Annotated in this window: 132 protein-coding genes, 2 tRNA genes and 1 pseudogene (2 of these 135 cut by a window edge); 120 read left to right on the top strand and 15 right to left on the bottom strand. The window is 41.8% G+C overall.

Annotated elements, in window-relative coordinates:
• The 15 genes from radA to mmuM all read left to right on the top strand — a co-directional run.
• Positions 1-444: the final stretch of a DNA repair protein RadA gene (gene radA, locus PHA78_RS11545; protein ID WP_024377772.1), read on the top strand. 924 nt of this gene lie to the left of the window's left edge; 444 of the gene's 1,368 nt are visible here — the last part of the coding sequence; its start codon lies off the left edge, out of view; it ends in the stop codon at positions 442-444.
• 123 nt (positions 445-567) lie between these two features.
• Positions 568-1,062: a beta-class carbonic anhydrase gene (locus PHA78_RS11540; RefSeq protein WP_099780042.1), complete on the top strand. Its 495-nt coding sequence runs from the start codon at positions 568-570 to the stop codon at positions 1,060-1,062.
• Between the two features lie 208 nt (positions 1,063-1,270).
• Positions 1,271-2,029, top strand: coding sequence for a TIGR00266 family protein (locus tag PHA78_RS11535; protein WP_002939965.1), 759 nt, complete (start codon positions 1,271-1,273; stop codon positions 2,027-2,029).
• A gap of 493 nt (positions 2,030-2,522) precedes the next feature.
• On the top strand, positions 2,523-10,715 hold the full coding sequence (locus PHA78_RS11530) for a SpaA isopeptide-forming pilin-related protein (RefSeq protein WP_238146144.1): 8,193 nt from the start codon (positions 2,523-2,525) through the stop codon (positions 10,713-10,715).
• 40 nt (positions 10,716-10,755) lie between these two features.
• Positions 10,756-12,777 (top strand): SpaH/EbpB family LPXTG-anchored major pilin, encoded by a 2,022-nt coding sequence (locus PHA78_RS11525; protein ID WP_161498224.1) that lies wholly within the window; start codon positions 10,756-10,758, stop codon positions 12,775-12,777.
• A gap of 23 nt (positions 12,778-12,800) precedes the next feature.
• Complete coding sequence (locus PHA78_RS11520; protein WP_099780040.1) at positions 12,801-13,655, top strand: MSCRAMM family protein; 855 nt, start codon at positions 12,801-12,803, stop codon at positions 13,653-13,655.
• Positions 13,656-14,085: 430 nt separating this feature from the next.
• Positions 14,086-14,997 carry a class C sortase gene (locus PHA78_RS11515; protein WP_024377983.1) on the top strand — a complete coding sequence of 304 codons (912 nt, stop codon included), beginning with the start codon at positions 14,086-14,088 and terminating at the stop codon, positions 14,995-14,997.
• Positions 14,975-15,838, top strand: coding sequence for a class C sortase (locus PHA78_RS11510; protein ID WP_099780039.1), 864 nt, complete (start codon positions 14,975-14,977; stop codon positions 15,836-15,838). Before PHA78_RS11515 ends, PHA78_RS11510 begins: the two co-directional genes overlap by 23 nt.
• Complete coding sequence (locus tag PHA78_RS11505; RefSeq protein ID WP_162841100.1) at positions 15,835-16,698, top strand: class C sortase; 864 nt, start codon at positions 15,835-15,837, stop codon at positions 16,696-16,698. The genes PHA78_RS11510 and PHA78_RS11505 overlap by 4 nt, the downstream gene beginning before the upstream one ends.
• A gap of 602 nt (positions 16,699-17,300) precedes the next feature.
• Positions 17,301-17,747: a LytTR family DNA-binding domain-containing protein gene (locus PHA78_RS11500; protein ID WP_029175499.1), complete on the top strand. Its 447-nt coding sequence runs from the start codon at positions 17,301-17,303 to the stop codon at positions 17,745-17,747.
• A 4-nt stretch (positions 17,748-17,751) separates the two neighbouring features.
• Positions 17,752-18,417, top strand: a complete 666-nt coding sequence (locus tag PHA78_RS11495) for a hypothetical protein (RefSeq protein WP_099780037.1) — start codon at positions 17,752-17,754, stop codon at positions 18,415-18,417.
• A gap of 86 nt (positions 18,418-18,503) precedes the next feature.
• Complete coding sequence (locus PHA78_RS11490) at positions 18,504-19,781, top strand: MFS transporter (RefSeq protein WP_272158209.1); 1,278 nt, start codon at positions 18,504-18,506, stop codon at positions 19,779-19,781.
• Between the two features lie 177 nt (positions 19,782-19,958).
• A complete protein-coding gene (gene gltX / locus PHA78_RS11485; protein ID WP_099779839.1) occupies positions 19,959-21,413 on the top strand; it encodes a glutamate--tRNA ligase in 1,455 nt (484 codons plus the stop codon).
• 138 nt (positions 21,414-21,551) lie between these two features.
• A complete protein-coding gene (locus PHA78_RS11480; protein ID WP_272158208.1) occupies positions 21,552-22,928 on the top strand; it encodes an amino acid permease in 1,377 nt (458 codons plus the stop codon).
• A gap of 12 nt (positions 22,929-22,940) precedes the next feature.
• Complete coding sequence (mmuM, locus tag PHA78_RS11475; protein WP_272158207.1) at positions 22,941-23,888, top strand: homocysteine S-methyltransferase; 948 nt, start codon at positions 22,941-22,943, stop codon at positions 23,886-23,888.
• Positions 23,889-23,924: 36 nt separating this feature from the next.
• On the opposite strand, the gene PHA78_RS11470 is transcribed toward mmuM, so the two are convergent.
• On the bottom strand, positions 23,925-24,287 hold the full coding sequence (locus tag PHA78_RS11470; protein ID WP_272158206.1) for a MerR family transcriptional regulator: 363 nt from the start codon (positions 24,285-24,287) through the stop codon (positions 23,925-23,927).
• Positions 24,288-24,347: 60 nt separating this feature from the next.
• Between PHA78_RS11470 and PHA78_RS11465 the strand changes: the two genes are divergently transcribed.
• Positions 24,348-24,638, top strand: a complete 291-nt coding sequence (locus PHA78_RS11465) for a hypothetical protein (RefSeq protein WP_044773382.1) — start codon at positions 24,348-24,350, stop codon at positions 24,636-24,638.
• On the opposite strand, the gene PHA78_RS11460 is transcribed toward PHA78_RS11465, so the two are convergent.
• Positions 24,627-25,127, bottom strand: coding sequence for an NUDIX hydrolase (locus tag PHA78_RS11460; RefSeq protein WP_272158205.1), 501 nt, complete (start codon positions 25,125-25,127; stop codon positions 24,627-24,629). The genes PHA78_RS11465 and PHA78_RS11460 overlap by 12 nt on opposite strands.
• 270 nt (positions 25,128-25,397) lie before the next feature.
• Between PHA78_RS11460 and PHA78_RS11455 the strand changes: the two genes are divergently transcribed.
• From PHA78_RS11455 to PHA78_RS11340, 24 genes and pseudogenes are all read left to right on the top strand, one after another.
• The gene (locus tag PHA78_RS11455; RefSeq protein WP_024377972.1) at positions 25,398-26,591 is read left to right on the top strand and encodes an argininosuccinate synthase; all 1,194 of its coding nucleotides are present in this window, start codon (positions 25,398-25,400) and stop codon (positions 26,589-26,591) included.
• A gap of 13 nt (positions 26,592-26,604) precedes the next feature.
• Positions 26,605-27,999 (top strand): argininosuccinate lyase, encoded by a 1,395-nt coding sequence (argH, locus tag PHA78_RS11450; protein WP_024377971.1) that lies wholly within the window; start codon positions 26,605-26,607, stop codon positions 27,997-27,999.
• A 70-nt stretch (positions 28,000-28,069) separates the two neighbouring features.
• Complete coding sequence (gene rnpA, locus PHA78_RS11445) at positions 28,070-28,429, top strand: ribonuclease P protein component (protein WP_024377970.1); 360 nt, start codon at positions 28,070-28,072, stop codon at positions 28,427-28,429.
• Complete coding sequence (locus PHA78_RS11440; protein ID WP_024377969.1) at positions 28,413-29,225, top strand: YidC/Oxa1 family membrane protein insertase; 813 nt, start codon at positions 28,413-28,415, stop codon at positions 29,223-29,225. Before rnpA ends, PHA78_RS11440 begins: the two co-directional genes overlap by 17 nt.
• A gap of 19 nt (positions 29,226-29,244) precedes the next feature.
• A complete protein-coding gene (gene jag, locus PHA78_RS11435; protein ID WP_024377968.1) occupies positions 29,245-30,240 on the top strand; it encodes an RNA-binding cell elongation regulator Jag/EloR in 996 nt (331 codons plus the stop codon).
• A gap of 167 nt (positions 30,241-30,407) precedes the next feature.
• Positions 30,408-30,545, top strand: a complete 138-nt coding sequence (gene rpmH / locus PHA78_RS11430) for a 50S ribosomal protein L34 (RefSeq protein WP_002939016.1) — start codon at positions 30,408-30,410, stop codon at positions 30,543-30,545.
• A gap of 106 nt (positions 30,546-30,651) precedes the next feature.
• On the top strand, positions 30,652-31,434 hold the full coding sequence (locus PHA78_RS11425) for a TatD family hydrolase (RefSeq protein ID WP_024377967.1): 783 nt from the start codon (positions 30,652-30,654) through the stop codon (positions 31,432-31,434).
• The gene (gene rnmV, locus PHA78_RS11420) at positions 31,418-31,987 is read left to right on the top strand and encodes a ribonuclease M5 (RefSeq protein WP_024377966.1); all 570 of its coding nucleotides are present in this window, start codon (positions 31,418-31,420) and stop codon (positions 31,985-31,987) included. Before PHA78_RS11425 ends, rnmV begins: the two co-directional genes overlap by 17 nt.
• Positions 31,980-32,348, top strand: a complete 369-nt coding sequence (locus PHA78_RS11415) for a hypothetical protein (RefSeq protein WP_024377965.1) — start codon at positions 31,980-31,982, stop codon at positions 32,346-32,348. Before rnmV ends, PHA78_RS11415 begins: the two co-directional genes overlap by 8 nt.
• Positions 32,349-32,445: 97 nt before the next feature.
• Positions 32,446-32,733, top strand: coding sequence for a type II toxin-antitoxin system RelB/ParD family antitoxin (gene relB, locus PHA78_RS11410; RefSeq protein ID WP_002940311.1), 288 nt, complete (start codon positions 32,446-32,448; stop codon positions 32,731-32,733).
• The gene (locus PHA78_RS11405) at positions 32,723-33,052 is read left to right on the top strand and encodes a type II toxin-antitoxin system RelE/ParE family toxin (RefSeq protein ID WP_024377964.1); all 330 of its coding nucleotides are present in this window, start codon (positions 32,723-32,725) and stop codon (positions 33,050-33,052) included. Before relB ends, PHA78_RS11405 begins: the two co-directional genes overlap by 11 nt.
• Positions 33,053-33,058: 6 nt before the next feature.
• Positions 33,059-33,513, top strand: a pseudogene (locus PHA78_RS11400) (8-oxo-dGTP diphosphatase).
• Positions 33,514-33,588: 75 nt separating this feature from the next.
• On the top strand, positions 33,589-33,849 hold the full coding sequence (locus PHA78_RS11395; RefSeq protein WP_029693774.1) for a type II toxin-antitoxin system Phd/YefM family antitoxin: 261 nt from the start codon (positions 33,589-33,591) through the stop codon (positions 33,847-33,849).
• A gap of 1 nt (position 33,850) precedes the next feature.
• Entirely contained in the window at positions 33,851-34,108 is a 258-nt protein-coding gene (locus tag PHA78_RS11390) for a Txe/YoeB family addiction module toxin (RefSeq protein WP_024375784.1), read from the top strand.
• A gap of 137 nt (positions 34,109-34,245) precedes the next feature.
• Positions 34,246-35,925 (top strand): AAA family ATPase, encoded by a 1,680-nt coding sequence (locus PHA78_RS11385; RefSeq protein ID WP_029876022.1) that lies wholly within the window; start codon positions 34,246-34,248, stop codon positions 35,923-35,925.
• Positions 35,926-35,939: 14 nt separating this feature from the next.
• On the top strand, positions 35,940-36,794 hold the full coding sequence (locus PHA78_RS11380) for a DNA adenine methylase (protein ID WP_024375782.1): 855 nt from the start codon (positions 35,940-35,942) through the stop codon (positions 36,792-36,794).
• Positions 36,795-36,805: 11 nt separating this feature from the next.
• Complete coding sequence (gene rsmA, locus PHA78_RS11375) at positions 36,806-37,678, top strand: 16S rRNA (adenine(1518)-N(6)/adenine(1519)-N(6))-dimethyltransferase RsmA (RefSeq protein ID WP_024375781.1); 873 nt, start codon at positions 36,806-36,808, stop codon at positions 37,676-37,678.
• Positions 37,679-37,879: 201 nt separating this feature from the next.
• A complete protein-coding gene (locus tag PHA78_RS11370; protein ID WP_272158202.1) occupies positions 37,880-39,610 on the top strand; it encodes a hypothetical protein in 1,731 nt (576 codons plus the stop codon).
• A gap of 12 nt (positions 39,611-39,622) precedes the next feature.
• Positions 39,623-42,067 (top strand): LTA synthase family protein, encoded by a 2,445-nt coding sequence (locus PHA78_RS11365; protein ID WP_272158200.1) that lies wholly within the window; start codon positions 39,623-39,625, stop codon positions 42,065-42,067.
• A gap of 127 nt (positions 42,068-42,194) precedes the next feature.
• Positions 42,195-43,061: a helix-turn-helix domain-containing protein gene (locus PHA78_RS11360; RefSeq protein ID WP_272158199.1), complete on the top strand. Its 867-nt coding sequence runs from the start codon at positions 42,195-42,197 to the stop codon at positions 43,059-43,061.
• A 103-nt stretch (positions 43,062-43,164) separates the two neighbouring features.
• Positions 43,165-44,742 (top strand): ATP-binding cassette domain-containing protein, encoded by a 1,578-nt coding sequence (locus PHA78_RS11355; RefSeq protein ID WP_272158198.1) that lies wholly within the window; start codon positions 43,165-43,167, stop codon positions 44,740-44,742.
• 33 nt (positions 44,743-44,775) lie between these two features.
• Positions 44,776-46,368, top strand: coding sequence for an ATP-binding cassette domain-containing protein (locus tag PHA78_RS11350; protein WP_272158197.1), 1,593 nt, complete (start codon positions 44,776-44,778; stop codon positions 46,366-46,368).
• Positions 46,369-46,483: 115 nt separating this feature from the next.
• Positions 46,484-46,777 carry a hypothetical protein gene (locus tag PHA78_RS11345; RefSeq protein WP_024377681.1) on the top strand — a complete coding sequence of 98 codons (294 nt, stop codon included), beginning with the start codon at positions 46,484-46,486 and terminating at the stop codon, positions 46,775-46,777.
• Positions 46,770-47,105, top strand: coding sequence for a type II toxin-antitoxin system RelE/ParE family toxin (locus PHA78_RS11340; RefSeq protein ID WP_024377680.1), 336 nt, complete (start codon positions 46,770-46,772; stop codon positions 47,103-47,105). The genes PHA78_RS11345 and PHA78_RS11340 overlap by 8 nt, the downstream gene beginning before the upstream one ends.
• Before the next feature lie 72 nt (positions 47,106-47,177).
• On the opposite strand, the gene PHA78_RS11335 is transcribed toward PHA78_RS11340, so the two are convergent.
• A tRNA-Leu gene (locus tag PHA78_RS11335) sits at positions 47,178-47,259 on the bottom strand.
• Between the two features lie 122 nt (positions 47,260-47,381).
• Between PHA78_RS11335 and PHA78_RS11330 the strand changes: the two genes are divergently transcribed.
• The 14 genes from PHA78_RS11330 to PHA78_RS11260 all read left to right on the top strand — a co-directional run bounded on the left by PHA78_RS11330 (position 47,382) and on the right by PHA78_RS11260 (position 59,719).
• The gene (locus PHA78_RS11330; protein WP_024377679.1) at positions 47,382-48,059 is read left to right on the top strand and encodes a recombinase family protein; all 678 of its coding nucleotides are present in this window, start codon (positions 47,382-47,384) and stop codon (positions 48,057-48,059) included.
• Between the two features lie 233 nt (positions 48,060-48,292).
• Positions 48,293-49,495 (top strand): LPXTG cell wall anchor domain-containing protein, encoded by a 1,203-nt coding sequence (locus PHA78_RS11325; RefSeq protein WP_272158196.1) that lies wholly within the window; start codon positions 48,293-48,295, stop codon positions 49,493-49,495.
• 157 nt (positions 49,496-49,652) lie between these two features.
• Complete coding sequence (gene rsgA, locus PHA78_RS11320) at positions 49,653-50,528, top strand: ribosome small subunit-dependent GTPase A (RefSeq protein ID WP_099778068.1); 876 nt, start codon at positions 49,653-49,655, stop codon at positions 50,526-50,528.
• A gap of 14 nt (positions 50,529-50,542) precedes the next feature.
• On the top strand, positions 50,543-51,202 hold the full coding sequence (gene rpe, locus PHA78_RS11315; protein WP_105202653.1) for a ribulose-phosphate 3-epimerase: 660 nt from the start codon (positions 50,543-50,545) through the stop codon (positions 51,200-51,202).
• Complete coding sequence (locus PHA78_RS11310; RefSeq protein ID WP_105202654.1) at positions 51,195-51,827, top strand: thiamine diphosphokinase; 633 nt, start codon at positions 51,195-51,197, stop codon at positions 51,825-51,827. The genes rpe and PHA78_RS11310 overlap by 8 nt, the downstream gene beginning before the upstream one ends.
• Positions 51,828-53,066 (top strand): DNA recombination protein RmuC, encoded by a 1,239-nt coding sequence (locus tag PHA78_RS11305; RefSeq protein WP_105202655.1) that lies wholly within the window; start codon positions 51,828-51,830, stop codon positions 53,064-53,066.
• On the top strand, positions 53,056-53,997 hold the full coding sequence (locus tag PHA78_RS11300) for a 3'-5' exoribonuclease YhaM family protein (protein ID WP_105202656.1): 942 nt from the start codon (positions 53,056-53,058) through the stop codon (positions 53,995-53,997). Before PHA78_RS11305 ends, PHA78_RS11300 begins: the two co-directional genes overlap by 11 nt.
• Positions 53,997-54,875, top strand: coding sequence for an aminoglycoside phosphotransferase family protein (locus PHA78_RS11295; RefSeq protein ID WP_272158195.1), 879 nt, complete (start codon positions 53,997-53,999; stop codon positions 54,873-54,875). The genes PHA78_RS11300 and PHA78_RS11295 overlap by 1 nt, the downstream gene beginning before the upstream one ends.
• An 89-nt stretch (positions 54,876-54,964) precedes the next feature.
• Positions 54,965-55,777: a pur operon repressor gene (purR, locus tag PHA78_RS11290; RefSeq protein WP_024377671.1), complete on the top strand. Its 813-nt coding sequence runs from the start codon at positions 54,965-54,967 to the stop codon at positions 55,775-55,777.
• Positions 55,778-55,871: 94 nt separating this feature from the next.
• Positions 55,872-56,741, top strand: coding sequence for a helix-turn-helix domain-containing protein (locus PHA78_RS11285; protein ID WP_099806575.1), 870 nt, complete (start codon positions 55,872-55,874; stop codon positions 56,739-56,741).
• A gap of 887 nt (positions 56,742-57,628) precedes the next feature.
• The gene (locus tag PHA78_RS11280) at positions 57,629-58,048 is read left to right on the top strand and encodes a hypothetical protein (protein WP_125177476.1); all 420 of its coding nucleotides are present in this window, start codon (positions 57,629-57,631) and stop codon (positions 58,046-58,048) included.
• Positions 58,049-58,489: 441 nt separating this feature from the next.
• Positions 58,490-59,236: a hypothetical protein gene (locus tag PHA78_RS11270; protein WP_024375756.1), complete on the top strand. Its 747-nt coding sequence runs from the start codon at positions 58,490-58,492 to the stop codon at positions 59,234-59,236.
• 34 nt (positions 59,237-59,270) lie between these two features.
• Positions 59,271-59,456, top strand: coding sequence for a hypothetical protein (locus PHA78_RS11265; protein ID WP_024375755.1), 186 nt, complete (start codon positions 59,271-59,273; stop codon positions 59,454-59,456).
• An 11-nt stretch (positions 59,457-59,467) separates the two neighbouring features.
• Positions 59,468-59,719, top strand: coding sequence for a hypothetical protein (locus tag PHA78_RS11260; protein WP_272158193.1), 252 nt, complete (start codon positions 59,468-59,470; stop codon positions 59,717-59,719).
• 54 nt (positions 59,720-59,773) lie between these two features.
• On the opposite strand, the gene PHA78_RS11255 is transcribed toward PHA78_RS11260, so the two are convergent.
• A complete protein-coding gene (locus tag PHA78_RS11255) occupies positions 59,774-60,637 on the bottom strand; it encodes an RluA family pseudouridine synthase (protein WP_099806572.1) in 864 nt (287 codons plus the stop codon).
• A gap of 1 nt (position 60,638) precedes the next feature.
• Positions 60,639-61,607 (bottom strand): NAD(P)/FAD-dependent oxidoreductase, encoded by a 969-nt coding sequence (locus PHA78_RS11250; protein WP_099806571.1) that lies wholly within the window; start codon positions 61,605-61,607, stop codon positions 60,639-60,641.
• Positions 61,608-61,759: 152 nt separating this feature from the next.
• On the opposite strand from PHA78_RS11250, the gene pbp2a reads away from it, so the two are divergent.
• The 5 genes from pbp2a (at position 61,760) to PHA78_RS11225 (ending at position 70,216) form a co-directional block, all read left to right on the top strand.
• Positions 61,760-63,973 (top strand): penicillin-binding protein PBP2A, encoded by a 2,214-nt coding sequence (gene pbp2a / locus PHA78_RS11245; protein ID WP_029185588.1) that lies wholly within the window; start codon positions 61,760-61,762, stop codon positions 63,971-63,973.
• A 33-nt stretch (positions 63,974-64,006) separates the two neighbouring features.
• A complete protein-coding gene (rpmG, locus tag PHA78_RS11240; RefSeq protein ID WP_002940258.1) occupies positions 64,007-64,159 on the top strand; it encodes a 50S ribosomal protein L33 in 153 nt (50 codons plus the stop codon).
• A gap of 9 nt (positions 64,160-64,168) precedes the next feature.
• Positions 64,169-64,345: a preprotein translocase subunit SecE gene (gene secE, locus PHA78_RS11235; RefSeq protein WP_002940255.1), complete on the top strand. Its 177-nt coding sequence runs from the start codon at positions 64,169-64,171 to the stop codon at positions 64,343-64,345.
• A gap of 109 nt (positions 64,346-64,454) precedes the next feature.
• Positions 64,455-64,994 (top strand): transcription termination/antitermination protein NusG, encoded by a 540-nt coding sequence (nusG, locus tag PHA78_RS11230; protein WP_002940254.1) that lies wholly within the window; start codon positions 64,455-64,457, stop codon positions 64,992-64,994.
• 143 nt (positions 64,995-65,137) lie between these two features.
• Complete coding sequence (locus PHA78_RS11225; RefSeq protein WP_272158188.1) at positions 65,138-70,216, top strand: S8 family serine peptidase; 5,079 nt, start codon at positions 65,138-65,140, stop codon at positions 70,214-70,216.
• A 114-nt stretch (positions 70,217-70,330) separates the two neighbouring features.
• On the opposite strand, the gene PHA78_RS11220 is transcribed toward PHA78_RS11225, so the two are convergent.
• The 4 genes from PHA78_RS11220 to PHA78_RS11205 all read right to left on the bottom strand — a co-directional run bounded on the left by PHA78_RS11220 (position 70,331) and on the right by PHA78_RS11205 (position 74,088).
• The gene (locus PHA78_RS11220) at positions 70,331-71,401 is read right to left on the bottom strand and encodes a tyrosine-type recombinase/integrase (protein WP_172093305.1); all 1,071 of its coding nucleotides are present in this window, start codon (positions 71,399-71,401) and stop codon (positions 70,331-70,333) included.
• 264 nt (positions 71,402-71,665) lie between these two features.
• Positions 71,666-72,268 (bottom strand): CD20-like domain-containing protein, encoded by a 603-nt coding sequence (locus tag PHA78_RS11215; protein WP_222296883.1) that lies wholly within the window; start codon positions 72,266-72,268, stop codon positions 71,666-71,668.
• A gap of 409 nt (positions 72,269-72,677) precedes the next feature.
• On the bottom strand, positions 72,678-73,325 hold the full coding sequence (locus tag PHA78_RS11210) for a type II toxin-antitoxin system PemK/MazF family toxin (protein ID WP_272158187.1): 648 nt from the start codon (positions 73,323-73,325) through the stop codon (positions 72,678-72,680).
• Positions 73,326-73,338: 13 nt separating this feature from the next.
• Complete coding sequence (locus PHA78_RS11205; protein ID WP_272158186.1) at positions 73,339-74,088, bottom strand: S24 family peptidase; 750 nt, start codon at positions 74,086-74,088, stop codon at positions 73,339-73,341.
• 186 nt (positions 74,089-74,274) lie between these two features.
• Between PHA78_RS11205 and PHA78_RS11200 the strand changes: the two genes are divergently transcribed.
• From PHA78_RS11200 to PHA78_RS11185, 4 genes are all read left to right on the top strand, one after another.
• The gene (locus tag PHA78_RS11200; protein ID WP_272158185.1) at positions 74,275-74,409 is read left to right on the top strand and encodes a hypothetical protein; all 135 of its coding nucleotides are present in this window, start codon (positions 74,275-74,277) and stop codon (positions 74,407-74,409) included.
• Positions 74,410-74,568: 159 nt separating this feature from the next.
• Positions 74,569-75,147, top strand: coding sequence for a hypothetical protein (locus PHA78_RS11195; RefSeq protein ID WP_029178224.1), 579 nt, complete (start codon positions 74,569-74,571; stop codon positions 75,145-75,147).
• A 240-nt stretch (positions 75,148-75,387) separates the two neighbouring features.
• The gene (locus tag PHA78_RS11190; protein WP_024399172.1) at positions 75,388-75,594 is read left to right on the top strand and encodes a helix-turn-helix domain-containing protein; all 207 of its coding nucleotides are present in this window, start codon (positions 75,388-75,390) and stop codon (positions 75,592-75,594) included.
• Between the two features lie 61 nt (positions 75,595-75,655).
• A complete protein-coding gene (locus PHA78_RS11185) occupies positions 75,656-76,048 on the top strand; it encodes a hypothetical protein (RefSeq protein WP_272158569.1) in 393 nt (130 codons plus the stop codon).
• Here PHA78_RS11185 and PHA78_RS11180 read toward each other — a convergent pair.
• On the bottom strand, positions 76,041-76,763 hold the full coding sequence (locus PHA78_RS11180) for a hypothetical protein (protein WP_272158184.1): 723 nt from the start codon (positions 76,761-76,763) through the stop codon (positions 76,041-76,043). The two genes, PHA78_RS11185 and PHA78_RS11180, sit on opposite strands and share 8 nt — an antisense overlap.
• A gap of 67 nt (positions 76,764-76,830) precedes the next feature.
• Between PHA78_RS11180 and PHA78_RS11175 the strand changes: the two genes are divergently transcribed.
• On the top strand, positions 76,831-77,031 hold the full coding sequence (locus PHA78_RS11175; protein ID WP_029172962.1) for a hypothetical protein: 201 nt from the start codon (positions 76,831-76,833) through the stop codon (positions 77,029-77,031).
• An 11-nt stretch (positions 77,032-77,042) separates the two neighbouring features.
• Here the strand turns inward: PHA78_RS11175 and PHA78_RS11170 are convergent, their stop codons facing one another.
• Complete coding sequence (locus PHA78_RS11170; RefSeq protein ID WP_024376899.1) at positions 77,043-77,246, bottom strand: hypothetical protein; 204 nt, start codon at positions 77,244-77,246, stop codon at positions 77,043-77,045.
• Positions 77,247-77,329: 83 nt separating this feature from the next.
• On the opposite strand from PHA78_RS11170, the gene PHA78_RS11165 reads away from it, so the two are divergent.
• Entirely contained in the window at positions 77,330-77,494 is a 165-nt protein-coding gene (locus tag PHA78_RS11165) for a hypothetical protein (RefSeq protein ID WP_099872423.1), read from the top strand.
• Here the strand turns inward: PHA78_RS11165 and PHA78_RS11160 are convergent.
• The gene (locus tag PHA78_RS11160) at positions 77,477-77,953 is read right to left on the bottom strand and encodes a hypothetical protein (protein WP_228381533.1); all 477 of its coding nucleotides are present in this window, start codon (positions 77,951-77,953) and stop codon (positions 77,477-77,479) included. The two genes, PHA78_RS11165 and PHA78_RS11160, sit on opposite strands and share 18 nt — an antisense overlap.
• Before the next feature lie 70 nt (positions 77,954-78,023).
• Between PHA78_RS11160 and PHA78_RS11155 the strand changes: the two genes are divergently transcribed.
• Genes PHA78_RS11155 through PHA78_RS11145 form a run of 3 tightly spaced genes read left to right on the top strand, consistent with a single transcriptional unit; the run spans position 78,024 to position 78,490 of the window.
• Positions 78,024-78,179: a hypothetical protein gene (locus PHA78_RS11155; RefSeq protein ID WP_153309449.1), complete on the top strand. Its 156-nt coding sequence runs from the start codon at positions 78,024-78,026 to the stop codon at positions 78,177-78,179.
• Positions 78,166-78,363: a hypothetical protein gene (locus tag PHA78_RS11150; RefSeq protein ID WP_024412305.1), complete on the top strand. Its 198-nt coding sequence runs from the start codon at positions 78,166-78,168 to the stop codon at positions 78,361-78,363. The genes PHA78_RS11155 and PHA78_RS11150 overlap by 14 nt, the downstream gene beginning before the upstream one ends.
• A complete protein-coding gene (locus PHA78_RS11145) occupies positions 78,356-78,490 on the top strand; it encodes a hypothetical protein (protein WP_261292008.1) in 135 nt (44 codons plus the stop codon). The genes PHA78_RS11150 and PHA78_RS11145 overlap by 8 nt, the downstream gene beginning before the upstream one ends.
• Positions 78,491-78,642: 152 nt before the next feature.
• Here the strand turns inward: PHA78_RS11145 and PHA78_RS11140 are convergent, their stop codons facing one another.
• Positions 78,643-79,074, bottom strand: a complete 432-nt coding sequence (locus PHA78_RS11140; protein WP_272158182.1) for a hypothetical protein — start codon at positions 79,072-79,074, stop codon at positions 78,643-78,645.
• Positions 79,075-79,137: 63 nt separating this feature from the next.
• On the opposite strand from PHA78_RS11140, the gene PHA78_RS11135 reads away from it, so the two are divergent.
• From PHA78_RS11135 to PHA78_RS10890, 50 genes are all read left to right on the top strand, one after another.
• Complete coding sequence (locus tag PHA78_RS11135) at positions 79,138-79,854, top strand: phage antirepressor KilAC domain-containing protein (protein WP_272158180.1); 717 nt, start codon at positions 79,138-79,140, stop codon at positions 79,852-79,854.
• A 42-nt stretch (positions 79,855-79,896) separates the two neighbouring features.
• Positions 79,897-80,181, top strand: coding sequence for a hypothetical protein (locus PHA78_RS11130; protein WP_029172959.1), 285 nt, complete (start codon positions 79,897-79,899; stop codon positions 80,179-80,181).
• Positions 80,178-80,366: a hypothetical protein gene (locus tag PHA78_RS11125; RefSeq protein ID WP_029172958.1), complete on the top strand. Its 189-nt coding sequence runs from the start codon at positions 80,178-80,180 to the stop codon at positions 80,364-80,366. Before PHA78_RS11130 ends, PHA78_RS11125 begins: the two co-directional genes overlap by 4 nt.
• 1 nt (position 80,367) lies before the next feature.
• Complete coding sequence (locus tag PHA78_RS11120) at positions 80,368-80,622, top strand: hypothetical protein (protein WP_029172957.1); 255 nt, start codon at positions 80,368-80,370, stop codon at positions 80,620-80,622.
• 2 nt (positions 80,623-80,624) lie between these two features.
• Positions 80,625-80,771: a hypothetical protein gene (locus PHA78_RS11115; protein WP_161496873.1), complete on the top strand. Its 147-nt coding sequence runs from the start codon at positions 80,625-80,627 to the stop codon at positions 80,769-80,771.
• Position 80,772: 1 nt separating this feature from the next.
• Positions 80,773-81,750, top strand: a complete 978-nt coding sequence (locus PHA78_RS11110; protein ID WP_172034491.1) for a phage replisome organizer N-terminal domain-containing protein — start codon at positions 80,773-80,775, stop codon at positions 81,748-81,750.
• The gene (locus tag PHA78_RS11105; RefSeq protein ID WP_099807271.1) at positions 81,737-81,928 is read left to right on the top strand and encodes a hypothetical protein; all 192 of its coding nucleotides are present in this window, start codon (positions 81,737-81,739) and stop codon (positions 81,926-81,928) included. The genes PHA78_RS11110 and PHA78_RS11105 overlap by 14 nt, the downstream gene beginning before the upstream one ends.
• Entirely contained in the window at positions 81,928-82,095 is a 168-nt protein-coding gene (locus PHA78_RS11100) for a hypothetical protein (protein WP_153309147.1), read from the top strand. The genes PHA78_RS11105 and PHA78_RS11100 overlap by 1 nt, the downstream gene beginning before the upstream one ends.
• A gap of 64 nt (positions 82,096-82,159) precedes the next feature.
• Positions 82,160-82,597 (top strand): hypothetical protein, encoded by a 438-nt coding sequence (locus PHA78_RS11095; protein ID WP_171997649.1) that lies wholly within the window; start codon positions 82,160-82,162, stop codon positions 82,595-82,597.
• Positions 82,584-82,778, top strand: coding sequence for a hypothetical protein (locus PHA78_RS11090; protein WP_272158021.1), 195 nt, complete (start codon positions 82,584-82,586; stop codon positions 82,776-82,778). The genes PHA78_RS11095 and PHA78_RS11090 overlap by 14 nt, the downstream gene beginning before the upstream one ends.
• Positions 82,765-83,787 (top strand): DNA cytosine methyltransferase, encoded by a 1,023-nt coding sequence (locus PHA78_RS11085; protein WP_272158020.1) that lies wholly within the window; start codon positions 82,765-82,767, stop codon positions 83,785-83,787. The genes PHA78_RS11090 and PHA78_RS11085 overlap by 14 nt, the downstream gene beginning before the upstream one ends.
• A 1-nt stretch (position 83,788) precedes the next feature.
• Entirely contained in the window at positions 83,789-83,950 is a 162-nt protein-coding gene (locus tag PHA78_RS11080) for a hypothetical protein (RefSeq protein ID WP_153309547.1), read from the top strand.
• Positions 83,951-83,968: 18 nt separating this feature from the next.
• Complete coding sequence (locus tag PHA78_RS11075; protein WP_029178019.1) at positions 83,969-84,265, top strand: hypothetical protein; 297 nt, start codon at positions 83,969-83,971, stop codon at positions 84,263-84,265.
• 12 nt (positions 84,266-84,277) lie between these two features.
• Positions 84,278-84,763 carry a DUF1642 domain-containing protein gene (locus PHA78_RS11070; RefSeq protein ID WP_029188050.1) on the top strand — a complete coding sequence of 162 codons (486 nt, stop codon included), beginning with the start codon at positions 84,278-84,280 and terminating at the stop codon, positions 84,761-84,763.
• Positions 84,764-84,902: 139 nt separating this feature from the next.
• Positions 84,903-85,277, top strand: coding sequence for a YopX family protein (locus PHA78_RS11065; protein ID WP_105202639.1), 375 nt, complete (start codon positions 84,903-84,905; stop codon positions 85,275-85,277).
• The gene (locus tag PHA78_RS11060) at positions 85,270-85,491 is read left to right on the top strand and encodes a hypothetical protein (protein WP_029188048.1); all 222 of its coding nucleotides are present in this window, start codon (positions 85,270-85,272) and stop codon (positions 85,489-85,491) included. Before PHA78_RS11065 ends, PHA78_RS11060 begins: the two co-directional genes overlap by 8 nt.
• A 263-nt stretch (positions 85,492-85,754) precedes the next feature.
• A complete protein-coding gene (gene ssb, locus PHA78_RS11055; protein WP_272158013.1) occupies positions 85,755-86,171 on the top strand; it encodes a single-stranded DNA-binding protein in 417 nt (138 codons plus the stop codon).
• Positions 86,172-86,180: 9 nt separating this feature from the next.
• Positions 86,181-86,567 (top strand): hypothetical protein, encoded by a 387-nt coding sequence (locus PHA78_RS11050; protein WP_024376884.1) that lies wholly within the window; start codon positions 86,181-86,183, stop codon positions 86,565-86,567.
• Positions 86,568-86,575: 8 nt separating this feature from the next.
• On the top strand, positions 86,576-86,962 hold the full coding sequence (locus PHA78_RS11045) for a hypothetical protein (RefSeq protein WP_024419299.1): 387 nt from the start codon (positions 86,576-86,578) through the stop codon (positions 86,960-86,962).
• Positions 86,952-87,218 carry a hypothetical protein gene (locus tag PHA78_RS11040; RefSeq protein WP_051178035.1) on the top strand — a complete coding sequence of 89 codons (267 nt, stop codon included), beginning with the start codon at positions 86,952-86,954 and terminating at the stop codon, positions 87,216-87,218. Before PHA78_RS11045 ends, PHA78_RS11040 begins: the two co-directional genes overlap by 11 nt.
• Positions 87,215-87,466, top strand: coding sequence for a hypothetical protein (locus PHA78_RS11035; RefSeq protein ID WP_222296894.1), 252 nt, complete (start codon positions 87,215-87,217; stop codon positions 87,464-87,466). Before PHA78_RS11040 ends, PHA78_RS11035 begins: the two co-directional genes overlap by 4 nt.
• Positions 87,463-87,603 carry a hypothetical protein gene (locus PHA78_RS11030; RefSeq protein ID WP_153308587.1) on the top strand — a complete coding sequence of 47 codons (141 nt, stop codon included), beginning with the start codon at positions 87,463-87,465 and terminating at the stop codon, positions 87,601-87,603. The genes PHA78_RS11035 and PHA78_RS11030 overlap by 4 nt, the downstream gene beginning before the upstream one ends.
• A complete protein-coding gene (locus PHA78_RS11025; RefSeq protein ID WP_029176411.1) occupies positions 87,572-87,805 on the top strand; it encodes a hypothetical protein in 234 nt (77 codons plus the stop codon). Before PHA78_RS11030 ends, PHA78_RS11025 begins: the two co-directional genes overlap by 32 nt.
• Positions 87,777-88,241, top strand: a complete 465-nt coding sequence (locus PHA78_RS11020) for a hypothetical protein (RefSeq protein ID WP_029176412.1) — start codon at positions 87,777-87,779, stop codon at positions 88,239-88,241. Before PHA78_RS11025 ends, PHA78_RS11020 begins: the two co-directional genes overlap by 29 nt.
• A gap of 177 nt (positions 88,242-88,418) precedes the next feature.
• On the top strand, positions 88,419-88,994 hold the full coding sequence (locus tag PHA78_RS11015) for a tyrosine-type recombinase/integrase (RefSeq protein WP_024388816.1): 576 nt from the start codon (positions 88,419-88,421) through the stop codon (positions 88,992-88,994).
• Positions 88,995-89,159: 165 nt separating this feature from the next.
• Positions 89,160-89,450, top strand: a complete 291-nt coding sequence (locus PHA78_RS11010; RefSeq protein WP_029176413.1) for a hypothetical protein — start codon at positions 89,160-89,162, stop codon at positions 89,448-89,450.
• A 101-nt stretch (positions 89,451-89,551) separates the two neighbouring features.
• Positions 89,552-89,776 (top strand): HNH endonuclease, encoded by a 225-nt coding sequence (locus PHA78_RS11005; protein ID WP_228381580.1) that lies wholly within the window; start codon positions 89,552-89,554, stop codon positions 89,774-89,776.
• Positions 89,777-89,897: 121 nt separating this feature from the next.
• A complete protein-coding gene (locus tag PHA78_RS11000) occupies positions 89,898-90,245 on the top strand; it encodes a hypothetical protein (protein WP_024406265.1) in 348 nt (115 codons plus the stop codon).
• Positions 90,229-91,881: a terminase TerL endonuclease subunit gene (locus PHA78_RS10995; protein ID WP_029178013.1), complete on the top strand. Its 1,653-nt coding sequence runs from the start codon at positions 90,229-90,231 to the stop codon at positions 91,879-91,881. The genes PHA78_RS11000 and PHA78_RS10995 overlap by 17 nt, the downstream gene beginning before the upstream one ends.
• Positions 91,882-91,890: 9 nt before the next feature.
• A complete protein-coding gene (locus tag PHA78_RS10990) occupies positions 91,891-92,142 on the top strand; it encodes a hypothetical protein (RefSeq protein ID WP_024414941.1) in 252 nt (83 codons plus the stop codon).
• Between the two features lie 29 nt (positions 92,143-92,171).
• Positions 92,172-93,431 (top strand): phage portal protein, encoded by a 1,260-nt coding sequence (locus tag PHA78_RS10985; protein ID WP_029176417.1) that lies wholly within the window; start codon positions 92,172-92,174, stop codon positions 93,429-93,431.
• Positions 93,409-94,098, top strand: a complete 690-nt coding sequence (locus PHA78_RS10980; RefSeq protein ID WP_029178012.1) for a head maturation protease, ClpP-related — start codon at positions 93,409-93,411, stop codon at positions 94,096-94,098. Before PHA78_RS10985 ends, PHA78_RS10980 begins: the two co-directional genes overlap by 23 nt.
• 5 nt (positions 94,099-94,103) lie before the next feature.
• Entirely contained in the window at positions 94,104-95,294 is a 1,191-nt protein-coding gene (locus PHA78_RS10975) for a phage major capsid protein (protein WP_272158178.1), read from the top strand.
• 19 nt (positions 95,295-95,313) lie between these two features.
• Positions 95,314-95,604 (top strand): HeH/LEM domain-containing protein, encoded by a 291-nt coding sequence (locus tag PHA78_RS10970; protein ID WP_029943528.1) that lies wholly within the window; start codon positions 95,314-95,316, stop codon positions 95,602-95,604.
• Between the two features lie 14 nt (positions 95,605-95,618).
• The gene (locus PHA78_RS10965; protein WP_029178009.1) at positions 95,619-95,918 is read left to right on the top strand and encodes a phage gp6-like head-tail connector protein; all 300 of its coding nucleotides are present in this window, start codon (positions 95,619-95,621) and stop codon (positions 95,916-95,918) included.
• Positions 95,911-96,288, top strand: coding sequence for a phage head-tail adapter protein (locus PHA78_RS10960; RefSeq protein WP_105148951.1), 378 nt, complete (start codon positions 95,911-95,913; stop codon positions 96,286-96,288). The genes PHA78_RS10965 and PHA78_RS10960 overlap by 8 nt, the downstream gene beginning before the upstream one ends.
• The gene (locus PHA78_RS10955; RefSeq protein ID WP_105148950.1) at positions 96,251-96,622 is read left to right on the top strand and encodes a hypothetical protein; all 372 of its coding nucleotides are present in this window, start codon (positions 96,251-96,253) and stop codon (positions 96,620-96,622) included. The genes PHA78_RS10960 and PHA78_RS10955 overlap by 38 nt, the downstream gene beginning before the upstream one ends.
• Before the next feature lie 4 nt (positions 96,623-96,626).
• Entirely contained in the window at positions 96,627-97,049 is a 423-nt protein-coding gene (locus PHA78_RS10950) for a hypothetical protein (protein WP_029176422.1), read from the top strand.
• Positions 97,050-97,059: 10 nt separating this feature from the next.
• On the top strand, positions 97,060-97,650 hold the full coding sequence (locus tag PHA78_RS10945) for a hypothetical protein (RefSeq protein ID WP_029178007.1): 591 nt from the start codon (positions 97,060-97,062) through the stop codon (positions 97,648-97,650).
• Positions 97,651-97,662: 12 nt separating this feature from the next.
• Positions 97,663-97,995: a hypothetical protein gene (locus PHA78_RS10940; protein WP_029178006.1), complete on the top strand. Its 333-nt coding sequence runs from the start codon at positions 97,663-97,665 to the stop codon at positions 97,993-97,995.
• A gap of 71 nt (positions 97,996-98,066) precedes the next feature.
• Positions 98,067-98,201: a hypothetical protein gene (locus tag PHA78_RS10935; protein ID WP_257213233.1), complete on the top strand. Its 135-nt coding sequence runs from the start codon at positions 98,067-98,069 to the stop codon at positions 98,199-98,201.
• A gap of 12 nt (positions 98,202-98,213) precedes the next feature.
• Positions 98,214-101,618, top strand: coding sequence for a phage tail tape measure protein (locus PHA78_RS10930; RefSeq protein ID WP_272158175.1), 3,405 nt, complete (start codon positions 98,214-98,216; stop codon positions 101,616-101,618).
• 57 nt (positions 101,619-101,675) lie between these two features.
• Entirely contained in the window at positions 101,676-102,353 is a 678-nt protein-coding gene (locus PHA78_RS10925; protein ID WP_029188014.1) for a phage tail domain-containing protein, read from the top strand.
• Positions 102,350-105,751, top strand: a complete 3,402-nt coding sequence (locus tag PHA78_RS10920; protein ID WP_272158174.1) for a phage tail spike protein — start codon at positions 102,350-102,352, stop codon at positions 105,749-105,751. Before PHA78_RS10925 ends, PHA78_RS10920 begins: the two co-directional genes overlap by 4 nt.
• Before the next feature lie 19 nt (positions 105,752-105,770).
• Positions 105,771-107,780 carry a DUF859 family phage minor structural protein gene (locus PHA78_RS10915; protein WP_272158172.1) on the top strand — a complete coding sequence of 670 codons (2,010 nt, stop codon included), beginning with the start codon at positions 105,771-105,773 and terminating at the stop codon, positions 107,778-107,780.
• 12 nt (positions 107,781-107,792) lie between these two features.
• Positions 107,793-108,227, top strand: coding sequence for a DUF1366 domain-containing protein (locus PHA78_RS10910; protein WP_272158171.1), 435 nt, complete (start codon positions 107,793-107,795; stop codon positions 108,225-108,227).
• Between the two features lie 22 nt (positions 108,228-108,249).
• Positions 108,250-108,405 (top strand): CD1375 family protein, encoded by a 156-nt coding sequence (locus tag PHA78_RS10905; protein ID WP_153308875.1) that lies wholly within the window; start codon positions 108,250-108,252, stop codon positions 108,403-108,405.
• A 3-nt stretch (positions 108,406-108,408) separates the two neighbouring features.
• Entirely contained in the window at positions 108,409-108,687 is a 279-nt protein-coding gene (locus tag PHA78_RS10900; RefSeq protein WP_029744331.1) for a DUF7365 family protein, read from the top strand.
• A gap of 5 nt (positions 108,688-108,692) precedes the next feature.
• Positions 108,693-108,935: a phage holin gene (locus PHA78_RS10895; protein ID WP_024390532.1), complete on the top strand. Its 243-nt coding sequence runs from the start codon at positions 108,693-108,695 to the stop codon at positions 108,933-108,935.
• A gap of 87 nt (positions 108,936-109,022) precedes the next feature.
• Entirely contained in the window at positions 109,023-109,742 is a 720-nt protein-coding gene (locus tag PHA78_RS10890) for a CHAP domain-containing protein (RefSeq protein ID WP_272158170.1), read from the top strand.
• Between the two features lie 143 nt (positions 109,743-109,885).
• Here PHA78_RS10890 and PHA78_RS10885 read toward each other — a convergent pair whose 3' ends face one another.
• Together PHA78_RS10885 and PHA78_RS10880 are read right to left on the bottom strand one after the other, a co-directional pair.
• Entirely contained in the window at positions 109,886-110,110 is a 225-nt protein-coding gene (locus PHA78_RS10885) for a helix-turn-helix domain-containing protein (protein ID WP_024398726.1), read from the bottom strand.
• Between the two features lie 545 nt (positions 110,111-110,655).
• A tRNA-Cys gene (locus tag PHA78_RS10880) sits at positions 110,656-110,726 on the bottom strand.
• A gap of 291 nt (positions 110,727-111,017) precedes the next feature.
• On the opposite strand from PHA78_RS10880, the gene rpsB reads away from it, so the two are divergent.
• The gene (gene rpsB, locus PHA78_RS10875; protein WP_014637198.1) at positions 111,018-111,794 is read left to right on the top strand and encodes a 30S ribosomal protein S2; all 777 of its coding nucleotides are present in this window, start codon (positions 111,018-111,020) and stop codon (positions 111,792-111,794) included.
• Between the two features lie 252 nt (positions 111,795-112,046).
• Positions 112,047-112,932: the 5' portion of a translation elongation factor Ts gene (tsf, locus tag PHA78_RS10870; RefSeq protein WP_099806551.1), read on the top strand. The gene runs 155 nt beyond the window's last position; the window shows 886 of its 1,041 coding nt (coding positions 1-886); it begins with the start codon at positions 112,047-112,049; the stop codon falls past the right edge of the window.

Genomic DNA, 112,932 nt, shown 5'->3' with positions numbered 1-112,932 from the left:
GTGCAGGCTCTGGTGACGCCGACCATGTTTGGCAATGCCAAGCGGACCACGACAGGACTGGATTTCAACCGTGCCAGCTTGATTATGGCGGTTTTGGAAAAACGGGCAGGCCTGCTCCTCCAAAACCAAGATGCCTACCTCAAGTCAGCAGGCGGTGTCAAACTAGATGAGCCAGCTATTGACCTGGCAGTCGCAGTTGCCCTTGCCTCCAGTTACAAGGATAAGCCGACCAACCCACAAGAGTGCTTTATAGGCGAAATCGGTCTGACAGGGGAAATCCGCCGCGTCAATCGGATTGAACAACGGATTAACGAAGCCGCCAAATTGGGCTTTACTAAGGTCTATGCCCCTAAAAATTCCCTGACAGGAATCAAGGTACCCAAGGAAATCACTGTTGTCGGCGTGACCACCATTGGCGAAGTCTTACAGAAAGTATTCAACTGATAAAATCATTCGGGAGTGACAGCTAGTCGCTCCTCTTTTTGCGACAAATAGTCGGGAATGTGATAAGCTAGGTCTAACCTGTTTCTGAAAAATTCAGAAATTCTTATCAGACAAGGAGGTCCTATGTCTTATTTTCAAAACTTTATGAAGGCCAACAAGGCCTATGTTGACCTGCATGGTACCCATCATCTGCCGCTTAGGCCCAAGACCAAGGTGGCTATCGTGACCTGTATGGACTCACGGCTTCACGTGGCGCAGGCCTTGGGCTTGGCTCTGGGGGATGCTCACATTCTGCGGAATGCGGGTGGGCGTGTGACAGAAGACATGATTCGCTCGCTAGTCATTTCCCAGCAGCAACTCGGTACACGGGAAATCGTGGTGCTCCACCATACAGACTGCGGTGCCCAGACCTTTACCAATGAGGACTTTGCGGCCCAACTTAAGCGGGATTTGGGAGTGGATGTGGCTGGTCAGGACTTTCTTCCTTTTACAGACATTGAAGAAAGCGTGCGGGCAGATATTGCTCTTTTGAAACAATCTCCGCTCATACCTGACGACGTTGAAATTTCTGGTGCGGTTTATGATGTAGATACGGGTCGGATGACGGAAGTTATATAGGAATACTCAGGAAGTTCGGTTTTTCCTGTAAATTTTATCTGAATGGCCGAGAAATCCTTGACAAGTTTTTTTGAATGAGATAAAATTGTATTATCACAACAGAACAAACAAAGAGATAAATGATACTTGGTTTATTTTAGCTTGTTTTTGGTTTATCATAGCAATCCTGTGGTTAACAGGTACATTTCGTAAAAAATAGGAGGCAACTATGTCAGACAATCGGATGAAATACACGATCGACAGCAATATGCAATTTCCTTTAGTGGAAATCGCCTTGGAGGCTGGAGAGTCAGCTTATATTCAACAGGGGAGTATGGTTTACCATACGCCCAGTGTGACTTTGAATACCAAGCTCAATGCGCGTGGTGGTTCAGGTTTTGGTAAATTGATGGGGGCCATCGGTCGGTCAATGGTATCAGGCGAATCTATGTTTATCACGCAAGCTATTTCCAATAGTGACGATGGAAAAATTGCACTTGCGCCTTCAACGCCAGGTCAGGTTATTGCCTTGGAACTTGGTGCAGAGCAATATCGACTAAATGATGGTGCCTTCCTTGCCCTTGATGGTTCTGCCCAATATAAAATGGAACGCCAGAGTGTTGGGAAAGCTTTCTTTGGCGGTCAGGGGGGACTCTTTGTGATGACTACAGAGGGGCATGGCACACTTTTGGCGAATGCGTTTGGTTCTATTAAGAAGCTAACTTTGGATGGTGGAAGTATCACCATTGACAATGCTCATGTGGTTGCTTGGAGTCGTGATTTGGACTACAATATCCATATGGAAAATGGTTTCCTCCAATCTATCGGTACAGGTGAAGGAATCGTTAATACCTTTACTGGTTATGGAGAAATCTATGTACAGAGTTTGAACATTGAGACTTTTGCTCAGGTCATTGGCAATCATATTGTCGGTGCAGGTGGTGACGGTGGTGGTGGAAGCACATCATTGCTGGATGCGATTTTTTAATAGTGGAGAAATAGAAGCTGAGTGCTACAACCTTAGCTTCTTTTTAGTTATATTTTAAATCGTACAAATAGAATCTTTAAAAATTCTCTAATATTTTTGGGGACCTCCAAAAACTAATTTTCTAAAATTTAAAATGTTGATTTAACAAGGCTTTCGTAACTCCAAATTTGCAATTTTGGGAGTTTATAGAGGTGCCCTTATTTAGTTACCAACTTGTCCCATAGTAAGTTCTACCTTATTTCTTTGTCTCAGTCTAATTTCCAGTTTTTAAGACACACTAGAACTTACTTTGGGAATTTAGCACTGAAATTTTTCATGCGTATGACGTGTACTTCCAGAAATTTTGCTTGAACTTTCTAAATAGGTATGTTATACTGGTAAACTGGATAAGGAAATTACCTCTTCTTAAATATTTAAGGAAATTACCTCTCCTTAAATATTTAAGGGGGGGGTAATTTTTTTCTATTTTTACGAGGAGAGAGAGAGAAAAAAGTTGAAATCGTGGGTAAAAGTAGTAAGCAAGTTTCTACTTGCTTTGTTAGTCATAGACTCTATAACGACAACAGCTATCGCCTTATCAGAAACGACTTCGGAAGAAGCAATGATACGCGATACATACTTAAAATCTTATCAAGAGGATACCACTAAGTTATCGCTCACCATTGATAAGGAACAAACGAATTCCGAACAATTAGCTGTTAAACTTAAAGTTGCGGAAGGAGTAATAGATGAGCAAGGATTAACCTTGATTCTGCAAAGCGGTCTGGCTTTGGGTCAAAATGACCAAGGGCAGGACATACTTCCTGAAGGTTTCTACCGAGATGAGACTTATAATGAAGATGACAGAAAAGCTACTACAGAAACTGAAGAAACGGACGATTCCCTTGCGAAAGGATTAGAACAGTTGCCTGTTTATGGTGAAGGGTACTATTCTTTAAGAATCAAACCGAATGCCAATCGCTCTGTTGCTTTAATTACAGACCCAAGTGACAGTAGTAAGCGATTTGAGGAGCATATCTTTGTTTTCAAAAAGGTTTCCGAGGTTCAGACTGGGGAAATGGTCGCAGTGACCAATGAGCACTATCTGACAATCCTTAAAGAAAATCAATCTGTATTTACCAACCAAGAGACAACGGAAATTAATGCATCAACTGAGATTCCTAGAGGTCCCGGTAGTATTACCATTCAACTGAGAGCATACGAAGAGAATAATCCAGACCCTCAGGTGCCCTTGACCGAAAGTGAGTTTGAGATCTCATTGGTAGACCATCCAGAGCAAACGATGAAAGGGACGACGGACTTAAACGGAAATGTGACCTTTGAAAATATCGCACTGGGGTCTTACACGATAAAGCAACTCACTTCCAATTCAGATTATACAATCGCTGAACAGATTGAAACGGTGGAACTGACAGAGGCAGAAACAACCAAGACAGTTGGTGTTACCAATACTGAAAAGAATGCATCGGAACGACAGAATGTTGGTATTAGCCGTTCTTCTCGGAGCAGGAGAGCTGTCACAGAAGCAACTTCTAATTCGACCACAACAACTGTTACAAACCCAGATGGAACAACAACTACTTATACACGTGAAGAGTCTATCTTCAAGTACATCTTCAAGCCAATCACAATTTCAACCCCAGGTTTCTATCAGAGTTATGCACAAGATGGTGTCTTGAAGAAAAAGGAAGTAGTGGTTGACTCAGCTACTAATACCACAAAAATCATCTGGGAGTATACGACTACGGTAGGGGGCGCTAATAGCAATATCACCTCTATTAGAAATGCCTTCTCCACCACAATGGACTCAGGTCTAGGAGAACCACGAATTACCTCAGTCAAAAAAAATGGCACTCCGATAACAACCAATACGACCTACTATGGTAGCTCAGATAACTTCAAGTCTGCAACAGATAACTTACCAGTTGAAAATGGAACATACGTCTATACGATTGAAACTCCTGTAGTGATTCCAAGTGATAACTATAGTTTGGATTATCGCTCAGAAGTAACGGTTGACGCACCAAAGGGAAGTAAACTGACCTATAATGATACCTCTGTTACCTTAAGTCAAGCTGAAACGCGTACCTTATCAACAGCAGATACCATCACACTTCCAGCTGGAAATGACGGAGGTCCTTTAGGAGACTTAAAAGTTGATACGGTCAATACTTCAAATGTCAATCGTACGATTGGGAAGTATAGTGATGGCAATGACAAGGTCATCGAATGGACAAGCTCACGGTTGAATGATACGTCAGAAGCTCAAACCTTCACATTTGATGTCGCTTTAGACAATTCACAGGCGGTTCATGAGAACAAGGTTTATATCTATACACCGACTGCTACAGGTAGCTACATAGAAAGTTCTGCAACTGTTGTAACACCGACAAATAATCAAATTACAGTTACGGATGTTCCGCCAGGTGCTATTGCTCTAGTCAAGACGATAACGAATGTCACAAACGAGAAAGCTAACCATACTATTTCAGGAGCACAACTAGAAGCCCTGAAAGGTGATATTACCATACAGAAAAACTGGGAGACTGGTAGTGATAAGGTCGATGTGACCTTTACGGCAAATGGTGGAAGTTTAACCAATCGCACGGCAACAATTAGCGCAAATACGAAACAAGTTACGATTGCTAATGTTGACAAGTTTTCTGGTACAGGAAGCACAGCGACTAAAAAGAGGATATACTATGAAATAACCGAAGCTGTCCCATCAGGCTACATTCTTTCTAGCAGACAGACAGACTGGGACACTCTTACCTATCTCTTTACAAATAAAAAAGACAATACAACGACACCGATATTTCCAACGGGTACTTGTGGAAACTATGGAGTAACCAGTATAGACCCTGTCAGTATCAATTACGTTATGTATCAGTCAGGTTCTACTATTTGGGGCGGTTTTGATGGTTCGATGAGAGTGAACTTGAAAATACCTGCTTTTGCGCGTGCAGGGGACTCATTTACGTTAGAACTGCCACCAGAGTTAAAGTTGAGTCATGTTGCCAATCCTAATAATGTATGGACCACTGTATCTGCAAATGGTAAGATGATAGCTAATGTATATCATGAAAAAGATAACTTACTTCGTTTTGTATTGACAGCAGATGCTTATTCTGTACAGGATTATTATGGTTGGTTTGAGATTGGTGCACCAACCAGTAATGTGATAAAAATTAACAACAGAGCAACGAACGAACTCTATAAAACAGGGGTCATCCCAAATCTTCCAGAGTGGTACACTACGGCTACTCGTAATCAGACATATGTTAGTAAGCAGCTGAATTTCAAATCCACTTACAATGGAAGTGGGATGAATTGCGAAAAAACGGTACAGACAAATGGGACTTTAGATGCTACAAACACTGATGGTAGTGAAGGAGGACTGTCTAGGTTTGGAGGAATGAATAAATACCAATATAGCCAGACTGCCGATACGTTTACTTGGGAACTGGTCTATAATGCAGTTGGCGCAAATATAGGTAGCGCTAGCGGGGATAGTCGAAAGTTTTGGGATTTTTTACATCCAGGTTTAGAACTATATCCTAATGGGAACGTATCAAGTAGTATTCCTCAGTCTATCGAAATCTATATTGCAGATGGTACCAAGGCTATGTCCTATTCCAAGGATAGTTTGGTGAAGTTAGGTTATAAAGGGACTTCACAAAATGGAAATGTCCATCATTATGGTTTACCAGACAATAGTATAGGTATATCGGTAAAGGTTTATAGCGAAAGAAATTCCAATGCTGCATTTGATAATTTTACTAGTACTCACACAATTGAATTTTACCATGATGGGAATACGGCCAATAAGGCAATTGTAGTTCGACTGACGGAGAGGAAAAAGTACCAAACGAACGGACTGTACTATAATGGTATGAGTGTTAAGTATAGAAATCCAGTTCTGGGCAACGGAAGAACAAGAAATATTTATCGTCGTGAAGGAGATACAGCCTCGCGAGGTGGTGCTTATCCTGTAGATTGGTATAGCCTGAAATTGAAAAAAGTTACGAATGAAAATGGTCAAAAACGTCCACTAGCAGGTGCAGTTTTAACACTGTATAGAGGGACTGAGCCGTATCGAACTGCAGTTTCTGATGATGATGGGAATATTCAGTTTTCAGAGATAGCTGCCGGTACTTACACCTTTAGAGAAACGCAAGCGCCATCTGGCTATATCTTAGACCCGACAGAGCACAAGATTGTCATCACCAATAGTCAAAACATTACCATTGATGGCAAACAATACGATGTCAATAGTCCAACAGAAGTTGTCAATACCAAGCCAACTACACTCCAAATCAATAAGTTTGAGCTTGGTGAAAGCCAGCCACTAAAAGGTGCGGTCTTCAGACTTAAGAGCAAAAATGGTGGAAACTATGACATCACCATCGGAAATACCCTTCCAGCGAGTCAGTTTATATTTGCCAACCTCACAAAAGGGACTTATACCTTGACGGAAACAAAAGCTCCAGCAGGTTATAAAGCTATTTCTCCGATTGACATTGAAGTCTATGAAGAGAATGGAGAGCTGAAAATACGTAAGTTAACAGATACTGGCAATACTCAGACAGGAGCCATCGAAGTTGTCAACGGTAACTTTAGCATCAATGTTGTGGATGAGGACTTCAGTACCGAGTTTACCAAGGTAAACGAGCAAGGTCAGCCACTCGCTGATGCAGTGTTTGAACTTCGTCAGATGACCCAAACAGGCTACAAACGAGTGTTGACAGGGTTGACCTCAAATGCACAAGGAAAACTCCGAGTAGACCACCTGCAAGGTGGGACAACCTATGAACTCTGGGAAACCAGCGCACCATCAGGTTATAGGAAGCTAACCACAGCTGCCGCTCGATTCACCGTTTCTGACACAGGTGCGATTACCTTTGCATCAGGAGGCAGTCAAATCACTAACCGCCCTCCAACTTATAAGGTGAAAGTGCAGAAAGTAGATGCACTGACTGGACAAAAAGTAACTGTGCAGACCCGCATCGGTATCACTGATAGCCAAGGGCATGTCATTGAGGGACAAATTTCAAACTTTACCAATGGAGAAGTAAGTTTCCCTAAAAACTTTGCCCCAGGAACATACTACATCAAAGAAGAAACAACTCCGTCTGGTTATATCGGCTTATCAGGTTTGGTACCATTTACCATTCGGGCAGATGGTGTAGTGGAAGTATCTAGTGATTATCTTGAAGGTATTGACGTGACGACGAGCTCACCAGATACGATTACGATAAAAGTAAAGAACTATCCACTCGGAAAATTCAAAGTTAGCAAGCGTGTCAAAGGGATTAGTGATATGACCAATCTTATCACTGGGCAAATGACCTTTACGTTGACCAAGAATGATGATCCAAACGTCACCATCGTCAAACAGCAAGTTGCTAACCAAGACTTTGTCTTTGACAACCTTCAACCTGGGGTCTATACTCTGACAGAAACCCAAGCCCCATCTGGCTACATCAAATCGACAGAAACGTACACGATTCATGTTGATAGAGATGGCAGTGTGCGCTTCTATCCTAATTCAGACACTAGTAGTCACCTTGCGACTGGTTTACGTGTCATCAAGTCAGCTGAAATTGCAGCAGCCGCAACCCATGGTTCTAGCACAGAAGATAAGGCGCTAGACGGTACTTTGACAACTGGAGCCTTGTACCAACTTCCAAGTTCAACCTTGAATGAGGGTCAATGGTGGGGAGTAGATTTAGGTTCGGTTCAACGCGTGACGCAAATCCTCTTTGCGCAAGGTAAAAATGCCACAGACGGTAGTGACCGTGACAAGATGGATAGCTATACCCTTGAGTATTCATCAGATGGCATCACCTACCAATCACTCGGTGATTTCACAACGCTTGACCTTACTCAATCGGTAGATATCTATGCACGATACATTCGTGTACGAAATCTACAGACAGGAACAGGTAGATGGTTGGGAATCAGAGACCTGCAGGTAAGTGTTCGAGATGCTACCCAAACGATTGACGCAGGTGGAAGTAATGATACAGCCAATATTATTAAAATTGGGAACATCGAGAATCCAGAGTTCAAAATTGAGAAAGTAGATAGCAATAACACCCAAATCTCAAAACCTGTCATCTTTAAGCTCTACAAAGTTGACGATAGTACAACAGCAGATACTGTATCAAGTGTTACTCTTAATGACAGCAATCTTGTGCAAACCTTGACCTTTACAGGTCAAAGTAGCATGACTAGGTTAACTGCGACAGCTCTGGGCAAATATGTTCTTGTGGAAGCGCAGGCACCAGAAGGCTATGATGGCTTGACTGCCCCAGTCTTGCTGGAATTGGAGGAAACCACACGAGCCTATGACGTGACCCAACAAAAAGCTGTGACACGTTTTAGAGTTTTAAGTCAAACGAATTCGGTCAGCGTAACAGATTTACCAGCTGTTAGCGGAGTTCTTGCGAATGCTATTAGCATTAAAGTAAAAAATACGCAAAAAAGCTATAACTTTAAAGTCATCAAGAAAGACTTGACGACAAATGCTGGACTGGATGCCCGTTTTGAACTTTATCGTGAAAATGGTAGTCGTGTCGATGCCGGAAATACGACGTCGTCTGGTGAGAACCTTGTCTTCCGTAATCTCAATCCTGGTGTTTATGTCCTCAAAGAGGTACGGACACCAAGCAATTACAATGGAATTACGGATATTAAGGTACAGATTGCTGCCAATGGAACTCTAACCGTTCTTGAAGGACCAGCAGAACTCTTGACGACCAGCAATGCAGATGAAAATCGAGAAATCCGCCTGACTGTAAAAAACGTTCCATTCCTTGAGATGAGCGTTCAAAAACTGAAAAAGGCGACAGGTATCAGTCTGGCAGGCGTTCGATTGAAAATAACTGCACTGGATCAAACACCTGCTCCAAACTTTAAAGATGTGACATGGCATCAAAATCATTATAGTGGTGTTGCTAACTCGACTGCTAAGACAGTAGAATGGACGACACGAGCTGATGTAGATGCAGTCTTCTTGCTTCCACAGGGGCGCTATAGATTGGAAGAAATGAGTGCTCCAGGTGGTTACAAACAGTTAGAAGCATTTACATTTACTGTTAATGCTTCCAATCAGATTGTACTTGGGGTGGATGCCCCTGCAAACCTAGTGGGGACTACAACCAAGGATAACCGTTTGTCTATCGTCCTTAAAAATGAGTTTGAGAAGAAAATCAAGGTTAAGAAAATAGACAAGACCAAACAAACGCTTCTCGCAGGAGCCAAGTTCAAGCTCTTTGCTTCTGACCAAACAACCCAGATAGGGGATGAAAAGACAACAAATAGCCAAGGTATTCTTGAATTTACTGTTACAGATGCAGGAACCTACTATCTCCAAGAAAGCCAATCACCAACAGGTTATGTTACCAACGGTAAAAAGTACAAGCTGGTGGTTGCAGAAGATGGTAGCGTAACGACAGATAATGGAGATGACAACTTTGCTATCGGTGACATTGATGCGACGGATCGCTCAACAACGATTACCGTTAAAAATGAACGTCGTAGCATCAAAGTGAAGAAACGGGACTACCATAATCCAGCGACTGGATTGAACGCTCGATTTGAACTCTTTACAGAGGATAATCGACCTGTAGTCATTGATGGTGTCGGTATGAAAGGCACTACCAGCAATGCTGATAACAGTATTACCTTCTCAAACTTGCCAGTCGGCATCTATATCTTGAAAGAGACAGTCGTTCCGACCGGTGGTTATAGACCAGTCTCAGAATTACAAGATATTAAGTTTGAAATTCAAGCAAATGGTACCTTGAGACTGATTACCGCAGATACCAATATGGTCAGCGTTGACGCTTCTCAAGGCAATACCATCGAACTCACCATAAAAAACTTTAAACAATTTACCTTTAAACTCCAAAAAACCGACAGCGGTGATGAAAATCATCTACTGGATGGCGCACGGTTTACCATCTATCGAGATGCAGATAATAATGGTGTGGAGGAAGAAGTGGTAGCGAGTGGTGTCACCACAAACGGTGTCTTTGAAACCCCGCTCAGCTTTGGTTACTACATTTTACAAGAGACCACTGCTCCGACAGGTTATCAAGTAAACACCAAAAAATATCGCTTCCAGATAAACCATGATGGCACGACCTTCCTGCATAATGGAGACGACACGGTGACGCTAGCGGAAAGAGCAGATGGGAACAATATTGTACTCTTCACCATGAAGAATACCAAACAAACCAGCTATTTCAAACTCGCTAAACGTGATTACAGAGATAGCACTCAACGCTTGGAAGCCACCTTCGAGTTGAAGGAAGCAAACAAGGCAGACGCTATCCCGATTGTCAAGCAAACGGCGACGACAGGAGATGACGTCAGCTTTGAGAATTTGGATTTAGGAAAAACCTATATCCTCAAAGAAACCATAGCCCCAGACGGCTATCAACTCATTCAAAAAGAATACCGTATCGATGTCGGAACAGACGGAGCCATCACCATCCACGATGGAGGCGACCTTGTCAGTCTGGACGGTACGGATACACACCTGATTATCGTGAAAAACCTCCGCAAAGGAGAATATCCGCAAGCAGGTGGAATGGGTGCAATCCCATATATTGCATTAGGGGGGGTGATGATGTTAGTAGCTTTAGCCGTTGAGCGACGTCGCAAAAACAGTCTATAACCCCTAATGGAAACACAACTAAAAAAATAGGAGAATGTTCATGAAAAAACTAACGAAATTATTTTCCCTCTTGACCGTCTTAGTGACAATCCTAGGTCCATTGGGAAATATTCGCCATCTGGTACATGCTGATGATGCACAACCGCAGCAAACGAAAGTTTTTGTTCATAAAATTTTATTGAATAAGGAACAGTTCGCTGATTTTGATCACGAAGCCAAAAAAGATGGCTACAATGGTAATCGGATTGGCACAATTACTGATTATTTTGGTAGTAGTGCTAAAGATATAGGCGGAGTAACCTTTAAAGTCTATAAACAAGTTGCAGATACTGAAAATGGAGAAGGTGTAGTAACTGGTAATAGCTTACTTGGCTTGGAGGATTCTGCACCAAATTCAGATACAAAAAAATATAAGTTACATACAGACTCAAATAAAGCTAGTATTACTACCGTAGAAAACACAGGTGCAGAAGTTGTCCTTGAAAACGGCATCTACATCTTTGTAGAAGACAAAGAACACTCACCATATTATAATAAACAAGAAGGTGATACCAAGGGTAGTGAATTGACCGAAGCAAAAGCTGTTCCGTTTAAATTAGAGTTACCAGTAACGAAACCAGATGGAACAGGCTATTTTGATAATGACCGCAACCCCCTCCATGTCTATCCAAAAAACACAGAAGATAAACCGACAGTGACCAAGAAATTCGCAGACACTGAAGAGATGCTAAAAAATGTTGAAATTGGTGAAGAGATTCCATACAAAATTACGACAGAAATTCCAAAAGGTTCTTCTTATAAGACGATTGTCTGGGAAGATTTGATGGTCGCAGGATTGGACTTTGTGACAAACTCTTTGACAATTACTTCTGAACAATTAGGAGAAGATAAAAAACTTGAAGTAAATAATCATTATACTTTAACTCAAGATAAACGTGGTTTCTTATTGAAATTGAACGAAGCTGGGTTAGCAGCTATTGAAGAGGTTGCAAAAACGCAAGCTATAACAATTACATTAAATTATAAAGCGACATTAAATGATTCTGCAATAGTTGATGCAGAAATCCCTAACCAAGTGACCTTCCATTATGGTAACCGCCCACGTACCTTCACTGAGACAGAACCAAAACCAGTTACACCGAAAGAAGAGGATGGCAAGTTTAAGGTTAAAGTGAAAAAAGTATGGGGAGATAATACAAATAATAAACAATCAATATTTGATATCTATGAAAAAGAGACCGGTGTAAAAGTTGGACAAATTACTATCCAAGCAGGTCAAACAGAAGGGGAGATTACAGAAGGAATTAAGAAAGGTGTACAGTATATTGCTGTAGAACAACCTGTTGAGGGCTATATTCCAACCTACAAAGCTGAACCTAATACTGAGGGAACTATCAACGTAACCAACAATAAAAACCCTAACCCAAATCCACTTGAACCAGACGAGCCAAATGTGATTACGCACGGTAAACGTTTTGTGAAAACAGATGATGCCACTGATGTGAATACTACTAAAAAACTGACTGGGGCAGAATTTGTGGTGAAAAACGGTGCTGGTCGCTTCCTAGCTTTGAAAGGAGCGGATGCACAAGAACGGGAAATTGAGGCTTATAAGACAGCAGAAAAAAATTATGTCGATGCTGTTAAAAATAAGCAAGTAGCTGAACTTGAAAACTTGAAAAGACTTCGTAACGCTGCATACGAAGCCATGAACATGCAATGGGAATGGGTTCAAGAAGAGAATAAAGCCTTTAAGTTCATCTCGTCAGAAGATGGTAAGTTTGAGGTGAAAGGACTTGCGGCAGGTAGCTACAGCCTTGTCGAAACCAAGGCACCAGATGGCTATGCACTGTCAACCACACCAATTACTTTTGAAGTTAAACAAGGAAGTTGGACAACTGCTAGTGACACACCAATTTCAGAACATCAACGCGTTGTCAACAAGAAAGTAACCATCCCACAAACGGGTGGTATCGGTACACTTGTCTTCACCGTTGTCGGTTTGAGTGCGATGGTATTCGCCTTCATCGCAATGAAAAAACGCCAATCTGAAGAAGCATAATATCATTTGAAAAGGAGGGACAGATGAGAAGACTTAGACAGCTAGTCTGTTGTTTTATAGCAGTTATATGTGTATGTTCACTGCCCTCACTTTCACTCCAAGCACAAGACTCCTTTGATGTTCAGGTTCATATTCCTCTTCCAGACGGAATAGATGCCAGTCAAGTGTCAACCGGCTTGGAGGCTTGGTATATTGCTGCAGAAGAGCCAGCCTCTTCTGGACAGTTGGCAGATACTTTATATGAAAAAAGTCGGTCAGAATTAACACAGCACTATGGTGAGCCAATTTCCTCACAGGCTCTCACTTCAGATGGTCAAGCCAGCTTTCAGGGCTTGGCTAAGGGATGGTATTACGTTCGACAAGTAGGGACTCCTACAAAACTCGAAGTCATTCCATTCGTCATGAAGGTAGATGGAAGTGTGTTGAAGATTGAGGCAAAAGTCAGAAGACCAAGCAAGGAAACCGGCAGTAAAACCTTTCTGAAGGTCTCAACAAGCACCGCTCCCTTATCAGGGGCAGAGTTTGTAGTCCTTGAGGAAGTGAATGGAGAACTGAAGGAAGTGAATATCGACGGCAATTCTTATCATGTCACTTCAGGCTCAGATGGTCGTTTTCAAGTAGGTCCTCTTCCTTATGGTCGTTATTACCTAAAGGAGGTGCAGGCGCCTACAGGGTATCTTCTGTCTCACGATACGATACCGTTTGAGATTAGCTCGGATTCCCATGTTTCTGAGATTGTAAAAATCAAGAACAAGCCCATCACACCGCCCGGTATTGAGATTCCATATACGGGGAATGCGGTGGTCATAGCGGTTTTATCGCTAGGCATTATCCTCTTCTTGCTGGGCTATCGTTTGGTTACTTATACGAAACGATAGTGCCTGACAGACTAAGAATAAAGAAAAAATCTCATTGTCAGGTTGAATCTGTGGCAATGGGATTTTTTCGGTTTAAAGGAGAGGCCTTGCCCATACTATGCGAGGTGGTTTGTGGTATAATATAGGGTGAGAAACAGTCTTATATCGTCATTTAGTTTTTCTTTTATTACTTCGTTGACTCGCTTTGTCTAACTCCAGTTATGCCTGCGGCTCGTTATCTAGTACTAAAAGTGAACTAAAGGACTATACTCCTCGAAAATCAACAGTATCCGTTGTCAAGAACTTATCAACAAGTCTTTGTCTTCGGTTTGGGTTTTCGTTGAGTATAGACTGAAAAAACTCTAGAAGATTCAACGTGTGTTCACAAAGTTGAAGGAAAGACGATGCAAGATGCTTGCAGTGGCATCATAACAAAAAATGTAGAAAAGCCATGAAAAAAAATAAGAATCAAATACAAAAAAAGTCAGATAAAGTGACAAAGAAAAAAAAGAAGAGTAACCTCCCATTTTATCTAGTATTTTTAATCGGACTGGGGATTTTACTCTATCCACATATTTCCAATTTTTATTATCGGTACGAGGCTGATCAACTAACGACTTCTTTCGACCAAGAAAAACAAAACTTAACGACCAAAGAGGTTCAAGAACGGATGGATTTGGCTCGAGCTTTTAATGAAAGCTTGAATAATGTGGTCTCTGAAGACCCCTATACCAAATCACGTCATGAAGCTGGACGGGCGGAGTATGCACGAATGTTGGAATTGCATGAGAAAATGGGATATGTTGAAATTCCAAAAATTGATGTAAAAATACCTATTTATGCAGGAACCTCTGAAACCGTGTTACAAAAAGGTGTCGGTCACCTAGAAGGAACTTCTTTACCGGTTGGGGGAAGTGATACGCATACAGTCTTAACTGCTCATACAGGTTTGCCGAAAGCTCGCCTATTTACGGACTTAACCAAGGTAAAAATCGGCGATACTTTCTATATTCACAATATTGCAGAAACGTTAGCTTATAAAGTAGACCAAATATTGGTTGTTGAGCCAACTCAGTTTGACGAACTTTTGATAAAACCTGGGCAGGATTATGCGACGTTATTAACTTGTACACCTTATATGGTAAATACACACCGTTTATTGGTTCGTGGTCATCGTATTCCTTACGTTGCGGAAGACCATCTTAAAGCAGCTGAAAATGCAGAGAAGCGTATTCTTATCCGTTATCTTCTGTATGCTTTGGGAATGTTGGTGATTATTTTGTTGATTATCTTATTTACAAGAAGACGGAAAAAGAAAAAGCAGGTAGAGAAGTTTGAGAATGATAAAACGCTCACAACATAAAACGAAAAAGGGGAAATCCAAACAATCCATACTCCTGAAACTCCTATTTCTCTTTGGTTTAATAGTGACACTGTATCCTTGGATTTCACAGTTTTACTATCGCTATGATTCTGATCGTGAAATTCAGTCGTTTTATGAACAAGCCAAACAGTTACCGAGTGAGGAAGTTTTAAAAAGATTGGAACATGCTAGGGCCTATAACCAGACATTGGACCCTCGCAAGCTGCAAGATCCCTACACAGAGGAAGAAAAAGCTGGAGTTGCAGAATATGCACGCATGCTTGAGGTTAAGGAAAAAATTGGTTTTGTGGAAATTCCAAAAATCAATGAGCGGATTCCCATTTATGCTGGGACAACTGAATATGTATTACAAAAAGGGGCCGGACACTTAGAGGGGTCGTCATTGCCGGTTGGTGGTGAAAGTACTCACACTGTCATAACAGCCCATCGTGGTTTGCCCAATGCTTCCCTGTTTACCAATCTCGATCGTCTCAAAGTCGGGGATCAGTTTTACATTCATAACATAGCAGAAACACTAGCTTATGAGGTGGATCAAATCTTAGTTGTTGAGCCGAGTGACTTCGATCCTGTCTTGGTACAGGCTGGAAAAGACTATGCTACTTTATTGACCTGTACACCGTATATGATCAACAGCCATCGTTTGTTGGTACGTGGCCACCGTGTTCCTTACGAGCCTGAAGTTGCCAAAGAGGAAAAACCAGTATTCTTTTTGGATATGCTAACGCTATCCTACTTAATAGCTTTACTGATTATACTAGTGATTGTTGCTATCCTCTATCTTCGCAGTAGGAAGAAGAATCGGAAGGTAAAAGTGAAATGATGAAAAAAATTGGCTACATTCTCATGCTGATTGGCTTATTACTGCCGTTAGTCTTATTGACGAATATGTCCTTGCATGAGTTTCAAACCTATCGACACTATCAGTCCTACCAAAGTCGTTCAACATCATTCTCAGCAGAGCAAAAAGCGGCAATTGATACTTATGAAGAACAAATCAATAGCGGAGATATCCCAACAATTGACCCTTTTGCAGAAAAGAATAGTTCGGATAGTCATTCTGTTGTTGTTCCTAATTTGGAAGACGGTGTGATTGGTTATCTAAGCATTCCAAGTATTGAAATTCGCCAGCCAATTTATATCGGAGCGACTAGCCAGCATTTAAATGATGGGGTGGCTTCTATTATTGGAACAGATTTACCTATTGGTGGTATGGGGCACCGAAGTGTCATTGCAGGTCATCGTAGTTGGTATACAGATCTTCGTTTTTTCCGTTTAACGGAGCTAAAAGAAGGAGATAAGATTTTTATTGAAATCGGTGGGACAACACTGACATATTTGGTCAAAAATACAGAAGTGATAAAGGCGACCGATTGGCAAAAATTATTGCCTGTTGAAAATCAAGATATGTTAACGCTGTTGACGTGTGATCCGTTAGTTCCTCCTTTTGACTATCGCTTGTTGGTTAACGCCTATCGTCAGCCGGATGTAGCTGAGGAAGATGCTCAATCAAAACAGACAAGTCAAGAAGAAATGAAGCAGTACCAACAACACTCATTCAGCTTCGTCTTTTGTATAACGATATTTGGCTGGCTCTTATTATGCTATATTCTTTATCGTTTTGTCACCTTATTGACTAATACTCTTCGAAAATCAAAATCAGATGTCGTTGACTTGATTTGATGAGTGGGAGTGGGAAAGAAGCCCAGGACCACTACTCAGAGTTCGTGGCAACATCTCAGCGCAGTGGTTGATTGGGTTTAACAGTCCAGTGGACTGTTAAAGGTTGGAGATAGGATTTGCGAAGCAAATCTCAGCAATTCGTGTTTTGCACTTCAAATCTGGCCATTACGACTGATGCGAACAGAGTTCGCTTCATCTCCAACCTCAAACTGTCTCCCAGACAGTTTGAGCTGTGCGGGGGTGGGAAGACGAACTCTTTTTATCTTGGTCGAGTTCTTTCCCACTCCCAGCCTGTTACCTTGAAACAAAATAGTAACAGGGTTCTATCTGCTGAGTAGAAACGAACTACGTTCGCTCTATCTCCAAGCTCCAAAGGTTCCCCAAACCTTTGGAGCTAGTCTGTTTTTGATTTTCATTGAGTATAAAAAGTAATCTGTTAGAGGTGAACTGTCTCTGAAAAGATGGAGAAATAGATACTTGAATTCTAGCGACTTTTAATGATGAATGTTTACCACTTACCTGTCTAATTTTACCACTTACTGAAATGCCCTTGTAATTGTGGTTGGAATTGGTATAATAGAGCTATCAAAAAGGAGGGAGCTATGAAAGTTAGGATTGAATTTGATGACAGCTTAGATCAGGTTGAAGTTGTTATCCGAACCAGTCAGCTGGGACCAGAGATTGAACAGATTCAGCGGGCTCTGCAACAAGTTAGCCGTCCCTCGCTTGTCTTTTACAAGGGGAGTAGTGAGTATTTTCTTTCATTGGGTGACATACTTTTCTTTGAAACGGATGGGACCAAAATTTATGCCCATACAGCCGACGATGCCTATGAGGTCAAGATGAAGCTCTATGAGCTGGAAGAATACTTGCCAATCTACTTTTGTCGGGTTTCCAAGTCAACCATTGCAAATAGCAAGGCCGTTTATTCGCTGGACAAATCCTTTTCAGGAACTAGTCGGATTTCCTTCTATCAGACCCACAAGGAAGTCCACGTGTCGCGGCATTATTATCATTTATTAAAAGAAAAGTTACGAGAAGTGAGGTAGAAAGATGAAAAAATATGGTTTAGGGATTGCCCTGCTGGTCTTGGCAGGATTGGTCTTGTTTCAAGACTACTTGCCGGCTATTGAGCTCCCTCTTTGGAAATTGGCACTGGTAGTCGGTTGGAGTTATCTTCTCCTAAAAGCAATAATTAGAAGACAGTTAGTTACAAGCTTTGTGTGGGGAACTTTGGTCTTTATTATTTTGAACAACCACTTTGACTGGGTGGACATTGATACCTGGACAGTAATTCTAGGATCGATACTAGCTTGTGCAGGGTTGAAGTTATTGATAAAACCTAGGCGGAGCAAGAATATGGTCGATACAAAAAGTTTTGTCACAGGGGTGATTGGCGACAAGGGACGGGAAACGGCTTTTGGCTCTTCAACTCGCTATATTCATGACGATAATTTTCTCCATGATAGTGTGGAAGTAGCCTTCGGCTCTAGTACAGTTTACTTTGATCAGGCGATTATTCTGGGAGATAAGGCTGAATTTCATATCGATGCGGCCTTCTCATCGGTTGATCTTTATCTGCCGGCAAATTGGCAGGCGGTCGTGGAGCTAGATAGTTCCATGTCTGCTGTCAATAACTATGCAACTGGTATGGGAGAAAAGATGCTACATATCACAGGAGATATGGCCTTCTCCACTTTGAATATCTATTACACCTAGAGTGAACAGAGAGCAGTCTATTCAGGCTCCTCTGTAGAATAAAAAGTCGGAATATTCTGGAAATTGGTCAAAAGAAAGGGATTATCATGAGAAAGATTTTGAAAAATGCTACTTACCTATGGGTACTGACTGCGGATATGTTGTCCAATTTTGGCGATGTGGTCTATTATCTGGCCTTGATGAACTATGTTTTGCTGGTGCCCAACAGCCGTCTGGCTCTGGCGATTGTGACCTTCTCGGAAATCTTCCCTAGCTTTATGGGACTCTTTACAGGCTATCTGGCAGACAAGACGGTCAACAAAATCGGTACCATTAAGTTGACCCTGCTCTTTCGTGTTCTTCTCTACCTCATCCTCGGCTTCTGCATGGGCTTTGAGCCAGCCCTTTGGATTGTCGTGGTGGCCGCAAGCTTCAATGTCTTTGCAGACTTCGCTGGCTTCTATGAAAACGGCCTCTATACACCTCTGGGATTACGCGTAGCACCCAAGGAAGAGCGGGAGCAGTACTCGGCCTTTCGCCAGACCGTGACCAGCCTCCTCAACATCGCCTTTCAGGCCCTCTCTGCCCTCTTGGTCGGCCTCCTCTCCTACCAAAACCTGGCCTTTCTCAACGCTGGCACCTTTTTAGCCTCCCTCCTCATCATGCAGCTACTGACGCCAGTCTTTCGCAAACTCCTGACGGAGCAGCCTTTGAAAATAGCAGAGCAGCCGAGCCAGACTGAGCAAAAAACCAAGGGACCGGGCATTCTAGCTTCTTTCAAGCAAGCCATCGTGGAGCTGCGCAAGATACCCGAGTTCCGCCTGGTCTTGATTACCAACCCTCTTATCAACGCCTGCGGAGCTATTCTCTATCCTATTTTGGTGCTCTTGATTAGCGAAGACCCAGGCCTCGTCTTCCTTAATGTTGAAACAACCCTTGCCCTGACCATCCTGATCTTCTTTGTTGGCAATATCTTGGGATCGACCTTGGTCTTTAGCCTCTTCAAAAAGACCAGCATGGTGACGCTTGAAGTGGCAGCCACTTTCTCTCTTCTTGGCGTGTTTGTCGGAATGTTGCTACATCAACTGCCAATTATTTTCTTCCTTACTACAATGGGGATTAGTTCGGGAGCTAGTGGACCTAAGTTTAACGCTAAGTTTGTCAATTCTATGCCAGAGGAGCAGTTAGCAACTATCGGCGGAGCGGTATCAACCTATTTTATGCTAGGCCAAGCCTTTACTCGACTATTGGTTTCAGGTTTGGTCTTGGTATTGGCTGTCGATCAGATTAGCGGACTTTTCCTAACGGCAACTGGCATCTTGGTCCTATACGTCCTCTACTGGCTGGCACGCAACCAAAAAACACCTCAAAATCAGCCCAACTAGGCTGATTTTTATGTTATCTTAGGTCTATCTATGCTATAATGTTCTTGATTGCTACTCTTCGAAAATCAAATTCAGGCGTCGTTGACTTGACTTGATGAACTTCAGTTCTATCTGCTTCTACGTCGCCTAGTCTGAATTCGATTTTCATTGAGTATGAAAATTTTACAGGAGAGAAACATGACTAAACCAATTCGCGTGCGTTACGCACCAAGTCCAACAGGACTTTTGCATATCGGAAATGCTCGTACAGCATTGTTTAACTATCTTTTTGCCCGTCATCATGGCGGTACTTTCCTTATTCGCATCGAGGACACAGACCGCAAACGCCACGTAGAAGACGGCGAGCGTTCTCAGCTGGAAAACCTGCGTTGGTTGGGCATTGATTGGGATGAAAGTCCAGAAACCCATGAGCAATACCGCCAGTCTGAGCGTTTGGACATTTACCAGAAGTATGTTGATCAGCTCTTGGCTTCAGGCAAGGCCTACAAGTCTTACGTGACAGAAGAAGAGTTGGCGGCGGAGCGTGAGCGTCAGGAAGCTGCGGGCGAAACACCTCGCTACATCAACGAATACCTGGGCATGTCTGAAGATGAAAAAGCAGCCTACATCTCAGAGCGTGAGGCGGCTGGCATTGTTCCAACTGTTCGCTTGGTTGTTAACGAAGCTGGTATCTACAAGTGGAATGACATGGTTAAGGGCGAAATCGAGTTCGAAGGTGGGAACATCGGTGGTGACTGGGTTATCCAGAAACGTGACGGTTACCCAACCTACAACTTTGCCGTGGTCATTGATGATCATTTGATGAAAATCTCGCACGTTATCCGTGGGGACGACCACATTGCCAATACACCCAAGCAGCTCATGGTCTATGAAGCACTTGGTTGGGAAGCGCCAGAATTTGGTCACATGACCTTGATTATCAACTCTGAAACTGGTAAAAAGTTGTCTAAACGTGATACTAACACCCTTCAGTTCATAGAAGATTACCGTCGTAAAGGTTACATGCCTGAGGCTGTTTTCAACTTTATCGGTCTTTTGGGTTGGAACCCGGGTGGTGAAGAGGAAATCTTCTCCCGTGAGCAATTTATCCAACTCTTTGATGAAAATAGACTCAGCAAGTCACCAGCTGCCTTTGACCAGAAGAAAATGGACTGGATGAGCAATGAGTACATCAAAAATGCTGATTTGGAGACCATTTTTACCCTTGCCAAACCATTCTTGGAAGAAGCGGGTCGCTTGACAGACAAGGCAGAGAAATTGGTGGAACTTTACAAGCCACAGATGTCATCTGCGGATGAAATCGTTGGTTTGACAGACCTTTTCTTCTCTGATTTCCCAGAATTGACGGATGAGGAAAAAGAAGTCATGGCAGGTGAGACTGTTCCGACAGTCCTCAATGCCCTCAAGGAAAAATTGGAAGCCATGACGGACGAAGATTTCCAACCAGATAATATCTTCCCGCAAATCAAGGCTGTTCAAAAAGAAACAGGCATCAAGGGCAAAAACCTCTTCATGCCAATCCGTATCGCCGTTTCAGGCGAAATGCACGGACCAGAGTTGCCAAACACCATTTACCTGCTCGGCCGTGAAAAATCTATCCAGCATATTGAGAATATGTTGAAGAGTTTGTAAGATAAATAATCCCCGTTGTCCTGTGACGGCGGGGATTTTGTTATAACTTATTACTATAACACTCGCATTGAAAACGGTATAACGATTTTCTGAAAATCTGTGGTATCATAAATAAATCACTAGTATTTAGGAGAGTTTATGGAAAATCATAATTTTGAAGATCAGGGTACCTTTAACCGTGAAATGAACAGCCGTCATTTGCAGATGTTGTCTATCGGTGGGGTTATCGGGACAGGTTTGTTCTTGAGTTCAGGCTATACCATTGCACAGGCTGGGCCTTTTGGAGCTGTTGCAGCCTACCTATTTGGAGCTATCATGGTCTATCTGGTCATGTTCTCACTTGGTGAGCTTTCGGTAGCCATGCCAGTCACAGGTTCTTTTCACACCTATGCCACCAAGTTCATCAGTTCGGGTACTGGTTTTATGGTGGCCTGGATGTATTGGCTTTGTTGGGTAGTCGCTCTAGCTTCTCAGTTCGTCGGAGCAGCCCAGCTCATGCAACGCTGGTTTCCTAGTGTGCCAATTTGGGTTTTTGCGACGATTTTTGCAGTGATTGTCTTTGGCTTGAACACCTTATCAGTTGGCTGGTTTGCCAAGGCAGAAGATGCGCTCTCGTCTATCAAGGTCTATGCCATAGCAGCCTTTATCGTGCTTGGGACTTTAGCTATTTTTGGTATTTTGCCATTTGAGGGGACCAATGCTGCGCCGCTCTTTACTAATATTACAGCCCAAGGCTTACTTCCTAACGGCCTAGTTGGGTTGATTTCAGTTATGTTGTCGGTTAACTATGCCTTTTCAGGTGTGGAAATGATCGGAATTGCCGCTGGAGAAACAGACAATCCTAAGAAAGCCGTACCGCAGGCCATTAAATCGACAATCGGTCTCTTGGTCATTTTCTTTGTCTTGACCATCGTTGTTTTGGCAGCTCTACTTCCTATGTCAGAAGCAGGTGTGACAGAAGCGCCATTCGTACTTGTATTGGATAAAATCGGTTTTCCTTACGCTGCAGATATTATGAACTTTATCATCTTGACGGCTATTTTATCGGCCTCTACATCAGGGCTATACGCTTCAAGCCGTATGCTTTGGTCCTTGGCAAATGAAGGCATGATTAGCAAGGAATTGGTAAAAATTAATAAACACGGTGTTCCAATGCGGGGCATGATTTTATCCATGATTGGTGTTGTTATCGCTTTGATTGCATCAATTTATGCAGAAGATACAATCTTCCTGGCCCTGGTTTCTATCGCTGGTTTTGCGGTTGTCATCGCTTGGTTGGCAATCCCTTTGGCACAAATCGGTTTCCGTCGTGAATTTTTGAAAACTCATAGTGTAGATGAATTGGAATATAAGACACCATTTTCACCGACTTTGCCGTGGATTACGGTTATTTTGCTGGTTATTTCCATCATCGGGATTGGCTGGGATCCTTCTCAGCGTGCCGGTCTCTACTTTGGTGTTCCTTTCATGATTGGCTGCTATATTTATCACTATATCCGCTTTAAAAAGTGGTAGGAGGGTTCGAGTATGGGTCGTTTTAAAGAACTATTAGAACAAAAGGAATATATCATTTTGCACGGTGCTCTCGGAACAGAGTTGGAGTTTCGAGGGTATGATGTGTCAGGCAAGCTCTGGTCAGCTAAGTATCTTTTGGAGAATCCTCAGCTAATCAAGGATATTCACAAGGATTATATTCGTGCAGGTGCGGATTTGGTCACGACATCAACCTATCAGGCAACTTTTGAAGGTTTGGCGGAAGCTGGTTTGTCACAAGCAGAAGCAGAGGACCTCATTCGTTTGACCGTTGATTTGGCCAAGGAAGCGCGTGATGAGGTGTGGGCAGAATTGTCTGAAGCTGAAGAAGTACAACGAAGCTATCCTCTCATTTCAGGTGACGTGGGTCCCTACGCGGCTTATTTGGCCAACGGTGCTGAATATACAGGCGATTATGGCTCGATTAGTTTGACAGAACTTAAAGACTTTCACCGCCGTCGAATTGAACTCCTCTTAGAACAAGGGGCTGAGCTCTTGGCTTTGGAAACCATCCCAAATGTTCTTGAAGCACAGGCCTTGGTAGAGTTGCTGGCAGAGGATTTTCCAGAGGCTGAAGCTTATATCAGTTTCACCTCACAAGACGGTCAGTCGATTTCTGACGGAACGTCTATTGAAAAAATAGCAGAGCTGGTCAACAGCAGTGAGCAGATTTTGGCGGTTGGTCTTAACTGTACACCTCCCTCGCTCTATCCAGCTTTTCTCAGTCAGTTGAGAGAAAAAACGGATAAACCATTTGTGACCTATCCAAATTCTGGAGAAGTCTATGATGGAGCCACTCAAACTTGGAAGGAAAAAGCAGACGACAGCCATTCTCTTCTGGACAACACACTTGAATGGCACGAACTGGGTGCCAAGGTAGTTGGAGGTTGTTGCCGAACCCGACCGGCTGATATTGCAAGTCTAGTTGCTGGATTGAAATAAAAGTATCCCCGCTGTCGCAGAACGGCGGGGATTTTGTTATAAATTCTGTAATTTTTCCTCAATCTGCTGGAGTAGATTTTCTAGATTTTCCTTCTGTTCTTGGAGCAGGAGGATTTGTTTTTCACGGTCGGCAATTTCATCCAGTATGACCTGTTTGTTTTCTTTTAGCTGTTCGAGACTGCCGCATTTTGTGTCGTGAAGTTCTTTGATACGGATAATAGCTTTCACAGATAGGCCTAACTGGCGAAGTCCTAGTATATTTTCTAGGTTGTTGATTTCTTCGGCACTCCAAAAGTAATTGCCGTCAATCAATTGCGGTTGTAGCAATCCTTGTTCTGTGTAGAAACGAAGCGTATCCCGTTTGATACCAAATTGTTGCATGACTTGTCCTGTTTTCATAATGTCCTCTTGACAGGGGCTTAGCCCCTCATGATAAATTGATAGGGAAAGGAGTTCTATATGATTATTGTTGTTAAATGGTTGATTGTGCTTTATTTGGGGCTATTACCGCTATCTGCTTGGGTTTATCGCAAGCAACTTCCTAACTGGTTACTGGTTTTATATGCTTGCCCAGTTCTGCTCAGTTTATTGGGCTGGCAGACAGTTTTGGGATTTATATTAGGCTTATTATTGGCTTGCGGGGTGAGAGTGATAGGCGGTCGTGTTCTTTTTGGAAAAAATCGTCTCAGTCACTTTTTATCTCATCTTTTACTGAGTTTCATTCTTGCTCTGGCTCTTTTAGCTTTCTAAAAACAATCTCTCCACATAGTCCTTCTGCCTTGGAATGACTAGTTCTGTTTCCAGGAAATCTTTCAACTTTTCTTGTGGGATCCAGATGTAGTCGCTGGTTTCGTCGGCTTGGAGTTGGATTGTGGATTTGTCCCAATTGGTTTCGGCCCAGTAGCAGTGGAAAATGCACTGGTCATCATGGGCGACAAAGTGTGTATGGTGGCGTAGTTGGTTAGCTGTCAGTTCAATGCCTGTCTCTTCGCGGACTTCGCGTAAAATGGCCTGCTCTGCTATTTCCCCAAACAAAGCCGAACCTCCTGCTGTCGCTTCATAATAGTCAGGGTAGGAGGGCTTGGTGCTGTCGCGTTTCATGAAGAGAGTGTTGCCGCCGTGGTGGCGGATGATGCACTCGACGACCAGGTGGTAGAGGCCATTGGGAATGGCTTCTCCTCGTGTGAGAGTGTGGTCGGTCAGCTGACCGTCGGCTGTGTAGGCGTTCCAGATTTCCATATTTTGCTCCTTTTCTAGATTGGTTATTCATTATAGCAAATATGAAAGTGTTAGACAAGTATCTTGCGGGTGTTTGCGTATTGGAATGATTGGAGGATTACTGAGCTAGAAAGCTGACGTCAGTCGCCTCTTTCATTTGCTTATTTTCAAATTAATATTGAAAATATACAAAAAAAATTCAATTTTTTGTATATTTATGTTGCAAAAAGTATAAATATACACTATAATAGTCACTAAGTTTTATAAAAATAAAAAGAAATGAGATTGCTTATGACAAAAGAAAAATTGATTTTAGCCTATTCTGGTGGACTTGATACTTCAGTTGCGATTGCTTGGTTGAAAAAAGACTATGATGTGATTGCGGTTTGTATGGATGTAGGTGAGGGGAAAGATCTTGACTTCATTCATGATAAAGCACTGTCCATTGGTGCCATTGAGTCCCATGTATTGGATGTAAAAGAAGAATTCGCCCAAGAATATGTCCTACCAGCCCTGCAAGCTCATGCCTATTATGAGCAAAAATATCCGCTGGTATCAGCTCTCAGTCGGCCCTTGATTTCCAAAAAGTTGGTGGAAATGGCTCATAAGACAGGAGCAACCACTATCGCCCACGGCTGTACTGGTAAGGGAAATGACCAGGTGCGGTTTGAGGTAGCCATTGCAGCCCTGGACCCAACTTTGAAAGTTGTAGCCCCTGTTCGGGAATGGAAATGGGCGCGTGAAGAAGAAATCATCTTCGCCAAGGAAAATGGTGTACCAGTCCCAGCAGATTTGGATAGCCCTTATTCCGTTGACCAAAATCTTTGGGGCCGTGCCAATGAGTGCGGAGTTTTAGAAAATCCATGGAATGAAGCGCCAGAAGATGCTTTTGGTATTACAACTGCACCAGAAAATGCACCAGATACTCCTGAGTATGTCGATATTGAGTTTCAGGCGGGCGTACCCGTTGCTGTAAATGGTGAAGAGTTAAGTCTTGCTAATCTCATCCAAAAACTCAATGTCATTGCTGGTAAGCATGGTGTAGGCCGGATTGACCATGTGGAAAATCGTCTAGTTGGGATCAAGTCACGGGAAATTTACGAGTGTCCAGGAGCTATTACCCTCTTGACAGCTCACAAGGAAATTGAAGATTTGACCTTGGTGCGCGAAGTATCGCATTTCAAACCGATTGTTTCAAATGAACTCTCTAACTTGATTTACAATGGCTTGTGGTTCAATCCAGCAACCCAGGCCTTGAAAGCTTATTTGCAAGCAACTCAATCAGTCGTGAATGGTACAGCAAAAGTGAAATTGTATAAGGGAACAGCTAAAGTTGTCGCTCGGAAATCGCCAAATTCCCTTTATGATGAAGACTTAGCAACCTATACCAGTGCAGATACCTTTGATCAAGATGCAGCAGTTGGTTTCATCAAGCTTTGGGGCTTGCCAACCAAGGTCAATGCGGAAATTCATAAAAAAGACTAGAAAGTAGGAATGTATGGAAGCAAAGAAATTATGGGGTGGTCGCTTTGAAGCCAGTCTTGAGGAATGGGTAGAAGAATTCGGAGCTTCCATCCGATTTGATCAAAAACTGGCCAAGTATGATATTCAGGGTTCTTTAGCCCATGTCAAGATGCTCGGAGCCACAGGGATTATCAATCAAGAAGAAGCTCAGGCTATTCAAACTGGTCTGGAAGAATTGTTAGCAGGCTATGAGGCTGGCAAGTTAGTGTTTGATGTTCGTAACGAAGACATTCACATGAATATCGAAAGTCTATTGACGGATAAAATAGGCTCAGTTGCAGGTAAACTCCACACAGCTCGTTCTCGTAACGATCAAGTAGCAACGGATATGCACCTTTATCTGAAGGATACACTCTTTCAAGTTGTAGACAAATTAGCCAACCTACGTCAGATTTTAGTAGACCTTGCACAGGAGCATGTGGAAACCATCATGCCCGGCTATACCCACTTGCAACATGCCCAGCCTATTAGTTTTGCTCAGCACTTGTTAGCCTATTACAACATGTTCAGCCGAGACAGTGAGCGCTTTGCATTCAACATGCAGCATACAGATGTATCCCCACTTGGTGCGGCGGCCTTGGCAGGGACAACCTTTCCGATTGACCGTCAGATGACGTCTGATTTGATGGGATTTGCTAAGCCCTATAGTAATTCTCTTGATGCCGTTTCTGACCGTGATTTTATACTGGAATTCCTCTCCAATGCCAGCATTCTCATGATGCACATGTCGCGTTTGTGTGAAGAAATCATTAACTGGTGTTCACATGAATACCAATTTGTCACCCTATCCGATACCTTTTCAACAGGTTCTTCCATCATGCCTCAGAAGAAAAATCCAGATATGGCTGAGCTGATTCGGGGGAAAACTGGTAGAGTTTATGGGAACTTAGTTGGCCTACTGACAGTCATGAAATCCCTGCCTTTAACCTATAACAAGGACTTGCAAGAGGACAAGGAAGGCATGTTTGATAGTGCGGAAACGATTTTAGTATCTATCGATATTTTGGCAGGGATGTTGCAATCTATGACAGTCCATAAGGAAAGGATGGCTCAATCGACAGAGAAGGACTTTTCAAATGCGACAGAGTTGGCAGATTATCTGGCCAGCAAGGGCTTACCCTTCCGCCAGGCGCATGAGATTGTAGGTAAATTGGTATTAGAATGCAGCAAGGCAGGCTATTATTTACAAGATGTTCCTTTGGAACGTTATCAAGAGTTGTCGCCTGTCATTGGACCGGATATTTATACAGCTCTAGAATCGGAAACAGCCGTTTCACGCAGAAATTCGCTAGGTGGAACTGGATTTGAATCCATTCGTCAGCAAATTCAGCAAGCAAAAGCACAAATAATCGCTTCGAAAGGCCTCTAAACGGTATGTTTATTGGTTTTTTTGAATTTTATGGTATAATAGAAGTAATTTTGAAAGATGGAGTGGCAGTTTGAAAAAAAGCTATCGTGTCAAGCGTGAACGAGATTTTAATGACATTTTTACAAAAGGAAACAATGTAGCTAACCGAAAGTTTGTTGTATATCATTTAGCTGGGGAACAGAAGCATTTTCGAGTAGGGCTATCTGTCAGCAAAAAATTGGGAAACGCTGTCACGAGGACACGTATTAAGCGCAGACTTCGACATGTTTTAATAGAGTGTCAACAACATTTGGTTAGTGCAGACTTCGTTATTATTGCTCGTAAAGGTGTGGAAGAGTTGAACTACCAAGAAATCAAACAAAACCTCATCCATGTTTTGAAACTAGCTAAACTATACCAGGAAGGTGTTGAGATTGAAAAAGAAAGTTAAGTGGGCTGGTCTCAGTACTGCAGCTTTACTTGTACTAACCGCATGCGGTACAGGACCAGTGACTAGCCAGTCTACAGATGCTTGGGACAGATTGATTTATTGGTTTGCCAGCGTTATTCAATTTTTATCAATTAATGGTCAGATTGGAATCGGAATTATTCTCTTTACGATTTTAATTCGAACGATTTTATTACCGCTATTTCAGATTCAGATGAATTCTTCCAGAAAAATGCAAGAACTCCAACCACGGTTGAAGAAATTGCAGGAAGAATACGCTGGAACGGATATGGAAAGCCGACAAAAGCTTTATGAGGAAACTCAAAAGCTCTATAAAGAGAATGGTGTAAACATGACATCATCCATGTGGCCACTGTTTATCCAAATGCCTATTTTATTAGCTCTTTTCCAAGCGTTGACAAGAGTGGAGGCACTGAAAGTAGGGCATTTTCTATGGTTGAACTTAGGCGACCCCGACCCTTACTTTATTTTGCCAATCTTGGCGGCAGTATTTACATTTTTAAGCTCATGGTTGACCAATAAATCAGCAATTGAGAAGAATATGGCTATGACAATTATGACCTATGCCATGCCCGTGGTGATTTTTTTCTTTGCTGTGGCAGCTGCTAGTGGGGTGGCTTTGTATTGGACAGTGTCAAATGCCTATCAGGTTGCTCAAACCTTGGTGTTCAATAATCCGTTTAAAATAATAGCAGAGCGTCAAGCGAAAATTGATGCGGAAAAAGAGCGTCAGGCAAAAATCCGACGGGCACAGAAAAAAGCACAGAAAAAGAAATAGGAAAACTAGGAGAGAGAAGATGAAATTTACAGGAGCAAGTGTTGAAGAGGCCATCCAAAATGGCTTGGTAGAGCTAAATATTCCTCGAAAAAAAGCACATATTACTGTGGTTGCGCGTGAGAAAAAAGGTTTCCTTGGTTTCGGTAGAAAGCCAGCGATTGTGGATATTGATGTTATCAATGAAACAACGGTTGTTAAGGCTAATCAGAAAGCAGTTCGTGGCGTTCCAAGTGAAATTAATGAACAAAATGAACCAGTGAAGAGTGTGTCAGAAGCTACAATTGACCTTGGGAAAGTTGTTGCAGCGGTGAAAGAATTTGAAAAGTCTGGTCAAACGCTTGATGATGATATTAAAGCGCAGATCTTGAAAAATGAAAAAGAAGCGACAACGATTTTGGAAGAAACAGGTCGGATTGAAATTCTTTCAGAGGATTTACTAACTACTACAGAGGCAACAACATCTGCTAAGGAAGACGTAAATCAAGAAGTCGTCTCAGAAAATCAAGCAGATAATTTTGCTGATTTAGATATTAAGATTGAGCCCCAGTATGATATTGAACAAGTTGTTTCGGAAGTGACAGCTTATGTACAAGAAATTCTGGATGATATGGATGTTGAGGCGCGTATTGATACAAGTCATAATCGCCGTACAATCAATATTCAAGTGGATACCAATGAACCAGGACGCGTCATCGGTTATCACGGAAAAGTCTTAAAGGCTTTGCAACTTTTGGCTCAGAACTTCTTATATAATCGCTATGAGCGTAACTTCTACATTACTATCAATGTGAATGACTATGTAGAACACCGTGCTGAAGTGCTTCAAGGCTACGCACAAAAATTGGCAGAACGTGTTTTGGCAGAGCAGGAAGCCTACCATACAGATCCGATGTCAAGTAGCGAACGTAAAATTATCCACCGCATTATCTCTAAAATGGATGGTTTGACAAGCTATTCAGAAGGTAGCGAGCCGAACCGCTATGTCGTTGTAGATATTGAAGGAAATCATGATTAAAAAGAGGCTAGTCCTCTTTTTTCAATGATTTTCTGATTCTTTCCTAAAAGTATGGTAGAATAGCTTGACAAACGAACAGAATTTATATAAAATAGTTTGGTATGTTTAGTAACTGATCAAAACTAGCCGGCTAAACGAATACAAGAATCTAAGAGGAGGTATTCATCGTGAAACGTACTTTTCAACCAAGTAAAATCCGTCGCGCACGCAAACACGGTTTCCGTAGCCGTATGGCAACTAAAAACGGCCGTCGCGTGTTAGCTGCTCGCCGCCGTAAGGGACGTAAAGTTCTTACAGTAGCATAAGAAGATGAAAAGAGAAGCCAGCAGAAACTCGAGTCTGCTGGTTTTTTTCTTCTCATAAGAATCTTCTGAAATATGTTACAATAGTAGGAAAGAAAGTGATGGAACGATGATACAAATTTTTGACACCCACACCCACCTCAACGTAGAGCAGTTTGACGGTCGGGTCCAAGAAGAATTAGACTTTGCCAAGGAAATGGGGGTCACCCTCCACAATGTGGTCGGTTTTGACCGTGCAACCATTGACAAGGCTATGGAGCTTGCTGATCAGCATCCTGAAATCTATCTGACATTGGGTTGGCATCCGACGGAGGCTGGCACCTATGACGAGGAAGTAGAAAGCTACTTGCTTGAGGCACTCAAACATCCCAAGGTCATTGCCCTGGGAGAGATTGGACTGGATTACTACTGGATGACGGCGGATAAGGAAACCCAGGCTCATGTTTTCAAGCGACAGCTGGAGTTGGCTAAGCGGTTGGATTTGCCCTTTGTGGTTCACACTCGTGATGCTTTGGAAGATACTTACCAGATCATCAAGGAAGTCGGCGTCGGTCCACGTGGAGGCATCATGCATTCCTTCTCTGGCACGCTGGAGGAGGCTCAGGCCTTCATGGACTTGGGTATGCACATCTCCTTCTCGGGAGTAGTGACCTTCAAAAAAGCTGTCGAACTTCAGGAAGCGGCGCAAGCATTGCCCCTAGAAAAAATCTTGGTCGAGACAGATGCGCCCTACTTAGCGCCTGTTCCCAAGCGTGGTCGGGAAAATCGTACCGGCTACACCAGATATGTGGTGGATATGCTGGCCCAGCTTCGCAACCAGTCGGTCGAAGAAGTGGCGAGAGCGACCTACGAGAATGCAAGGAGTTTGTTCAGAATTGACTCAGAAAATTAAGATACAAGAAGTCCTCGTTGTCGAGGGCAAGGACGATACAGCAAACTTGAAGCGATTTTACGAGGTGGATACCTACGAAACCAGAGGCTCTGCCATATCAGACGATGACTTGGAACGCATCGAGAAACTCCATGACCTGCGTGGCGTCATTGTCTTTACTGACCCAGACTACAATGGGGAGCGGATTCGGAAGATCATTATGCAGGCCATTCCCACGGTCAAACATGCTTTTTTACAGCGGGACGAGGCTCGGCCCCAGTCCAAGACAAAAGGGCGGTCCTTGGGCATTGAGCACGCCAGCTTTGAAGACTTGGAAAAGGCCCTTGCAGGCCTGCGTGGCTACTATGATGATGAACATAACTTTGATATCAGCAAGTCAGACCTGATGCGCCTTGGCTTGCTTATGGGTGGCGACAGTCGCAAGCGGAGGGAGTATCTGGGAGAACAGCTCCGCATCGGCTATTGTAACGGTAAGCAACTACTCAAACGCTTGGAGCTGTTTGGGATAAGTTTGGCAGAGGTTGAAGAGTGTATGGAGAACTATCATGGATAGAGTTTACGCTGTTAAGTGCTTGGTTAAAAACGAGTTTGAACCTGCTTATGAAAATTATTCATCTTATGAAGAAGTGACCTACTTGCTGCCGGCTGATGTCCTTGTTTGGGAGGATGAGCAGGTTGATAAGAACAAACTAGCAGACTATTTGCGTGGTTTAGTTGAAGCTGGCTATGTCAATGCGGATGGGATTTGGAAGCAGAGCCGTGTGTTTCATATTGCCGGTGTGCAAGAAATGGACGACAGGGTAGAGTTTGATGGCCCAGCCGTGGAAGTCTATCGCTGGTTTTACAATTTTGAACGTCTAGTTACTGAGGAAGAATTTTTGAATCTCTATTATTTTGATGATTTGGGAAGATAGACAATCTAGAACGGAAATGTTACTATTTCTGCTTTTTTGAAAATTGCTAGCGGTGTCTATTTGTGTTACAATATAGAAAACTAGGAGGTGGACTAGATTGATAACTATAAAAAAAGATGCCCAAGTAAATTTTAAAACTGACTCCAGACTTTTGGAAAAAGCCAAGGAAATATTTGCTATGAACCAGTTGGATTTGACGGCTGGTTTCAATCTCTTTTTGCAAAACATTGCTGTAAAAAATGAGTTGCCAATTCTGACTGAAGAGGAATTGGAAAGAGAAGAGTTATTTTTACAGCTTCAGAAGGAAATACAGGAAAACCAACAGGCGATTGAGGCAGGTCAAGGGATCAGCCTAGAAAGTGTCAAAGAGAAGTATGGAATTTGAGTCATATTCAGTGATGCTTGCTCCAGCAGTGGAGAAGGAATTGGCAGTTATTTACGCCTATTTCTCGGAACAGTTCTCAGAAGAAATTGCCAAAAGACGAATTGGGATGATTGTCGAAGCATTGGAGAGTTTGCAAATTTTTCCTGAACGTGGCTTTAACGCCGATAACCGTTTTGGTAAACAGATAGACCCGCCTCATCTGACCCGAGGCTATGTCATTGGAAAAGACTACATTGCCCTCTATCGCGTGGTAGAAAATGAAGTGCGAGTTGGTCACCTTTTTGCGACCAAGAGTGATTATGTCAAGTTGTTGAAGTGAGAGAGTATGAGTAGGACAGAACAAGTCATCCTAACCAATATGTGTATGATTACAGATGGTCAGCAGGTATTGGTCCAGGATAGGAAATCTGAAAAGTGGCCTGGAGTCACGTTTCCTGGTGGTAATGTTGAACGTGGCGAGAGTATCATTTCCTCCGTCATCCGTGAGGTCAAAGAAGAAACAGGCTTGACGGTATCCAATCTTGAACTCTGCGGCATTCAAAACTGGACGGATCCTACTGACCATTATCGCTATCTGGTATTTTGCTACAAAACCAGCCATTTTTCAGGAGTTCTCCAATCTTCTGATGAGGGAGAAGTCTTTTGGATTGATCGTGCGACCTGAAGAATGTTCAGCTGGCAGACGGTTTTGAAGCTATGTTGGAAATCTTTGAACAGCCACAGCTGACGGAGAATTTTTTCTGGTTTGAAGACGGTGAGTGGAAGGTGGAGAATCGATAAAGAGTTGTACAATAAGTTTGACAACTCTTTTTTTCTATGCTATAGTAAGCCTAGAAATGATAAGAGGTATTGCTTATGGAAGCTATTGTATATTCCCATTTTCGAAATCACTTAAAGGACTACATGAAAAAGGTCAATGACGAGTTTGAGCCTTTGGTCGTGGTTAATAAAAATCCTGAGGAAGATATTGTTGTACTCTCAAAGAGCGAGTGGGATAGTTTACAAGAAACCCTCGCTGTTGCTCGGAACGCCTACCTATCTCAGAAAGTCTTGCGTGGTATGGCTCAAGTCAAAGCGGGACAAACCCAAGAACGCAATCTGATAGAGGCAGACTAACATGGGAATTCATTTTACAGAGGATGCTTGGGAAGACTATCTTAATTGGCAGGGTCAGGATAAGAAAACACTGAAGCGAATCAATAAGATTATCAAGGATATGCAACGACATCCTTTTGAAGGAATTGCCAAGCCAGAACCTTTGAAGTATGATTATCAGGGTGCCTGGTCGAGACGGATTGATGCGGAGAATCGGTTGATTTATATGGTAGAAGCAGACCAGTTGTATATCTTGTCGTTAAAGGACCATTATGGGTGAGAGTAAAGAAACAAAGATAAAAGATGTAGAAGATAAAATTCGCTGTGTAGGGAAAACTATAAATTAGTTGCACAAGTAGTTGGAGTGGTTTGGAGCAAACATAACTATTATTGTATTATGTAATTATTGAAGGAGCTATGATGGAATACAGATCAAAAAAAGACTTAGGGATTGTTGATAACAGTGATGTTAAAATCAGTAAAGTTAAGGGAATATTGATTCGTAAGTTTAGGAATATAGAAAATAAAGAGTTTATTCTATCCGATAATATAACAATTGTTTCTGGTCGTAATGGAACTATGAAATCAACTATCATGGGATTGATTGCACATCCGTATAATACGGATTTTACAGATATATTTAATAATAGTTTGAAGACGCAACTAAGTCAGGTATTTAAATTATCTGGGAAAACAGACACTGAAAAATATGAATATGATCTTAATTTGGAAATTATCCAAGATGGTAGTAAAGAACTATTGAGGGAACCTGTTCGAGTGTATCCAAGTAATAATTCAACAACAGGAAATTATGAAAGACATCGCGTGGTTGTAAGTGGTAGTCAGAAAGGTGATGGGAATTTCACGTTACCTTCAACCTACATAAATTTGAAACGATTATTCCCACTAGTGGAGACAAATATTTCAAATAATAATGTGGCTAATTATACTGAGAGTGAAAAGACGTTTATTGCTGATTTTTTTGGTAAAGTTTTGTTAAAGGAAGAATTTTCTGATTTTGAGACATTTGATGCTAGTGCTACAGGAGCGGTTTTAAAACAACCTATAGGTCCTAAAAATTCTCATTATGACATTGATTCTATCTCGTCTGGAGAGGATAATTTAGGTACTATAGTTAATATTTTAGTTTCTTATATGCGATTATATGATGAAAATATTAATCGAGGACACAATAAAATCTTAACAGGACTGATATCGATTGATGAATTTGAAGCCAGTTTACATCCGATTTCTCAGTTGAATCTGTTTAATTTTTTACATAAATGGTCTAAAGATTACAATGTACAGATAATTATCAATACCCATTCATTATTCCTGATTGATGAAGTCATGAAAAAGACTCATGAAATTGAAAGAAATGAGATAGCGGTTAATTTTATTACATTAGCATATGAAAAAGGATTAGAGATTTGGCATAACCCTTCGTATAAAAATGCTAAAAGAGAGCTAACTTTGACAGAAAATGAAGAAAAGGGTAATCTAACAAAAATAAAAGTATTATGTGAAGATGATGTAGCAGTAGGTTTAATTAAAGCAATTATAGGAACCGAATTAGCTAGGAAATGTGAGTTTCAAGCTAATTTATCACCTTCAAAAGATGGGAACAGTTGGCCTTTTTTAGAGAAATTAGCGACAGAAGCAACGGCATTATTAAAAGATTCGATGTCAATGATTGTATTTGATGGTGATGTAGATAACAAAAAATTGAACAATAGGAATTTTGATAAAATACTAAAAATACCTACGATTAGAGAATCTAATTTTGCTTTTGAGAAAGAAATTGTCAATTATATCCTAGAGAAAGAATCTGATGATAGCTTTTTTAAAGAAGTATCCAAGACAAAGGAGCAATTTAAACAATCGATGATTGATTGTGGGATTAATATTAGAAATTATAGAGATAATAAGTCTGACGTGTGTAAAAAATGGTACAATTCAGTAGATGGTCGGACGATTAACAAATATAGACGATTATTAATAAAAGAAAATAAAGAAATATTTGATAATTTCAAGTTGGAGTTTTTGAAAAAAATGAATCAAATATTGAAAGAAAATGGATTTCCAACGATTGAATAAAATGGAGGTAAATAATGATAACCTACACTCCGTTGAGGTATCCTGGAGGGAAAACTCAAGTTTACGAATATATTAAAGAGCTAGTGGCGGTAAATCAATGTAGAACATATATAGAACCTTATATGGGGGGAGCCGGTGTAGCATTAAAATTACTTATAAATGGTGATGTAAGGAAAATAATGGTTAATGATTATGACAAGGCTATTTATGCATTTTGGTATTCTGTATTAAATTATACGGATGAATTAATTGACATGATTGAGAAAACAAGTGTCACTATAAGTGAATGGGAAAAGCAACGCGAAGTCCAAAAAAAAGAGATTGATGATTTGTTAAAGTTAGGTTTTTCCACCTTATTTTTAAATAGAACGAATCGCTCAGGAATTTTAAAAGCAGGTGTTATTGGTGGAAAAGAGCAATCTGGAGTATATAAATTGGATTGTAGGTTTAATAAGGAGTCGTTGATTAAAAAAATAAGGTTAATTGCTAGTCATAGATCTCAAATTAGATTATATAATATGGATGCAGAGAAATTTATTAAGTTGTCAATTTCTAAAACAAAAGATTCTCTAACATTTTTTGACCCACCATATTATGTCAAAGGTTCGGCACTATATACTAATTTTTATTCTCATCAAAATCATGTAGATTTAAAAGAAGTTATAACATCACATATGAGAGAAAAAAAATGGATTCTCACATATGATTTATGTCCAGAGATAAAAGAATTATACTCAGATTTTGATAATATAGAATATTCTCTTAATTATTCAGTTGCCAATAAATCTAAGGGGACGGAATTTATGTTTTTCTCAAAAAATATTGACAAAGGTAGATTAGGAGAGTTGTTGAATTTACAAAATTCATAGAAAGAACACACATGAGAATCGCAGACAAAAACGTTACTCGGGCCGTCCTTGAACGCCACGGGTTTACCTTTAAGAAATCCTTCGGTCAGAACTTTTTGACCGATACCAATATTTTACAGAAGATTGTGGACACGGCAGAGATTGACCAGAATGTCAATGTCATCGAAATCGGTCCTGGAATCGGGGCCTTGACCGAGTTTTTGGCGGAAAATGCTGCCGAAGTCATGGCCTTTGAGATTGACGACCGCCTGATTCCGATTTTGGCGGACACCTTGGGTCGCTTTGACAATGTGACCGTGGTCAACCAAGACATCTTGAAAACCGACCTGCAGAGCCAGATTCAGAATTTCAAGAATCCTGACCTGCCTATCAAGGTCGTGGCCAACCTGCCTTACTACATCACCACCCCTATTCTCATGCACCTGATTGAGAGCAAAATTCCCTTCAGCGAGTTTGTGGTCATGATGCAGCGGGAGGTGGCCGACCGCATTTCTGCCGAGCCAAACACCAAGGCCTACGGCAGCCTGTCCATCGCGGTTCAGTACTACATGACTGCCAAGGTGGCTTTCATCGTGCCTCGCACCGTCTTTGTGCCCGCTCCAAACGTGGATTCCGCCATTCTCAAAATGGTCCGTCGCGAGCAACCCTTGGTGAGTGTCAAGGACGAAGATTTCTTCTTCCGGGTGTCCAAGGCCAGCTTTGTGCACCGCCGCAAGACCCTGTGGAACAACCTGACCAACCATTTTGGCAAGTCCGAAGAGGTCAAGGACAAGCTGACGCAGGCACTTGGCATGGCAGAGCTAGAAGCCAGTATCCGTGGAGAAGCACTTTCCATGGCTGACTTCGCACGTTTGTCTGACAGCCTCCAGGAAGTTGGTTTATAAGCAAGTATTGATTGCGGAGGAATCTGCAATCAATATTTATTTTATGATAAACCACTTTCCCGCCTTCCTTGTTCGTTGACAGTTGTGAGAAAGCTTGCTATACTGAAAAGTGACTAACTTTTGAAAAATATTGTCTGCAAATTGGCAGAATATTTACAAAAACAAGAGAGGGTTTCCCTCTTTTTTTATGAAGGTATCTATATGTTAAAAACTATGCTGAGAAAGCATCCCCATTTAGTAGCCCTGGGCCTATTTGTGGGCTTTTCTTTATTATTGTTGGTTCCCCACTTGCTTACTAAGGGGATGGTGACAGGTGCGGACTTGATTTTCCACTACAACCGTTTTTATGATGCGGCTATGCAGATGAAGGAGGGGAATTTCTCCTATATTATCAGTTTGTATGGCTATCAGCAGTCAGGACGGATTGTTAATGCCCTCTATGGGCCTTATTTTGCCTATCTACAGGGAGCCTTGGTACTCTTGAGTGGGACCTGGTTCCGCTATCAGATTTTATCCAATCTTCTCTTGGGAACTCTGAGTGCGACCTCCCTCTATTTCCTCATGCGTGAGGTTAAGGTCAAATATGCTCACTCCATTCTCTTGTCCATGTTCTTTGTGACCACCTACTCGATTCAGTATTGGTGGGCAACCCAAGGATTTACCAGCTGGGGAGTGGCTCTCTTTCCACTTTGTTTAATCCCTGCAGTCCGTTTCTTGCAGACGAAAAAAGTACCCATTTTCCTCATGGCAGGAGCTGTGGGTCTTATGTTACAGGTCCATATGCTATCGACTTTGTTCTTGGTCATTGCCTACGGTGTACTCTTCCTTATTGGTTGGTGGAAATCAGACCAAAAAATGAAGATTATTGGACAAGTAGCCCTATCGGTAGGAATTTTTTTGCTTCTGACCATCAATATTTGGTTGCCACTTATTTATATCAACGCGACCAACACTTTGGTACCACCATTTGTTAACAAGAAATTTGTCCTCAATACCGTAACATGGCTCAAAACAGCCTTTCTCTACTATCCCTATCCCTTGCCAATTTTCTTTGGAATCTATCTCTATTTCTTGGTGAAAAATTGGAAGAAACAATCGCTGGTTCTGGCTGGTCTTGCTTTGACCTACGCAATATTTTTAATCTTGTCAACCAACCTCTTCCCTTGGCAGTTGTTTGCAGGTAAAGGAATTACACTTGTCGAATTGATTCAATTTCCATTTCGCTTTTTCCTCTACGCCAATGCTCTTTTACTGGCAGTCGTAGGGGTCCAGGTGTCTGGCTTGTCAGACAAAATGCAGAAAATCTTTTCTGGTTTGACTGTTATTTCTTTGCTTGTTTCGGTTGGTTTCCTCTGGAATGAAAGTTATAAGGAAATCAATGGGCATTATTACAGTGATACTTTCCTGCAAAAACGAATTCATACGACCTTGTACGGGACGACGGAAGAGTTACGGGTTTCGTTCTATTCTAAAGACTTGGGCGAATTTATCCACATTGCTCAGAAATCAACGCCAGACTACGTACCAGACTTGTCAGATAGCACAGGTCACATCACCAATGAAGAGTCGGATAATACCTACTTTACCTATCGTGACCAAGTGATTTTACCAAATCAAGAGTTTATCAAAGAAGTTGGCGGCGATCAGCTGGTGGTGACTTGGACGGCATCAGAAGCAGAAGAAACTGCGGTACCAGTTATTGTTTACCAAGACAGTCAGCTTATTTTGAATGATACCGTTTTAGATAGAGAAGATATGATTCTTTCCACAATCGGTGTGCCAACAGTTACCAGCCAACCGGGGCAAAATACCCTAATTCTATCCTACAAGCAACAGTGGTGGTTATTGCCAGTTATCGCGATTAGCTTGACTGGATGGCTAGTCTGGTTGATTTACTATATCTTTGCCTATCGAAAATCAAATCTTTCCTAAGAGAGAAATGTTATGAAACAAATCAATCCCAAGGCAAGCAAGCAATTTATTCTGGTTATGATTATGACCGTTTTGCTGGCGATGGGTCGGGCTCTATTGCTAAGTGGAGTATCTTTCCCGCTCTGGTTTATCCCCCTGCCCTTGCTTGCCTATCTTATTTTTACTTTTTATATCTTGGTCCTGCTGGATAAGTACGAACAGTTTATCAAGACCAAAACCTTTGCCAAGTATGTCGGCTGTTTTCTAGGCTTTCTGTATCTTGTCAACCTAGTCTATCGGCTCAATGCCAAGAAGTATCAACCCTGGAATATTTTCCGTAATAATCTCTTTCAGTTTGAACTTCTATTGATGTTGCTTCTTCCAGTATTGTTGGCATTTTTGTGGCGGAAGAATGCAGGAATCAGAGAAAAATTAAGCCAGTGGTCAGCCAATCACTTGGTACCAGATGGCTATCTGTTCTTGACCAGCTTACTCTCGCTCAGTCCTCTCGCCATATCTTACTGGAAAGATAGCCATTATGAGAGTTTGGTTGAGAAAGGTTCTTACATAGAGTTTTTCAGCCAGACACCGCTGTTTGTACCTATTCATTTTATAGGGACCTACATTTTTCTTCGCTATCTTCATAAGGCATTTGTAGAGTTTAAGGCCAATCGGACCAACGTTCACAGTATGCTCTTTATCAGTCTGGCTCTGGCTATGTTGTCGCATATCGGTTATCAGGCTTCTATGGCTGGGGGAACGGGTTCTTATTTCACACGTCATCTCTTTCCGGGTGCTATTGTCTTCCAGATTGCCTGCCTCTTTTTCCTAAACATTGTCATTAGCTTGGTCATCAACCGTCAAATCCTGTCGGTTGCTGTGATTGCTGGTCTAAATGTGACCTTGATAGCGACCAATTTTCTCAAATTCCGCTACCGTTCGGAGCCATTGACCCCCAATGATTTCAAGTGGGTCGGGAACTTGGGAATGATTCTCAGCTTTATCAGTCTGCGTGTTGTCTTGGTATCGCTCGTCTTTATAGTCCTCCTTGTGTTTATCTACCGACGTATTCACAAGAAGTACTTCCAAGGAAGGATTGTCGCTTCTATCTGGAAACGGTTGGCAGGGATTTCAGTCATCGTATCCCTAATTTTAGGAATGGGCTGGGCAATTCGCAATGAAAAAGAGCATAAGATTGCTGGCTGGATTCCTATTCTTTCTCAGGTCAATAACTGGCGTAACGTAGACTGGAAGGGCTACGCCTTTGTAGCTCGTTATCGCACTCTTTCATTCCTCTGGTTGCAGCAACTCAGCAAGACCAGTATGGAAATGCCTGAGAATTACTCTGAGAAGACCATGAAGGCTATTGTGAAGAAGTACACCGCCTTGGCTGAGGAAATCAATGCAGAACGGACAGGTCAATTGACTGACCAGACGGTAATCTACATTCTTAGTGAGAGTTTGGCTGACCCGCGTCGGATTCCCGGTGTAACCCTTAGTCAAAATGTCCTTCCAAATATTGAGTACATCATGAGTCAGACTACCAGTGGCTTGATGAAGAGTGACCACTTTGGTGGTGGGACTGCCAATATTGAGTTTCAGGTTTATAGTGGTTTGCCATTTTACAATTATAATTCTTCTATTTCGTCAGTCTATTTGGATGTAGCACCAAATATGAAGAAGTTGCCAAGTATCAGCGACCTCTATCCAGCAGATAATCGTATCGCCATCCATCCTTACTACGATACCAGTTACAACCGAAATTCTATCTATAAGCAGCTGGGGATTGAGCAATTCTACACTCTCAATAGTGCCAAGTATCCTCTTACTGTGACGGCTGAGGATTATCAGGGGAATTTTGTCAGTGACAAGAAGACCTATGACTTGATTTTGGAGCAGGTACGTTCAGGAACGAATACATTCGTTTCTGCCATTACCATGCAAAACCATGTGCAGTGGAATTCTTTAGAGCCTGCAAGTATTACAGCTTCGGGTGAAGGCTTCACGGCGGAAGAAAATGAAAACCTAAATAGCTATGTTCGTTTGCTATCCTTTACGGATCAGGCAACAAGGGATTTTCTAGACCAGCTTAAGACCTTGGATCAGAAAGTGACAGTTGTTTTTTACGGTGACCACCTACCAGGTTTATATCCAGAGTCTGCCTTCGTGACGGACCCAAGTGCGCAGTACAAGACAGATTATTTCGTGTGGAGTAATTTTGATACAGCGAAATACAATTATGAGCTAGTTAACTCTAGCGACATGAATGCACTGATGCTGGAGACGACCAACAACAAGGTCAGTCCTTACTATGCCCTCTTGACAGAAGTGCTTCATAAGGACCGAGTAGGACAGGCTGAGCGAGATGCGAAAGTTGCAGAAGAACTCAAACTGGTCCAATATGACCTATCTACAGGAAAAGGATACCTTTTGAAATACAAAGATTTTTTCAAAGTAGCGACTGAAACGACAGAATAAAAATATGACCAAGTCAGATAGCTGGCTTGGTTTATTCTTTATGTGAAAACACACACAAACATGGGGAGTTGTGGTATAATAATTATGTTTACAAATGATTTTTTAATCGTGAGTGTAGAGGTAAAGCATGAATCGTTTTGGTAGGACATTAAAATTGATAAGAGAGGGAAAGGGGAAGAGTTTGGCGGAGGTCGCCAAGGGACATATTTCTACTTCTCAACTTTCTAGGTTTGAAAATGGAGAATCCGACATTACTGTTAGTAAATTATTTGGTGTGCTGGCAGAAATGAATGTGGATGTGGACGAGTTCGTGTATGCCAGTCAAGATTTCAAAAAAGATGAGCTGACTAGAATTTTGGAACAACTAAAACAATTCATCTATATCAGAGATGTTGTAACCATAAAGAAAATCTTGTCTGAACAATTAGCAAAAGCAGAAAGAGATTCTCGTAGGGAGTTTCATCGGTTGAATGCTATTTTAATCGCGTATAAACTGAGCGACTTAGATAAGACAGTAGTTGTTTCGAAAGAAGATACAGCCTTTTTAACGGATTACCTATTTCGAGTGGATAACTGGAGTTATTACGAGCTCTTGCTATTTGCCAATACCATGGATGAATTAGAACACCAGACTATGATGCTTTTTTGCAGGGAACTAATTGGCCGTACACAGTTTTATCGTGAAATGAAACTACATCGATTGGCAGTTTCTCAAATTTTACTTAGTGCCTATCTCGTCAGCGTTCAACATAAGGAACTTGTCGACGCAATCTTTCTTGAAAAGACCATCAAAGGTCTATTTTTCGATGAAACGGAAATTTTTGAACGGATTTTGTTTAAATTTGGTAAGGCTTTTTATGATTATCAAAATACCGGAACTTCTAATGCTATTTTGGAGATGAGAAAGTGTATCGGACTTTTACGAGCGGTCGATAGCCAGAATATAGCAGATTGGTATGAAACGATACTTGAAAAAATAGCGAACGAGAAATAGTTGCATATAGGGGACGAATAAAATCGTCTCCAATTCCTATTCTATAATATAGATGAAAGCGACCAAATGTTTGCTTAGAAATCTATCAAACGATGGAGGGGAAATGAAAAAGAGGAATTTTTGGCTAACCTTATCTTGTATTTTTGCAGTAGCCCTGCTCAATGTTGGCTTTCTGTACCAATATCGCTACATTATTGATGCTATTGCAGCTGGAGATAGACAAGCCTTTGTGTCTTATTTTGTGCTGATGGGGCTAACTGTCCTTGTCATGCTGGTTTTTGAATACATTCGTCAGATTGCCAATGTCAGCTATCTCAATCAAGTAGGTTTCCAATTGCAGGCGACCTTTCTTGGGAAAATTTTTGATTTACCTTTTAGGCGGTTTGTTGAGCAGGGGGCAGGAGCCTATATTTCCCAGCTCAATAATGATTTGGAGACGGTGAAAGAAGATTATTACGACGCTTTCTTTACGATTTTTCAAGGGGCTTGTACCTTTGGCATTGCCAGTCTAGCCTTGCTTAGCTTGGATGGTCTGACAGCTATTTTCTTGATTCTGATCTCATTCTTGCCAGTTGTGATTCCCTATTTGTTTAAAAAGAGGAGAAGGCTCAATCAGGAAGCGATTTCGGACAGTCAGCAGGTCTATAATACAAGGGTTTCAGATGTCTTTCTGAGTTATTTGCAAGTGAAAAATAGCCGCCAAAGACAGCAAGTTTTAGATGGACTGAATGATCGCTATCAAGCAGTCAATGACAAGGTTAATCAGGCCAATCGAACGACAGTAACCATGCGGCTCTTAGTCGGTTTGGTCTTTTATCTGACCACGCTTTCGATTATCTTTATCGGTGGTTTTCAAGTCTTTTCTGGGGCCTTGACCATCGGAGGTTTGACGGCTATTCTGACCATTTCAGAGCAGTTGGTGGATCCCATTAATAGCATTGCGGCAGCCTTTTTGGACAGGCATGCCGTTAAGAAATTAAAGCAAGAGTTTGAGCTATCTAATCTGGGTCAAGAAATGAAGGGACAGGATCTGGCCTCAGCTTTCCAGAGTATTCAATTGGTCAAAGCTAGTTATGCTCTCGGTGAGAAGCAGGTCTTTGAAGACCTGACCGTAGCGTTTGAGCGTGGCAAGAAGTATTTAATTCTTGGGGAAAGTGGTTCTGGCAAATCTTCCTTGGCTCTTATTTTGACCAAGAATAGCCAACTGCAAGAAGGGGATATTTATGTTGATAAAACCTCTCTTTCAGACTTGTCCTACCAAACCATTCAAGATAAGATTGCCTATCTGCCACAAGAGGGAGCCCTTTTCCATGATACTGTTCTTTACAACTTGACCATGGGACGGGAGGTTTCAGAAGATAGGCTGATGTCACTCATTAAGACCATGAACCTTGACAGTCGTTTCCCAAGTTATGCTTCTTTGAGCGAGGAAATTAGTGATGATAGCGGCCTGTCTGGCGGACAAAAGCAACGCCTGCTCTTGATCCGTGCCTTGCTGCAAGATAAGGATATCTTGTTGCTGGATGAAAGTCTATCTGCCTTGGATCAGGAAACCTATACAGTAATTGAAGGCTACCTTACTTCATTAGCTGATAAGACACTCATTCATATTTCCCACCGCGTGTCCGATGAGGTCCTTTCTCGTTATGATGGGGTGGTACGGATTGGGGAGAGCAATTAATTTTTGTCAGATTATTCCTATCTAGGAGGAGTTATGAAAAAAATCATCTATCAATTGAAACCAGTTATTGCCATTCAGTTGGTTTTCCATATCTTATATAGTTTTACCAATGTCGTTTTGCCGGAGTTAAATAAGTATCTTTTTGATCATATTTTTCAGATGGGCTGGACAGGACTTGTCTGGCTCTTGTTGGCCTACGCTTTGACCATCATTGCCAATTCAGTCTTTCAGTACATTTCCCAGGTTTATGAGTGGAAGGTGTCTCAGGGTTTCTATGTCAATGCTAAAAAAGGCCTGGCAAACAGCTTGTTATCACAGCCTTTAGCCAAATTTTCAGAGAAGAATGTCTCTGCCTATCTATCCATTTTTGACAACGATTTGGAAACCATTGAGGAGAGTTACCTGAGTCCCCTCATGGACATTATCCGCTCTAGTTTGAGCATGTTCATCTATGCGGTTTCCCTCTTTCTCTTTGTTCATCCGCTGGTTGCGGTAGGCATTATTTTGTCATCTGCCTTGGCGGTTTTCATTCCCAAGTGGATTTCGGGTCCTCTTTCTCAGCGTCAGCGAGCATTTTTACAGAGTTTGGAAAGCTATTTTCAGGTGGTGACTGACCTCTTTTCTGCTAAGAACCGCGTTAATACTGAAACCTTCGGCTCCATCAGTCGTGTCCACCATCGGTCGGTAGAAGAAAGTGAGCAGGCCCGTTTTCGCTTTGGGCAATTTAAGACCCTGGCTAATGTTGTCAATGGATTTTCCATGTTTTTGGTGCAATTAACGGCTTTTGGCTTGGTCGGCTACCTCTTGCTGCAAAAAGAGTTGACCATCGGTGCTGCCATTGCAACCTTCAGCTATGTTGAAAATTTCATCTATCCTATGAAATACATCCTCTTGGATGTCAATTATATCCATTCGACCAAGGAAACGGTTGCCAATTTAGAAGGTTATCTTGCTGGTCAGGTCTTGTCTGAGCAAGTGCCAAGCTATCCCAATGTGACAGCCTTGGAAGTCAGGGATGTGGCCTATCATGTGGGGGAATTAGCGGTAGCAGATTTTTCTTATCGGTTTGACAAGGGGAAAAAGTATGCCATCATTGGTCCGTCAGCCAGTGGAAAATCCACTTTTTTACGAGTGTTGGCAGGAGAACTGGCTCTGGACAAAGGAAGTGTTTCCTATCTGGAAAACGATGTTTTGCATGAAATGGAAGCAGCTACCGCCTTCTATCTCAGCCAGTTTGAGAATCTTTACCATACTGATTTTGAAAGCAATGTGTCTGTTTTTGGAACCTATGAGAAGGGAAGAGATGTCATGCTTGGCTTGTTAAGGAGCTTGCCAGCGAGTTTACAGGACACATTGATGACCGCAAGTAATCCTAGTCTCTTGAGTGGAGGCGAGAAAAATGTCCTGTGCCTGCTCCGTGCCTTGATGAGTGGTAAGGAGATCTTGCTCTTGGATGAACCGACCGCTCATTTAGACCCTGCCCTGACTAAGCAGGTTTTGACCAAGCTCTTGCAGCTGGAGGACAAACTTATCATTACTATCTTGCATGAATCAGACTCTGCCATCCTTGACATGTTTGATGTGATTTTGGAAATGCGTGATGGGAAATTGCGTGAGAAGATATAAAAATGACCCCAAGTCATCAACTTTGACTTGGGGTTATTTAGCGAATATCTTGACCAACTTCTGAAAAAGAGGTAAACTGTATGTACAAAACGTCTATACAAAGGAGTTGGGAATAATGGGAGCAACACAACAGGTAAACTTTAGGGCAGATTCATTTTATTATCAGCAGACAAAGGAGCTATTAGCAGGAGAAAGCATGACAGTTTCAGATGTGCTGAATGCGACCTTGAGAAAAGTTGCGACAGGTACTATTGATGCCCAAGAATTTGTTACAAAAGACGGTAGGGAGGATAGCAACAAGATTGCTTTTGAAGAGTTAAAGAAAGAAATCTTGTTAGGACATCAGGATATTCTAGCAGGTAAGACAAGTTCTCTCGTGGCTGTCAGAAAGGAATTTGGTCTTGACTGATAAGAAAAAATATGAGCTTGTTATTTCTGATAGAGCCAAACAGGATTTGCAGGCTATATATGATTACATTCTGATCAATTTTTACAGCCAACAAGCAGCGGCTAGCAAAATTGATTTGATATTGAAGGCTTTGGAAATATTAGAGCTATTCCCTGAAGTCTGTCCCTTGGTATCTAGCAGAGGATTTGGCAACCTAACTGTCGATGGAAAGCCCTACCGTTATATGCCGATAGAACATTATCTCGTTTTTTATTTCATAGAGGGCTATCAGGTTTTTGTAGCCCGTATCTTGCATTCAAAGCAAAACTGGATAACATTACTTAAATGATTTGAAGCCAAATAACTAGCATAAAGTATCACCCCAAGCCAATAATTCTGACTTGGGGTTTCTCGTTTATCATGCGGAGGAAGGGATTTGAACCCTCACACCCGATGGGCACATGCGCCTGAAGCATGCGTGTCTGCCGTTCCACCACCTCCGCTTGTTTTTTATTATACTATTTTTTTCTTGACTTGGCTAGGGGAAAATGGAATGGTGGGCAAACAATCGCCACATGCCCGTTCAAACCAGCCCCTGCTACTAGAATAAATCAAGGAGGAAATTGTGAAGAAAATCATCAAGCACTATCAAGAAAAAGGATCTGTTGTCATTGGCTACGCTCGTGTGAGTTCGAGGGACAATCGGCAAGAACTGGGACTAGAAGTTCAAAAAGAAGCCCTACACTTCTGTGACAGACTCTACATGGAAAAGGAATCGGGAGGCCATCAAGACCGCCCACAACTTCAAAAAGCTATCAGGCTAGCCAAAGCCTGTGCTGAAAGCGGTATAGAGACCAGTTTTGTAGTCTATAAGCTAGACCGCCTAACCAGAAAGATGCTCCATCTGTCTGCTATCATCTCAGACTTGACCAGCCACCATATCCGCCTGCAATCCATCCACGAACAAATCGAAACTGACTCGCTGACAGGCCGATTCTTCTGCCTCATGCTAGGCTATGTGGCAGAATGGGAACTCCAAGCCATTTCTGACCGCACCAAGGACGGACTGCGTAAAGCTAAAGAACGTGGTGTGAAGTTGGGTAATAAAGGCATATCAAAATCAAAAGAAAAACAAGTGATTCAGAGCTATGTTGTAGAAGAAACAACTGTCCGAGACATGGTCAAGCAGCTTAATATCTCCACAGCGACCATCTATCAGGTCTTAAAACGAAATAATATCCCATTTCGCAGTCAAAAAGCACATAATTCTTTGACAGAAACAGCACAAAATGATAAACTGTAGGCGAATATATGTGTTTTAGTAGACGGTCGTCTGTTAAAACAATCAAAGTCATCAATAAAAAACATTCAAAATGCTGATTTGACGGGCTTTTCAAGCCTTATCAAGTTGGCATTTTTTGATTTTTCGATGTTTTAGTTAACGACCCTTAACTAAAACAGGTACAAACCCTATTGTAGCAGGGGATTATAAGGTGAAAAAGAAAGGAAAGGTCGATAAGACCTTGGGAAAATAGAATGCAGGTAAAAAAATTTGCTAAATGGGGCCTTGCCCTTACTTCTACCCTTGTTTTGGGCGGTGCAATTGCCCCTGTGGGCAATCAGTTGCTGGGTGGTTCTGCTGTTGTGTACGCTCAAGACGGTGCAGTATTTGAACCTTATGTAGTCGAATTCTACATCGATGGAGAATACTGGGGTGTTGCAAATCGAGGCTATAACTCAGGTTGGCCATATGTTAGGTTAGAGCCATATAGTGAAGAATTTCCTGGTAAAGAGTGGCCAAGCGAAGAATTAGGTGGATTCACCTCAAATCTGCCTAATGTTTCCGTGGTGACAAAAGAAGACCTGGATAGTATTGGTAGCGTGGTAAAGGTATATTGGACTAGAAAGCCAGTGGAAACCCTACCAGCTGAAACCAAACCAGTTGAAAAAACGGCCGAACAGCCAGTTGAGCAACCAGTCGAACAACCAACTGAACAACCAGTTGCAACCCCAGCTGACCAGCCAGTTGAAAAACCAATTTCGGTACTAATAGGTGCAATTTCAGAAGTTGATGGTCCATTATCTCATTACTATGTTACCATCAACCCGGGAGAAACAAAGACGGTAGAAACACCCAAAGTTGATGGATACAAGTTGGACCAATACACTAGTCCAACCTATGAACTTACCTATGATAATGCCTTAAAGCAACTAAACTCTGCTGGTTTTGCATGGGTTCAATTCTGGATGATTAAGGACGCCGCTCCAGAAACCCCAGTCGAACAACCAACTGAACAACCAACTGAACAACCAACTGAACAACCAACTGAACAACCAGTTGAACAACCAGCCGAACAGCCAGTTGAACAACCAACTGAAAAACCTGCGGAAACTCCAACAGACAAACCAGTTGACACTCCAACTGAAAAACCTGCGGAAACTCCAACAGGCAAACTAGTTGACACTCTGACAGACAAACCAGTTGAACAGCTAACAGATGCCTCGTCCTTAACTGACCAGACAGCTGGTAAGGCTCAACCAGTCGTAACAACCGACAAGAAAAAGGTAGACAAGTCCGCTCCAAGCACTCCTGCTGTTAAACCAGAGGAAGGCTCTCAGACTACTGCCAAAACCTTGCCAAAAACAGGTGATAGTAGCTCTATGCTCCTAGTTTTAGGAGGCATCTTGTCCGGTCTTTCAGGTCTCGGACTAGCTGCCACATCACGCAAAAGAGACTAGTCCATCTATGTATACCAAGAAAGCTCTCGTTTGAGGGCTTTTCTAGTGCACATATTCCCATTGGCAAGAAAATACTAGCTGTGCAGGACTTGGCTTTACTCCCTTTTTCCTAGGAAATTTGGTATAATAGGAACAAGTACACACAAAGGAGTCTTCATTGCAAGGAAGAATTATCAAGGCCTTGGCTGGTTTTTACTATGTCGAGGCAGATGGACAGATTTATCAAACCAGAGCCAGAGGAAATTTTCGTAAGAAGGGACAAACGCCCTATGTGGGTGATTTTGTGGACTTTTCTGCGGAGGAAAACTCAGAAGGCTATATTTTAAAAATCCACGAGAGAAAGAATAGTTTGGTTCGACCTCCAATTGTCAATATCGATCAGGCAGTGGTTATCATGTCGGCCAAGGAACCTGATTTTAATGCCAATCTACTGGATCGTTTCCTAGTTCTCCTTGAACAGAAGGATATGGATCCCATTATCTATATCTCTAAGATGGACTTGGTGGAAGATCGGACGGAGATGGATGCTTTCAAGGCTATTTATGAAAAAATTGGCTATCCATTTGTCTATAGTTTGGAGGAATTGACGCCATTATTGCAGGATAAGGTGACGGTCTTTATGGGCCAGACAGGGGTTGGGAAATCGACTCTTCTCAATCGCATTGCACCAGAATTAGCCTTGGAAACAGGGGCGATTTCAGATAGTCTGGGGCGTGGTCGCCATACCACTCGTGCGGTCAGCTTCTACAATGTCTTCGGTGGGAAAATTGCGGATACGCCAGGTTTTTCATCCCTAGACTATGAAGTCAAGGAGGCGGAGGCTCTGACAGATTGTTTCCCAGAGATTGCGGAAGGCAGTCAGGCTTGTAAATTTAGGACCTGTACCCACACCCATGAGCCGGATTGTGCGGTCAAGGAAGCTGTTGCCAGCTCTGCCATTTCCCAAAGTCGCTTTGACAATTATCTCCAATTCCTCAGCGAAATCCAAAATCAGCGTGAAACCTATACCAAGGTTAGTAAGAAATTCAAATAGAAAGTTGGTACTCTATGTCACATTATAAGATTGCACCGTCTATTTTGGCGGCAGATTATGCAAATTTTGAAAAAGAGCTCAAGCGTATTGAGCAGACAGGTGTGGAATACGTTCATATTGACATCATGGACGGTCATTTTGTGCCAAATATCAGCTTTGGAGCGGATGTGGTTGCGGCCATGCGTCCTCATAGCAAGCTGGTTTTTGATTGCCATCTCATGGTGTCTAATCCTGAAAATCATATCGAGACCTTTGCCCGTGCGGGTGCGGATATCTTGACTATTCACGCAGAAGCAACGGTTCATCTACATGGAACCCTACAAAAAATTCGTGCGGCTGGTATGAAGGTGGGTGTGGTCATCAATCCAGGCACTCCTCTTGTGACCATCGAGCCTGTGCTCAACTTGGTGGATCAGGTTCTGCTCATGACGGTCAACCCAGGTTTTGGTGGACAAGCCTACATTCCAGAAGTGGCTGAGAAGATTGCGGATTTGGTTAAATTGCGTGAAGCCAAGGGTTTGAACTTTGACATCGAAGTGGACGGTGGAATTGACGACAAGACCATTCATTCTGCAAAAGATGCAGGTGCCAATGTCTTTGTGGCAGGCTCCTACCTCTTCAAAGGCGACTTGGAAGCAAATGTGGCTAGTTTGAAAGCAGCCCTCAATGATTAAGATTGCTGTCATTGCAGGCGGTTCCTTTGACTGCCTTCCTGAGCCTGCCGACCTCTATGTGGGGGTAGATGCAGGCTCTCTTCGTCTTCTGGACCACTCCCTGCCTCTTGACTGGGCTATCGGTGATTTTGACTCGGTGACCTCTGAGGAGTTGGGGCAGATAAGGGAGATGGCAGAGTGGTTTCTGCGAGCTCCTGTTGAAAAAGATGATACAGATTTGGAGCTGGCTTTAAAGGAAATCTTCAAGGCCTATCCGCAGGCCCAGGTTCGCATATATGGAGCTTTGGGTGGCCGCATGGACCACATGATGGCCAATCTCTTTCTGGCTGCAGAGCCTGACTTGGCTGCCTTTATGGAGCAGATCGAATTGGTGGACAGTCAGAACATCGTCCGATTTCGACCTGCAGGTCAGCACCGTTTGTCACCGATTGCTGGTATGAAGTACATTTCCTTTATGCCGTCGGACCAGAGTCGCCTGACCATTCGTCATGCCAAGTACCCGCTGGATGCCAGCAATTATTTTTTCAAAAAATGCTATTCCTCTAACGAATTTATAGATAGGGACATAGACATTCAACTGGATCAGGGCTACGTGGTCCTGATCTACAGTAAGGACAGGGATTAGATGGATATTGTATTACTTATTTTGCTGATACTGGTTTTGCTCGCCTTGGTTTTTCTTTATGGAAAATGGCAGAGCTTGGCCCTGCTTTTGCAAGATCAGGCAGAAGACACAGCAGACAACTTGTCTGACCAGCTCAGCTATCAACTAGAAAACGCAACTCTCAAACAGCAGCAGGCCATTCATCAGGAGGTGGAAAGACTCCGCACGGAGCTTTACCAACAGCTAACTGACATCCGGCAAGAGCTGAATAAGAGCCACTTGAAAACGCGAGATGCTACCGACCGCCGTTTGCAGGCCATTCAGGAGTCCAATGAAAAACGCCTGGAAGAAATGCGGCAGACGGTTGAGGAAAAGCTGGAGAAAACCCTGCAAACCCGTCTACAAGCCTCCTTTGAAACGGTGTCTAAGCAGTTGGAATCGGTCAATCGTGGTTTGGGCGAAATGCAGATGGTGGCGCGTGATGTGGGCAGTCTTAACAAGGTGCTGTCTGGCACCAAAACCCGTGGTATCATGGGTGAATTGCAGCTGGGACAGATTATCGAGGATATTTTGACACCTAGCCAATATGAACGAGAGTTTGCCACGGTTTCAGGCTCTAGTGAGCGCGTGGAGTATGCGGTCAAGCTACCAGGACGGACCGAGGGAGACTATATCTATCTGCCGATTGACTCCAAGTTTCCGCTGGCGGATTACTACCGCTTGGAAGATGCCTACGAAAGTGGGGATAAGGACCAGATTGACCTCCATCGCAAAAATCTCTTGGCGGCTATCAAGCGCTTTGCCAAGGACATTCAGAGCAAGTACCTCAATCCGCCTGAAACCACCAACTTTGGTGTCTTGTTCTTGCCAACCGAAGGACTTTATTCAGAAGTGGTCCGCAATCCCATTTTCTTTGATGAGCTTCGCCGTCAGGAAAATATCGTAGTAGCAGGACCGACCACACTTTCTGCCCTGCTCAACTCTCTCTCCGTCGGCTTTAAGACCCTCAACATTCAACGGTCAGCCGATGATATTTCCAAGGTCTTGGGCAATGTCAAGCTGGAATTTGGCAAGTTTTCTGACCTCTTGCTTAAGGCTCAGAAACAACTCAATCAAGCCAGCAGCAATATTGACAAACTCCTAACCACTCGCACCAACGCCATCGAGCGTAGTCTTCGTACTATTGACCTGTACGAAGATGACCAAACCAAGGGACTGCTTGGCCTGTCCCCATTAGATGAGGAAGATAATGAAAATTAACCAAATGAAAAAAGATGAATTCTTCGAAGGATTCTATCTCATCAAGACCGCAGATGTCCGTCAAACACGAGCTGGCAAAGACTACCTAGCTCTGACCTTCCAAGATGATACGGGCGAGATTGAAGGCAAGGTCTGGGATGCCCAACCAGGGAAAATCAAAGACTTTACTGCTGGGACAGTTGTTCACATGCAGGGACGCCGTGAAGTTTACAACAACACCCCCCAGGTCAATCAACTGGTTCTTCGTTTGCCAAAGGCAGGCGAGCCAAATGATCCTGCAGATTTTAAGGAAAAACCTCCTGTTGATGTCAAGGACACCAAGGAATATCTGAGCCAGATGATTTTCCGCATCGAAAATGCCACATGGCAGCGGATCGTGCGTGCTCTTTACAGCAAGTACGACAAGGAATTTTATTCCTACCCAGCTGCCAAGACCAACCACCACGCCTTCTATTCAGGCCTGTCCTTCCATACAGCGACCATGGTCCGTTTGGCAGATAAAATTGGTGACATCTATCCCCAGCTCAACAAGAGCCTGCTCTTTGCAGGAATCATGCTGCATGACCTAGCCAAGGTGATTGAACTGACAGGTCCTGATAACACAGGCTACACGGTGCGTGGCAATCTGATTGGGCACATTTCCTTGATTGATGAAGAGATTACCAAGGTCTTGATGGAATTGGGCATCGATGACAGCTTGGAGGAAGTGACTGTTCTGCGCCACGTTATCCTCAGCCACCACGGCCTCTTGGAGTATGGAAGCCCTGTCCGTCCGCAGATTATGGAGGCGGAAATCCTCCACATGATTGACAATATCGATGCAGAAATGATGATGATGTTGACCGCTTTGGACAAGGTTGGTCCAGGCGAGATGACCAACCGTATCTTTGCCATGGATAACCGCGCTTTCTATAGGCCAAATATCGACTGATGGCAGTTAGGATAGTGTCTCGACAGCCCCTCACCAAAGGCTGGTCCACGGACCAAAAGTACAAGGTCCAGCTAGAAGATGGTCGCTTTGGTCTGTTGAGAATAGCAGAGCGGCCAGCCTATGAGGCTAAGCGATTAGAGTTTCAGTTAGTTGAAAACCTGTTTGGTCTAGGTTTGCCTGTGGCAGAGCCAATCGCCTTTTGGACGGATGACTTGTCAGTCTACACCCTCTATGAATGGGTGGAAGGTCAGGATATGAATGAAGTGGCTTCTAGTTTGTCTGATTCTGTCTTATATGATTTGGGCTGTCAGTCAGGGAAGTTTTTGCGAATCTTGCATGCCCTACCGATTGATCAAAGTCTGCGCGACTGGAACAGTTTTTATCAGGCTAAGATTGACAGTAAATTAGCTACCTACCGAGCAGCTAGTCATTCCTATCCAAATGGTCAAGCCATGATAGACTTTGTCCAAGCCAACCGTCACTTGCTGGCAGGAAGACCAATTGCCTACCATCACGGTGATTTTCACACTGGTAACTTCCTACTGGGTGCGGATGGGAAACTGAAAATATTAGACTTTGATCGCTACGACATAGGGGACCCCTGGGAAGAATTCAACCGTTTGATTTTCACGGCAGATTTGTCTCCAGCCTTTGCGCGTGGTCAGGTAGATGCCTATTTTGAAGGCGCTATTCCAGAGGAATTTTGGATGCTTTTAGCCCTTTATCTGACCGTGAACAGTCTGGGGGCTCTTTCTTGGGCGGAGCAGGTGGATCCACTCCAAATCCCCTTGATGCAGGAACAGGCGGCCACCATCTCAGAATGGTATGCGGACTTTACTCGCTGGATTCCAATGTGGTATCTACAAGTTTATAGCTAAATACGAAAAAGCGAACTTTTTCAAGAAAAAAGGTTCGCTTTTTGTGTTTTTATGTGCTATAATAGGAAAAAGCCAAAAAGGAGAACAATATGAAATTAAGAAGAAGTGAGCGTATGGTTGTCATTTCCAATTACCTCATCAACCACCCTTATGAATTAACTAGTTTGAATACCTTTGCGGAAAAGTATGAATCTGCCAAGTCATCTATCTCAGAGGATATTGCCATCATTAAAAAGGCTTTTGAGGAAAGCTCTATCGGGCATATTGAAACCATTACTGGTGCCAGTGGAGGAGTTGTTTTTACTCCATCGATCTCTAAGGCAGAGTCTGTCGAAATTGCACAGGCCCTTCGTGATCAGATGGCCGAAAGTAATCGTATCTTGCCAGGCGGTTATATCTATTCTTCTGATTTGTTGTCTACCCCACATATTTTGAAGAATGTTGGTCGTATTATTGCGGATGCTTTCAAGGAAGAAAAGATTGATGCTGTCATGACAGTTGCGACAAAGGGGGTCCCTTTGGCCAATGCTGTTGCCAATGTCCTTAATGTACCGTTTGTGATTGTGCGTCGTGATTTGAAAATCACAGAAGGTTCAACCGTTTCTGTCAACTATGTGTCAGGATCGAGTGACCGTATCGAAAAGATGTTCCTGTCTAAGCGTAGTTTGAAGGCAGGAAGTCGTGTCTTGATCGTCGATGATTTCTTGAAAAATGGGGGCACCATCAATGGTATGATTAGCCTCTTGTCTGAGTTTGACTCAACCTTGGTAGGCGTGGCTGTCTTTGCGGAAAACCAAAAAGGGGACCGTAGCGTAGCTAACTACAAGTCTTTGCTCGCTGTGACCGACATCAATGTCAAGGAAAACCGAGTTGATGTAGAGTTGGGAAATATTTTTGAGTAATCGTTAAGCCTCTCTTGATGAGAGGTTTTTTGTTGTTTGTCTGCTAGGGCTTAACCTGTTATAATAAATATAGATTGGATTCTGAGAGGTTGATATGAAAGTTTTACTAGCAACAAGGTTAAAAAATAGAAGAAAAGAATTGGGTTGGTCGCAGAAGGAGTTGGCAGAAGGGGTCTGTGATCAAGGGCAGATTAGCCGCATTGAGAAGGGAACCTACATGCCTGGTGCAGACTTGCTTCATGCCCTTGCTAAAAAACTCCAAGTCAGAATGGACTATTTTTTTGATGAAGAGGAAAGCGAAATTGTCTCTGACCTGAAACAGTTTAGAAAACTTGCCAAAAACTGTCTTATGCAAAGAGATTATGAGGCCTTGGGTTTTCTATATGAAAGGGAAAAGGGTAGTCTATCTCATCTGACCTTTCCAGACCAAGTTTATTTGGAATGGGTGGAGGCTGTTTTAGCAGAGTATTTGGAAGCAAGGCGAGAAGATGCTATTCAGAAATTGAGGGAGTTGCTGGAACGAGTTGGGGAGAATAGGAGAGGCTACCTCTATCTATACAATAGTTTATTGATTCTATTGATTCGAGATGAGAAGAATGCTGAGGCAGAGCAATTCTATAGTGAGGTAATCGAAAAGATTGATAAAAATAAGTTGGATTTATTGGTAGATATAGATGCTTACTTCAGTATTCAGTCTAACTACACCCGCTACCTGTGGTTAACAAATCAGATAGATAAGGGAATTGAGCTGGTTACAGCCTGCATTGAGGAATTCAAGTCAATCTATCCTATTCATTTCTTGGCAGATTTTTATTGTGACTTAGGAAATGTGACCGAAGACTTTGCGGATAAGAAATTGGTCAAAGAACGCTATGAACTATCACGCCTTCTTTACGAGTTAGCAGGTATTGATGCTATTGCTTTGAAAATAGAAAAATACCTCAAAGAAACCTATACAGATTGAGCTTGCTCCAGAGGGGCAGGCTTCTTTTTATATCAAAAATATAACAATAATAAATTTAATTAGAAAAATACCAAAAAACATTGACAATGGGTAACGAAACGGTTATACTATAGAAAAGAAAGGGGTTACAAAATGAAAAGAATACCCTGTTTTAATGGCTAAAGTTGCCTCGATTTCTACTACAGTTCTTGCGATAACTGGAATAGCTGGGTTGGTAGCAGCTGTTGGATTGGGGGCGGCACTTTACGGCTGGCGTCTGTTTTATTGATGATTGTAAATTAGACAGTTTAGCGAGGTGAGACAAATGTTTAGCCTCGTTATTGCTCATAATGATACCAAACATTTAGAATGGAATTAAGAAGATGAAACTGCGGCATTATTTCGTGCTATTAGTAGGAGTACTGATATTCTCTCTTGTTTGTATTCCGCCGATTTTTATCGGCAGATATGGGGATGGTTTGTTATTATTTACTCTGGTGTTTTTTCTAGTTGGTACGCCAATCTTTTTATTTATCAACCAACTCATTTCTACCTTATCTTTTATGCTGGCTTCATTTTTGACAAACCAGAAGATTATTTATAGCTATTTCTGCACCTATTTATCTTTTAATAATGTACATATACCCTGTTTCTTGTTCTTACAATTTTTCGGTCTTTCTCCTGCCATTTATTTAGAAGACAGAGGTTCTACGAAATACAGGGGATATTTTCAAGTTTATACAACCATATTTTTTACTTTTCAGTTCCTCATATTTATTTTAGGTGTCCATCTTCTAGATTTTAGGGGAAGTTTACTCCCGTTACTTCCATTTTCCCTCCTAACTTTCTTTCACACTGGATTTTTTTTGAAGGAGTATCGAAATTTTTATCGGTACAAATCAAGAATTTTGACAGCTTTAGTCAGAAAAGAAGATCAAATTCATCTGAAAGAATTTTGGGATGAAAGCGTTCTTGGTAACAAGGACTTGGTTTATCAGTTGCTTTGTTGCCTGATTTTGATAAAAAGTAGGTTGAACAGGGAAGAAGTTGAAGCGATAGAAAGTTTGGAAAAGTCTTATTTTGAAAACATAGAAAATAGTAGGGAACACTATAGTTTCTTAGATACCATCAAGATAAATCTATACATGCAGAGGGAAAATAAGGAAGAATATAGGATTTATAAAAAGATACTGGATTCGTGGACTGGGGAGCGTCCGTATTATTATTTGCTGGTAGATGAAATATATAGGAACATCGAACTTGAGAATAAGTTGGATCTATCCTTGGCTGTTTCGGAGATTCCAATTATTTTGGATGTATTGAAATGAGAATTGCTTTTCTATCCAGGCTCTTCCACGTTGTGAGGTAATGAAACGATGAAAATTGAAAAAATCTTTGTACTTGTCTTTTTTGGCTGTCTGCTTCTCTCATCATTTACATTTTTAGCTTATGATCATGTGAGCGAAGAGGTAAAACAATGGATTATAGGGATAAATATTCTCTTCTTTCTTTTGATTCTAGCCACGATGTTCTATGCGAAATTGATGTGGAAAAAATGATATACACTTGTAGAAAGGACGCTTGCTGTAATTGCTAGTGCAGTAGCTGTTGATGCAGTTGTGTATTTAACAGAGAGATAAGCTATTCGTTTATTGTAACGTCATAGAGAAAAGGAGAGCCTATGGAAATGGGATTGCTAGATCATTTTATTGAAAGAGTAGTTGAAAAAAATCGGTGTCTTCAAGAGATTATAGGGATAGGGCAGTAAGATGATTCAAAAAATAACTATTCTACAAATTCTGTTGATCGTTCTGATACTTATTTTAGGAGCCTTTTCTACTCTGCTATTAGAAATATCAGGCTTAGTCTTAGCTGGTCTGACTTTTGTATATATCCTGTCAACAGTACCGATTTATTACACAAAATCGAAACAGCTTCGCCTGTTGTTAACGGTCAATTCCTTCCTCCTTTTGAGCTTGTGCCTCAGTTTTGGGGAATTGGCTTTCTATCTAAGATTAGGAATCGTGTTTTCTGTAGCTGTATTGCAGTGCTTGATTTGTTTCTTCTTAGCTAAGGAATCGCCTAGCGATTTACAAGAAGAATTGAGACATGTTCAGGCTTTCGAATCAAAAATTGACAAAAATGGTCAGTTATCAAGCCTGACAAAAATCAGTTATGGCCTTATGCTAGTCAGTCTATTGGTCCAGAGTTTTGTCCCAACTTTGTTTCTGATTTTTCTATTGGTTGTGAAATATCTAGTTGACTGCTACGCAAGGGTTAAACTGGTTGAGCTGGTTAGAGGGAGTCTGCTACTCAACTACTTGGTTGGCTTGATTCTTCTGGAACAGTTGGTATATATAGGCTTATTTTGTCTACTATGGACGGGTTCTCATTTGACTCTGTATGTAGGGGTTCTAGCTTTTTCCAATTTCCTGATTCCCTTATTAAAACAGAGGGAATACAGGCTAAGTAGGCAACTCATTGCTGGTAAAGGACAAGATTTTCCAGATTCGTAATGCGACAGTTTAGACTCTTGTTCTTGGAGGTGCTATGGCAAAAATAAAATTTTGGAGAAAGATAAGCTACGTGATTCTGGTAGTGATACTGATGGCAGTCTTTCTCTACCGATTGGGCTTGTCCGATATCGGAAGGCTTGAATTGGTGATTTACGTCGTATTTTTCAACCTTGCCCTTATGCAACTGTTGAAACGAAAGAAGAAAAATAGCTTTATATGAGGAGAAAACGAATGCCAATCTATCTATTATTTGTTATCCTATCGCTAAATGTGCTTGTGCTACACCAACTCTATCTCTATTCCAAGAAACAGGAAGAGTTGAATGCTACAGTTGCCTTTCTGGTTTGCTTACTCGTGACTGTTCTTCCCAGTGCACAGGACTTTCATGGACTTCTTGGCTTGATTACAGGAGCTCTTGTTATCGTCTATTTGGGAAGTTTTGTCTATTCCAGATTGGCTCCTAAGAAAAGAACTGCTAAATAGATATTACTGACACGTAAAAACTCACTATTTCAACTGATGAAATAGTGAGTTTCTTTACTTTCTCAACACCTTCTCAAAACTCTCTGACCGTGCTTCTACACTGATTTCTTCCAAGGTCAGCGGGTGGGTCAGGCTGAGTTTTTGGGCGTGGAGCATGAGGCGGGGGGCTGTGACTCGACTGTAAAGCGGGTCACCGATTAGAGCATGACCGTGGTGGGCTAGATGAACTCGGATCTGGTGGGTCCGACCTGTCTGGAGGCGACAGGAGACCAAACTATTTTTGCCAATGCTCTTCAAGAGGCGGACCTGGGTAAGAGCTGCCTGCCCCTTGCGGTTATCGACCACCCGCTTTCTACGGTCGTGTCGGTCCCGTCCGATTTTATCAGTAATGGTCCAGTCTGTCTTTTTTAAATACCCTTGGCAGAGAGCTAGGTAGTCACGGTAGATGGCCTTGTCCTCCAAGAGCCGATTGAGAATGGGTAGGATAAAAGGATTTTTAGCAAAGAGAATGGCTCCGCTGGTTTCCATATCGAGCCTGTGGACCACATAGCAGGTCTGTCCCACATAGGCAGAGACATGGTTGAGCAGGGCAATTTCTGTCGGCTCATTACCGTGGGTTTTCATGCCTTCAGGCTTGTTGACGATAATCAAATGCTCATCTTGATAGAGTTCCTCCACCAAGTTCGCCTGTCCCAGAGGAATGCTTTTTTCAGGGTAATCTTCCTGGTCAAAGGTCAATTCTAACAAGTCGCCTGCGGCAATCGGACTCTGCCAGTTAATCAGCTCACCGTTGACACGGACGTGTTTCTTGGTGCGGAGGAAGTGGCGGATTTTTCTGGGAATGAGAAAATAATCTTCCAAGACTTCCTTGACAGTGAGTTGGGGAAAGGCTTGGGGAATGCGAATGTCAATTTTCATCTTATAGGCTGGTTGAGTGCTTTGGTTGCACTTTTTCGTTTGGATTGAGGTAGTTGATGGCATTGTTGACAGCGGTTGGGGCTTCGCCCAGTCCAGTCGCAATCAGGTCAACTTTGCCTTCATAGAAACAACAGTCACCGATGGCATAGATACCAGGGACGGAGGTTTCTTGCTTGCTGTTGACGACAATGCGGTGACGATTGAGCTCCAATCCCCATTCTTTTAGCGTGCCGACAGATGATTTGAAACCGTAGTTGACAAAGAGGTGGTCAAAAGACAAGGTCAGCTTGTCCTCGCTTTTTACCTTATCAAAATCAATGGCAGAAGCTCTGCCATTTTCCCCAGAAAGCCCTTTAGGGACAAAAGGTGTGTGAATAGTAACGCTGGACTGCTTGAGCTCTTCCACGCTGTGCTCGAGGGCTCGGAAGTTGTCGCGACGGTGGACGATGTGAGTGGTCTTGGAAATTTTTTCAAAGGCTAGGGACCAATCGACCGCAGAGTCACCGCCACCCAAGACGACGATGTCCTTGTCGGCATACTGCTGGATGTTAGACACGTGGTAGTGGACGTTGTCAAAGCTGTCGGCACCGTCAATCTCCAGTGGACGAGGCTTGAAGGCCCCGCCACCCATGGCGATAATCAGGGTCTTGGTTTGGTGGCTGCCCTTATTAGTTGTCAGGGAAATGACCTCTCCTGGCTCAATGGCAGTCAGGGTTTCATTGAGGCAGATTGTGGTGTCAAATGGAGCCAGTTGGTCCAGGAGATTGTCGGTCAATTCCTGTCCTGTCAGGCTGGGAAAGGCTGGAATGTCCAAAATGGCCTTTTCAGGATAGAGAATGGCTGGCTGGCCACCCAGTTGGGGCAGGGAGTCAATGATTTTGACCTTGGCTTGACGGAGGTGGGCGTAGAAGGCGGCGAAGAGACCGACTGGGCCGCCACCGATGATGGTAATGTCATATACTTGTGTCATGGGAATCCTCTTCTTTGTTCAGAATGATCCTATTTTATCATATTTTTAGAAAAAATTCCCTGTCTGTTGTCACAAGTTGTCGCAGGCTTTTTTCTGCTAGTTTTTAGGAAATGGTGTATAATGGTACAAAATTCACTAGAAAGAGGTAGAGTATGGACGATTTGCAACATCAGCCGATTGAAGTTCCAGAAGATTTCCAAATTGATCATGAAGACCGACCTAGCCGTCGCCGCAGGGGAAATCGTGGCTCTGTTGATAAACCAAAGAAAAAATCACGTATTCCGGAGCCGATTCGTAAATTTTGGCGCCGTTATCAGTTGACTAAAATTTTAATCATTTTAATGGTCCTGACAGTTCTTACAGTAGGTGGCTATCTATTTTTCCTTGCAAAGACAGCTAATGTTGGTGATTTACAGCAGGCGCTAAAAGCCACAACGATTATTTACGATAAAGATGGTGCGGAAGCTGGAACATTGTCTGGTCAGAAGGGGACCTATGTAGAGCTGGATGCTGTCTCTGATAATTTAGAGAATGCCGTTATCGCTACAGAAGATCGGAGCTTCTACAAAAATTCAGGCATTAATTACCAGCGTACAATTTTGGCTGCCTTGACGTTAGGTCGGTCTGGAGGTGGTTCAACTATTACCCAGCAATTGGCAAAAAATGCCTTTCTAACTCAGGATCAGACCATCAGTCGAAAGGCTCGAGAATTCTTTTTGGCCCTTGAAATCAATAAAAAGTATAGTAAGCAAGAAATTTTGACCATGTATCTCAACAATGCCTACTTTGGAAACGGGGTCTGGGGAGTGGAAGATGCAAGCCAAAAATACTTCGGTATTCCAGCCAGTGATCTTACTCTTGAGCAAGCGGCCGTCATAGCAGGGATGCTCAAGGGACCTGAGATTTATAATCCTTATTATTCTCTAGAAAATGCAGTTAATCGTCGGGATACAGTCCTGCAAAATATGGTCAATGCTGGTTATATTGATCAGGCGACTGCAGATGCAGGTTTCCAAGTAGACCTAGCCAGTCAGCTTTCAGATACCTATACAGGGAAACAAAGCAATTATTCCTATCCATCCTATTTTGATGCTGTGATTGCTGAGGCGATTGAGCGATACGGACTGAAAGAATCAGACATTATTAATAACGGCTATAGGATTTACACAGAGATGGATCAAAATTCTCAAGCCAGCATGCAGGTGATTTTTAATGATGAGACTATGTTCCCAACATCAAGTTTTGATGGTACCCATGCTCAGGCTGCCAGCGTAGCTCTTGATCCTAGGACTGGTGGAGTTCGCGCCTTGGTTGGTCGAGTTAACAGTTCAGAGGATGCGGTCTTTCGGACTTTCAACTTTGCGACACAAGCCAAGCGCAGTCCTGGTTCAACAATCAAGCCTCTTGTTGCCTATGCTCCAGCAGTAGCGGCGGGCTGGTCGATTGATATGGCTCTGGATAACCATACAGAAACCTACGGCGATTACACCTTGCATAACTATGATTATTCGACTTCTGACACCATTCCAATGTATCAAGCTTTGGCTCTATCTTACAATTTACCAGTAGCTTATATAGTGAACACCTTGGGTATTGACAAAGCCTTCGAGTATGGACAAAAGTTTGGTCTTGATATGGAAAATGTTGAAAAGGTACTTGGTGCGTCAATCGGATCAGGTGTGGAAACGAACCCCTTGCAAATGGCTCAGGCCTATAGTGCTTTTGCGAATGATGGTGTAATGAAGGATGCTCATCTAATTACACGTATTGAAACAGCGAGTGGAAAGGTATTGGCTCAGCATCGCGAGACAAGTACAAAAGTAATTGACCGCTCGGTTGCAGATAAAATGACCTCTATGATGCTTGGGACCTATACGAATGGTTTAGGTGTATCTGCAGATGCGACGAATTACTATCTTGCAGGAAAAACGGGAACAACCGAAACAAGTTTTGATGTAAATCTTGTTAATGACCAGTGGTATATTGCTTATACACCTGATTTGGTTATCAGTCAATGGGTTGGTTTTGAACAGACGGATGAGAATCATTACATTGATAGCAGTAGCTACTGGATGGCTCCGTCTGTCTTCCAGACTGTAGCCAATTCAATCTTGCCATATACTGCAGGAACTCAGTTCGAAGTAGAAAATGCCTATGCACAAAATGGTATTGTAGAAGTAGCTCCAGATGAAGCTGCGCAAACTGAATCAAGCCTTGGTCAAGAGCAGGTACAAGAAATTTCAGATCAGGCGAAAAACTTGATTGAGCAAACCAAACAAAATCTAATCGATGCCCAGTTACCAGAACGAGCAAAAACCTTGTGGGATAACATTACGTCTTGGTTTGGAGAGTTGTCAAATCCATAAAAACATGGTAGAATGAAAAGGATGGAGGGCTTTATGGCACTAAAAAAAGCAAGCCTAGCCTGTACTGTTTGTGGTTCTCGAAACTATTCAATCAGCCTTTCGAGCAATCCCAAGCCAACACGGTTAGAAGTAAATAAATTTTGTAAACACTGTGGACAATACACTGTTCACAAGGAAACCAGATAGGAGTCACGCATGAAATTTATCAAAGACATTATCCGCATTTTAAAAGATACGTCTTGGCCAACTCGTAAGCAGAGCTGGACGGATTTCGTGTCTGTAGTGGAATATACTGCCTTTTTCGTAGCGGTGGTTTACCTCTTTGACTTGATTTTGTCACGAGGAATCATGAGCTTGATCAATCTTTTCTAGAAAATACTTGCCATTTGTAAAATGGAAGTGATATAATAAAGAAAAGCGAAAGCCTTCGGGCTTTTTTTAGCGTCTAAAAATTCCGTGTTTCCAAAGAAAGGAAGTAACAATGTACGATAGTTTTGATAAAGGCTGGTTTGTTTTACAGACCTACTCAGGATATGAAAATAAAGTGAAGGAAAACTTGCTCCAACGTGCCCACACTTATAACATGTTGGAAAACATCCTTCGTGTAGAAATTCCAACTCAGACTGTTCAGGTTGAAAAGAACGGTGAGGTCAAGGAAGTGGAAGAAAACCGTTTCCCTGGTTATGTTTTGGTTGAGATGGTTATGACCGATGAAGCTTGGTTTGTGGTTCGTAACACGCCAAACGTTACAGGTTTTGTGGGTTCACACGGTAACCGTTCAAAACCAACTCCACTTTTGGAAGAAGAAATTCGTCAAATCTTGGTGTCTATGGGACAAACCGTTCAAGAATTTGATATTGATGTCAAAGTTGGCGACACTGTTCGTATCATTGACGGTGCCTTCACAGACTACACAGGTAAAATTACAGAAATCGACAACAACAAGGTTAAGATGGTTATCTCTATGTTTGGTAATGACACCATTGCTGAAGTTAATTTGAGCCAGATTGCTGAGTTGTAATAAGTTGTTAAAGCGCAGGGAAGCCTGTGCTTTTTCTTGTTTTTGAGGGCTAATTCAAAAAAAACTTGCCAAAGATTTAAAAATTTTATAGAATTAGGTATACCTAACTTATAAATTAATTAATCTTAAAAAACGGAGGTTTTATGAAACAGAAGTGGTCTCAGATTGAGAATAAACAACGCTTTAGTATCAAGAAGTTAAGTGTCGGTGTGGCATCGGTATCAATAGGATTTTTTATCACGGGTGTTCCGATGGTTCAAGCAGATACTAGTGGAGAAGGATTGGAGTCTACAGTTGCGGTCGCAACGGATATGGATAGTAGGCAAAATTCTGCGGTAGAGAAAAAAGAAGATGGACCATTATCAGATGAGCCAGTTAAAACGGAGCAGGTGGATGAACCAGTTGCTGAAGAGGGAGTGGTCGAAGAAGTTGTAGATACAGAGGCGGGTGAAGAATCAGGTCTTCTCACAGATCAAGCTGCGACCGAGATAAAAACTACAGCTGGTAAGACAACAGATGAGTCAAAGGAAAAAGAAGACATTAGCGGAAAAGAAGCTAGTGCTCCTCAAACAATCCCGCAGGAATCACAGCTTGAGCCAGAAGAGGTGACAAGAGGGCGCTATATTTTACAATTTTCCGAAGAGAACCGAAATCTTGTATTGGATAAATTAAAGAAAATTGATGGCGTTAAAATTGTTCATGAGTATAAGGAGGTTTTAACGGGAGCATCTGTAGAGGTGGGGAAAGAAAGTTTGTCTGATGTGAAGGCAATTACCGAATTAACCTCTTTAGAAGAGAGTCGCCGTATCAGACCGACTCTTCATACTGCTAAACAGCTGGTTGGTGCCTTAAAAGCAAGTTCTAAATATCAGACAGATGGTCGCGGAATGGTGATTGCAGTCATTGACTCTGGTTTGGATATTAAGCACAAAGACATGAGGTTGGATGAAGGTGTCGTCCCTAAAATCAAGGAAATTACTCCATCTACGACAGGGACATACACACTGAAAGTTCCCCATGGCTATAATTACGTATCCGGTAATGATAATCTCTACGATGATACCCACGAACCACATGGTATGCACATAGCAGGAACCCTGGCTGGAAATGCAACAGACGAAGAAGTTGCGTCTAAACAGGGGATTGATGGGATTGCTCCCAACGCACAGCTGCTAGTCTACAAGATTTTTTCAAATGACCCTAAAAATTATAAGGCTGAGACGGAGGATGCTGCTTATGCTGCTATTGAAGATGCTATCAAACACGGGGCAGATGTCATTAGTTTGAGCGTTGGTTATTATGATAGCGGGCTGCCAGGAAATGCTTACTACACGATTGCTAAGAGGGCAGCAGAAAAGGGGATTATCATTACAGCAGCTATTGGTAATGCTGGTGCCTCCTCTTCAGACACCTCCTTTGACTTGCATACAAATAATGCCTTAGGAGCTGTGGATACGGCAACAACAGTTGGTGTGGCAGCGACTCCCGCAGTTATCGGGGTTGGTTCGGCAAGAAATACCCATCTTGTTCAACGTGAATTTATGCTGAATGGACAGTCTTTTGGCTACTATCCTATTGGCTATACAACGCTTACAGAGGGAAAATATGAATTTGTAGATGCTGGAAATGGTCGCTGGGAAGAAGTGCAGGGGCTTGATTTGGCTGGTAAAGTAGCGATTATCAAAAAAGATAAGTTTGACTTGAAAGATGCCGTTCGTAATTTGAAATTCAAGGATGTTGCTGGAATTATTGTGATAAATACTGATCAGGGATGGAATAAGGATTATTATAAGACCCATCAGTTATTGGTAGACGATAAGACTTTGCTTTCCTATTCCTCTATCTGGGGCATCAGTCTTAGTGGGGAAGATGGAAGGCGATTATTAGAAGTTGCCAACCAATCGCAAGGTAACACTGGTTTGGTTCTTAAACCTACAATTGGAATGAAGAAGTTAATTGAAGTGCCGACTGTATCAGGTTTTTCTAGTTGGGGTCCTACGGTCAACTTAGAATTGAAGCCAGAGATTGTGGCACCAGGGGAGGATGTTTATGCAACCTTGAATGACAATCGTTATGGCTCCATGTCAGGGACTTCGATGGCTTCGCCAATTGTGGCGGGTGCCAGTGCACTTTTATTGCCACGGATTCGCCAAATGACACCACCAGGAGGCATGACTAGGATGGATTTGCTGAGAATCATTTTGATGAATACTGCTACCCCTTTGGTTGATGTTCTAGATTCATCTGGGAATGCTTTGGAAAATTCTCCGAGACAACAAGGTGCTGGTCTGTTGCAGATCGATAGAGCCTTTGAAACAGACGTGATTCTTCACCACCGTCTAAAAGGAGGGGTGGAATTAAAAGAAATCGGGCGTGAGACAGAATTTGAGGTGACCTTGGAAAATCTGGGAAACCAACAAAGAAGCTTTGCTATTTCAGCAGGGAAAGTATTGACTAGTCAAGATGTTCCTGTTGATAGAATAGGACGTTCTGGAAAAGTAGTTAAAGAGATTCATGCGACAGAAATCAAGGGATCGAGTCTTCATCTTTCTGAGCAATCCATTCAACTAGGTCCGAAAGAGAAGAAAACCATTCGCCTGAGACTGGATGCAGGAGAAGCGAAGGACCAGTTTGCAGAAGGGTACATTTACTTCAAATCATTGACGGAGGGGCAGTCTGACATCAGCATTCCTTATTTTGGCTTTGTTGGTGATTGGTCAAAAGAAAGGATTGTTGATGCACCGGCTTGGGAAAACAGTTCTAAATTGAAACTGACCTCAGTTTTATCTAGCTATAAATACAACAAGTCTGGGCGCTATATTGAACTTGGGCGTGAAAAGATTCAAGATAATCAATCGCCTCTCAATCCAGAAAATATCGCAATTCAAAACCAGCATTCGGACAGTCAGATTGGAAATGCCTTTGTTCGATTTGCGCTATTGAGGGATATTACCAACTATGACTTGGATATTGTAAAAGAGGCTACAGAAGATGCTCCTGTTCTAAGGCGGATTGACACAGGAACCATGCTATCTCGCATTCGCTATGTAGATTATTTTGAAAGTCTTTCGGAGTATTCCAAGTTTCGTACCCCGATAGAATTGCACCGCTGGGATGGAAAACTGTACGATGCAAGTCAGGATGAAAACATACCAGCACCAGAAGGACAATATTTCTTCAGATTGCGGGTAAAAAATAAAGAAAATGGGGCCTATCAGTATACCTATCTGCCAGTCAAAATTGATAATCAAAAGCCAGAAATTGTCGCGATTGATACCAATCGTCTAACCAGCCATAGAGAACTAGTCGTTACAGCCAAGGATAATAATAAAGTTTGGGAGGTTCGAGCTAATCTAAATGGAGAAAATCTTCTTGTTGAAAAGGTTGTAGATGATGCAGGTCAACTACATTACCATCTCAAAGAAGTGGAATTGCCACTTGATGCTAAAAATCATCTCCGTGTTGAGGTGATGGATATAGCGGGTAATGTGGTTGCTGTTGAAAAAGACTTAGTGTCGCCTGTAATCCAGTTTAAAAATTTGGAAGATTTGATGGCAACTCGCAGTAAGAAAACTGTAGAAATTAAAGCGAACGTCTCAGCCCAAGTTTCCGATGTACAGGCTAACTTGGATGCTCAGGCTGTGAATTACTCTTTGGAGAATGGTCAACTATCTCTCCAGATTCCAGAGCAATCAGATGGACGTCATAGTTTTGAATTAATCTTGAAAGATAAAGACGGCAACCTTATTTACACTAAAACCTTGAATTATTTGGTGGATAATGAAAAGCCGACGATTGATCTTGATATTGAAAAAGATGAAGAGGATGAAGAGGTTATCCAGATTGGTAAAAACGGGCGTTTTACATTGAAGGGGAAAGTGAGTGATAATGTTAGTCTTCCTAAGGACATCAAACTTTACTATTCCAATTTAGACATTGGTAAGGGAGTGCTGAAAATCATAGATGTAAAAGAAGACGGCAGTTTTGAGCAAGACTTCTTTAAGTCTGATTTTCCTAGAGCCATCATGTTAACTGCGGTAGATGAGAAGGGCAATAAATCGACGGCCCTTCGTATCAATACAAGTCCAGAGAGTCTGGATGATGAGGAAGAAACAGAAGTTCCGATTACTGTTAATAACTGGTTGATTGACCCGATTCGTTTCAATAAAGAAAGTCTTGGTCGTGAGCTAGATAGCGAGTTGGTCGACTTCAAAAAGCAAGAAGATGGGACTTATCTATTTACATTTGAAATAGAAGCAGAAACCGAACAAGCTCATTCTGTGCGCATCAATGGTGGCGAAAAACGCTATTTTGAGGATGGCAAGTTGACCTATCCAGTTACTCTGATTGAAGAGGGAAATGTTGTGGATATAAGTGTGTACAATGAGGAGGATGAGTTGACTTACACGAAGAAATATCAGATGTTGGTTGATACAGAGAACCCTGTTTTACAGCTGGAAAATGAAGTGCTGCCATTGGAAAGACAGGTAGTGGATAGTGAAGAAGATGAAGACGAGGAAAATCAGTATGCAGGAGTCCTCCTGGCAGATGCTGATGGGCACTTGACACTTACCGGAAGCGCCAAGGATAATGGAATTTATTGGTCCTTGAAGATCAACGAAGATTTTGTAGCTCGAGGAGGCTTCTGGAGGCAGTATGGAAATAATGAAAAAGCCTTTCGCTATGAGCTACATAGTCTGAAAGACGGGGATACAGTCAAACTTGATTTGAGTGACAGTTTTGGAAATGCTCTTGTGAAGAAATATAAGGTACGGTTAAATGACAAGGAGGTATCTGAGCAGGTTCCTGAAAATGGCCTTCATGTGGAGCAATCAGATAAGGATCAAGCCTCTAGCATTCCTATTTCGAAATCGGAAGCGCACGTACCAATGCCAAAAGAAGAGAATTCGCTTGCTTCGCAAACAGAATCCACTGAAATCGCGCTGTTAACTGGCGATACAATAGAAGATGGTGTGGAGCATTTGGTGAGACTTACAAAACATGAGGAGGCACTAGGAATTTCTGACGAGAGAATAGAAGTGTCCGTACCTCACAGAGAATTATTTGAAAGAAGCGGAAAAGGAGATACAGGTGCATTGGCAGCGGATACTAGTGGGAAACTGCCTCAAACTGGGGATAGCCTGGGAAGTGTCTTTATAAGTGCTTTGTTAGGTCTATTTGGTGGAGCTATGGCCCTCGGAAATCTGAAGCGAAAAGAATAGTAAAAAACCTAGGAAGATTCCTAGGTTTTTTAGAATATTAAAAGGCGGTAGACGGATTTGAAACCGTTGGTATATCAAGGGTTTAGGGCTATTTGCCCACCGTTTGCCCACCAACTAATGAATGTCTGCTAAGATACCTCGTACTTCTGCATGGTGTTTTTCTTTCATCTTTTCAAACTGGTGGGCATAGACTTTCAAAGTTATCAAAATAGTTTTATGTCCTAGCAGTTTAGAGATACTTGCAACTGGGACTTCCTTGAAAATGAGATAAGAAGCATATGTGTGTCTTAAAGTATGTGGATGGACATCTCTATTTACCATTCTTTTCAGAGCAGTATTTGTGGCTCTATTTGACGCTCCGAATAAGATACGACCTTTTTCATTCTCTTTCCAGTAATGCTCTTTAAAATTGAGTAAATGCTTAGCGACGTTATCATTGAAGGGGATCTCTCTTACAGATTGTTCATTTTTTGTAGCACTAAAATCTTGTGAGTCAGAATAGTCCCATGTGTTAACAACTATAAAGACTTGTCTTTCAAAGTCAATATCATCCCAAGTCAACCCCATAGCTTCAGCAAACCTCATTCCACTAACCGCCAAAATATAGAGTGTCATGTGTGAAATATATTGAGGGTTCTCTTGCGTTTTTGAGATGACGTAGAGGTATTCATCCTCTTCAAGATAACTTTCAGCCTCTGGCTTTTTTTCTTTCTGAGATTTAACCACAGCCCCTTCCGTAAAATTCGATGGAATGAGCTGATCACGGACAGCGATTTTGACAGCTGATTTAATATGATAGTGTGTCCGCTCAATAGTGTCTTGTGCGTACTTGGAGCCAAACCGGTTTAAAAATTCTTGGTAGCGTACAGGGGACATCTCTTTCAGTTTAATGTGACCAAAATACTTGCTGATGTGCTTTCGGGTTTGTTCGTAGGAATTCCATGTTTTTTTAACAACGTGTGGTTTTTTATATAGCTCTGCCCAAGCTATGTAGTAGTCAAGCAGAGTGACATCATTATTTGACATGGGAGAAGTTCGAAGCTCGACTTCTCTTTCTTGCCCGGCTGCTCTTGCTTGTGCTTTGGTCTTGAAGCCACCGCAAGTCGCTTCATGCCTTTCCCCGAGACTGTCACGATAAACAACGCGGTACTCATAATATTTACCCCTTTTTCTAACTGATGCCATTTGTTTTTTTACCTCATTTCTGATAAAATGAGTACAAGAAAAGACTTGCCAGATTGGCAATTTTTCTTATACGATTCGCCTTACGCTCGGACCGTCCAAAGTTGAGCGTAGGGCTTTTTTGTTTTTTGTAAAATAAAAGCGGCAACTACGAATAGTTACCGCTCGGTCGTGGCAGCTTGTGCCAACTCCGTTTTGCACTAGGAGAAACCTAGGTTAGTAACTATATTCTATCAGAATATGATATGTATAGCAATTTTTTACAAATTATTCAATCCCACTTGAATGTTTGTAAGATAGTAACCAAGAACCATCTTCTTGTTGTACAAATTGTAGTGATACACTCTTGTATTCTGTTCCACCCATTGTATTGTAGTCAACGTATTTTGTTGTATAGTTTCCGGAAGATGATTCTGATGAAGTTTGTGGTTCACCAAATTTAGCGATGATTTCGTCCAAGTTGGTACCACCAACACCAGATAGGGTTTCGCCAACTACAAGTGCATCAAAGTCGGCTTTTGTCCATTTGAAGTTTTCATCAACCGCTGCTTGAGAAGATGACATAGATGTTTCAACTTCGCTTACAGCTGTTTCGACAGCTTTGCTTGCTTCGTCAATAGCTTTACTGTACATTGATTGAGTGATTAGTACAATTGCCATCGAAACTACAGCTAGTGCTGTACCAACGATTGTTAGAGTTTTTGAATTTTTGCGGTTTACAAAAAATCCAATAGCACCAAACAACAGAGCAAGTAGCCCAAAGAAGAATGAAATGTTATTGATAATCGGAACCCAAGAACCAAGTAATGCAATAACACCTAAAACAATGGCAATAATGCCTAACGCTTTTTTCTCACTTTTCTTTTCCATGAGAATCTCCTATCGCAGCTTTTAACGTGGATCAGCATTTGCACGTATTTTTAATTAACTAAGTTATTATACTCCTCAATCACCATGGTCTCGTTGACTGTGGTTTTTAAGTCGTATTTTTCCATAAAGAACGGGTAATTGAAAGGAACCATTTTCGTGACCTCACGAAAATGATCTGACACCTTGGCGTCACTGGTTTTCTTCCTCCCTACCTCTCCCTATACACCTCCACGACTTCGCCGATGGTTCGGAGAGTGTGGGGATTTTTTTGTAAAATAGCAAAAAAGCAGCCATGAAAACATGACTGCCGTACGGTATGGGACTAAATCCCGAATGTAAACTTTATGAGGCTTTACCTCTAATACAGTCATATTTTATACTTTTTTTTGATTTTTGTAAAGTATTTTGGTTAGAAATACAATTCTTTAACTTTTGCGTTGATGGCGTCAAGAGTTTCTGGTGATACTTTTATCTTTCCTACAGGGTCTAAGGGGTTCTTTTTGAGTATCCTATCTTTGCTAATGGTTTGTAGGCTGTCGCATTTTGCAAATGATTGTTTGAGGTATTTACCATAGTAGTCGATGACTTCTTTTAGATTTGAAATGGTGATCTGGAACTCTTCACTTGAAGTGTTTTCCTCAGTTATCTTCTGTTCTAGTTGAGCAAATTCTTTGTCTATGTACTTAAATGATTGTTGACCAATTATTTCTTGTAACGGAACAGTGTTGTCATTTTCTTTGGAAGTGATTGGGATGACTGTCAATGTCTTTTTGTACGGTGAATCTGTTTTATCAAGTACTATAGCCCAATGATTGTTTGACAACTCTCCACCAACGTTTACTCCAAATTCAACAAAGACTAGTGAACCACGATTAAACTTCCAATATTTCCTTTTGGGATTTTCTGCCTCGTAAAGATACTGCTCTGATTGTCTTTTGACAGCAGGGGCTAGGAAGCGGTATTTGGTGGAGGTGTGTTTTGCCTTGCCAAGTTTGTATAATTTTTCTACTTTGATGTAATTCTGTTTGGCATTCTCAAAGTATGGATTTTCTTTCATAAAAATCTCCTTCTTACCTCTCCCTATACACCTCCACGACTTCGCCGATGGTGCGCATGTCTTCGGTGAATTGGATGTCGTCATAGTCTGGGTTTAGTGACTCTAAGCAGTCGCTTTTTAGTTTCTTGACGTAGTTTTCGCCGTCAACTTGGAAAATTCCGATTTTGTTTAGATCAACGGTAGGAGTGAATTTGATAAAGAGGAAGTCGCCGTTTTTGATTTTGGGTTCCATGGAGTGTCCGACGGCGATGGCGATGGTGTCGAAATCTTTCTGGTCTGGGATGTCGTCTGCGTAGAAGCTGACCATGGTGTCGTAGTCGTCCTCTTGCCAGTAGCCTGTACCTGCGGACACTTTGCCTGGTACGGGTAGGCTGATGCGTTTCCTAGCGTCGTAGAGGTCAATGGTCTTGTCTGAGATGGTGGTAGCTCTTTTCTGCTCGTCTAGTTGCTCTTTTGCGTAGCTGAGGACGTTCTTTTGTCTGTCTTGGTGTAATTGTACCAGCTTGTCCGAAATCTGCTCTATGAGGCTGTTAGGGGTTGTGGTGGGGATGTAGGATTTACCAAACATCATAATTTGCGGATCAATTCCAAAGAAATTTGCCAATTCTTCAATTTCCTGTATTTTGGGAGAACGTGTTCCTTTTTCCCACTTTGAAATGGTTGATTTTGTTTTTCCTATCTTTTCTGCTAACTGTTCCATGGTGAGAGAGTTTGCTGTTCTGTATTGTTTAACCATTGCAGGAAAAGCAATTTGAGTATCCATACTGTGTCCTCCTTTTTTCTTCATTATATAATCATGTTTACATTTTGTCAACAAAAACGATAACAAGATATTTTCAAAAAAGTTGACTTTTTTAACACAAAAGTGTTGACAAAAAGGAAACAAAAGTATATACTATAATCAAGGTTAAGGAATTAACCCCTAAAAATAAAACAGGAGGAAAAGCAAATGGTGGACATACTAAAAAGCCTAGCTGATAACAACTTAGCAATCCCGATTATCATTCTAGGCTTAGTAAGAGAAGCTCGCTTATGGCACAAACAAGTGCTTGAGCACAAGCGGAACTTACAAAACAAAAAGTAAGAGCAAGGGGCGAAAGCCCCAACCTCTTATTTGAAGTATACCACCATTTGCCAAAGAAAGCAATGATCTATTGGTTAGCTGGTTTGTTGGTCCTGTCGTTTGTGATACGGCAGATTGTGAAGTGGAGAAATAAGCCATAAGGGCGGAAAGGAATAACTTATGGAAGAATTACTACAGCCATTAGTTGCTTTAGGTGGTTTTGGATATTTTAATTACTGGCTATCAATTAGATTAAGCGATATGGATCTCGGAGGTGAATCTGATAAAAAGTATTTGATTGCACTTATGACCTCACTTGACTATACATTTTACCTAATTGTCTCAAATTACATAGAGGGTGTCGTTAAACGAATATTGGTGGCTATGTTACTCGCAGTCATCTTTAGCCTTGCATTTCCATTTTTGATTAAATTATTGTATTGGGTAATCAATCGATTAAGAAGTGTAGGAAATCAACCAGAAATGGTTCCTTTATCCGTTAAAGATGATATGTTCAATGATGATAAAGATAGGTGCTTTATATTTGATTTTGAAGGAAATCTCATATCAAGTGGTGCTATGGGAATGCTCAGCGGAAAGAATGAAGAGTTTTCTATGAAATTGTATCCGTACTTTGCTAGTCATGAGGAGCATAGCATTCGCAATGAAGAGGCGCTATATCAGTTTCTTGAACAAAAAAATCTCGAAGCAAGAGTATATCTAAACTTCGAGAAAAAAATAAAAATTATTTATTTTTAGGAGTTGGATTTGTCGGTCGTTTAAAATAATCAGGTGGAGATTTTGTTTTACTTGTTTCACCTTTGAATTGTGGTTCATTTGGCTTAAGCGATTGTTTTTCCATATTCCTCTCCTTTCTGTAGTGATAGTGGTTTATCTTATTATAGCATGAGAGAGGGTAGCTGGATAGGTGTATTGGGGTTCGACTCCCCAACCAGCTGTTGCAGATGCAAAACAATATTTAGAAAGGGGTGAGGGTTATTGACAGAAACCGCATTTGAAAAACTACTCAACGATAGCGGTATGAAAAGAAATGTCATTGCAGAACGCATGGGCTTAACTCGTTCTGGATTTTACAGAAAACAGAAAAAGCCTAAAGAGCGTTTTGATGGTGATGAAATGGCCAAACTAGCTGAGGTAATCGGTGTAGATCCTCAGAAGGTCTTAGCGGCCATTTTAATTTCATAACAAAGTTGACAAAAATAACACAAACATACCAGCTCTGCTATTTACAGAAAGGAGAAGGGGGATGAGACCGAATCGAATTTTTCATGGAAACGAAAAACCAACAAACGCAGTAGAGGGCGATTGTTGGTATAGAGATGGAGAATTATTGGTGTTTAAGAACGATTGGGAACGTTGCGTAGACATCGACGAAGCCATCGTGATTAGAAAGGAGAAGGGGATGAACGAACTAGAAAAAACAGCCCTCAATGAAATACTGAGGACTGTGACGTATATTGCTGAAAGGGTGGATAGACTTGGAGAACAGTTATATCCACATCTTACAGAAACAGATAAAAAAGAGGTGCTGGCATTGATTAACGATGCACTTTCGAAAGGAAGGGGTATCTCAGATAATAATCTTGACGGTGTCAAGTTCCAGTCAAATACTCCTCAAGGGATAGAAGGTGTTAGATAAACAACGTTTCTAATTTCTTTAGCTCTAGATGATATTCGGGAGAAATATGGCTATAAGCCTTGTTAAAAAAGATATTCAAATCAGTTTCTGTATATAGTGCAGACAGTTTACGACACTCTGCTAAAAAGTCTGGTCTGCCTTGGAAAATGGGAAGCATAATCGCAGCTATGTAAGTGTTTATCTTACGATTTCCTGTGGGATTATCTTTTAAGTAGTCCAAAGGTAATTGTTTTAGATTTACAGGTTCGCTTTCTTGAAGCTGTAATTCGCTGTACTCAAGCGTGAAGTCTGTGAAAGATTTAATTATCGAATTTGCAGATTTAGACCACTCTTGAGCAAAACCTTGAAGAAAAAGGTGAGAAGACACTTCGCCCAACACTTCTTCAAACCAAAACATCGGTGTATTAGAAGGCGATTTGTAATAAGCGTGCAGTAGTTCATGACCTAGTTGGTAAATAACTTGAGCATTTTCATTGATTTCTTGCGAGTGCAAGAAAATCAAATGGTCTTCTGGAAAAGATACTGGGCAGTCGATAAATGGAGCGAAGATAATCGCTATGTTTTCGTCTTTGAGATTAGGGAAAATGTCTTGCGTAACACTTGCTAGATGGTCAAATATAGCTGAGTACATAGCAGAGTTAAATGGCTCTGGCAGTGGGCAGACAGATTGATAAAACATCTTCCAGTTTGTCGCAGGAACAAAATACTTTTTCATAACAGTTCTCCAATCGTTTTTATTTTAATTATAGCATATTTACTAACTAACTAGAAAGGAGAAGGACATGAAAGAAATCATTGAAAAACATTTTGAAAATATGGTTGATGAGATTTTGCTTTCGTCAGAAACCTATGAAGAAGCTATTTCAAGCTTGAAAAAGATTTCGGTCCTAGGCATTCATCAGCCAGGCGGTCTTATCAAAAGTTTAGAAATCGCAATCAAGCGTAGGGCTTGTTTGCAAAAAACACCTAATCACAAGGATTAGGTGTGGTAGCATTACACATTCAATCGAATGTGTGCAATTTGTTCGATGTTCACTAAGTGTCTGTAGTCTGTTTTTAACTCTACCAAATCAATGATGTTCTCTTGGTCGGAGTAGGTTTCATAGATTTGGAAGAATGTTATTTTATCGCCATTTGTGAAAGAAATGGTAATAGTATCTACTTCATCTTTTAGTGAATCGATAATAAATTGTTTCATGACTTGACCTCCTTTCCTTATTGATATGTGGATTATATCACGGGAAGGGAGAAACGAACCGAACTAGAAAGGAGGAGGGGAGCATGGGAATTAAGTCAATGACTGTAACTGTCAAAGTTACAAACATCGATAAATTTATTGAGTTAAGCAGTAAATTCAGTAAAAAAGCCCGCGAGCTTGAAGAACTAGCTCACGAGCTAAAAACGTTCGATTTTGAAGGCGAAGTTGTATCAACTGATAGCAACTAGTTCAAAAGTAGCATCGTTAGAGAATAGATAAATAGGATATTCTTCTTTTGTTGCAAAATTGAAGAAACTATAACCGAAATTATCTCGTTTAATCTCTGGATTTTTATTGGTAAGAGTTTCAAGGTTGACTTCTGTCAAAAGTTTAAAAATTTGAATCCGAGCTTGTTCGGGATTGGATACTCTCTGTAAGGCTCTCAGATGTTCTTCAGTTGGGAATGCATTTACTAATTCTTGTCTGTCATCAAGGTAAGTCCTAACATCGTCAAGGTAGCCAAATTTTAGTTTGTAATCAACGAACGAGCGATGGTCAAATTCTTGATATGTATCAAAGGTAACACGCTCACCTTGATATTGATAGACAAGAGTGTCATCTTGAAGCTCTTCTTCGAAGGGAGTGATACCAATCAAAAATTTATGGCAAGCTTCAACGATGCGAATTTGGTTAAGGTTAATGTGCATAAAAGTATCCTTTTTATTTTTCATTATACAGGAGAAATTAATATATATAATCGGTCTAAAGGAGTATTTTATGAACGAAGATTTTGTTGTCGATATTGCCGATAGGTTATTAGAGAAATCTGCAACTTACGGCGAAGCTATAAAAATTTGTCAACAAGTAGAACATGAGATTAAGTTGAGAGCTTATGAACAGAAAATAGAGGAACACAGATATGAAAATAGCTGAAAAAGTAGTCCGCATCGAATCGGACGCGTATGAATATGTTGTAGATTTTGCTAATGAGCATGATTTGAAAATTGGCGAGGCGGTGAGCATCTTAATTCGCTACTGTGCTTCTAAAGATTTGATAGTCAAGCAGGCTCATGTAGAGGTTGTGGAAGTGCAGAATGTGGTGGAAGAAGATGACTAGCAAACTAATCCAGAACTGGCAAAAGAAAAACTACCAGCTCAGTCAACTGATAGTTGATAGCCTTGAAGGGCTAGATGTGTGGGAGACTGTGTTAGCACTCGGAGAGATAAGGAGGGGAATGGTGTGAAACTTTTAATTTGGTTTTACTTCGTAATATTTATCAATTTATTTGTTGGTTTGAGCACCTATTTTTTAGCCAAGAGAGATAGGAAAAAACGCATAAAAGAATATCAAAATTGGCATGATAAAGAGATAGATAGGATTAGACAAGAATTCGATTTATGATTTTTTAGAGGTTTTCTGGATGAACTGTTCCTGAAGTGATTGTTTTTGATTATAAGCGTTCATTTTATCACTTAATGCAAATGTTTTATCAAGATCAACTTCGCCAGTTAGTGCTTTGAATGCAAATTCATTTAATTTCAGAGCTTTATCTTTTTCAGCATCAAGACTAGATACTTTTTCAAGTTCTTGCAATCTCAACTCGTGTGATTGTTTTAATTTTTCAATTTCAAGCGAATGTTGCTGTTTGAGTGTACCAAGCTGATACTGAAACTCTCTTTCTAGTTTTTCTACGGAATGAGCATGCTCTTTGGCCTGTTTTTCAATCTCGGTCTTATTATTTGCTCTGGAGGCAAGATATGACCAAACACCTGAAATAATCGCTACTATGATACTGATAGCAGGTTGAATAAAGATAGTATAATCCATGAAAATTCTCCAATCGTTTTTATTTTTATTATAGCAAATATTATCAAATTAGAAAGGAATTTTATGAACGAAATTATCAATGTCAGTGTGAATGACAATCAAGAGCCTGTTGTGTCTGGTCGGCAGTTGCATGAGGCTTTAGGGGTTCATTCTAACTATACAACTTGGTTCGACCGTATGACCGAGTATGGATTTGTCGAAGGTCAGGACTTTCTTCCAAATTTGGAAAAAAGTACGGGAGGTCGTCGATCTGTTGACCACATTATCAAGCTGGACATGGCTAAGGAAATTGCTATGATCCAACGGTCTGACCGTGGCAAGCAGGTTCGTCAGTATTTTATCCAAATAGAAAAGGACTTCAACAGTCCAGAGAAGATTATGGCTCGCGCTTTGCTATTGGCCGACAAGAAGGTGCATCAGTTGGAAGCACAGATTGAGGCGGACAAGCCCAAGGTGCTGTTTGCGAATGCGGTCGAGGCTAGTGCTACATCTATCTTGATTGGGGACTTTGCCAAGATTTTGCGACAGAATGGCTACAATATCGGTCAAAATCGCCTGTTTGAGTGGTTGCGTAATAATGGTTTTCTCATTCGGAAACGTGGTGAGAGCTACAATATGCCGACCCAGAGGTCTATGGATATGAGCTTGTTTGAGGTCAAGGAGCGGACACATAACGAGCCTAATGGCAGCATTCGGATCAGCAAGACGACCAAGATGACGGGTAAGGGTCAGACTTACTTCATTAACAAGTTTTTGAACGAAGACATGCAAAAAGCCTGACGGCAATCAGGCTCAAATATAAACATACAAGAGGATTATATCATGAATGATCTAATGATTCAAATGTTGGACCAGTTTGAAGCTGGGCTAATGGATAGAGCGTTGAAGGTCATGCACGTTGTCATTGACGAAAAAAGACGGTTTCCTATGGAACTCAACAAGTCACAATGTGCTGAAATGTTGCTTGGAACAAAGGATACAGGGAGTTTTGATGCACGATTTAATTGTCACAAAGATTTCCCGCGTATACCAAATGCTCGTGAGAAGTACCCTCGTGATGCAGTGATTGAATGGTACCACAATAATTGGCAGAGGACAGTGATATGACAGAAGAATTGATGTTAACAGCAGAACAAGGTTTGGCATTTATTGCTATTTTGACCCCAATCTTAATCTGGCTGATCCGTAAGCCTGTTGAGATTGAGATTGAAGTCAAAGAGCCTATTGTGGAAGTAAAGCAACCAGAGCGGAATTTGAGATACTTGCAAATTCGGACTTACTACGGAGGATAGAATGAAATTTTGGGACATGATGAAAAGGTTTTTGAGTGTTGAGGAAGATGACTACATTCCTAAAAGCCAACATGAGTTGGAACGTGAGCTTGCTACTGCACGGCATACTGCCAAGGAATACAAGAAACTGGCTTTGCTGAAAAATCAGGAATGTGTCGGGCAGGCTAGGCTGATTGATGAGCTACGCAGACGGATTGACTTTTTGGAGAATGTCAACAAGTGCCAGGCTGAGCTATTGGCAGATCGTGAGGTCTAGCTATGGTTTGGATTGTGGCAAAGAAAACCAAGACTAAGCGTGGTTATAGATTTTACCAAAAACGGTCGTTTGATACTTGGCAGAAGGCTAGAATTTATCAGCAGGACTTGTTTAATAAAGGTGTAAATGCTGAGATGTGGGAGGAGTGAGATGGCGAGCGAAATTAAATGGATTAAGATTGTCACAGATATTTTTGATGATGAAAAAATTCTGCTGATTGAGTCCTTGCCAGAAGCTGATACGATTATCGTTGTTTGGTTCAAATTGCTGACATTAGCCGGCAAGCAGAACTACGGTGGTGTTCTTATGATGAATGATCGTGTACATTACACAGACGAAATGTTGTCTACACTATTTCGTAGGCCTTTGAACACTGTTAGAGCAGCGCTTCAAACTTTTGAGCAGTTTGGGATGATTGAGATTATCAATAATGCCATAACTATCCCGAATTGGGAGAAACATCAGAGCGTGGAAAGTATGGAAAGGGTTAGAGAGCAAGCTCGGAAACGCGTTGCAAAACATAGAGAAAAACAAAAAACATTAGCAAATGGTAACGTTACATGTAACGTTACAGTAACGCATAGTAACGCACTAGATAAAGAAGAAGAAATAGATAAAGAAGAAGATATATATAATATATGTCCTATTAAGGAAATCATTGAATACTTAAATTCAGCCACTGGAAAGTCTTATCGTTATCAGTCGAATAGCAACAAGAAAATTATTCAGGCTAGGTGGAACGAGGGTTACAAGTTGGATGATTTCAAAAAGGTCATTGACAACATGGTAGCTAACTGGACAGGTACAGAATGGGAGAAATATCTCCAACCGTCAACTTTGTTCAGAGAGTCGAATTTTGATAAGTATCTGAACATGGTGCCTAGAGCTCCGAAACCAGCACAGACAAATGTACCAGCATGGGCCTTGGAAGAAATTGAGCAGGACAAATCGGAGGAAGCTATGCAACGGATGCAGGCTTTGAAGGCTAGAATGTTAGCCAACGAAAAAGATGAACCGGTGCCAGAATGGGCTGAAAAAGTTTTAGCAAGCCAACAAACTGCCGAGGGGCAGGCCAAGTTGGCAGATATTTATGCGGAACTGGAGGCTATGGAAAATGGTAAAACTTAGACATGGCTCAAAGCAGGATAGACCATTTGTCAGAGAGGTACGGGTCAGCTGTACGGGGATTGATATTTTTTATGGCAATGAGCGCCAGGCTATGCGGTTTGCTAGTCGTGCAGCTGCTATCCATGTTTCAAGGGCCTTGAAAGATTATGGGAATTTTTACTTGATTGAGGAGGACTAATGGACGGTTATTTGAAACTAGACAAGATGTTGGATTGGCAAGTAGCGAACTATCCGCTACGGATGTCTGAAAAGGCTCGCTTGATGGCTTTGCCTGGTGATGATTTTGTAGCCGAACTGGATCGTATGGCCGAGGAATATCATCGTACAAGATATGGAGGTAGTTGATGGTAGTGCCAGAAAAAGAGTACGCTCTCTACAAAGGCGAAATCGAGAAGATTGGAGAGAATGAATGAAAATTAGATTGCCTTATATTGAGACTATTGAGACAGAATGTCTACCGGATGATTTCGAAGGTTTGGTTAAAAAGAGTTTTGTGAACTTTACTAAAGGAACCAATAAAGATTATACATTTGAGGACAAATTACTTTATTTGGATAATCTTCGCAGGTCTTATTTAAGAGGTTGTACTGATACAAGTTTTGAAATTACAAAGATGTTAGGCGAGTCATACCGCCAACAATTAGATGAATACGATGATATTTTAGAAAAGGAGGATGTTTATTCTACAGAATTTATGGAGCATTGTTTTGATAGAGGATTCATGCCGTTCCGTGATGTGTGGGACAAATGGTCTTCGAGTGCTAACGACAGGGCGCATAAGACTATTGTAGATATCATTAAGATTGTTATCAATTTTGAGTGGGAGAATACAAATGACCAAAACTGAAGTAATTGAATTTTTAACAGAACAGAGAGACCTTAGGTTGGTTGGATATGATGATAGTAAACCTGCTGAATCTGACTTTGACAGGTGGCAGTTAGCTCAAGCGGAGATGTTTCAAAAGGTGATTGACTGGTTGGAGGGAAGTAATGTGGGAAAGTTGAGGATGTATCTTGAAATTTCTTGACCTATTTGCTGGCATTGGTGGTTTCCGTCTCGGAATGGAACGTGCCGGTCACGAATGTGTCGGTTTTTGCGAGATAGATCAATTTGCCAGAAAAAGCTACAAGGCGATACATGATACGGAAGGAGAATTTGAATTTCATGACATTACAAGAGTCACAGATGAGTCTGTTCGAGAAATCGGACGTGTGGACGTTATCTGTGGAGGATTTCCGTGCCAGGCTTTCAGCATTGCTGGAAAGCGAGCAGGATTTGAGGATACTAGAGGGACTTTATTCTTTGAGATTGCTAGGTTCGCATCTATTCTCAGACCTAAATATCTATTCCTTGAGAACGTTACAGGATTGCTCAACCACGACAACGGAAATACATTCGAGACCATACTCGGAGCGTTGGATGAACTGGGGTATGATGCGGAATGGCAAGTGTTCAACAGCAAGAATTTTGGCGTCCCCCAGAACAGAGAAAGGGTGTTTATTATCGGATATCTTAGAGGAGCAAGTGGACGAGCGATATTTCCTTTCGAAAGAGGCGACAAGGAAATTGGTAGCCTACAAGGACAATCAACAAATACCATTACCGCCAGGTACGGAGAAGCACAAGGGAGCGGGTCGTACATTATTGAGGGTCAACAGCCGAAAATCATCCAACGAGGCCACGGATACAATCAAGGTGGAGAACACGATACAGCACCTACATTAACTAGCAATAGCTGGCAGGAGAATAATCATGTTAAGGTTTATGATTTTTACAACCGAAAAACCAAAGACGAGGTTGGCACCCTAACAGCTAGTGGTCACCAAGGAAATACCAAAGCAGGGACATTCGGCATATTAGATGGTATCCGCATCCGCAAACTGACACCTCGCGAGTGTTGGAGGTTGCAAGGTTTTCCAGATTGGGCGTTTGATAGAGCCCAGGCAGTAAACAGTAATAGTCAACTATACAAGCAAGCTGGTAACTCAGTCACGGTTAATGTGATTGAGGCGATAGCGAGGAGATTGGAGAGGTAAGATGAATCATCTTGAATACATCGAATATCTTTGTAAGCAGTATCGAAACGAAGGTCTGCCGTTGGAATTGTACAATGGCAGAGTGAACAAAGCAAAAATTAAACGGTTGGGTGTTGAGTTGAGGCAAGCGACACTCGAATTTGAACGAAAGAACGCTATTTAGGCGATATGGAGGAAACAGATGAATAAAATGAGCACAAGAGAACAATTACTGGCAGTATTGTTTGTATTCCCGTTAAGCTTTATCTTATCGGGATTGGTAATACGATATGGATGGAATAACATCTTAACAACTTTAGACGGAGTCCCAAGTATAACACTAGCACAAGCGATAGGTCTTGATATACTGGTCAGCTATATTATTGTTAGCGGTGGACGAAAGGAAAATGATTATGATTTTGTCGAATTATTGGCAAAAGTAATCGGAACCCCTATTATTACATTCGTCCTACTTTGGATTGTCACACTATTTTTGTAGAGGGAAAAAAAGATGAACAAACAGGAAGCGATTGAGCAATTAGAGTGGAACGTTGTGAGAACGACAGATTTTGACAGAGCAGAAGATGTTGTGGTATTCGAAAAAGCAAAAGAAATAATCTCCCAAATCCACGAACCGCAGAAGGTTGTGGTGCCGAAGTTTATCGCTGATAGTATCGAATATTGCAAAAATAAAGAAGGGTATGGATTGCTCCGTGCAATGGATTACTGCGATGAATACAATGATACTGGCGAATGGTTAGAGCACAACCAAGAGACTTTCGCCCTAGCGTGGCTTTTCGGCTATGAGATTGAGCGGGAAAAATTGTATACGGTGGAGTTGTTTAATGGGCAACCACTTGTAGAAGAAAAGAATATTTTGTATTTCAGTTCGGACTTGGCCGCTTCAAATGCCCATGTGGGTAAAGACAAGCTTGAAGCAGCTGGCTTTGGTTGGGTGTTTGATTGCAAGGGTGTGAAGGTCGTTGTGGAGGAATGATGAAACAATTATTAAGGCCTATTGGATTTATACTGATATTTTATTCGTTTGTCCCTAACATCATCCACGAGATGACGCTTGCTCAGAAGATAATGTTTGGATTAGGGGCTAGTTGGCTATTTTACGAAGGAGGCAGAAAATGATACCGAGATATAGAGCTTGGTTTGGTTCAGAAATGTATGACAAGCCAGTAGTTTATGATGGAGAATTCTATCTTGATTGGCGTGACTTCGAAAACGGCAAAACGTGCAATCCTCATGCAATCCTCATGCAATCCACAGGGCTGTTTGATGTCAACGGCAAGGAGGTATACATCGGTGACATTGTAAAGTGCACCGTGGGTTGTTCTCACGAAGTAATTTTCCTTAAAGAGTATGGCGGACGTTATATCGGCGGAATGCCTGCTATATACTTATCTGATATTAGAGATGGTTATGCGTGGACTGAAGATGAGGAAGTCATCGGTAACATCTATGAAAATCCGGAATTGGTGGAGGTGGTAACTAATGACTAATGAAAAACTAGGCGTGCTACTGGTCGATGTGCCAGATATAATGTTTTTTAAATACAACTACATTATAGACACAGAAGAAGCTGGCACGAGTACATTTATTATAAATGGAACAGATTTTTTAGAAAAATTAGAGAGGCTAGCCTACAAATGCACCCAAGAAGAAGCTAAAAAATACCCACAGTTTAGGTGGGTAGCGTTGGAGGAGTTGGAATGACCACAGCAGATAAAATCAAATACATCCTACAAAAGACAGGATGGACGAGAGACCAATTTGCGACCGAGATGAGTGTGACGACTCTATCTGTCTACAAATGGCTAGACGGACGACCACCGCGACAACGCATGTTGGATAAAATAGACGAGCTGTACGAGCAAGTCAAGCCTTATGAGCATAGGGCGCTAGCTTCAAGAGGGAAAATTCGACTGGTGTACCCGTATTATAGCCATCAGCGACAGCCGTGGGAGAGGAGATAATAGATGATCAACAATGTTGTATTGGTCGGTAGATTGACGAGGGACGTAGAGCTACGTTATACACCGTCTAATCAAGCCGTTGCGACTTTTACTTTGGCGGTTAACCGCAATTTTAAAAATCAATCGACAGGAGAGCGGGAAGCTGACTTTATTAATTGTGTGATGTGGCGTCAGCAGGCCGAAAATCTGGCTAATTGGACCAAGAAAGGTCATCTGATTGCTATTACAGGACGAATCCAGACCAGAAGCTATGAAAATCAGCAAGGGCAACGGGTCTATGTGACAGAGGTAGTTGCTGAGAGCTTCCAGTTATTGGAAAAGCGTGATAATACGGCAAATTATTCAAGCATCGAAGAGCAGATGCCACCAGGGATGAGCGGTCAGCTGATGGATATTACAGATGACGACTTGCCGTTTTAGGAGGATATGATGAACAAACGGATAAAAAAGAAAAAGCAAAAGGCAGCATATAAAATTCCAAAACAGATCATTCGCTTGGTAAGAAGATGGACGGAATTGGACAGCGAGATAGTTTTCATGGCTGAGTTTCGAGATATTGGAAAGGGTCATTATCCGAAAAAGCTCGTGGAAAATTGTGTTCGTAAATACAAGAGAATCAATGATTTTTTAATCAATATTGAATCTGATAGTATCTTACGGAGTTGTTTTATTATTTGTCACAGTGCTTACGGAGATGAGCAATTTGACGGAGAATACTGCGATCAATCTTGTGGTTATTCTGAAGATGATTACCACGGTGTCTATTACTATCCGATAGGCGAAAATCTATATTTTGCCTACAATTACGAATGCTAGGGGAAGAAATGAATACTGAACTAATGAATGAACTAAAAGAACTGCTCGGCTTATTTCCAATGTCATATATAAATGCGAATTTGGAAGTGATACTGATTCCAAAAACAAACACGTATTTTAGTTTGGAAGGAGTACAGTCACGAAGAGACATCATTGCAAAATTATTGATGTGGTGCAGTAGGACAATTGCAAAAGGGCAACCATTTAAAAGTGAGAAACGGAATTGTCTTTTTAGAGAATTTACCAAAAATTTTCTTAATCGTTACCTAGGAACACTTTTTTCAGATGAAGATATGGCTTTGATTTATCAAAGGCTAGGCAATGGAATCAATCCAGAATTGACTTATAGATTTATTGATAGTGGGTTTGATATGGAGGTGTTAGATGAGTTTTAATGGAATTAGATTGTTACCAGATTATGGATGTAAGATTGAAATTGATGTAGTTCAGTTGCTCAAAGAAAATGAGTTCCTGAAAGATGAACTTTACAACCGTGCATACAAAGACATAGAGCGTCAAGAAATTGAAATTGAGACTCTGAAGGACAAATGCGTGGACCTCATGCTTGAAAATGCCGACTATGTATGGGACGAAATAGCTAGAGAAACAGCTAAGAAAAGAGCTAATACGAGAAAATGGAGGACGAAATGATTACAATTCAGCTTGACGAAGAGTTATTGACAGCACTTATTTTTGCAGCAGCTCAAAGCTCATGCGGTTTCAATCGAAACACTTTGCGGGAGAACCAGTTGTGGCATCTACATTGTTGTGACTATAACGAACCAGTATATGAAGTGGCAAAGCAAATCAACCTTGATGATATTCAAGACGAAAGCTACAGAGCCTATTTTCAAGAAGTAAAGGCTAAAGGTGATAAGTATTATTCGGAGGAACTATGATTTTACTTGAAATTATTAAATTTTTAGTAGCAATGATTGTGATCGCTTTCCTACTGGTCGTGCTAATCGCTATCATCATGGGAGCATGGGAGACTTATAAGAAACATGAACAAAAGAATCAAGAAAAAGAAAGCTAAGCAGGCACGACAACGAGAACTGGAACAGTTGGAACAGGAACTGGCCAAACTAAGCCCCGAACAGCTAGAAGCAATTGCTGATGCAATTAGTCAAGTGGTACAGGAGATTTGTACAGTCATAGGCTATTTCGCTGAGAACATTGCTGAGGCATTAAGAAGATGGGAGGAACAGCTTGACAAAGAAGACAGCAATCAAGACTAGACGTGATTTTCTTGAATTTGAACTTGAAGCTAAGTACCTAAAAATAGATAGGCTTATTGGAGAACGGAGACACGAACTAGAAAGGCTTTATGCAATTAAAAATTTAACCATACCAGACATAGATGATTCGGGAGCTAGTAGAAGTGGCACTTCATGCAATACATCCGAAAACCTAGCCATTACATACGCTAGTGATCCAGTGATTCTAAAGTTGGAAGAGTTTCAAACAGCAATTTCAAAATTACTTGATGCACTCGAACCAGATGATAAGAAAATCTTTCATTTGCGTTGGGGAGAACATACAAAGTACGATTGGGTTCAAATTTTGTATATTATGCAAAATGGAGATACTGGCTATCTTTATAAGCACCGAAAGCAAATTTATAGACGACGCGAAGTTATATTGGACACTTTAGCCAAAATACTTTTGATGTAATCTTGTCACAAAAACGTATAGAAGTGACAAAAACAATGTGTTATATTTGTATCATAACTTAATGTATGCGATAAGGGGAGGTCCGTTTTAGGTCATAACGTTCGAGTCGTGGTTTATCGCATTAAAAAGTCGCACAAGCAAGTGTGGCTTTTTTAATTTTGTAAAGGAGGTGAACCAGTGGCAACTAAACAACCAATTCGTGATCGTAAAGATATCCAGCGAATGAAGGATTACTTAATGCACGACAGTGCAAAGAATCCTATACTTAGACTGCGAAATTATACTTTATTTGTTACTGGTATCAACTCAGGCCTGCGAATGGGGGATATCCGCGATCTTAAAGTTAAGGATGTCACAGGCTGGCGAATCAAACATTTCGATGAAAAGACCGGGAAATTTACTGATCGGAAGATGAACTCAAGCTTGAAAAAAGCAATAAGGAACTATCTCGGTGTAACAAAGTTAAAAAACGAGGATTACTTATTCCCTGGAAGCTTCAAGCAAAACAGGAAGATGAGCGAATCGCAAGCGTGGAGAATTATCACATCTGCCGCTAACTTCCTTGGAATACCAGAGATTGGCACGCATTCTATGCGAAAAACTTTCGGATTCCAAATTTTTACAACACAAGGAAATAAAACTGTAGGAGACATCATGAAATTGCTTAATCATCAAAAAGAATCGACAACATTGGCGTATATTGGAGTGACTCGCGACTCTGAAGATAAAACAGTAGACAAACTCAATCTCTAAAATTTATCAAGCATATAGCAAAGTTTTTACGATGACCTTGCATTTTTATTTTTTAGCCCTAAAAACCATTGATACCAAGCGTTTTCTAAAAATAAAAAAATGAAATAGAATTAGTAAAACCTTGCATAATTCGATACAAAAAAACGAGAACTAGGAGTTTACAAGATGAATGCGATAGCGAAAAAGCAAATCGACGACTATTTGAACCAAAACAGACAGTCGCTTGATGAAATCAATCAGCACATTTATGATGTTATAGCAATCAATCGACTAACCAATTCAGAAGTTGCAGCATTATTTACTGGTCTCATGCGTCAAGTGTTGTCGTCAGACCACAACGCAAAGCTATTGGACAATCTTGGAATACAGGTTGGACAACTCAATCCAGAGCTTACAACTAAGATCCAACAGATACTCACAGAGGAATGGCTTGCAAATCAAGGTCTAATCAAATGAATCTGATGACTCCTGAAATACTTGACAGGTTAGTCGAGCTAATCAGAGCTGACAAAGTCAAAGAGTTCTATTGGACTAAGGAATGGAGAATCATTCGAAAGGTGCGTAGGCAAAAGGATAACAACGAATGCCAACGTTGTATGCGAGCAGGTCGATACACACCAGCAGATATGGTGCATCACAAGAAGGAAGTGCGACAGCATCCAGAGTTAGCATTAGAACTAGACAACACAGAATGTTTATGCAATCCATGTCACAACCGAGAGCACCCAGAAAAACTCAGCGGCTATCATCGTCGAAAATTTGACAACAAGGAACAGTGGTAAGCCCCCGGGTCAAACCAAATGGCTTTTCTAAAGGGGAAACGTGCAACGGGAAGGGGTACCTCGGAAAAGATATCTAGCGAAATTTTATCAAGAACAAAAAAACTCACACGAAAGGAGAAATATGGCTGGTTTTTTAGAATACCCAGAATTTGACTGGGAACGCCCTTTGGTTGCTCAGAAAAAATATGTTAAGTCTCGTGATGATTTACGAATCAAGCTGATTCGCATTTTGCAGGAGCGTAAAAAATATGAGGAGCCATTTAAAGATTTAGTTGAGCAGTATATTTCCCTGTGGGAGACATCTCAACTTTTAAGACAGGATATAAAGTTGAATGGTATACGTATTGATGGTAAGAAAAATGATTCCGTGTCTCTCCAAGTTAATGTCAATAAGCAGATGATGGTCATGCTTGAAAAATTAGGAATCGAAGCTAAGGAATTGAAGTCCGAGGATGGCGAAGACATTTAATTTTACCAGCGGAACTTCCCACATTGACGACTGGTTGAGAGATATCGTTACAGAGAAATATCCTGTCTGTAAGGAAATTAAGCAGATGGCGGATTTGGTAATTGCTGCCATTTCTGATCCAGAAATTTATGTTGATGTAAAAAAAGCTGATAGTGTTGTTGATTTTATCAACAAATATCGCCCATATAAGCTACAACCTCCGCAACGATTTATTCATGCGGCAGTTAATGCTATCCGTTGGAAGAGCGATGACAGTTTGGTATTTCCCGAGCTGTTTTTATTATGTGCTCGTGGATTTGGTAAGAACAGTATTGCTTCGGATGAGGCTTTTTTTAAAACTAGCAATCGCAACGGTATTCGCGAGTACAATGTGGATATTGTTGCCAATAGCGAGGCTCAGGCTAAGACATCATTCGATGATGTTTACAATACGATTAAAGATCATGCTGTTTTGCAGAAGGCTTACAAGTTCTCCCAGACCTTAATTACTTTTATCAAATCTAGGTCTAAGATTAAATACCACACCTCAAATGCACGGACCAAGGATGGTCTTCGTCCTGGTTTGGTTATCTTTGATGAATTACATGAGTATTTGAATTATGACAATATCAATGTCTATATCAATGCTCTTGGTAAGGTTGCGGATGCTTCTGTGATGTATCTGACGACGGATGGTAAGGTTCGTGGTGCGGTACTGGATGATTACAAGCAGACTGCTAGGGATATTCTTTCAACTTGTGACTATCGTGCTGGGATGTTACCGATTTTGGCTAAGATTGATGCGTTTGAGGAATGGGAAGATGAGCTTGCTTGGATAAAGGCTAATCCGATGTTGCCATACTTGCCAACATTGCTGAAAGAGTACAGGAAAGCCTACAAGCGTGCTCTACGTAGCAAGGAGTTATTCCTAGACTTTATTACTAAGCGATGTAATTTCCCACTAGAAGACACGACTCATGCAGTAGCTGAGTGGGATGATATTGTGGCAGCAAGCAGACCGTTACCAGATGATTTGGAAGGGATGGAGTGTGTAGGTGCAATTGACTATGCGGATGTTCGGGACTTTATCGGTGTAGGTCTCTTGTTTAGACGAGGGAAGATGCGGTATTGGTTACATCATACTTTTATTGTCTCAGAGGCTTTGAAAATCCAAGATTTTAAGATGGATTTTACAATTCCACAACATGAGGGACTGGTTACGATAGTTCCTGGAAAGGTTATGGATCCTAAATATGTGGCTGATTGGTTTGTGAAGATGGCTGAGAAGTACAAGATTGTCAATATAGCGATGGATGATTTCCGAAAGGCACCGGTCAAGGAGGCTTTTGAGAATGCTGGCTTGCCGATAGAAGTTGTTCGAAGTGGTTCTGTTACTCATTCTAGGCTTGCCCCTACGGTTGATATGATGTTTGCCAATCATGAGATTTCATTTGGAGAAGACCGCATGATGCGATGGTACACAAATAATGTCTACGTTGATGTTGATGGTAAAGGGAACAAGACTTACAAAAAGATTGATCCAGAGAGGAGGAAGACAGATGGTTTTATGGCTTTGATTCATGCGATGTCAATTGAGGAACAGTTGGAGAAGAAGACTGTAAAAATTAATCGCAGATTGCGTAGTTTTACACGATAGGAGTTTTATATGTCTAAGCGAATTAAGAAAAAATATCGTCCATTTGTTTTGATTGGAAAGACGCTTGATTATCTTAATGGGAAAGTGGAGCGGTTGTTTGAGCTTCAGTTTCGTACTGATAAGTGTTTTGAGGAGTTGAATGATCGTTGTTGCAAGAATGCTGAAAGCACTAACGCTGAATTTTCGGCTCATTTGAAACGGATTGAGAAGTTAGAAAAAGAAGTTGAACGATTGAAGCGTCCCTGGTACAAGCGTAAGTAGGTTGCAAATTAGAAAAGGAGGTGGTCCACTTGGGGTGGTTAAATAATTTCTTTGGTTTTTTCGCCCGTGATGGTACTGTGAAGAAGGTTAGTCGTAAGGAGCTAGATGCTGCGGTTCGTCGGTCCGGTCAGCGAGTGCAGTTTATGGAATTTGCTCTGCAGATGTGTATTGACAAGATAGCCAATGCTTTGTCTTTGGCCAACTATGAGACCTACAACAACGGCAAGCTTCAGAAGGGTGATATTTGGTATCGGTTTAATTATGAGCCAAACCAAAATCAGACTCAGAATGAATTTCTTGCCGCTTTAATAGGTCAGATGGTCAAGAATTCTGATGGTGCTTTGGTTTTGATGCACAATGGTGAGTTCATTCTTGCGGAGAGCTTTGAAATTGACAAGAAAGCCTTTCGTCAAAATGTTTACAAGAACATCACGGTTGCTGGTGGACTGCAGTTGAATGCGGTCTATCAGGAAGAAGATGTTTTGCACTTTACTATGAATGATTCGAAGGTAAAAGGTTACTTGGATGATCTTTACTCGGAATATGGGAAGTTGATTGGTGGAGCAATCCGAAACTACAACAGGGGAAATGCTCTGAAACTTGGTCTGAATATTGGTACCTTGTTTGACCAGAAATACGGAAAGGCTGTTGTTGAGGTAGATGATGAAGGTAACGAGACAACGGAATATGATCTTATCATGGATGAGATGTATGAGAAGCGGTTTGCTGCTGTACTTTCTGATGAAGACTCAATCACTCCTTTAGAAGAAGGGCTTGGAATATCTAGCCTCGTTCAGACAAGTGCCAATACTAAGAGTGGGGCGGTAACTACTCGTGATATTTCCGATGTCATTATGGATGTTGTCCACTATGCTGCTGACGCTTTCTCGATTCCTCGTGGAATCATGAAGGGGGATGTTGCAGATGCGGAGGCGATTCGTGATAACTTTGTCAATTTTGGTGTGCGTCCGTGGGCTGATGCGATTGAAACAGAAATCAATCGCAAGCTGTACGGTAAGAAACATCTGGCTGTTGGTTCAAAATTTAAGATACAAACCAATACTATCCTGGTTTATAGTTCAGAGAAATTTGCGTCGGCTGGGGAAGCATTATTCCGAATCGGTGCTCTCAGTACAAACGAATTGAGGGATAAACTGGGAGAAGAGCCGATTGATGAGCCGTGGGCTAATCAATACTTTGTATCGCTAAACTATGCTAGGGCTGATGGCTCTGGTGATAATCAAAAGAAAGGAGAAGTGGAAGCTAGTGACGAAACACATTCCGTTTAAGTTTGAAGCATCTGTCTCGACTGACGATAAGGCTGTGCTTTATTTGCATGGTACAGTTGGTGGCTACTGGGAAGGGATTAACTTCAAGGATGTCCGTAATGCCTTGGCTGGTTTTCAGGGAAAAGACATAGAAGTTCATATCAATTCCTACGGTGGTGATATGTTTGAGGGGATTGCAATCAAGAATTTTTTTAGTCAGCGTGATGAGACTGTCACGGTGATTATTGATGGTTTGGCTGCAAGTGCCGCATCTATCATTGCTATGGGTGCTGACAAGATTCTGATGCCAAAAGATACGCAGTTGATGATTCACAATCCATGGACATTTGCCTATGGCAATGCCAAGGAATTGCGTAAGGTGGCTGACGATTTGGACAAGGCCCAAGTATCTGTTGAAGAAACTTACCTCAAACGTTTCAAGGGTGATAGAGAAGAGTTAAAAGCTCTTCTTGATGAGGAGACTTTCCTTACAGCTGATGAGGCGGTCACCTTGGGGCTTGCTGATGGTATTTATGGCGAAGATGAGCCAGAAGAAGTGTCTGATGACGCTGAGACCAATGTCCTAGATAGCCTTATGGCTAAGTATGGGGCTGATGAACATGAGGATAAGGGAAAGCGAAATATTGAACGCTTTGCCTTTTTATTTACACAAAATAAAGGAGAATAACAACTATGCCATTAATCAATAATGATTTGAAAACAAACTTTGCTGAAGCTCGTGAACAATTGTTTGCTGCTTTGCGAACAGATAACGAACAGGAGCAGAAACAAGCCTTCGAAAACTTTGTTACAGGTTTGGAAGCTAATGTATCTGAACAAGTTAAGGCTGCTGCTGCGGAGTTTCAAGAAGGGGTACAAGATGAGTCTATCCTTGCCGAACGTGGACTTCGTCGGAAATTGACATCCGCTGAACGTAAATTTTTCAGTGAAGCAGCTCAAAAACAAAAAATCACTGGCTTAGATCAGATGTTCCCAGAAACTATCATTGAAGATGTGTATCGTAATTTGGTACAAGAACACCCTCTGCTGTCTTTGATTGATATGCAGGTTGGCGATGTGAAAACTGCATTTATTTACGGTGACTCGACTAAGAAACGTGCTTTCTGGGGGACTGTTCCTGCGGATATCCAACAAATTCTTTTGGATTCGTTCAAACGATTGGATATTTCTCAATCACAACTTTCTGGCTATATTGCAGTTCCGAAGGGCTACTACAAACTTGGTCCATCTTGGTTGGCTAGTTATGTCATCACATTCTTGCAAGAAGTAATGGCAGCATCTCTTGAAGAGGCTGTTGTAAATGGTGATGGTAAAGAAAAACCTTTAGGCATGATGCGAAAACTCTCAGGAGATTCTGGTGGTGTTTATCCAGAAAAACAGGCCATCGAATTAGCTGATTTGACACCATCAACTCTTGCTGGTATTCGTGCTGCACTTGCCAAAGCTAAAACAGATAATGGCCAAGTGGCTGTGCTTGTTAATCCGATGACCTACTGGTCGAAGGTATTTCCAAAACTTGCTTTCAGAACTGATGCAGGGGTATGGGTAACAACTCAACTGCCGACTGGAGAGACAATTATTCCATTGCATGCTGTTACAGAAAACAAGCTCGTCTTTGGTGTTCCGCATAACTACTTACTAGTTGTTGCAGGTAGCGTTGAAATCCAAGAATACCGTGAGACTCTAGCACTTCAAAATCTTGATTTGCACATTGCTCAATTCTTTGGTAAAGGGATTGCCAAGAACGAAAATGCTTTCTTTGTAGCAGATATTTCTAGTGTTGCAGGTGCGACAATCCCAGATTTGGAAGGTCCAGCTGCTATCGTCAAAGAAGATACTATTAATCCTAAGGTATCTATTTAGTGAAGGGGGGGAATAAAACATGGAATTGATTAAAGTTGAAGTAACGGAAGAATTTTTCGATAAGGTCGCTCAGCTTGACCGTGCTGTTGGGGATGTCTTCGAGGTGGATGCCGAACGCCTCGAAGTCCTCTTGGGTGAAAATAGTGAAAAGCGTGCATTTGTCAAGGTATTGGAAGAAAGTGAAGCTGAAACAGACTATAGCAAGTTAAAAACAGACGATATCAAGGCTTTACTGACTGAAAAAGGTATTGAATTTGACAAGGCAGCTAAGAAGTCTGATTTGATTGCTTTATTGACTGCTGCAGAGTAGCTGGAGGTATCTAGGTGAGCGAAGATTTGAGTAGTGAGCTTCTTGGACCAATAAAGTTGCACTTGCGTGTGACCTGGGAAAGTCAAGATAGTGAGATTAAGGAATACATCGAAGAAGGGATAGCCTATATTGATGGTATCTGCGGTGAGTCAGACTACTCTGTATCTGGCTTGCCTAGGATACTGCTGAAAGCCTACTGTCGTAGGGCTTGGTCTGGGAATACTTCCATGTTCGAGGAAGATTACAGAAGACAGTTATTGCGTCTCCAACATGAAAATGGTGTGAGGCGATTGAGGAGGAAGGGTAATGAGTAAACAAGGTGATTATCAACCACTCAATGATGGACTGCTTGAATATGGAGATTTGACCACCAAGCGTGACAAGAATACGGCTAAGAAAATCGGTGAAGAGTTGACGACTCGGGGGAGATTGTACTTTGGTTACAAGTCTATTGTAGCCAAATATGATAGCTACCTGGTGTCAAATCTATCTGCAGTAGATATCAAGGTCCAATGTTACTATGTGCAAGACTTCCAGAAGTCGCATAAGGTTCGGATAAATGATGAACTTTTCGCGGTTGAGTCGGTGGATGTTGATAATCGGCAGGAGTATATGTATCTATTTCTGAGAAAGGTAGGGTACTGGGATGGCGGAAATTATATCCAAACCTCTGGATCTAAGTAGGATTGTCGATGTGATTCGTGGGACTGGTTTCCCTTGCTTTGGGTTAGATATGGGGAGGGACGAGGTGGCAGAAAACCCGTCCTTCTTTCTGTACTCTGATGATGGTGGATTGACACCTGGTACACATGCTAATCAATACAAGCGGGCTTTCACGCTCATGTTTGTCACTCGTGAGAGTGCTAGTTTTGATGATGTTGGTCTGATTGAGCGGTTGAAAGACTGTCGCTTGATTTTTGATAACTCTGAAATTGACAAGGGTAACTTGGTTAATACAGATGAGCAGGTGACGGCTACGACGCTTAATTTTCACCAATTGATTCGGATAGAGAGGTAGTTTTATGGCAAATAAAGCTACTCTTGATTTTTCTGGCTCTACCAAACTGGCTGAGGCTATGGCAAAGATTCCGAGTAAGTCGGAGGAAGTTGTCAATCGTGTCTTGCTTGTTCGGGGAACCAAGGAAGTGATGCAAGCTATCATTGGTTTTATGCCAGTCAGTAAACGAGAGAAGAGGCACGCTAAGTATTCGAATCCACTGAAGGAGCGGATGTTTAATCTGGGATTTGACATTGTAGCCAAGGGTGGTGCTGCGAAGAATAAGGGGTCATTTGGGTACCTGGTCTTTCCTAACGAGGGAAGAGGAACTCATAATCCAATTGCACAAGCGTTCTTTGAGCGTGGTTTGGCATCTCGGGAAGAAATTATCTTGGACTATGTTATTGACGAACTGGTCCGAGTACAGCAAGAATTATTAACGACATAAGGAGAAAGAAATGTCACAAACATTTGATGTATTGCAAGATTTTGAACAATTTGAAATTACCAATGGTCAGTTTCGTCCATTGGTCAGTGGTCAGTTAACTGCGGCTGAAAGACTAGGTTGTACAGGGTCTATCTCGGTAGAGGCGGAAAGTAAGACTGTCACTAAGAAATGTGAGGGGAATGTTACCAAGGAAGTTACAATCATTCAAAAATTAAATGCAACTGTCTCAATGCATATGCCTGTAGCGATTTTGAGGAAGGTATTCGGATTGACCAATGATAATTTGAAGGCAGGTGTCTACGGTCTTACAAGCAAACCAAAGGTATCTTCTGGGGCTCTGACATGGGACATGTATGATTTGGGTCGTGAGAATCATAAATTGATTGCCTTCCCGAATATTTCTTGGACTAGTCCATTCAAAATCAATGTTACCAATGGTGAAGAAGAGATTGCGGAAATTGAAACAACTTTCTCTGCGTTTGCAGATGAAAATGGCTTCTTCTACTATGAAGCAATTGAAGGCGATGGTGCTGCATCTGATGTGGTAAGTGGTTGGAATAAGACCTTCACACCAACATTGGTTAAGAAAGTAATTCTTTAGGAGGAATAAGTAATGTCTGAGAAAATTACTGATTTGAAATTGTTGAATGGGGAGTCTGTGAAGATTCAGACTCCTATTAGTCTGTATGATTGGAAGAAGGCGAAAAAAGAGGGCCTGCTTACTCAAAATGCATTTGCTTCCGCAATGAAAAATGGTGGAGGAAATCCAAATATCAATGACAAAGATTTGGAGAATGCTCCATTTGTTGCCTATCGTGCAGCTGGTGGATCTATGTCAAAGGATGAATTTGAGAAAGCTGTGGTCTTCGATTTACAAATTGCTGGACGTATTTATCAGCAAATTGTGCAGGGGAATGGTCAGCCAAAAAAGGAGAAATCCAACTAGCGTTTGAAAAGAAGACGAAAAAAGGGAAGAGTAATGGTCGTGCTCCTCGCATCAACTGGGAAAAGGTTGAGGTGGATGAGGTTATCGGCTATTACTCTTTTGTCTTTGGGATTGATATGCAGTTGGTGTTAGAGATGTCTATCCAGGAAGCTGAGGAGATGGCAAGTCTGAAAGTGGCTATCGAGGCTTGGAAGCATAGTGAGTAGGAAGGAGGTCAAATGGCAAAGCAAAGCGAAGTAAAGGTAACCTATAAGGTCTTAAATTCGGAATTTAACAAGGGAATATCAGAAATGAATTCCAAGATAACGTCGTTGAATAAAGAATTTAGATTGCAACAGGAACAAATGCGTCTGACTGGTAGCGAGACTGATAAGCTAGAGTCAAAGCTGAATAAATTGACCTCTGAATACTCAATCGCCCAAGAGAAGACTAGGTTAGTTGAGCAAGGACTAAAAGAAGTCACGAAGGCTACTGGCGAAAACTCTAAGGAAACTCAGACGTGGACCAATAAGCTACTGGATGCTAAACGTAATGAAGAATACCTAAAGAATGCCATTGAACAGACTAAGCAGGCTTTGGATAAAGAACGTGAGGCTACAAGTCAATCTGCTCGTGCTTCTCAAGAACGAAAGGAGAAGTTATCCGCACTAAAGTCTGAGCAGGACCGACTGGCCAATTCCGCCGATAAAATAAAAGCCAAGTATGATTTGGAGCGTTCGGCCTTGGGAAATAATGCCAAGGAATCCGAATTGCTTAAAATCAAGAAAAAAGAGCTTGCCGAGCAGATGGAAAACACTGGTCAGCAAGTGGAAAATCTGGAAAAACAACTAGAAGTAGCCAAGGCTGAGTATGGTGAAAGCAGTAGAGAAGTAGATAAACTTGAGAAGGAACTACTTGAATCAAAGAAAGCTTTCCAGGATTATGCTAATGAAGCTAAGAAGGCTGACGACTCTATCGGTCGTTTTGCTGATAAGGCAAAGAGTCTAGGTAGTAAATTAACCTCTGTTGGTCAAGGATTGACAATGGGGCTGACTGTTCCGATTGTAGCTGGTGCGGGTGTTGCCGTTAAGGCGGCAAGTGATTTTGAATCAGCCTTTGCAGGTGTTATGAAGACCAATGACGAAGTTGTTGACGCGAATGGCAAGGTCATTATTAGCTACGACGACTTACGGGCTGGCATTCGCAACATGGCAAAGGAAATTCCTGCGAGTACGACAGAAATCTCCGCAGTTGCAGAAGCTGCAGGGCAATTAGGGATTAAGACGGAGAATGTCTTAGACTTTACTCGTGTCATGATTGATATGGGTCAATCCACCAACTTGTCAGCCGAAGAAGCAGCTAATTCTATGGCTCGCTTGGCAAACATCACGCAGATGCCTCAAGATCAATTTGATGAATTAGGGTCCACAATTGTATCTCTTGGTAACAACTTTGCCACAACCGAGTCAGAGATTTTGGAGATGGGCTTGCGTCTAGCTGGTACTGGTAACTTGATTGGTTTGTCAGAGGCTCAAATCATGGGTCTAGCTGCCGCTATGTCATCTGTTGGCATTAATGCCGAGGCTGGTGGTTCTGCAATGAGTCGTGTCATGCAAAAGGTCAATACTGCGGTTCTTGAGGGGGGCGAGTCGGTCGAGAGCTTTGCTGCTATTGCCGGCACAAGCGCAGAGGAATTTGCACAGATGTGGCAAGAACGCCCTCAAGACGCTATTGTTGCCTTGGTCAAAGGTCTTGGTCGTGTTAAAGATGAAGGCGGAAATGTTACGGGCACTTTGAAAGATTTAGGCATTGAGTCTGTAAATGAAATTGATGCGATGCAGCGTTTAGCAGGCGCAGGCGAACTACTAGAAACCGCCTTTAGAAAATCTGGTGAGGCGTGGGCAGAAAATACTGCTTTGTCAGAAGAAGCTCAGAAGCGATATGAAACTTTTCAAAGCAAGCTAGAAATTGTCAAGAATAAGTTGACGGACATTGCGATAGAGTTTGGTGGGCCATTGATGGAGGCAGCTTCCGAAGCCTTGGATGCAATGGAACCATTATTTGAATTTCTATCAGATTTAGCCAAGAGTTTTTCGGAATTACCAGAGCCAATGCAACAAGTCATTTTGGTCATTGGAGGTATCTTGGCAGCACTTGGACCGATTTTAATCTTTATTGGCCAGATAGCAACAGGAATTGGTTCTATTGCGGCGCTTTTTGGAAGTGGCGGCGCCTTAGCAGGAGTAGGTGCTTGGATAACAGGGACTTTGCTACCTGCATTGGGAGGAATAGTTTCTGCGATTGTATCGTGGCCTGTATTGATAGGAGCTGCACTTGTAGCCTTGGTGGCAGTTGTCGTCATGTATTGGGACGAGATTGTCGCATGGGTTGGACAAGCTTGGGAAAAGATTAAAGAATTTTTCGCCCCAATCGGAGAATGGTTTGCAGAGAAGTGGGCAAGTGTAAAAGAAACCACAGTCCAGTTGTGGACAGAGTTAACTACATGGTTATCGGAAATGTGGACATCTTTTATGGAAGGAGCCAAAGTGCTATGGGATGGATTAGTTAACATCTTTACATTTGCGTGGCTGTTGGTAAAAGAGGCTTTTAACATCGCATGGCTTGCTATTGAAACACCTCTACGATTGGCATGGGAGATATTCTGGGCATTTACTCAGGAATTTTGGACAGGGCTTGCTACATGGTTTTCTCAATTATGGGACACCATCAAAAATGCTGTTTCAAATATCTGGGATGCTATTAGTAGCTATCTTACTGGTGTCTGGACCGCTATTTCAAGCAAGGTCACAGAAGTTTGGTCTGCTATCAAAAAATGGATGGAAGACACCTGGACAGCCGTTTCTAGTAAAGTTACTGAAATTTGGACTCAAATCTCAGGATACCTAACAGGTGTCTGGACTGCTATTTCTGGTAAAGTTACCGAAATTTGGAATAGCATTAGGTCTAAAATTTCAGAAGCTTGGACTGCTGTATCAAGTACAACTGCTCAAATTTGGAGCAATATAAGCTCCAAAATTTCTAGTATTTGGAATGGTATCAAAACAAACATTACCCAAGTCGTCGATAATGTACGTAATTCGATTGCCAACGGATTTAATGCTGCTAAGAATAGTGCTGTTAATATTTTCAACGGCATACGAGACGCAATTAGTCGTGCCATTAATGGTGCTAAAGAAGCTGTCGGAAATGCTATTAATACCATGAAGAGTTTCTTTAACTTTTCTTGGAGTTTGCCAAAAATCAAGCTTCCGCACCTAAGTATTAGCGGTAGTTTCAGTCTGATGCCACCGAGTGTTCCAAAATTCAGTATTTCTTGGTATAAGGCTGGTGGTATCATGATGGACCCTGTAGCCTTTGGTCGAAACGGAAACAATCTAATGGTTGGAGGAGAAGCTGGACCAGAGGCTATTTTGCCATTAACTGATAAAGTGCTAGGTAAAATTGGTCAAGCCCAAGCGAAGGCGAGTGGCATGGTGGGCAATACTGTTCATGTCACTAACTATGTGACAATGAATGCCACCGTTGATAGTGATTATGGTACAGACCACTTTTTCGATAAGGTGGATAAGTGGATTGCAGACAAGAGCGATATCCGTAATTTCTCTACGGGAGGTGTTGCTTAAAAAGGAAGTGCTGAGAGGATGAATCTGAGCACTTCTAATTTTTTTGAAAGGAGACTTATGCTTAAAACGTTATTAGACGGCTCATTCCCAGATAGTTTGAAGTGTTGTTTAGCAACTAGACCTGTGATTCCTAGTCCGGAAATGGAGTATGAAGATATTTCTATTCCAGGTAGGGATGGTTCGTTGACGAGGGAATTGGGGTACAAGAATATTCCAATTGAATGTGAATACAATATGCTGGAAGAGGTCAATATCAAGAGTCTAGTAAGGACTGTCAAGGGTTTCTTTGTCGGGAAAAAGACTTTGCGTTTTTCGGATGATGATGTGTATTACAAAATCAAAAAAATACAGTTTTCAGACATTGAGAACGAGGTGGCAGAGTATGGTCGGTTCACAGTTAGGTTTGAGTGTGATCCGTTTCAATACGCTTTGAACAGTAGTGTTTTATTGGTAAATGGTCAATCTTTTCAAAATATAGGGACTTATCGCTCCAAGCCTTATCTGAAAGTATTTGGTTCTGGCACTTTGACGGTGAATGGCAAGTCCATTATTTTGCGTGATGTTGGTGACTATATCGAACTTGATAGCGATTTACAGAATGCTTATAGAGGGAATGTAGATATGAATCGAAATATGGTTGGAGAATTTCCCGAATTTGTGCCTGGTACCAATAGGGTGTCCTGGTCAGGAAATATCACTAAGGTCATTTGTGAAGGGAGGTGGCGGTATATATGATTTGTTTGTATGCGGCTGATGAAAGTCTTTTTGAACATAATGGATTAGGGATATTAGATAATGACTTGAAAAAGTGTCATGTTGAAGAGGAGTTAAACAATCTGTATACTTTGACAGCTCAATATCCACTTGGGGCAAAATTTGGCAAGTCGATTCGCAATGGTATGATCATCAAGGCTCCCACTCCAAATGGTGACCAGTTGTTTCGAATTTACCAGTCTAAGCCGTCAATGGGAATGTTAGAAATTCATGCTTTCCACATTTTTTATGACTTAGCTTTCAACTTTGTAGAGGATACCAATATTGTATCTAAGAGTGGTCAAGCATGGTTGCAGCAATTGTCTCAGAATACACAGTACCGTCATCCTTTTACTTTCTTTAGTGATATTTCCACGGTGGCAGGGTCTAGGGTAGTTCGTAAGAACTGTGTAGAGATTTTGCTGAATACGTCGTTGGATAATTCCTTTGTCAATCGGTTTGGTGGTGAGATTCTTCGTGATAATTTTAAGGTCTATTTTAATCGATCAATTGGAGAAAATAGAGGTTTTAAAATCCGTCACAAGAAGAACCTCAAAGGCTATACTGCTAACATTGATGACAAATCGGTCATCACTCGGATCATGCCTATTGGTTTTGATGGACTTTTGTTGCCAGAAAAATATGTTGATAGTCCTCGGATTAGTGACTACCCTTTTCCAAGAATTGGTAAAGTTGAGGTTGATGTAAAGGCTGCAGTTGGTGAAAATGCAGATGCCAAAGATGCTATTCCTCTGAATGAAGCCCATGCCAAGATGCGTTCTCTGGTTAGAGAGCAGTTTGGTCTTATTGATGTTCCCACCTGCTCCTATGAGGTTGACTTTGTTGAATTGTCTAAAACTAAGGAATATGCTGATTTCCAAAACCTTGAAACTGTTCGAATTGGCGATACGGTAACGGTCAGTCATGATGAGGATGGGTTTCATGTAGAAGCTAAGGTAATCCGTTATGAGTATGACAGTTTGGCAGGTAGTTTGTTGAGGATTGAGGCTGGACAGTTTGAGTCTAGGAGTAGTAACAACTCTATCAACCAACAGAGAAGCATCGAGCAACAGCTCGAAGACGTAAAGATAGAAACTAGTAACATGGTCCAGGTCGCTGCAAACGGAAAGAACACTATTTATCGTGGAATCGACAGACCGGCAAATGCTAATGTTGGTGATTTGTGGTATGAACCTCTTGAAAATTCTGTCGTATTGAAGCAATGGTCCGGTGTGGATTGGGAATTGATTCCAATCAGTGACCAAAATTTAGGGAACGTCAATGTGAATAATCTAAGTGGTAATCATATCGATGTTCGGCGTTTTCGTATTTCCTCTGGAGATAGGGATATTTTGTATGTTAATGAGGTTGGCGAAGTTATATTAAACGCTAAGCGGGTTCAGATTGATTTTACGGACGTTGCTACTAAAGATGATTTGAAGAAAATTGAATTGACTCCTGGACCAAAAGGCGAAAAAGGAGACCCTGGGCAAAGAGGAGCCGATGGACTTCCAGGTCGTGACGGAGTAGGTATTCGTTCAACTACCGTCACTTATGCTAGTTCAACCAATGGTGCCACTGCACCGACGACTGGTTGGACTGCGGCAGTTCCGACCGTTGCCCCTGGCAATTATCTCTGGACCAAGACGGTATGGACTTATACAGACGGCAACACAGAGACCGGCTACACTGTCTCTCGTATTGGTCGTGACGGAAACACAGGCCGTGACGGTATCGCTGGTAAAGACGGAGTAGGTATTCATTCTACGACGATTACTTACGGAAAATCGACATCTGGCACAATTCAGCCAACGTCATGGACATCTCAGGTACCAAGCGTCCCCAACGGTCAATTTTTGTGGACAAAAACCGTTTGGGCATATACGGATAATACTTCAGAAACTGGTTACTCAGTGGCTAAGATGGGGGAAATAGGTCCTACAGGCGCAAAGGGTGACCGAGGGGCTACAGGTCCACAAGGACTACAGGGGCCTGCAGGTCCGCAAGGTCCACGGGGAATCCAAGGCCTTCAGGGTCCTAAGGGAGACCAGGGGATAGCTGGCCCTAAAGGTGCTGATGGTCGCACGCAATATACACATATTGCTTACGCAGATAATGCAACTGGTGGTGGCTTTAGTCAGACAGACCAGACAAAAGCATACATCGGCATGTATCAAGATTTTACTGCTATCAACTCTACCAACCCAACAAGCTATCGCTGGAGCAAGTGGAAAGGCTCTGATGGAGCCCAAGGCATACCTGGACCTAAGGGGGCAGATGGGCGAACTCCGTACATTCATTGGGCTTACTCGGATAGTGCAGATGGTACTGGTCTGACCACATCTGACAATGGTCAGCGATATATCGGGCATTACTCAGACTACACGCAAGCCGACAGCACAGATAAGACCAAGTATCGCTGGGCGGATAGATGGGCGAAGATTGAAGTAGGCGGTATTAATTTACTGACGGATACAGATGAGGAGACCGTTTATATCAGTAAAGACCCTGCTGCTATGGAATTTTTGCGAACGCCTTATGACTTGGCAAAGGTTTTTGATAAGCATGGTCTGGTGACATATACTCTGAGCTTTGATTTAAAAGCGGATAAGGATGGAGCGGTCCATGTGTATATGCAAAATGGGTCGGGGTCTCGCTATGGCGGTCTCCATGCGGACATAGGTGTTACGACGGAATGGAAGAGGTATCATGTGACCTTTACCCCGACAGAAGGAAATATGGAACTAAGTGAAAGTTTTTTGGCTTTCTATGGTGTTTATGGGACTGGTGTAGTGCCATATGCAAGAAAGTTCAAACTGGAAAAAGGGACTGTCCCGACGGATTGGTCACTAGCTATAGAGGATTGGCAATTAGAACTCAACTCCAAAGCGGACCAAGCATTTACCCAAGAGCAACTCAATTTACTAAACGAGCGGGCGGGTATCATGCAAGCGGAGCTGGAAGCCAAAGCGAGTCTCGACACTGTAAACAATATCTTGAAACAAATCAAAGATATGAAAGCAGCCGACGAAGCTACATGGGCCAAAGTTGAAAAGGACCTGATAACTCACTTACAGCGTGTCATAAAAATTGAGACAAACCTAGGAGACCAAGCACAGCGCTGGAATGCGGTAGATACCTTTATGCAGGTCTCAAACGATGGTTTGTCACTAGGTAAGGCAGACGGTAGCTCCAGCATGTTGTTTAGCCCAGATGGACGTATCACGATGTTTTCGAGTGGTACTCCAGTCATGTATGTGGATAAAGGGGTTATCCACATTGACAACGGTATTTTTTCAAAGACGGTTCAAATCGGACGTTTTAGAGAAGAACAGTACCATAACAATCCAGACATCAATGTTAAACGGTATGTTTATTAGAAAGGGATAGCTTGAAAGTATGGCAGTATTTAGATATTCAGGGAACTGGAGAGGTTTCCTAGAAGGCACATCATCCACCGTCAGTCAAGATATAAGCGGAAACAGCTCAGTAATCAAGATTGATGTTTGGATAGGAATGGACACAGGGTGGAACATTAAGTTTGGTAATACTTACGGCAATACCGTCACCGTCACTTGTGATGGTCAATCTCAAACTATTGCCGTAGGTCCTCTATACCTCAATGGCTCCAAAAAGCATTTAGGCTCAGTACAGTTTAGAGTGGGTCACAATGCTGACGGAACAAAATCAGCAGGAATTAGTTTGAGTTCTAATATGAGTAATATCAGCTATGGAACTTTGAACTTTGGTAACGCCTCAGGGAGCTGGTTTCATGGCTTGACCACTATCCCACGCTCCAGTTCTGTAAGTGTTAGCCCTGGTGTCATTGGTAGTGCACTTACTATCAACATCCACCGTCAAAGTTCTAGTTTTAAGCATACAGTACGCTATCATTGGGGAAATAAGTCAGGGACAATCGCAACCAATGTAGATACGTCTACAACTTGGATTATTCCCCTTGATTTTGCTAACGACATCCCAAATTCGACAAGTGGGACTGGTACTATCTACGTTGATACCTACTCAGGTTCGACGAAAACAGGTACGCAGTCAACTACCTTCACAGCAAGCGTTCCAGATAGTATCAAGCCCAGTTTGACTGGTTTCACACTGGTAGACGGAAATACTGCAGCTAGGACGCTGATTCCAGGAGAACAACAGTTTGTGCAGATTGTTTCGAATATCGCTGTACATTTCGGACAAGCAACAGGGGCATACGGATCAATTATCAGTGGTTACTACGCAGAAATTGTCGACAGGAACCAATCTACCAGTCAAAATGGTGGTAGCTTAGGGATCATGAACTACCATGGTCAGGTTACTATACGAGCAAGGGTGACAGACAGCCGTGGTCGAACGAGTAACATGATAGAGCGAACTGTGACAGTGTTGGAATATTTTGCACCAGCTTTCAACTTTAGCGTGGAACGTTCAGGAGCGACATCGAGTACATTCTCTATTCTCAGAAACGCTCGTATAGCTCCGCTGACGGTAGGTGGTAGCCAGCGAAATACAATGACTTTAACTTTTCGTGTAGCTCCAGCAGATAGCAATAATTACACGCCAGACAATGGTCCGGCATCTGGTACTTTCACGACTTTGGCGAGCCTGACAAATTCACTGGCCAATCTATCAGGTACTTATTCTTCTGATAAGTCGTGGGATGTCATAGGAATACTTGAAGACAAGTTCACTCGTTCGGAGTTTAAAATCAAAGTTTCGACCGAAGCGGTAGTATTCAGCTACGAGAAGGGCAACCGCTTTGCGGTTGGTAAAATCGTAGATACGAACCTTCCGGGAGGGTCTGTAGAGTCAACTGGTGGATATTACTTGAACGGTAAGTCGATTCAACAGTATCAGTTGACGAGAAATGACGGTAGAGCTCATATAAATCTATACAGCAAAATAGAAGAGTATGTGCAGTCAGGTTTTTACTATGTGGATAGCCCAACCTTACCGGATCCAGTTGGGGGGTATTTACTTGTAGAGAGCTATGATACTAGATATGTCAAGCAAACTTACACTCCTTATAACAAAAATAAGACCTATTTACGAGTAAAAAATAATACGACTTGGACACCGTGGGTTGAATATGCCAAGGATGACCACCCCAACCTCATCAACACTGGTTGGCAGTCAGCAGGGTATCCAGGTACTTATTACAAGCGTGTTGGGGATGTACTAACAATTAAGTACGATTTCACAGGTAACGGATCAACAATGAACATAGGGAGCATCCCAAGTGATATTTGGGTTGCGCCACAGTCCTATATGTTAGTAATCGCTAAGTGGGCTATTAGTGGTTCTGATAACAGCCATGTCCAAATCAACCAAGGCACAGGAGCGTTTAATGTACTGGCCACTGGTAATGGAATTGTGTATAGAGGTCAGTTAACTATTATGATTTAGAAAGGAAATACCATGAAGTTCAAATTTTTAACCAAGAGTACGGAGTGGCTTGGGTCTTCTCCACATCGTACTATTGTAGTTGTAGGGAACGAAGAGGGAGCAACTATTCCCTATGCCTTTGATAAAGAAGCTATCAATTTGACAGATAGCGAGCTATTCGATATGGCTATGGAGAAAATGTATCAAGAAAATTTCCCGAACAGAGCAGAAGATGAGAAATTCAATGCGATTGGCAAGCGTCTTGCCAAGATTGATGATATTACCGAAGAAGCTACAAAGAATCTTGAAAAGGTTAAAGAGCAGGTCACGGTGTCTGCGTCATCCCGTGCTGCATTCTTGCAGGTCGTTATGACATTGTATGGGAAGGGGTCGCTTACGGATGAAGATTTATTGCAAACTGGTCTATTTGATGATGAAGTTGTCGAAGAGACCTTGGAAGTTATTTAAAAATAAAGATTGGAGAACAGATATGATGATTAAACTTTACGCAATTGAAATTTTCGAAGGACGTATCAAATATAAAGATTTGCCTTTTTCAGATATTATCAAAAATAAAATTAAGGCTTATCTCACAAAGATGGTTGAAGATGAGGCAATCTTGGTTGAACTGATTAGCGAGGGATAGCCTATGCATATCAGACCAGAACATGTATATGCGTTAGTTGGATTTGTGTCTACAGTCGTTGGATTGTGGACTAATTTCTCGGCCAAGATTACAAAGCAAGAGAATCGTATTACAGTATTAGAGAAGGATATTGAAAATCTCAAAGAATTTAAGGAAAGCGCTAATCGTCGACTAGATAGTCACGATGAGCAAAACAAGGCAATCTTGGTCCTTGCGGAGCAGGTCAAAAGCATGGGAGAAGATATCCGAGAGCTAAAACGCGTCATTATGAAAGAGGGGTAACATTCATGAAAATTAACTGGGGCGTACGTTTACGCAATAAAACATTTTGGTGGACACTAGTACCGTTATTGGTACTTTTGTCTCAACAATTGGGCTTTAATTGGGTCCCTGAGAATTGGGAATCGACCTTTGCGACGATTATGTCTATCTTGACTGTTGTCGGTATCATCAATGACCCGACGACTGCGGGAGTATCAGATAGCAAGCAGGCTCTTGACTATTACGAGCCAAAGGCAGACAAACGATGAGGATATTAAAGACAACATTTTGTGTGTTGGCGCTGATTATTTTGGCGCCAATTGCATTTTTGCTTTTACCATTTTTGGAGGTATTAAATGACAACAGTAAATGAAGTAGTTAATTTTGCCAAAGACCTAGCCAACCGTGGTCAAGGTGTAGACTATGATGGTTGGTACGGCAAGCAGTGTGTAGACCTACCTAACTGGATTTGCGGAAAATTCTTCGGCAAGCCTTTGTGGGGCAATGCCATTGATTTGATAAAGTCAGCCAAACAACACGACTTTGAGGTGCATTACATGCCTACCTCAGAACGTCCACGTCCAGGGGCTATCTTTGTCAAGAATTACTGGGCAGGTGACGGTATCAATTATGGGCACACCGGATTGATTATCGGTGTTAGTGGCAATACCGTCCAAACAATCGAGCAGAACCTGGCAGGTAATTTGTCCGTCGGTGGTCCTGCTCAGTATTCTAGTCAGCAAATCAGCAATCTTGTTGGCTGGTTTTATCCGCCTTACAGCGACTCTGCTGCAGTGGCAACACAGGCAAGCAGTGGCAATCTCGGTAAGATTAAAGACGAGAAGGGGACAATGACCGTTAAAGTATCTTTGCTCAATGTCCGAGACAAGCCTGGCCTAGATGGTAAAATTGTAGCTACTTACACTTATGGCGAGCAATTTAACTATGATTCGGTCTATATTGCCGATGGATACATTTGGGTATCGTATATTAGCCGTAGCGGTGTACGTCGCTATATAGCAGCAGGCGAGGAGTCAAATCGACGCAATGTCGTGCCTTACGGTACGTTTAAATAGTATTTTCACCCCAGCGTTTGCTGGGCTTTTTTTTGTTGCCCGAATTTCAAAAAAATAGCGTTTTTTCAAAATTCGATAGCAAAATACTTGCCTTTATCACAGACATTTTTAAAAATTGCCGTTTTTACGGACACAAAAAGACCCTATTTTAGTTTAGGGTCTCTGTAACCATATTTCTTTCCATGCAAACTATTGTAGTATTCTGTTATTTTGATAACTTTATCAAAAGACATACCGCCAACATCAGTCCGACCTTTGACGTAGTTTGCCAAGGTGGACTCAGAAAGACCTGTAGCTTGTGCAATTTGATAGCGCGAATGTGTCTGGAAGAAGTTCATCATTTCTTCCTTGGATAATACTTGGATCATAGATACTCCTTATTTGAAAACCAACCAGAGTAGCAATGCAATCAGCAATGACCACACCAAGAAGGCTTTCCAGTCAAAACCATGTTTGTTTACTTTGTATTTTACTTTCATAGCATTTTTTGATAATATTTAAGTACACCCCCGAAGGGGTGGATAGTGATTACTCACTATCCAATTCTATGTGCCATTCAAGAGTTAGAATGATAAGATTGAGTTTGATGACCAGCTTATCAGTTCTAATCTTGATTGGCTTTTTTAAGTACCTAAACATTTAGTACTCCTTTCTGTTCGTTTCCTTGTCTAAGGTAACCTCCCCTTACCTTATGTATCTATTATACCGTTATTTTTAGCAGTAGTCAAGTGTTTTTAAAAACTTTTTTCGATTTCTTTTATATTTTTCGCCTTTAGATTGTAGATAGAAATTTGCCCACCATTTGCCCACCAACTTTACCAAACTTAACCGAATTTAACCGAATGAAAAATCAAAAAAAGCCCGAAAAATCGGGCTTTTGACTTGTATAAATTCGGATAAAATCCTATAATAAAGGCGGTAGACGGATTTGAACCGACGATCAAGCTTTTGCAGAGCCGTGCCTTACCACTTGGCTATACCGCCATAACAAAGAATATTGTACCTTAAATAGTGAAATTGGTCAAGTGGAAATTTTCGTATCAGCCCCATTTCTAATTTTGGGGTTAGACTAGAACTTACTTTGAGAATTTACCCGTGCCGAATTTTGCCGAATTTCTCTGCTATTTTACTTGAAAATATACAGGTATTCTGATATACTAATAGAGTTGCTGTGCAACAAATACTCATCTCGGACCAATTGTGGTCTTGTTGCCGAAAGGTTGGGCTGCAAGTCGAAGTTCGGGAGAGGAGAACAAACAAAAAGGAGAAATACTCATGGCAGTAATTTCAATGAAACAACTTCTTGAGGCTGGTGTACACTTCGGTCACCAAACTCGCCGCTGGAATCCTAAGATGGCTAAATACATCTTCACAGAGCGTAACGGTATCCACGTTATCGACTTGCAACAAACTGTAAAATTGGCTGACCAAGCTTACGAATTTATCCGTGACGCTGCAGCAAACGACGCAGTTATCTTGTTCGTAGGTACAAAAAAACAAGCTGCTGAAGCTGTTAAAGACGAAGCTATCCGCGCTGGTCAATATTTCATCAACCACCGTTGGTTGGGTGGAACTCTTACAAACTGGGGTACAATCCAAAAACGTATCGCTCGTTTGAAAGAAATCAACCGTATGGAAGAAGATGGAACTTTCGACGTGCTTCCTAAGAAAGAAGTAGCATTGTTGAACAAACAACGTGCTCGTCTTGAAAAATTCTTGGGCGGTATCGCTGACATGCCACGCATTCCAGACGTAATGTTCGTCGTTGACCCACACAAAGAGCAAATCGCTGTTAAAGAAGCTAAGAAATTGGGTATCCCAGTTGTAGCGATGGTTGACACAAACACAGATCCAGATGATATCGATGTTATCATCCCAGCTAACGATGACGCTATCCGCGCTGTTAAATTGATTACAGCTAAAATGGCTGACGCTATCATCGAAGGCAACCAAGGTGAAGACAGCGTAGCAGCAGTTGAAGCTGAATTGGCAGCTGAGCCAGCATCTACAGAATCAATCGAAGAATTGGTTGAAGTTGTAGAAGGAAAATAAGTAACGAAGGCGTTTAGAAATCTGTATGAAAATAGGAAACTGACGCAGTATGCTTGCATACAAGGAAGTTTATCTTTTTCACTAAGATTTTAGCCTGAGTACAATTAAAATAAGTAACGAAGGCGAATTAAGATCAATACGGTTTTAGCTCGCGTACAATTCTACATCATTATTTAACAACAAAAAACAATCCTAGAGGGGCAGGGCTGAGCCCGCTCCTCTATTTTATAAATACAAACAAGGAGAATAGACATGGCAGAAATTACAGCAGCTCTCGTTAAAGAATTGCGTGAAAAATCAGGTGCTGGCGTTATGGACGCGAAAAAAGCATTGGTTGAAACTGAAGGTGATATCGAAAAAGCGATTGAATTGCTTCGCGAAAAAGGTATGGCTAAGGCAGCTAAAAAAGCTGACCGTGTAGCAGCTGAAGGTTTGACAGGTGTTTACGTTGATGGTAACGTAGCAGCAGTTGTTGAAGTTAACGCTGAAACAGACTTCGTTGCGAAAAACGCTCAATTCGTTGAATTGGTAAACACTACTGCTAAAGTAATTGCAGAAGGTAAACCAGCTGACAACGAAGCAGCTCTTAAATTGACAATGCCTTCAGGTGAAACTCTTGAAGAAGCATACGTAAACGCAACTGCAACAATCGGTGAGAAAATCTCATTCCGTCGCTTTGCTTTGGTTGAAAAAACAGATGCTCAAGCATTTGGTGCATACCAACATAACGGTGGCCGTATCGGTGTTATCTCAGTTATCGATGGTGGTGACGAAACTCTTGCTAAACAAATCTCAATGCACATCGCTGCAATGAAACCAACTGTTCTTTCTTACACTGAATTGGATGAGCAATTCGTTAAAGATGAGTTGGCACAAATCAACCACAAAATCGAGCAAGACAACGAAAGCCGTGCAATGGTTGACAAACCAGCATTGCCACTCTTGCAATACGGTTCAAAAGCTCAATTGACTGACGAAGTGATTGCAGCAGCTGAAGAAGCTATCAAAGCAGAATTGGCAGCTGAAGGCAAACCAGAAAAAATCTGGGACAAAATCATCCCAGGTAAAATGGACCGCTTCATGCTTGACAACACTCAAGTTGACCAAGCTTACACTCTTCTTGCACAAGTGTACATCA

Source organism: Streptococcus sp. HN38 (assembly GCF_028335765.1).
GTDB classification, from domain to species: Bacteria; Bacillota; Bacilli; order Lactobacillales; family Streptococcaceae; genus Streptococcus; species Streptococcus suis_P.
This window is presented reverse-complemented; position numbering and strand designations above follow the sequence as displayed.

Coding starts and splice junctions, on each gene's coding strand:
- PHA78_RS11065 (WP_105202639.1), top strand. CDS start 84,903: ATGATACCGAGATATAGAGCTTGGTTTGGTTCAGAAATGTATGACAAG.
- PHA78_RS11000 (WP_024406265.1), top strand. CDS start 89,898: ATGGCTGGTTTTTTAGAATACCCAGAATTTGACTGGGAACGCCCTTTG.
- PHA78_RS11515 (WP_024377983.1), top strand. CDS start 14,086: ATGAAAAAAAATAAGAATCAAATACAAAAAAAGTCAGATAAAGTGACA.
- mmuM (WP_272158207.1), top strand. CDS start 22,941: ATGGGTCGTTTTAAAGAACTATTAGAACAAAAGGAATATATCATTTTG.
- rsmA (WP_024375781.1), top strand. CDS start 36,806: ATGAGAATCGCAGACAAAAACGTTACTCGGGCCGTCCTTGAACGCCAC.
- PHA78_RS10940 (WP_029178006.1), top strand. CDS start 97,663: ATGTCTGAGAAAATTACTGATTTGAAATTGTTGAATGGGGAGTCTGTG.
- PHA78_RS11270 (WP_024375756.1), top strand. CDS start 58,490: ATGATTCAAAAAATAACTATTCTACAAATTCTGTTGATCGTTCTGATA.
- PHA78_RS11540 (WP_099780042.1), top strand. CDS start 568: ATGTCTTATTTTCAAAACTTTATGAAGGCCAACAAGGCCTATGTTGAC.
- PHA78_RS10990 (WP_024414941.1), top strand. CDS start 91,891: ATGTCTAAGCGAATTAAGAAAAAATATCGTCCATTTGTTTTGATTGGA.
- PHA78_RS11465 (WP_044773382.1), top strand. CDS start 24,348: ATGATTATTGTTGTTAAATGGTTGATTGTGCTTTATTTGGGGCTATTA.
- PHA78_RS11095 (WP_171997649.1), top strand. CDS start 82,160: ATGAAAATTAGATTGCCTTATATTGAGACTATTGAGACAGAATGTCTA.
- PHA78_RS11205 (WP_272158186.1), bottom strand. CDS start 74,088: ATGGATACTCAAATTGCTTTTCCTGCAATGGTTAAACAATACAGAACA.
- PHA78_RS11365 (WP_272158200.1), top strand. CDS start 39,623: ATGAAACAAATCAATCCCAAGGCAAGCAAGCAATTTATTCTGGTTATG.
- purR (WP_024377671.1), top strand. CDS start 54,965: ATGAAATTAAGAAGAAGTGAGCGTATGGTTGTCATTTCCAATTACCTC.
- PHA78_RS11215 (WP_222296883.1), bottom strand. CDS start 72,268: ATGGAAAAGAAAAGTGAGAAAAAAGCGTTAGGCATTATTGCCATTGTT.
- PHA78_RS11220 (WP_172093305.1), bottom strand. CDS start 71,401: ATGGCATCAGTTAGAAAAAGGGGTAAATATTATGAGTACCGCGTTGTT.
- PHA78_RS11490 (WP_272158209.1), top strand. CDS start 18,504: ATGAGAAAGATTTTGAAAAATGCTACTTACCTATGGGTACTGACTGCG.
- PHA78_RS11495 (WP_099780037.1), top strand. CDS start 17,752: ATGAAAAAATATGGTTTAGGGATTGCCCTGCTGGTCTTGGCAGGATTG.
- PHA78_RS11285 (WP_099806575.1), top strand. CDS start 55,872: ATGAAAGTTTTACTAGCAACAAGGTTAAAAAATAGAAGAAAAGAATTG.
- PHA78_RS10945 (WP_029178007.1), top strand. CDS start 97,060: ATGTCACAAACATTTGATGTATTGCAAGATTTTGAACAATTTGAAATT.
- PHA78_RS11010 (WP_029176413.1), top strand. CDS start 89,160: ATGAATGCGATAGCGAAAAAGCAAATCGACGACTATTTGAACCAAAAC.
- PHA78_RS11425 (WP_024377967.1), top strand. CDS start 30,652: ATGATACAAATTTTTGACACCCACACCCACCTCAACGTAGAGCAGTTT.
- PHA78_RS11040 (WP_051178035.1), top strand. CDS start 86,952: ATGAGTTTTAATGGAATTAGATTGTTACCAGATTATGGATGTAAGATT.
- PHA78_RS11075 (WP_029178019.1), top strand. CDS start 83,969: ATGAATAAAATGAGCACAAGAGAACAATTACTGGCAGTATTGTTTGTA.
- PHA78_RS11175 (WP_029172962.1), top strand. CDS start 76,831: ATGAAAGAAATCATTGAAAAACATTTTGAAAATATGGTTGATGAGATT.
- nusG (WP_002940254.1), top strand. CDS start 64,455: ATGTACGATAGTTTTGATAAAGGCTGGTTTGTTTTACAGACCTACTCA.
- PHA78_RS10890 (WP_272158170.1), top strand. CDS start 109,023: ATGACAACAGTAAATGAAGTAGTTAATTTTGCCAAAGACCTAGCCAAC.
- PHA78_RS11120 (WP_029172957.1), top strand. CDS start 80,368: ATGAAATTTTGGGACATGATGAAAAGGTTTTTGAGTGTTGAGGAAGAT.
- gltX (WP_099779839.1), top strand. CDS start 19,959: ATGACTAAACCAATTCGCGTGCGTTACGCACCAAGTCCAACAGGACTT.
- PHA78_RS11180 (WP_272158184.1), bottom strand. CDS start 76,763: ATGAAAAAGTATTTTGTTCCTGCGACAAACTGGAAGATGTTTTATCAA.
- PHA78_RS11025 (WP_029176411.1), top strand. CDS start 87,572: ATGAACAAAAGAATCAAGAAAAAGAAAGCTAAGCAGGCACGACAACGA.
- PHA78_RS11210 (WP_272158187.1), bottom strand. CDS start 73,325: ATGAAAGAAAATCCATACTTTGAGAATGCCAAACAGAATTACATCAAA.
- PHA78_RS11480 (WP_272158208.1), top strand. CDS start 21,552: ATGGAAAATCATAATTTTGAAGATCAGGGTACCTTTAACCGTGAAATG.
- PHA78_RS11250 (WP_099806571.1), bottom strand. CDS start 61,607: ATGACACAAGTATATGACATTACCATCATCGGTGGCGGCCCAGTCGGT.
- PHA78_RS10975 (WP_272158178.1), top strand. CDS start 94,104: ATGCCATTAATCAATAATGATTTGAAAACAAACTTTGCTGAAGCTCGT.
- PHA78_RS11115 (WP_161496873.1), top strand. CDS start 80,625: ATGGTTTGGATTGTGGCAAAGAAAACCAAGACTAAGCGTGGTTATAGA.
- PHA78_RS10900 (WP_029744331.1), top strand. CDS start 108,409: ATGCATATCAGACCAGAACATGTATATGCGTTAGTTGGATTTGTGTCT.
- PHA78_RS11405 (WP_024377964.1), top strand. CDS start 32,723: ATGGAATTTGAGTCATATTCAGTGATGCTTGCTCCAGCAGTGGAGAAG.
- PHA78_RS11080 (WP_153309547.1), top strand. CDS start 83,789: ATGAATCATCTTGAATACATCGAATATCTTTGTAAGCAGTATCGAAAC.
- PHA78_RS11225 (WP_272158188.1), top strand. CDS start 65,138: ATGAAACAGAAGTGGTCTCAGATTGAGAATAAACAACGCTTTAGTATC.
- PHA78_RS11060 (WP_029188048.1), top strand. CDS start 85,270: ATGACTAATGAAAAACTAGGCGTGCTACTGGTCGATGTGCCAGATATA.
- PHA78_RS10950 (WP_029176422.1), top strand. CDS start 96,627: ATGGCAAATAAAGCTACTCTTGATTTTTCTGGCTCTACCAAACTGGCT.
- pbp2a (WP_029185588.1), top strand. CDS start 61,760: ATGGACGATTTGCAACATCAGCCGATTGAAGTTCCAGAAGATTTCCAA.
- PHA78_RS11195 (WP_029178224.1), top strand. CDS start 74,569: ATGGAAGAATTACTACAGCCATTAGTTGCTTTAGGTGGTTTTGGATAT.
- PHA78_RS10885 (WP_024398726.1), bottom strand. CDS start 110,110: ATGATCCAAGTATTATCCAAGGAAGAAATGATGAACTTCTTCCAGACA.
- PHA78_RS11145 (WP_261292008.1), top strand. CDS start 78,356: ATGACTAGCAAACTAATCCAGAACTGGCAAAAGAAAAACTACCAGCTC.
- PHA78_RS11360 (WP_272158199.1), top strand. CDS start 42,195: ATGAATCGTTTTGGTAGGACATTAAAATTGATAAGAGAGGGAAAGGGG.
- PHA78_RS11500 (WP_029175499.1), top strand. CDS start 17,301: ATGAAAGTTAGGATTGAATTTGATGACAGCTTAGATCAGGTTGAAGTT.
- PHA78_RS10955 (WP_105148950.1), top strand. CDS start 96,251: ATGGCGGAAATTATATCCAAACCTCTGGATCTAAGTAGGATTGTCGAT.
- PHA78_RS11305 (WP_105202655.1), top strand. CDS start 51,828: ATGGATATTGTATTACTTATTTTGCTGATACTGGTTTTGCTCGCCTTG.
- PHA78_RS10895 (WP_024390532.1), top strand. CDS start 108,693: ATGAAAATTAACTGGGGCGTACGTTTACGCAATAAAACATTTTGGTGG.
- PHA78_RS11310 (WP_105202654.1), top strand. CDS start 51,195: ATGATTAAGATTGCTGTCATTGCAGGCGGTTCCTTTGACTGCCTTCCT.
- PHA78_RS11255 (WP_099806572.1), bottom strand. CDS start 60,637: ATGAAAATTGACATTCGCATTCCCCAAGCCTTTCCCCAACTCACTGTC.
- PHA78_RS11380 (WP_024375782.1), top strand. CDS start 35,940: ATGATAACCTACACTCCGTTGAGGTATCCTGGAGGGAAAACTCAAGTT.
- PHA78_RS11090 (WP_272158021.1), top strand. CDS start 82,584: ATGACCAAAACTGAAGTAATTGAATTTTTAACAGAACAGAGAGACCTT.
- PHA78_RS11100 (WP_153309147.1), top strand. CDS start 81,928: ATGGACGGTTATTTGAAACTAGACAAGATGTTGGATTGGCAAGTAGCG.
- PHA78_RS10930 (WP_272158175.1), top strand. CDS start 98,214: ATGGCAAAGCAAAGCGAAGTAAAGGTAACCTATAAGGTCTTAAATTCG.
- PHA78_RS11295 (WP_272158195.1), top strand. CDS start 53,997: ATGGCAGTTAGGATAGTGTCTCGACAGCCCCTCACCAAAGGCTGGTCC.
- PHA78_RS10915 (WP_272158172.1), top strand. CDS start 105,771: ATGGCAGTATTTAGATATTCAGGGAACTGGAGAGGTTTCCTAGAAGGC.
- PHA78_RS11505 (WP_162841100.1), top strand. CDS start 15,835: ATGATGAAAAAAATTGGCTACATTCTCATGCTGATTGGCTTATTACTG.
- PHA78_RS11415 (WP_024377965.1), top strand. CDS start 31,980: ATGGATAGAGTTTACGCTGTTAAGTGCTTGGTTAAAAACGAGTTTGAA.
- PHA78_RS11105 (WP_099807271.1), top strand. CDS start 81,737: ATGGTAAAACTTAGACATGGCTCAAAGCAGGATAGACCATTTGTCAGA.
- PHA78_RS11390 (WP_024375784.1), top strand. CDS start 33,851: ATGGGAATTCATTTTACAGAGGATGCTTGGGAAGACTATCTTAATTGG.
- PHA78_RS10905 (WP_153308875.1), top strand. CDS start 108,250: ATGATGATTAAACTTTACGCAATTGAAATTTTCGAAGGACGTATCAAA.
- PHA78_RS10910 (WP_272158171.1), top strand. CDS start 107,793: ATGAAGTTCAAATTTTTAACCAAGAGTACGGAGTGGCTTGGGTCTTCT.
- PHA78_RS11125 (WP_029172958.1), top strand. CDS start 80,178: ATGACAGAAGAATTGATGTTAACAGCAGAACAAGGTTTGGCATTTATT.
- PHA78_RS10925 (WP_029188014.1), top strand. CDS start 101,676: ATGCTTAAAACGTTATTAGACGGCTCATTCCCAGATAGTTTGAAGTGT.
- PHA78_RS11165 (WP_099872423.1), top strand. CDS start 77,330: ATGGGAATTAAGTCAATGACTGTAACTGTCAAAGTTACAAACATCGAT.
- jag (WP_024377968.1), top strand. CDS start 29,245: ATGAAATTTACAGGAGCAAGTGTTGAAGAGGCCATCCAAAATGGCTTG.
- PHA78_RS10970 (WP_029943528.1), top strand. CDS start 95,314: ATGGAATTGATTAAAGTTGAAGTAACGGAAGAATTTTTCGATAAGGTC.
- PHA78_RS11185 (WP_272158569.1), top strand. CDS start 75,656: ATGAGACCGAATCGAATTTTTCATGGAAACGAAAAACCAACAAACGCA.
- PHA78_RS11395 (WP_029693774.1), top strand. CDS start 33,589: ATGGAAGCTATTGTATATTCCCATTTTCGAAATCACTTAAAGGACTAC.
- PHA78_RS11200 (WP_272158185.1), top strand. CDS start 74,275: ATGGTGGACATACTAAAAAGCCTAGCTGATAACAACTTAGCAATCCCG.
- PHA78_RS11035 (WP_222296894.1), top strand. CDS start 87,215: ATGATTACAATTCAGCTTGACGAAGAGTTATTGACAGCACTTATTTTT.
- PHA78_RS11155 (WP_153309449.1), top strand. CDS start 78,024: ATGAACGAAGATTTTGTTGTCGATATTGCCGATAGGTTATTAGAGAAA.
- rpe (WP_105202653.1), top strand. CDS start 50,543: ATGTCACATTATAAGATTGCACCGTCTATTTTGGCGGCAGATTATGCA.
- PHA78_RS11045 (WP_024419299.1), top strand. CDS start 86,576: ATGAATACTGAACTAATGAATGAACTAAAAGAACTGCTCGGCTTATTT.
- PHA78_RS11030 (WP_153308587.1), top strand. CDS start 87,463: ATGATTTTACTTGAAATTATTAAATTTTTAGTAGCAATGATTGTGATC.
- PHA78_RS11050 (WP_024376884.1), top strand. CDS start 86,181: ATGAACAAACGGATAAAAAAGAAAAAGCAAAAGGCAGCATATAAAATT.
- PHA78_RS11370 (WP_272158202.1), top strand. CDS start 37,880: ATGTTAAAAACTATGCTGAGAAAGCATCCCCATTTAGTAGCCCTGGGC.
- PHA78_RS10960 (WP_105148951.1), top strand. CDS start 95,911: ATGAGTAAACAAGGTGATTATCAACCACTCAATGATGGACTGCTTGAA.
- PHA78_RS11135 (WP_272158180.1), top strand. CDS start 79,138: ATGAACGAAATTATCAATGTCAGTGTGAATGACAATCAAGAGCCTGTT.
- argH (WP_024377971.1), top strand. CDS start 26,605: ATGGAAGCAAAGAAATTATGGGGTGGTCGCTTTGAAGCCAGTCTTGAG.
- PHA78_RS11110 (WP_172034491.1), top strand. CDS start 80,773: ATGGCGAGCGAAATTAAATGGATTAAGATTGTCACAGATATTTTTGAT.
- rpsB (WP_014637198.1), top strand. CDS start 111,018: ATGGCAGTAATTTCAATGAAACAACTTCTTGAGGCTGGTGTACACTTC.
- PHA78_RS11455 (WP_024377972.1), top strand. CDS start 25,398: ATGACAAAAGAAAAATTGATTTTAGCCTATTCTGGTGGACTTGATACT.
- PHA78_RS11140 (WP_272158182.1), bottom strand. CDS start 79,074: ATGGATTATACTATCTTTATTCAACCTGCTATCAGTATCATAGTAGCG.
- secE (WP_002940255.1), top strand. CDS start 64,169: ATGAAATTTATCAAAGACATTATCCGCATTTTAAAAGATACGTCTTGG.
- PHA78_RS11510 (WP_099780039.1), top strand. CDS start 14,975: ATGATAAAACGCTCACAACATAAAACGAAAAAGGGGAAATCCAAACAA.
- PHA78_RS11525 (WP_161498224.1), top strand. CDS start 10,756: ATGAAAAAACTAACGAAATTATTTTCCCTCTTGACCGTCTTAGTGACA.
- rpmG (WP_002940258.1), top strand. CDS start 64,007: ATGGCACTAAAAAAAGCAAGCCTAGCCTGTACTGTTTGTGGTTCTCGA.
- PHA78_RS11385 (WP_029876022.1), top strand. CDS start 34,246: ATGATGGAATACAGATCAAAAAAAGACTTAGGGATTGTTGATAACAGT.
- PHA78_RS11150 (WP_024412305.1), top strand. CDS start 78,166: ATGAAAATAGCTGAAAAAGTAGTCCGCATCGAATCGGACGCGTATGAA.
- PHA78_RS10920 (WP_272158174.1), top strand. CDS start 102,350: ATGATTTGTTTGTATGCGGCTGATGAAAGTCTTTTTGAACATAATGGA.
- PHA78_RS11350 (WP_272158197.1), top strand. CDS start 44,776: ATGAAAAAAATCATCTATCAATTGAAACCAGTTATTGCCATTCAGTTG.
- PHA78_RS11160 (WP_228381533.1), bottom strand. CDS start 77,953: ATGCACATTAACCTTAACCAAATTCGCATCGTTGAAGCTTGCCATAAA.
- PHA78_RS11460 (WP_272158205.1), bottom strand. CDS start 25,127: ATGGAAATCTGGAACGCCTACACAGCCGACGGTCAGCTGACCGACCAC.
- PHA78_RS11325 (WP_272158196.1), top strand. CDS start 48,293: ATGCAGGTAAAAAAATTTGCTAAATGGGGCCTTGCCCTTACTTCTACC.
- ssb (WP_272158013.1), top strand. CDS start 85,755: ATGATCAACAATGTTGTATTGGTCGGTAGATTGACGAGGGACGTAGAG.
- PHA78_RS11345 (WP_024377681.1), top strand. CDS start 46,484: ATGGGAGCAACACAACAGGTAAACTTTAGGGCAGATTCATTTTATTAT.
- PHA78_RS11265 (WP_024375755.1), top strand. CDS start 59,271: ATGGCAAAAATAAAATTTTGGAGAAAGATAAGCTACGTGATTCTGGTA.
- PHA78_RS11355 (WP_272158198.1), top strand. CDS start 43,165: ATGAAAAAGAGGAATTTTTGGCTAACCTTATCTTGTATTTTTGCAGTA.
- PHA78_RS11470 (WP_272158206.1), bottom strand. CDS start 24,287: ATGAAAACAGGACAAGTCATGCAACAATTTGGTATCAAACGGGATACG.
- PHA78_RS11300 (WP_105202656.1), top strand. CDS start 53,056: ATGAAAATTAACCAAATGAAAAAAGATGAATTCTTCGAAGGATTCTAT.
- PHA78_RS11130 (WP_029172959.1), top strand. CDS start 79,897: ATGAATGATCTAATGATTCAAATGTTGGACCAGTTTGAAGCTGGGCTA.
- PHA78_RS11070 (WP_029188050.1), top strand. CDS start 84,278: ATGAACAAACAGGAAGCGATTGAGCAATTAGAGTGGAACGTTGTGAGA.
- PHA78_RS11170 (WP_024376899.1), bottom strand. CDS start 77,246: ATGAAACAATTTATTATCGATTCACTAAAAGATGAAGTAGATACTATT.
- PHA78_RS10995 (WP_029178013.1), top strand. CDS start 90,229: ATGGCGAAGACATTTAATTTTACCAGCGGAACTTCCCACATTGACGAC.
- PHA78_RS11520 (WP_099780040.1), top strand. CDS start 12,801: ATGAGAAGACTTAGACAGCTAGTCTGTTGTTTTATAGCAGTTATATGT.
- PHA78_RS11260 (WP_272158193.1), top strand. CDS start 59,468: ATGCCAATCTATCTATTATTTGTTATCCTATCGCTAAATGTGCTTGTG.
- PHA78_RS11535 (WP_002939965.1), top strand. CDS start 1,271: ATGTCAGACAATCGGATGAAATACACGATCGACAGCAATATGCAATTT.